At 73.8% G+C, this 110097-nt stretch carries 110 protein-coding genes, 1 tRNA gene, 6 pseudogenes and 1 riboswitch (1 of these 118 cut by a window edge); of the genes and pseudogenes, 70 read left to right on the forward strand and 47 right to left on the reverse strand.

Going from position 1 to position 110097, the window contains the following annotated elements; translation table 11 throughout:
- Positions 1–890, reverse strand: the 5' portion of a protein-coding gene (locus QQY24_RS17250) for a LacI family DNA-binding transcriptional regulator (RefSeq protein WP_301973581.1). 160 nt of this gene lie to the left of the window's left edge; only the first 890 of its 1050 coding nucleotides appear in the window; the start codon lies at positions 888–890; the stop codon falls past the left edge of the window.
- A gap of 106 nt (positions 891–996) precedes the next feature.
- Positions 997–1776, reverse strand: coding sequence for a response regulator transcription factor (locus tag QQY24_RS17255; RefSeq protein ID WP_301973582.1), 780 nt, complete (start codon positions 1774–1776; stop codon positions 997–999).
- Between the two features lie 181 nt (positions 1777–1957).
- Between QQY24_RS17255 and QQY24_RS17260 the strand changes: the two genes are divergently transcribed.
- The 8 genes from QQY24_RS17260 to QQY24_RS17290 all read left to right on the forward strand — a co-directional run bounded on the left by QQY24_RS17260 (position 1958) and on the right by QQY24_RS17290 (position 7439).
- On the forward strand, positions 1958–2818 hold the full coding sequence (locus QQY24_RS17260; RefSeq protein WP_301973583.1) for an alpha/beta hydrolase: 861 nt from the start codon (positions 1958–1960) through the stop codon (positions 2816–2818).
- A 47-nt stretch (positions 2819–2865) separates the two neighbouring features.
- Positions 2866–3120, forward strand: coding sequence for a MoaD/ThiS family protein (locus QQY24_RS17265; protein ID WP_301973584.1), 255 nt, complete (start codon positions 2866–2868; stop codon positions 3118–3120).
- A 4-nt stretch (positions 3121–3124) separates the two neighbouring features.
- Positions 3125–4456 (forward strand): hypothetical protein, encoded by a 1332-nt coding sequence (locus tag QQY24_RS17270; RefSeq protein WP_301973585.1) that lies wholly within the window; start codon positions 3125–3127, stop codon positions 4454–4456.
- A gap of 274 nt (positions 4457–4730) precedes the next feature.
- Positions 4731–5468 carry a DUF2993 domain-containing protein gene (locus QQY24_RS17275; RefSeq protein WP_301973586.1) on the forward strand — a complete coding sequence of 246 codons (738 nt, stop codon included), beginning with the start codon at positions 4731–4733 and terminating at the stop codon, positions 5466–5468.
- 196 nt (positions 5469–5664) lie between these two features.
- Positions 5665–5772, forward strand: coding sequence for an Ms5788A family Cys-rich leader peptide (locus QQY24_RS34770; protein ID WP_367658002.1), 108 nt, complete (start codon positions 5665–5667; stop codon positions 5770–5772).
- A 134-nt stretch (positions 5773–5906) separates the two neighbouring features.
- Positions 5907–6752 carry a sulfurtransferase gene (locus QQY24_RS17280; RefSeq protein WP_301973587.1) on the forward strand — a complete coding sequence of 282 codons (846 nt, stop codon included), beginning with the start codon at positions 5907–5909 and terminating at the stop codon, positions 6750–6752.
- 49 nt (positions 6753–6801) lie between these two features.
- Positions 6802–7089 carry a DUF1416 domain-containing protein gene (locus QQY24_RS17285; RefSeq protein WP_010351646.1) on the forward strand — a complete coding sequence of 96 codons (288 nt, stop codon included), beginning with the start codon at positions 6802–6804 and terminating at the stop codon, positions 7087–7089.
- Between the two features lie 86 nt (positions 7090–7175).
- Positions 7176–7439, forward strand: coding sequence for a DUF3099 domain-containing protein (locus QQY24_RS17290; RefSeq protein ID WP_301973588.1), 264 nt, complete (start codon positions 7176–7178; stop codon positions 7437–7439).
- 28 nt (positions 7440–7467) lie between these two features.
- Here QQY24_RS17290 and QQY24_RS17295 read toward each other — a convergent pair whose 3' ends face one another.
- Positions 7468–7830 carry a DsrE family protein gene (locus tag QQY24_RS17295; RefSeq protein ID WP_301973589.1) on the reverse strand — a complete coding sequence of 121 codons (363 nt, stop codon included), beginning with the start codon at positions 7828–7830 and terminating at the stop codon, positions 7468–7470.
- Positions 7831–7948: 118 nt separating this feature from the next.
- Between QQY24_RS17295 and QQY24_RS17300 the strand changes: the two genes are divergently transcribed.
- The 4 genes from QQY24_RS17300 to QQY24_RS17315 all read left to right on the forward strand — a co-directional run bounded on the left by QQY24_RS17300 (position 7949) and on the right by QQY24_RS17315 (position 10569).
- On the forward strand, positions 7949–8248 hold the full coding sequence (locus tag QQY24_RS17300) for a hypothetical protein (RefSeq protein WP_301976424.1): 300 nt from the start codon (positions 7949–7951) through the stop codon (positions 8246–8248).
- 299 nt (positions 8249–8547) lie between these two features.
- The gene (locus QQY24_RS17305; protein WP_301973590.1) at positions 8548–9123 is read left to right on the forward strand and encodes an FABP family protein; all 576 of its coding nucleotides are present in this window, start codon (positions 8548–8550) and stop codon (positions 9121–9123) included.
- Between the two features lie 32 nt (positions 9124–9155).
- A complete protein-coding gene (locus tag QQY24_RS17310; protein ID WP_301973591.1) occupies positions 9156–9593 on the forward strand; it encodes a Fur family transcriptional regulator in 438 nt (145 codons plus the stop codon).
- A gap of 10 nt (positions 9594–9603) precedes the next feature.
- Positions 9604–10569: a folate-binding protein YgfZ gene (locus QQY24_RS17315; RefSeq protein WP_301973592.1), complete on the forward strand. Its 966-nt coding sequence runs from the start codon at positions 9604–9606 to the stop codon at positions 10567–10569.
- A 59-nt stretch (positions 10570–10628) separates the two neighbouring features.
- Here the strand turns inward: QQY24_RS17315 and dtd are convergent, their stop codons facing one another.
- Positions 10629–11054, reverse strand: a complete 426-nt coding sequence (dtd, locus tag QQY24_RS17320; RefSeq protein ID WP_301973593.1) for a D-aminoacyl-tRNA deacylase — start codon at positions 11052–11054, stop codon at positions 10629–10631.
- A gap of 161 nt (positions 11055–11215) precedes the next feature.
- Between dtd and QQY24_RS17325 the strand changes: the two genes are divergently transcribed.
- The 7 genes and pseudogenes from QQY24_RS17325 to QQY24_RS17355 all read left to right on the forward strand — a co-directional run bounded on the left by QQY24_RS17325 (position 11216) and on the right by QQY24_RS17355 (position 16510).
- Positions 11216–11806, forward strand: a complete 591-nt coding sequence (locus QQY24_RS17325; RefSeq protein WP_301973594.1) for an aerial mycelium formation protein — start codon at positions 11216–11218, stop codon at positions 11804–11806.
- Positions 11807–11877: 71 nt separating this feature from the next.
- Positions 11878–13116 carry a GNAT family N-acetyltransferase gene (locus QQY24_RS17330; protein WP_301973595.1) on the forward strand — a complete coding sequence of 413 codons (1239 nt, stop codon included), beginning with the start codon at positions 11878–11880 and terminating at the stop codon, positions 13114–13116.
- Between the two features lie 448 nt (positions 13117–13564).
- Positions 13565–14191 (forward strand): annotated as a pseudogene (locus tag QQY24_RS34775) (MFS transporter); the annotation flags it as partial.
- A 94-nt stretch (positions 14192–14285) separates the two neighbouring features.
- Complete coding sequence (locus QQY24_RS17340; RefSeq protein ID WP_301973597.1) at positions 14286–14729, forward strand: hypothetical protein; 444 nt, start codon at positions 14286–14288, stop codon at positions 14727–14729.
- 94 nt (positions 14730–14823) lie between these two features.
- The gene (locus QQY24_RS17345; RefSeq protein WP_301973598.1) at positions 14824–15309 is read left to right on the forward strand and encodes a helix-turn-helix domain-containing protein; all 486 of its coding nucleotides are present in this window, start codon (positions 14824–14826) and stop codon (positions 15307–15309) included.
- Between the two features lie 78 nt (positions 15310–15387).
- A complete protein-coding gene (locus tag QQY24_RS17350; RefSeq protein WP_301973599.1) occupies positions 15388–16059 on the forward strand; it encodes a hypothetical protein in 672 nt (223 codons plus the stop codon).
- Positions 16060–16165: 106 nt separating this feature from the next.
- Complete coding sequence (locus QQY24_RS17355; RefSeq protein WP_301973600.1) at positions 16166–16510, forward strand: DUF2516 family protein; 345 nt, start codon at positions 16166–16168, stop codon at positions 16508–16510.
- A gap of 35 nt (positions 16511–16545) precedes the next feature.
- On the opposite strand, the gene QQY24_RS17360 is transcribed toward QQY24_RS17355, so the two are convergent.
- From QQY24_RS17360 to QQY24_RS17370, 3 genes are all read right to left on the reverse strand, one after another.
- Positions 16546–17865, reverse strand: coding sequence for a PP2C family protein-serine/threonine phosphatase (locus QQY24_RS17360; protein ID WP_301973601.1), 1320 nt, complete (start codon positions 17863–17865; stop codon positions 16546–16548).
- 398 nt (positions 17866–18263) lie between these two features.
- Positions 18264–19358 carry a C40 family peptidase gene (locus QQY24_RS17365; protein ID WP_301973602.1) on the reverse strand — a complete coding sequence of 365 codons (1095 nt, stop codon included), beginning with the start codon at positions 19356–19358 and terminating at the stop codon, positions 18264–18266.
- 226 nt (positions 19359–19584) lie between these two features.
- Complete coding sequence (locus QQY24_RS17370) at positions 19585–20400, reverse strand: class I SAM-dependent methyltransferase (protein WP_301973603.1); 816 nt, start codon at positions 20398–20400, stop codon at positions 19585–19587.
- A gap of 361 nt (positions 20401–20761) precedes the next feature.
- On the opposite strand from QQY24_RS17370, the pseudogene mshA reads away from it, so the two are divergent.
- Together mshA and QQY24_RS17380 are read left to right on the forward strand one after the other, a co-directional pair.
- Positions 20762–22098 (forward strand): annotated as a pseudogene (gene mshA, locus QQY24_RS17375) (D-inositol-3-phosphate glycosyltransferase).
- Positions 22091–22591, forward strand: a complete 501-nt coding sequence (locus tag QQY24_RS17380; RefSeq protein ID WP_301973604.1) for a YbjN domain-containing protein — start codon at positions 22091–22093, stop codon at positions 22589–22591. The pseudogene mshA and the gene QQY24_RS17380 overlap by 8 nt, the downstream one beginning before the upstream one ends.
- 6 nt (positions 22592–22597) lie before the next feature.
- On the opposite strand, the gene QQY24_RS17385 is transcribed toward QQY24_RS17380, so the two are convergent.
- The gene (locus tag QQY24_RS17385; protein WP_301973605.1) at positions 22598–23386 is read right to left on the reverse strand and encodes an AraC family transcriptional regulator; all 789 of its coding nucleotides are present in this window, start codon (positions 23384–23386) and stop codon (positions 22598–22600) included.
- 49 nt (positions 23387–23435) lie between these two features.
- Between QQY24_RS17385 and QQY24_RS17390 the strand changes: the two genes are divergently transcribed.
- The gene (locus QQY24_RS17390; RefSeq protein WP_301973606.1) at positions 23436–23861 is read left to right on the forward strand and encodes a DUF2000 domain-containing protein; all 426 of its coding nucleotides are present in this window, start codon (positions 23436–23438) and stop codon (positions 23859–23861) included.
- Positions 23862–23930: 69 nt separating this feature from the next.
- Here the strand turns inward: QQY24_RS17390 and QQY24_RS17395 are convergent, their stop codons facing one another.
- Both QQY24_RS17395 and QQY24_RS17400 read right to left on the reverse strand, forming a co-directional pair.
- Complete coding sequence (locus QQY24_RS17395; RefSeq protein WP_301973607.1) at positions 23931–24404, reverse strand: carboxymuconolactone decarboxylase family protein; 474 nt, start codon at positions 24402–24404, stop codon at positions 23931–23933.
- A gap of 99 nt (positions 24405–24503) precedes the next feature.
- Positions 24504–25769 (reverse strand): MFS transporter, encoded by a 1266-nt coding sequence (locus tag QQY24_RS17400; RefSeq protein WP_301973608.1) that lies wholly within the window; start codon positions 25767–25769, stop codon positions 24504–24506.
- 187 nt (positions 25770–25956) lie between these two features.
- Here QQY24_RS17400 and QQY24_RS17405 point away from each other — a divergent pair, with 187 nt between their 5' ends.
- On the forward strand, positions 25957–26718 hold the full coding sequence (locus QQY24_RS17405; RefSeq protein ID WP_301973609.1) for a phosphoglyceromutase: 762 nt from the start codon (positions 25957–25959) through the stop codon (positions 26716–26718).
- Positions 26719–26804: 86 nt separating this feature from the next.
- Here the strand turns inward: QQY24_RS17405 and QQY24_RS17410 are convergent, their stop codons facing one another.
- Together QQY24_RS17410 and QQY24_RS17415 are read right to left on the reverse strand one after the other, a co-directional pair.
- Positions 26805–26993, reverse strand: a complete 189-nt coding sequence (locus tag QQY24_RS17410; RefSeq protein ID WP_301973610.1) for a hypothetical protein — start codon at positions 26991–26993, stop codon at positions 26805–26807.
- A gap of 466 nt (positions 26994–27459) precedes the next feature.
- Positions 27460–27735, reverse strand: a pseudogene (locus tag QQY24_RS17415) (site-specific integrase); the annotation flags it as partial.
- 276 nt (positions 27736–28011) lie between these two features.
- Here QQY24_RS17415 and QQY24_RS17420 point away from each other — a divergent pair.
- Entirely contained in the window at positions 28012–28554 is a 543-nt protein-coding gene (locus QQY24_RS17420; RefSeq protein WP_301973611.1) for a cysteine hydrolase family protein, read from the forward strand.
- A 201-nt stretch (positions 28555–28755) separates the two neighbouring features.
- On the opposite strand, the pseudogene QQY24_RS34780 reads toward QQY24_RS17420, so the two are convergent.
- From QQY24_RS34780 to phoU, 3 genes and pseudogenes are all read right to left on the reverse strand, one after another.
- A pseudogene (locus QQY24_RS34780) lies at positions 28756–28935 on the reverse strand (hypothetical protein); the annotation flags it as partial.
- Between the two features lie 19 nt (positions 28936–28954).
- Complete coding sequence (locus QQY24_RS17425; RefSeq protein ID WP_301973612.1) at positions 28955–29230, reverse strand: ribosomal protein L7/L12; 276 nt, start codon at positions 29228–29230, stop codon at positions 28955–28957.
- A 535-nt stretch (positions 29231–29765) separates the two neighbouring features.
- Positions 29766–30455 carry a phosphate signaling complex protein PhoU gene (gene phoU, locus QQY24_RS17430; protein WP_301973613.1) on the reverse strand — a complete coding sequence of 230 codons (690 nt, stop codon included), beginning with the start codon at positions 30453–30455 and terminating at the stop codon, positions 29766–29768.
- A gap of 237 nt (positions 30456–30692) precedes the next feature.
- Here phoU and QQY24_RS17435 point away from each other — a divergent pair, with 237 nt between their 5' ends.
- On the forward strand, positions 30693–31994 hold the full coding sequence (locus QQY24_RS17435) for a cell wall metabolism sensor histidine kinase WalK (protein ID WP_301973614.1): 1302 nt from the start codon (positions 30693–30695) through the stop codon (positions 31992–31994).
- Entirely contained in the window at positions 31991–32671 is a 681-nt protein-coding gene (locus tag QQY24_RS17440) for a response regulator transcription factor (protein WP_010358452.1), read from the forward strand. The genes QQY24_RS17435 and QQY24_RS17440 overlap by 4 nt, the downstream gene beginning before the upstream one ends.
- 223 nt (positions 32672–32894) lie before the next feature.
- Here QQY24_RS17440 and QQY24_RS17445 read toward each other — a convergent pair whose 3' ends face one another.
- Positions 32895–33572, reverse strand: coding sequence for a DUF461 domain-containing protein (locus tag QQY24_RS17445; protein WP_301973615.1), 678 nt, complete (start codon positions 33570–33572; stop codon positions 32895–32897).
- Positions 33573–34297: 725 nt separating this feature from the next.
- Here QQY24_RS17445 and QQY24_RS17450 point away from each other — a divergent pair.
- The 7 genes from QQY24_RS17450 (at position 34298) to QQY24_RS17480 (ending at position 41106) form a co-directional block, all read left to right on the forward strand.
- A complete protein-coding gene (locus QQY24_RS17450) occupies positions 34298–34780 on the forward strand; it encodes a CarD family transcriptional regulator (RefSeq protein WP_003953493.1) in 483 nt (160 codons plus the stop codon).
- 329 nt (positions 34781–35109) lie between these two features.
- The gene (ispD, locus tag QQY24_RS17455) at positions 35110–35862 is read left to right on the forward strand and encodes a 2-C-methyl-D-erythritol 4-phosphate cytidylyltransferase (protein ID WP_301973616.1); all 753 of its coding nucleotides are present in this window, start codon (positions 35110–35112) and stop codon (positions 35860–35862) included.
- A complete protein-coding gene (ispF, locus tag QQY24_RS17460; protein WP_301973617.1) occupies positions 35852–36397 on the forward strand; it encodes a 2-C-methyl-D-erythritol 2,4-cyclodiphosphate synthase in 546 nt (181 codons plus the stop codon). The genes ispD and ispF overlap by 11 nt, the downstream gene beginning before the upstream one ends.
- 28 nt (positions 36398–36425) lie before the next feature.
- A complete protein-coding gene (locus QQY24_RS17465; protein ID WP_301973618.1) occupies positions 36426–36830 on the forward strand; it encodes a PPOX class F420-dependent oxidoreductase in 405 nt (134 codons plus the stop codon).
- Positions 36831–36909: 79 nt separating this feature from the next.
- A complete protein-coding gene (gene cysS, locus QQY24_RS17470; RefSeq protein WP_301973619.1) occupies positions 36910–38310 on the forward strand; it encodes a cysteine--tRNA ligase in 1401 nt (466 codons plus the stop codon).
- A 97-nt stretch (positions 38311–38407) separates the two neighbouring features.
- Positions 38408–39349: a 23S rRNA (guanosine(2251)-2'-O)-methyltransferase RlmB gene (gene rlmB / locus QQY24_RS17475; protein ID WP_301973620.1), complete on the forward strand. Its 942-nt coding sequence runs from the start codon at positions 38408–38410 to the stop codon at positions 39347–39349.
- A 128-nt stretch (positions 39350–39477) separates the two neighbouring features.
- Positions 39478–41106, forward strand: coding sequence for a DoxX family membrane protein (locus QQY24_RS17480; protein ID WP_301973621.1), 1629 nt, complete (start codon positions 39478–39480; stop codon positions 41104–41106).
- A 209-nt stretch (positions 41107–41315) separates the two neighbouring features.
- On the opposite strand, the gene QQY24_RS17485 is transcribed toward QQY24_RS17480, so the two are convergent.
- The 3 genes from QQY24_RS17485 to QQY24_RS17495 form a co-directional block, all read right to left on the reverse strand.
- Positions 41316–42047, reverse strand: a complete 732-nt coding sequence (locus QQY24_RS17485) for a nucleotidyltransferase family protein (protein WP_301973622.1) — start codon at positions 42045–42047, stop codon at positions 41316–41318.
- Positions 42048–42101: 54 nt separating this feature from the next.
- The gene (locus tag QQY24_RS17490) at positions 42102–42593 is read right to left on the reverse strand and encodes a hypothetical protein (protein WP_301973623.1); all 492 of its coding nucleotides are present in this window, start codon (positions 42591–42593) and stop codon (positions 42102–42104) included.
- 174 nt (positions 42594–42767) lie between these two features.
- Positions 42768–43904 carry an ABC transporter ATP-binding protein gene (locus QQY24_RS17495; RefSeq protein ID WP_301973624.1) on the reverse strand — a complete coding sequence of 379 codons (1137 nt, stop codon included), beginning with the start codon at positions 43902–43904 and terminating at the stop codon, positions 42768–42770.
- Positions 43905–44119: 215 nt separating this feature from the next.
- Between QQY24_RS17495 and QQY24_RS17500 the strand changes: the two genes are divergently transcribed.
- Positions 44120–44193, forward strand: a tRNA-Thr gene (locus QQY24_RS17500).
- Positions 44194–44407: 214 nt separating this feature from the next.
- Here QQY24_RS17500 and QQY24_RS17505 read toward each other — a convergent pair.
- Positions 44408–45700 carry a PP2C family protein-serine/threonine phosphatase gene (locus QQY24_RS17505; protein WP_301976272.1) on the reverse strand — a complete coding sequence of 431 codons (1293 nt, stop codon included), beginning with the start codon at positions 45698–45700 and terminating at the stop codon, positions 44408–44410.
- A gap of 294 nt (positions 45701–45994) precedes the next feature.
- Complete coding sequence (locus QQY24_RS17510) at positions 45995–47635, reverse strand: FAD-dependent monooxygenase (protein WP_301973625.1); 1641 nt, start codon at positions 47633–47635, stop codon at positions 45995–45997.
- A 201-nt stretch (positions 47636–47836) separates the two neighbouring features.
- Between QQY24_RS17510 and QQY24_RS17515 the strand changes: the two genes are divergently transcribed.
- The 7 genes from QQY24_RS17515 (at position 47837) to QQY24_RS17545 (ending at position 53110) form a co-directional block, all read left to right on the forward strand.
- Entirely contained in the window at positions 47837–48922 is a 1086-nt protein-coding gene (locus tag QQY24_RS17515; RefSeq protein WP_301973626.1) for a SchA/CurD-like domain-containing protein, read from the forward strand.
- A gap of 82 nt (positions 48923–49004) precedes the next feature.
- Positions 49005–49487, forward strand: a complete 483-nt coding sequence (locus QQY24_RS17520) for a cupin domain-containing protein (protein ID WP_301973627.1) — start codon at positions 49005–49007, stop codon at positions 49485–49487.
- Positions 49484–50743: a beta-ketoacyl synthase gene (locus QQY24_RS17525; protein WP_301973628.1), complete on the forward strand. Its 1260-nt coding sequence runs from the start codon at positions 49484–49486 to the stop codon at positions 50741–50743. The genes QQY24_RS17520 and QQY24_RS17525 overlap by 4 nt, the downstream gene beginning before the upstream one ends.
- Before the next feature lie 7 nt (positions 50744–50750).
- The gene (locus QQY24_RS17530; RefSeq protein ID WP_301973629.1) at positions 50751–52001 is read left to right on the forward strand and encodes a ketosynthase chain-length factor; all 1251 of its coding nucleotides are present in this window, start codon (positions 50751–50753) and stop codon (positions 51999–52001) included.
- Between the two features lie 27 nt (positions 52002–52028).
- Positions 52029–52283 (forward strand): acyl carrier protein, encoded by a 255-nt coding sequence (locus QQY24_RS17535; RefSeq protein ID WP_301973630.1) that lies wholly within the window; start codon positions 52029–52031, stop codon positions 52281–52283.
- Position 52284: 1 nt separating this feature from the next.
- Positions 52285–52764 carry an SRPBCC family protein gene (locus QQY24_RS17540; RefSeq protein ID WP_301973631.1) on the forward strand — a complete coding sequence of 160 codons (480 nt, stop codon included), beginning with the start codon at positions 52285–52287 and terminating at the stop codon, positions 52762–52764.
- A 22-nt stretch (positions 52765–52786) separates the two neighbouring features.
- Entirely contained in the window at positions 52787–53110 is a 324-nt protein-coding gene (locus tag QQY24_RS17545) for a TcmI family type II polyketide cyclase (protein ID WP_301973632.1), read from the forward strand.
- A gap of 84 nt (positions 53111–53194) precedes the next feature.
- On the opposite strand, the gene QQY24_RS17550 is transcribed toward QQY24_RS17545, so the two are convergent.
- Positions 53195–54229: a methyltransferase gene (locus QQY24_RS17550; RefSeq protein WP_301973633.1), complete on the reverse strand. Its 1035-nt coding sequence runs from the start codon at positions 54227–54229 to the stop codon at positions 53195–53197.
- A 59-nt stretch (positions 54230–54288) separates the two neighbouring features.
- Positions 54289–55482, reverse strand: a complete 1194-nt coding sequence (locus QQY24_RS17555) for a nitrous oxide reductase family maturation protein NosD (RefSeq protein ID WP_301973634.1) — start codon at positions 55480–55482, stop codon at positions 54289–54291.
- Between the two features lie 302 nt (positions 55483–55784).
- Here QQY24_RS17555 and QQY24_RS17560 point away from each other — a divergent pair, with 302 nt between their 5' ends.
- The 4 genes from QQY24_RS17560 (at position 55785) to QQY24_RS17575 (ending at position 59179) form a co-directional block, all read left to right on the forward strand.
- The gene (locus QQY24_RS17560) at positions 55785–56450 is read left to right on the forward strand and encodes a rhomboid-like protein (RefSeq protein ID WP_301973635.1); all 666 of its coding nucleotides are present in this window, start codon (positions 55785–55787) and stop codon (positions 56448–56450) included.
- A 9-nt stretch (positions 56451–56459) separates the two neighbouring features.
- Positions 56460–57866, forward strand: coding sequence for an FAD-binding oxidoreductase (locus QQY24_RS17565; RefSeq protein ID WP_301973636.1), 1407 nt, complete (start codon positions 56460–56462; stop codon positions 57864–57866).
- A gap of 28 nt (positions 57867–57894) precedes the next feature.
- On the forward strand, positions 57895–58377 hold the full coding sequence (locus QQY24_RS17570; RefSeq protein ID WP_301973637.1) for a GNAT family N-acetyltransferase: 483 nt from the start codon (positions 57895–57897) through the stop codon (positions 58375–58377).
- 124 nt (positions 58378–58501) lie between these two features.
- Positions 58502–59179 carry a pentapeptide repeat-containing protein gene (locus QQY24_RS17575; protein ID WP_301973638.1) on the forward strand — a complete coding sequence of 226 codons (678 nt, stop codon included), beginning with the start codon at positions 58502–58504 and terminating at the stop codon, positions 59177–59179.
- Positions 59180–59224: 45 nt separating this feature from the next.
- Here QQY24_RS17575 and QQY24_RS17580 read toward each other — a convergent pair whose 3' ends face one another.
- Positions 59225–59725, reverse strand: coding sequence for a hypothetical protein (locus QQY24_RS17580; RefSeq protein ID WP_301973639.1), 501 nt, complete (start codon positions 59723–59725; stop codon positions 59225–59227).
- Positions 59726–59883: 158 nt separating this feature from the next.
- Positions 59884–60459 (reverse strand): TerD family protein, encoded by a 576-nt coding sequence (locus QQY24_RS17585; protein ID WP_301973640.1) that lies wholly within the window; start codon positions 60457–60459, stop codon positions 59884–59886.
- A gap of 157 nt (positions 60460–60616) precedes the next feature.
- Here QQY24_RS17585 and arfB point away from each other — a divergent pair, with 157 nt between their 5' ends.
- Entirely contained in the window at positions 60617–61054 is a 438-nt protein-coding gene (gene arfB, locus QQY24_RS17590; RefSeq protein ID WP_301973641.1) for an alternative ribosome rescue aminoacyl-tRNA hydrolase ArfB, read from the forward strand.
- 90 nt (positions 61055–61144) lie between these two features.
- On the opposite strand, the gene QQY24_RS17595 is transcribed toward arfB, so the two are convergent.
- A complete protein-coding gene (locus QQY24_RS17595; RefSeq protein WP_301973642.1) occupies positions 61145–61717 on the reverse strand; it encodes a flavin reductase family protein in 573 nt (190 codons plus the stop codon).
- Between the two features lie 300 nt (positions 61718–62017).
- On the opposite strand from QQY24_RS17595, the gene cdgB reads away from it, so the two are divergent.
- A complete protein-coding gene (gene cdgB / locus QQY24_RS17600) occupies positions 62018–63682 on the forward strand; it encodes a diguanylate cyclase CdgB (protein WP_301973643.1) in 1665 nt (554 codons plus the stop codon).
- Positions 63683–63802: 120 nt separating this feature from the next.
- Positions 63803–64750, forward strand: coding sequence for a carbohydrate-binding protein (locus QQY24_RS17605; RefSeq protein WP_301973644.1), 948 nt, complete (start codon positions 63803–63805; stop codon positions 64748–64750).
- A gap of 76 nt (positions 64751–64826) precedes the next feature.
- On the opposite strand, the gene QQY24_RS17610 is transcribed toward QQY24_RS17605, so the two are convergent.
- The 3 genes from QQY24_RS17610 to QQY24_RS17620 all read right to left on the reverse strand — a co-directional run bounded on the left by QQY24_RS17610 (position 64827) and on the right by QQY24_RS17620 (position 68008).
- Positions 64827–65747, reverse strand: coding sequence for a 1-phosphofructokinase family hexose kinase (locus QQY24_RS17610; RefSeq protein WP_301973645.1), 921 nt, complete (start codon positions 65745–65747; stop codon positions 64827–64829).
- 117 nt (positions 65748–65864) lie between these two features.
- Positions 65865–66992, reverse strand: a complete 1128-nt coding sequence (gene nagA / locus QQY24_RS17615) for an N-acetylglucosamine-6-phosphate deacetylase (protein ID WP_301976273.1) — start codon at positions 66990–66992, stop codon at positions 65865–65867.
- Between the two features lie 71 nt (positions 66993–67063).
- Positions 67064–68008 carry an ROK family protein gene (locus QQY24_RS17620; RefSeq protein WP_301973646.1) on the reverse strand — a complete coding sequence of 315 codons (945 nt, stop codon included), beginning with the start codon at positions 68006–68008 and terminating at the stop codon, positions 67064–67066.
- Between the two features lie 145 nt (positions 68009–68153).
- Between QQY24_RS17620 and QQY24_RS17625 the strand changes: the two genes are divergently transcribed.
- The 3 genes from QQY24_RS17625 (at position 68154) to otsB (ending at position 70572) form a co-directional block, all read left to right on the forward strand.
- Positions 68154–69404, forward strand: a complete 1251-nt coding sequence (locus QQY24_RS17625) for an extracellular solute-binding protein (protein WP_301973647.1) — start codon at positions 68154–68156, stop codon at positions 69402–69404.
- A gap of 35 nt (positions 69405–69439) precedes the next feature.
- Complete coding sequence (locus QQY24_RS17630) at positions 69440–69664, forward strand: DUF3263 domain-containing protein (protein ID WP_301973648.1); 225 nt, start codon at positions 69440–69442, stop codon at positions 69662–69664.
- A 62-nt stretch (positions 69665–69726) separates the two neighbouring features.
- Positions 69727–70572, forward strand: a complete 846-nt coding sequence (gene otsB / locus QQY24_RS17635) for a trehalose-phosphatase (RefSeq protein WP_301973649.1) — start codon at positions 69727–69729, stop codon at positions 70570–70572.
- Between the two features lie 100 nt (positions 70573–70672).
- Here otsB and QQY24_RS17640 read toward each other — a convergent pair whose 3' ends face one another.
- Positions 70673–72100: a trehalose-6-phosphate synthase gene (locus tag QQY24_RS17640; RefSeq protein ID WP_301973650.1), complete on the reverse strand. Its 1428-nt coding sequence runs from the start codon at positions 72098–72100 to the stop codon at positions 70673–70675.
- 84 nt (positions 72101–72184) lie between these two features.
- Positions 72185–73129 (reverse strand): glucosyl-3-phosphoglycerate synthase, encoded by a 945-nt coding sequence (locus QQY24_RS17645; protein ID WP_301973651.1) that lies wholly within the window; start codon positions 73127–73129, stop codon positions 72185–72187.
- A gap of 166 nt (positions 73130–73295) precedes the next feature.
- Positions 73296–73439, forward strand: a riboswitch (SAM riboswitch).
- 17 nt (positions 73440–73456) lie between these two features.
- Between QQY24_RS17645 and thrC the strand changes: the two genes are divergently transcribed.
- The 5 genes from thrC to QQY24_RS17670 all read left to right on the forward strand — a co-directional run bounded on the left by thrC (position 73457) and on the right by QQY24_RS17670 (position 78967).
- Positions 73457–74740 carry a threonine synthase gene (gene thrC / locus QQY24_RS17650; protein WP_301973652.1) on the forward strand — a complete coding sequence of 428 codons (1284 nt, stop codon included), beginning with the start codon at positions 73457–73459 and terminating at the stop codon, positions 74738–74740.
- Positions 74737–75012, forward strand: a complete 276-nt coding sequence (locus tag QQY24_RS17655) for a MoaD/ThiS family protein (protein ID WP_301973653.1) — start codon at positions 74737–74739, stop codon at positions 75010–75012. Before thrC ends, QQY24_RS17655 begins: the two co-directional genes overlap by 4 nt.
- 451 nt (positions 75013–75463) lie before the next feature.
- Positions 75464–75667, forward strand: coding sequence for a cold-shock protein (locus QQY24_RS17660; RefSeq protein ID WP_004986573.1), 204 nt, complete (start codon positions 75464–75466; stop codon positions 75665–75667).
- 345 nt (positions 75668–76012) lie between these two features.
- Positions 76013–77635 (forward strand): chaperonin GroEL, encoded by a 1623-nt coding sequence (gene groL, locus QQY24_RS17665; protein ID WP_301973654.1) that lies wholly within the window; start codon positions 76013–76015, stop codon positions 77633–77635.
- Positions 77636–77842: 207 nt separating this feature from the next.
- A complete protein-coding gene (locus QQY24_RS17670; protein WP_301973655.1) occupies positions 77843–78967 on the forward strand; it encodes an NADH:flavin oxidoreductase in 1125 nt (374 codons plus the stop codon).
- An 84-nt stretch (positions 78968–79051) separates the two neighbouring features.
- Here the strand turns inward: QQY24_RS17670 and QQY24_RS17675 are convergent, their stop codons facing one another.
- The 3 genes from QQY24_RS17675 to QQY24_RS17685 all read right to left on the reverse strand — a co-directional run bounded on the left by QQY24_RS17675 (position 79052) and on the right by QQY24_RS17685 (position 81722).
- Positions 79052–79621: a hypothetical protein gene (locus tag QQY24_RS17675; RefSeq protein WP_301973656.1), complete on the reverse strand. Its 570-nt coding sequence runs from the start codon at positions 79619–79621 to the stop codon at positions 79052–79054.
- 144 nt (positions 79622–79765) lie between these two features.
- A complete protein-coding gene (murQ, locus tag QQY24_RS17680) occupies positions 79766–80695 on the reverse strand; it encodes an N-acetylmuramic acid 6-phosphate etherase (protein ID WP_301973657.1) in 930 nt (309 codons plus the stop codon).
- Between the two features lie 121 nt (positions 80696–80816).
- Complete coding sequence (locus QQY24_RS17685) at positions 80817–81722, reverse strand: MurR/RpiR family transcriptional regulator (RefSeq protein WP_301973658.1); 906 nt, start codon at positions 81720–81722, stop codon at positions 80817–80819.
- Between the two features lie 55 nt (positions 81723–81777).
- Between QQY24_RS17685 and QQY24_RS17690 the strand changes: the two genes are divergently transcribed.
- Both QQY24_RS17690 and QQY24_RS17695 read left to right on the forward strand, forming a co-directional pair.
- On the forward strand, positions 81778–82161 hold the full coding sequence (locus QQY24_RS17690; protein WP_301973659.1) for a hypothetical protein: 384 nt from the start codon (positions 81778–81780) through the stop codon (positions 82159–82161).
- A 7-nt stretch (positions 82162–82168) separates the two neighbouring features.
- Positions 82169–82444, forward strand: coding sequence for a DUF4031 domain-containing protein (locus QQY24_RS17695; RefSeq protein WP_301973660.1), 276 nt, complete (start codon positions 82169–82171; stop codon positions 82442–82444).
- Here the strand turns inward: QQY24_RS17695 and QQY24_RS17700 are convergent.
- Both QQY24_RS17700 and QQY24_RS17705 read right to left on the reverse strand, forming a co-directional pair.
- Complete coding sequence (locus tag QQY24_RS17700; RefSeq protein ID WP_301973661.1) at positions 82426–83523, reverse strand: GNAT family N-acetyltransferase; 1098 nt, start codon at positions 83521–83523, stop codon at positions 82426–82428. The genes QQY24_RS17695 and QQY24_RS17700 overlap by 19 nt on opposite strands.
- Positions 83524–83550: 27 nt before the next feature.
- The gene (locus tag QQY24_RS17705; RefSeq protein WP_301973662.1) at positions 83551–84195 is read right to left on the reverse strand and encodes a hypothetical protein; all 645 of its coding nucleotides are present in this window, start codon (positions 84193–84195) and stop codon (positions 83551–83553) included.
- Positions 84196–84244: 49 nt separating this feature from the next.
- Between QQY24_RS17705 and QQY24_RS17710 the strand changes: the two genes are divergently transcribed.
- Complete coding sequence (locus QQY24_RS17710) at positions 84245–84913, forward strand: maleylpyruvate isomerase family mycothiol-dependent enzyme (protein ID WP_301973663.1); 669 nt, start codon at positions 84245–84247, stop codon at positions 84911–84913.
- A gap of 67 nt (positions 84914–84980) precedes the next feature.
- The gene (locus QQY24_RS17715; RefSeq protein ID WP_301973664.1) at positions 84981–85676 is read left to right on the forward strand and encodes a copper homeostasis protein CutC; all 696 of its coding nucleotides are present in this window, start codon (positions 84981–84983) and stop codon (positions 85674–85676) included.
- Positions 85677–85700: 24 nt separating this feature from the next.
- Here QQY24_RS17715 and QQY24_RS17720 read toward each other — a convergent pair whose 3' ends face one another.
- A complete protein-coding gene (locus QQY24_RS17720; RefSeq protein ID WP_301976274.1) occupies positions 85701–87686 on the reverse strand; it encodes a UvrD-helicase domain-containing protein in 1986 nt (661 codons plus the stop codon).
- Positions 87687–88015: 329 nt separating this feature from the next.
- On the opposite strand from QQY24_RS17720, the gene QQY24_RS17725 reads away from it, so the two are divergent.
- Positions 88016–88192 carry a hypothetical protein gene (locus QQY24_RS17725; RefSeq protein WP_301973665.1) on the forward strand — a complete coding sequence of 59 codons (177 nt, stop codon included), beginning with the start codon at positions 88016–88018 and terminating at the stop codon, positions 88190–88192.
- 23 nt (positions 88193–88215) lie between these two features.
- On the opposite strand, the gene QQY24_RS17730 is transcribed toward QQY24_RS17725, so the two are convergent.
- On the reverse strand, positions 88216–89859 hold the full coding sequence (locus tag QQY24_RS17730) for a DNA repair helicase XPB (protein ID WP_301973666.1): 1644 nt from the start codon (positions 89857–89859) through the stop codon (positions 88216–88218).
- A gap of 116 nt (positions 89860–89975) precedes the next feature.
- The gene (locus QQY24_RS17735) at positions 89976–92615 is read right to left on the reverse strand and encodes a helicase-associated domain-containing protein (RefSeq protein WP_301973667.1); all 2640 of its coding nucleotides are present in this window, start codon (positions 92613–92615) and stop codon (positions 89976–89978) included.
- Positions 92616–92787: 172 nt separating this feature from the next.
- On the opposite strand from QQY24_RS17735, the gene QQY24_RS17740 reads away from it, so the two are divergent.
- Complete coding sequence (locus QQY24_RS17740) at positions 92788–93933, forward strand: hypothetical protein (protein WP_301973668.1); 1146 nt, start codon at positions 92788–92790, stop codon at positions 93931–93933.
- Positions 93934–94048: 115 nt separating this feature from the next.
- Positions 94049–94708 (forward strand): HAD family hydrolase, encoded by a 660-nt coding sequence (locus QQY24_RS17745; protein ID WP_301973669.1) that lies wholly within the window; start codon positions 94049–94051, stop codon positions 94706–94708.
- On the opposite strand, the gene QQY24_RS17750 is transcribed toward QQY24_RS17745, so the two are convergent.
- Positions 94672–94935: a hypothetical protein gene (locus tag QQY24_RS17750; protein WP_301973670.1), complete on the reverse strand. Its 264-nt coding sequence runs from the start codon at positions 94933–94935 to the stop codon at positions 94672–94674. The two genes, QQY24_RS17745 and QQY24_RS17750, sit on opposite strands and share 37 nt — an antisense overlap.
- A gap of 164 nt (positions 94936–95099) precedes the next feature.
- On the opposite strand from QQY24_RS17750, the gene QQY24_RS17755 reads away from it, so the two are divergent.
- Positions 95100–95483, forward strand: coding sequence for a cold-shock protein (locus QQY24_RS17755; protein WP_301973671.1), 384 nt, complete (start codon positions 95100–95102; stop codon positions 95481–95483).
- A gap of 2 nt (positions 95484–95485) precedes the next feature.
- Here QQY24_RS17755 and QQY24_RS17760 read toward each other — a convergent pair whose 3' ends face one another.
- The 4 genes from QQY24_RS17760 to QQY24_RS17775 all read right to left on the reverse strand — a co-directional run bounded on the left by QQY24_RS17760 (position 95486) and on the right by QQY24_RS17775 (position 99003).
- The gene (locus QQY24_RS17760) at positions 95486–96349 is read right to left on the reverse strand and encodes a 1,4-dihydroxy-6-naphthoate synthase (protein ID WP_301973672.1); all 864 of its coding nucleotides are present in this window, start codon (positions 96347–96349) and stop codon (positions 95486–95488) included.
- Positions 96327–97034, reverse strand: a complete 708-nt coding sequence (locus QQY24_RS17765; RefSeq protein WP_301973673.1) for a futalosine hydrolase — start codon at positions 97032–97034, stop codon at positions 96327–96329. The genes QQY24_RS17760 and QQY24_RS17765 overlap by 23 nt, the downstream gene beginning before the upstream one ends.
- Before the next feature lie 23 nt (positions 97035–97057).
- Entirely contained in the window at positions 97058–97534 is a 477-nt protein-coding gene (locus tag QQY24_RS17770; protein WP_301973674.1) for a DUF2771 domain-containing protein, read from the reverse strand.
- A 62-nt stretch (positions 97535–97596) separates the two neighbouring features.
- A complete protein-coding gene (locus QQY24_RS17775; RefSeq protein ID WP_301973675.1) occupies positions 97597–99003 on the reverse strand; it encodes an MFS transporter in 1407 nt (468 codons plus the stop codon).
- Between the two features lie 368 nt (positions 99004–99371).
- Here QQY24_RS17775 and QQY24_RS17780 point away from each other — a divergent pair, with 368 nt between their 5' ends.
- On the forward strand, positions 99372–100298 hold the full coding sequence (locus tag QQY24_RS17780) for a DUF3027 domain-containing protein (RefSeq protein WP_301973676.1): 927 nt from the start codon (positions 99372–99374) through the stop codon (positions 100296–100298).
- Between the two features lie 10 nt (positions 100299–100308).
- Here the strand turns inward: QQY24_RS17780 and QQY24_RS17785 are convergent.
- Positions 100309–100644, reverse strand: a pseudogene (locus tag QQY24_RS17785) (hypothetical protein); the annotation flags it as partial.
- A gap of 23 nt (positions 100645–100667) precedes the next feature.
- Here QQY24_RS17785 and QQY24_RS17790 point away from each other — a divergent pair.
- From QQY24_RS17790 to QQY24_RS17805, 4 genes and pseudogenes are all read left to right on the forward strand, one after another.
- Positions 100668–101091: pseudogene (locus QQY24_RS17790) on the forward strand (Scr1 family TA system antitoxin-like transcriptional regulator); the annotation flags it as partial.
- A gap of 11 nt (positions 101092–101102) precedes the next feature.
- Positions 101103–101273, forward strand: coding sequence for a DUF397 domain-containing protein (locus QQY24_RS17795; RefSeq protein ID WP_301976275.1), 171 nt, complete (start codon positions 101103–101105; stop codon positions 101271–101273).
- 81 nt (positions 101274–101354) lie between these two features.
- Entirely contained in the window at positions 101355–104483 is a 3129-nt protein-coding gene (locus tag QQY24_RS17800; RefSeq protein WP_301973677.1) for a molecular chaperone Hsp90, read from the forward strand.
- Positions 104484–104620: 137 nt separating this feature from the next.
- Complete coding sequence (locus tag QQY24_RS17805; RefSeq protein WP_301973678.1) at positions 104621–105496, forward strand: hypothetical protein; 876 nt, start codon at positions 104621–104623, stop codon at positions 105494–105496.
- 69 nt (positions 105497–105565) lie between these two features.
- Here QQY24_RS17805 and QQY24_RS17810 read toward each other — a convergent pair whose 3' ends face one another.
- Together QQY24_RS17810 and QQY24_RS17815 are read right to left on the reverse strand one after the other, a co-directional pair.
- Complete coding sequence (locus QQY24_RS17810) at positions 105566–107962, reverse strand: HAD-IC family P-type ATPase (RefSeq protein ID WP_301973679.1); 2397 nt, start codon at positions 107960–107962, stop codon at positions 105566–105568.
- Between the two features lie 142 nt (positions 107963–108104).
- Positions 108105–108371 carry a DUF2530 domain-containing protein gene (locus QQY24_RS17815; protein ID WP_301973680.1) on the reverse strand — a complete coding sequence of 89 codons (267 nt, stop codon included), beginning with the start codon at positions 108369–108371 and terminating at the stop codon, positions 108105–108107.
- A gap of 150 nt (positions 108372–108521) precedes the next feature.
- Between QQY24_RS17815 and QQY24_RS17820 the strand changes: the two genes are divergently transcribed.
- Positions 108522–109970, forward strand: a complete 1449-nt coding sequence (locus QQY24_RS17820) for an NCS2 family permease (RefSeq protein ID WP_301973681.1) — start codon at positions 108522–108524, stop codon at positions 109968–109970.
- The last annotated feature ends 127 nt before the right edge of the window (positions 109971–110097 follow it).

A 110097-nucleotide genomic window follows, 5' to 3' on the forward strand; every position in this document is an offset into this window, starting at 1 on the left:
TCCGAGGCGACCGTGGTCAGCGGCGGGTCGGCGAGCGCCGCCTCCTTGATGTCGTCGAACCCGGCCACCGCCAGCTCGCCGGGCACGTCGATGCGGAGCTCGCGCGCGGCCCGCAGCAGACCGATCGCCTGGTCGTCGGTGGAGCAGAAGAAGGCGGGCGGCCGACCGGGGCGGGACAGGACGTCCAGGGCCACGCGATAGGCGTCGTAGCGGTTGTACGGCGCCTCGTACAGGCGGCCCTCGGTGGGCAGGCCGGCCTCGGCCATCGCCCGCTTCCAGCCCTCGACGTGGTCGGAGACCGGGTCGCCGACGGCGGGCGTGTCCGCCGTGCCGCCCATGCAGGCGACGTAGTCGTAGCCGTGCTCCAGCAGGTGGCGCACGGCGAGCTGGGCGCCGCCCAGGTCGTCGGTGACGACGGCGACGTCGTCGATGGCCTCCGGGCGCTCGTGCAGCAGCACCACGCGCGCGTCCCAGGCGTCGATCTCGGCGGCGGCGAGGTCGTTCAGCGCGTGCGAGACCAGGATGAGCCCGGAGACCCGCATGCCGAGGAAGGCCCGCAGGTAGTGGACCTCGCGTTCACCGATGTAGTCGGTGTTGCCGACGAGCACCATCTTCCCGCGCTCGGAGGCGGCCTGTTCCACCGCGTGCGCCATCTCCCCGAAGAAGGGCTGGCGGGCGTCCGGGATGATCAGACCTATCAGGTCCGTGCGCCGCGAGGCCATGGCCTGGGCGACCCGGTCGGGCCGGTACCCCAGTTCCTTGATCGCGGCGAGGACACGCTCGCGCGTGGCCGGGGCGACCGGCCGGGGTCCGTTGTTGATGACATAACTGACGACGGCGGTGGAGGTACCAGCCAGCCGTGCCACGTCATCCCGAGTCACCTTGGCCACGCGCGGAGTCTACGCGGATGGACCCGCCCCGGGCAGGGCACATCCGGCCTCCGGACGGGCGGGGGCGGCGCCCGCCCGAGGGGGGCGCCGTCCCGGGCGGGGGTCGCTACGCCTCCGCGGGCACCCCGGAGGCGCCCAGGACGGCGGAAGTGTCCGTCTTGTCCGCCTTCGCCCGGTCCGTCGTAGCCTTGGCCTCCTCGGTCGCCCGGTCGCCCTTCTCGGGGGTAACGAATCGGTAACCGACGTTGCGCACGGTGCCGATCAGCGACTCGTGCTCCGGGCCGAGCTTGGCGCGCAGCCGTCGTACGTGCACGTCCACGGTGCGGGTGCCGCCGAAGTAGTCGTAGCCCCACACCTCCTGCAGCAGCTGGGCGCGGGTGAAGACGCGGCCCGGGTGCTGCGCGAGGTACTTCAGCAGCTCGAACTCCTTGAAGGTGAGGTCGAGCACCCGGCCCTTGAGCTTGGCCGAGTACGTCGCCTCGTCCACGGAGAGGTCGCCGTTGCGGATCTCCATGGGGGAGTCGTCGCCGGCGAGCTGCTGCCGGCCCATGGCGAGCCGCAGGCGGGCCTCCACCTCGGCGGGGCCGGCGGTGTCGAGCAGCACGTCGTCGATGCCCCAGTCGGCGGTGACGGCGGCGAGGCCGCCCTCGGTGACGACGAGGACCAGCGGACAGCCGGGGCCGGTGGAGCGCAGCAGCTGGCACAGGCTGCGCACCTGGGGCAGATCGCGGCGGCCGTCGACGAGGATCACGTCGGCGCCGGGTGTGTCGACGAGGGCGGGGCCCTCCGCCGGTGCCACCCGCACGGTGTGCAGGAGCAGGCCGAGGGCGGGGAGCACCTCCGTCGACGGCTGGAGGGCGTTGGTCAGGAGCAGCAGAGAACTCATACGTCTGGTTCCTCCTCGGTCCCTGCGAGGACGTGTGCGGTGCGGCACTGCTCTGCGATCCCGAAGGCCCCGTACACCGGCGGTCACCCGAGGTTCCCCGCTTCGTATACAACGCTTCCGAAAGCACAAAAGGACCCGGGGGCTACGCTGCCCGAGTCCTCTGCCCAGCAGAATAGCCCACATGGGCAACAGTCCGGCAGGTCATGGGACGCGTTCCACCTTTCGTCCGCATGGCGAGACAGGCAGAGGTGGTCCTATCCGGACGTTCCTGCGCACGGCCGATGGGATTCCGATCGATTCCGTATACGAACCGGGTGCGGCCGTATACGGAAACGCCGGTTCCGGTGCGGACGCCTCCGGTCCACCCGCCCGTGACCTGGTGTTCGCCGTCGCCCACGGCTTCACCGGGGACGCAGACCGGCCGCACGTGCGCAGGGCGGCGGCCGTCCTCGCGCGCCACGGCGCCGTCGTCACCTTCTCCTTCCGCGGGCACGGCGCCTCCGGCGGGCGGTCCACGGTCGGCGACAAGGAGGTCCTCGACCTGGACGCGGCGGTCCGGTGGGCGCGCGGCTTCGGGCACGCGCGGGTGGCCGCCGTCGGCTTCTCCATGGGCGGCTCGGTGGTGCTGCGGCACGCGGCCCTGCACCCGGGCGCGGTCGACGCGGTGGTCTCGGTGAGCGCGCCGGCCCGCTGGTACTACCGGGGCACGGCCCCGATGCGCCGCCTGCACTGGCTGGTCACCCGTCCCGCGGGCCGCCTGGTCGGCCGCTACGGCCTGCGCACCCGCATCCACCACCGCGACTGGGACCCCGTGCCGCTGTCCCCGGTCGAGGCCGTCCCGCGGATCGCCCCCGCCCCGCTCCTCGTCGTGCACGGAGACCGCGACGGCTACTTCCCGCTGGACCACCCCCGCATGCTGGCGGACGCCGCCGGTGACCACGGCGAACTGTGGGTGGAGCCGGGCATGGGGCACGCGGAGAACGCGGCACCGGACGAGCTGCTGGACCGGATCGGGGACTGGGCGGTGTCCAGGTGCGGCTAGCCTGACTCCACCGTCCTTTCGTTTCCTGCCGTCGATTGAGGAACCAGATGCCCAAGGTCACGGTGCGCTACTGGGCCGCCGCCAAGGCCGCGGCCGGGGTCGCCGAGGAGCCGTACGACGCGGCCAGCCTCGCCGACGCGCTCGCCGCCGTGCGCGCGCGACACCCCGGTGAGCTCACCCGCGTGCTGCAGCGATGCTCCTTCCTCGTCGACGGCGATCCCGTCGGGACCCGCGCGCATGAGACGGTACGGCTGGCCGAGGGCGGCACGGTCGAGGTGCTCCCGCCGTTCGCAGGAGGGTGAGGCGATGAGCGACCAGCCGTACGAGGGCGGCCCGTACGAGGGCTACGACCCCTATCAGCAGCAGTACCAGCAGCAGTACCAGGAACAGCAGTACCGGCAGCAGGCGCCGCAGGGCTGGTCCGGGCCGGCGCAGGGCGGCCACGACCCCTACGGCCGGCCGGACCAGGCCGGGTACGACCCGCAGGCCACCCAGCAGTGGCAGGGCCAGACCTGGGAGACGCAGACCCAGCCGCCGGTGCCGGCCGCGGAGACGCCGTACCCGCCCGCGCACGACCACCAGCAGCAGGCACCCGCGTCGTACGCCTCCCCGGTCCAGCAGCCGTACGCGCCCGAGGCGCACGGCCCGGTCCAGCAGCCGTACGCGCCCGAGGCGCACGGCCCGGTCCAGCAGCCGTACGCGCCCGAGGCGCACGGCCCGGTCCAGCAGCCGTACGCGCCCCGGGGCCACGCCCGGGCGGCGGCCCCCGCACCGGTTGCGCAGCCCGAGCCCGAGCCCGGGCCGGTGACCGGGTCCGTGGCCGGGGCCGCCGCCGGCGGCGCCCCCGCCTACGGACCCGCCACCCTCTCCGGCAACGCCCGGATCACCGACGCCCAGCGGGCGCGGCTGGAGGGGCGGTCGCCGATCATCGATCCCGGCGTGCAGCCGGCGGCGCTCACCGCGCTGCTGGGCGTGCTGCTCGCCGCCGCGGCGCCCCTGTCCTCGTACGCCCTGTTCGTGCCGCTGGTGCTGCTGCAGGCGGTGACGGCCGCGGGCTGGTTCCGGCTGAACGGCATGTGGCCGGCCCGGCAGGGCATCGCGCTGGCGTTCGCGGGCGGTCTCGCGGCGGACGCGGCGGTGCTGGTGGTGGGCCGCGAGCACGCGCCGGCCGCGATCCTCGGGCCGCTCGGCATCTGGGTCCTGCTGTCCCTGGTCCTCCAGCTGCGCTCGCACGCCTCGCCCGACGAGCGGATGTACGGCCTGATGGCCACGGTCGCCTCGGCGTCCCTCGCGATCCTCGCGACCGGTTACCTGGGCGCCCGCCCGGACGCCGTGTCGGTGGGCGCGGCGGCGGTCGCGGCGGCGGTCCTGGCGCGCGCGCTGCCGCTGCCGGCGCCCGCCTCCGTCGTGGTGGCGGTCCTGGCCGCGGCGGGCGCGGGGATCGCGGTGGGCGGGCCGACGGGCTACGGCACGAAGGGTGCCGTCCTGGGCGCGGCGGCCGGGGTCTGCGCACTGATCGGACACCGGGTCGCCGGCTACGACTACCCGTCCCGCTTCGTCCACTTCACGGCGGGCGTCGCCCTGCCGCTGTCGGCGGCGGCTCCGGCGGCGTGGGTGCTGGGCCAGGCGCTGGGCTAGCTGTATCGACTCGTGGGGTGGGGACGGGCCGCCCGGACCGGGGTCCGGCGGCCACGGGCACAGGGGCCACGGGCACGGGGGACCGCGCGGCGAGCCACGGCGGACCCGCGGCCCCGCACCCCGCCGGGAGCCCGGCCCGCGCCCCCGGCGCCGCCGTCCGGCCCGCCGGGCCGTTGTCACAACTGATCCACGGTTCCCCCACGTCGGAGCCCCGCGCGCCCCGGCGGGGTTACCGTGGCGTGGCCGTCCACCACCGCCGACCCGGGGGAACACCATGCGCGCCCTGCGAATCGTCCTGATCCTCGTCGTGATCCTGGGCGGTCTCTTCGTGATCGCGGACCGGGTCGCCGTCCACTTCGCCGAGGGCAGGGTCGCGGACAGGCTGAGGACGAGCGAGGACCTGGCCGGGACCCCGGACGTGGACATCAAGGGCTTCCCGTTCCTGACGCAGGTCGCGGGCGGCTCCCTGGACGACGTCGAGGTCGGCATCGAGGACTACCGGGCGTCCACCGGCACCGACGGCGAGACGATCCGTGTCGACGACCTGAAGGCCGACCTGAAGGGCGTCGACTTCTCCGCCGACTACAGCTCGGCCACCGCGGCCACCGCGACCGGCACCGGGACGATCGCCTACGGCGAGCTGCTGAAGACCGCCGGGTCCGAGCCGACCCAGGTCGCCCCGGGCGTGACCGCCCGGATCGTCGGCCTGTCCGACGGCGGCGACGGCAAGATCAAGGTCGCCGTCGAGGCCACCGTCCTCGGGACCAGGCTGCCCCAGCCGGTCTACGTGCTCAGCTCGGTCGCCGTGCGGAACGGCAAGGTCGAGGTACACGCCGACTCCCTGCCCAAGCTCGGCGCCGTCGCCGTCGCCGAGGACCGCATCCGCGAGATCACGGACTTCCGGCAGGCCGTCGACCGGCTCCCCGGCGGCATCGAGCTGGACACGGTGCGGGCCGCGCGGGACGGCGTGGAGATCACGGTGAAGGGTTCGAACGTCCGGCTCGCGGGGTAGGACGACAGCTGGTGGAACGGCGGGCGTCCGGCAGGCGAGACACCCGCGTTCGTACCGCAGATGTCAGGAGCGCACCAGCGCCCGGAGGCCTGCGAGGAGATGCCGAACGCGTCGGTGTACCACCATCCGGACGATCGCGTCTCACAATGCGACATGGCGGTGACATGTCCGCCCGGACCTACCTACGATCAAACCCATGCAGTGTCGATCGAGCGTCCTCCGGTCGCGGGGACAGGCGGATCTCACGAAGCGGCGGGCAGTGGACCTGTGCCGCGTAGCCGCCATGCTCTGTCGCCCCTTCTGAAGCGGAACACCGCGGGTCTCCGCGGATCGCCGCGTCTCCCGGCCCTGACGAAGGGCACCCGTGCGCCGCTCGCACCCTGAGCGCGCGCCCCTCGCACCCGCACGCCCCGCCGTACCTGCCCCGGAGGAGAGAGCATGAGCCGCAGCGACGTCCTGGTCGACGCCGACTGGCTCCAGGAGCACCTGGACGACCCGACCATCGCCATCGTCGAGGTGGACGAGGACACCTCCGCCTACGAGAAGAACCACATCCGCAACGCGATCCGGATCGACTGGACCAAGGACCTCCAGGACCCGGTCCGCCGTGACTTCGTCGACCAGGAGGGCTTCGAGAAGCTCCTGTCGGAGAAGGGCATCGCCAACGACCACACGGTGATCCTCTACGGCGGCAACAACAACTGGTTCGCGTCCTACGCCTACTGGTACTTCAAGCTGTACGGCCACGAGAACGTCAAGCTCCTCGACGGCGGTCGCAAGAAGTGGGAGCTGGACGCCCGCGAGCTGGTCGCCGGCGACGAGGTGCCCGAGCGCCCGGGGACCGAGTACCGGGCCAAGCCGCAGGACACCTCGATCCGCGCCTTCCGCGACGACGTCGTCTCCGCGATCGGCGCGCAGAACCTGGTCGACGTCCGTTCGCCCGACGAGTTCAGCGGCAAGCTGCTCGCCCCGGCGCACCTCCCGCAGGAGCAGTCGCAGCGTCCGGGCCACGTCCCGACCGCCCGCAACATCCCGTGGTCGAAGAACGCCAACGACGACGGCACGTTCAAGTCGGACGAGGAGCTCAAGGCCCTCTACACCGAGGAGAACGTGGACCTCGCCAAGGACACGATCGCCTACTGCCGCATCGGTGAGCGCTCCGCCCTGACCTGGTTCGTGCTGCACGAGCTGCTGGGCGTGGAGAACGTCAAGAACTACGACGGCTCCTGGACCGAGTACGGCTCCCTCGTCGGCGTGCCGATCGAGCTGGGCGCAGCCAAGTAACCCGACCCGACCGACCTCCGGTCAGACCGAGACCCCCTCTGGAGAAAGCATGTGTGGAGCGAAGGCCGGCGGCCCCGACGCCTCGACGATCAAGCCCGGTGAGACCACGATCCAGGGCCAGGTGACCCGCGACGGCGAGCCGGTGACGGGCTACGTCCGTCTGCTGGACTCGACCGGCGAGTTCACCGCCGAGGTGCCCACCTCCGCCACGGGCCAGTTCCGCTTCTACGCGGCCGAGGGCACCTGGACCGTGCGCGCCCTCGTCCCCGGCGCCACCGCCGACCGCACGGTCGTCGCCCAGCAGGGCGGGCTCGCCGAGGTCGCGATCGCGGTCTGAGGTCCCGTACCGGCCGAAGGGCCGCACCCCCCGGGTTGGACGCCTGCGGTGCGGCCCTTCGGCATGCCCGGCCCTACGCTGGAAGCATGTACACACGGCGACGCCGCTGGTACTTCGCCATGATGGGGGTCTGCATCGGCCTCTTCGTCCTGGCCTGGGCGGTCGTGCGCATCTGGTCGGTCCCGGCGGCCGTCGCGATGTGCGCGGTGGCCATGCTCATCCCGCCGGTGGCCGCGATGGTCGCCAACCGCCGCGGACCCGAGGACCGCTGGTGGGACGACCCCTCCGGCGATCCCCAGTCCGACGAGTGGTGGGACGAACTGGACGGCAGGAGACGCCCCCGGTCCTAGCCGGCGCCGCCCCGTTCCCCGGCCCGCCTCAGTAGACGAGCGCCTGCGTCCCGTCCGCCGTCGCCTCCTGTACGAAGACCTGCGCGCCCGCGATCCGCACGCCCTCGACGACGTCCTCCTCGGTGATCCCGCGGCGGGCGGCGCACTGGGTGCACAGGGTGACGCGGCCGGCCGCGAGGACCGAGTCGATGAGGTCCGGCAGTGGTGCCGCGTGCGGCAGTTCGAACTCGGCGGCCCGGCCCGGCAGCGCGAACCAGGAGGACTCCCCGGTCAGCCACAGGGACACCTCGACCCCGCTGGCCACGGCCACCGCCGCCACCGTGAACGCCTGCGAGCAGCGCTCGGGGGCGTCGGCCCCGGCCGTCACTTTGATCACGAGCTTCTTCGCCATGCCCGCAGCCTAGTCCGGATCGTGATCCTCTCCCCTACACCTGCGTGCACACGCCATGAGTTTCCCGTGGAGCGCGGAGGAGGGAATCCGCGCTTCCCGCTTCCGTGAGGGGGACGCCTTGGAAGTACCGGAAAGCCCCGAAGCCGCAGGCGGAGCCGGGAGCGGAACCGATCCCGCGGGCGCTCCCGGAACCGGAGCCGAGGCCGCAGCCGCCGCCGCGACCGGTCGGAGGCGGCACGGCCGGGCCGCGCCGCTGATCGCCGGAGCCGCCGCCCCGGGCGTCCTCGCGGGCGTCTGCACCGGCTACCTCGTGCAGGCCGGCCGTCCGCCCACGGGGCTGCCCCCGCTGTCCCAGCCCGTCGTCCGCCGGGCCGAGGGCGACGTCGTGCGCCTGACGGCGCGCAGGACCGCCGCGTGAAGGAGGAAGGCGTCGGGGCGGCGCGCGGGAGATCCCGTTCCAGCAGACGGTGGTCCTGCAGAAGCAGCTGCTCGGCTGAGCTGCCCGGACCCACCTCACGGGGAGCCCCGGGGCCCGGCCGCGTAAGCTGGGTCCCGGCTCTGTGTCCGTACGCCCACCCCCGCTCAAGGAGCACCCGTGGAGATCTTCTACGAAACCCTGCTGGTCCTGGTCTGCGTCGGCGTCCTCGCCTTCGCCTACCTGACCGTGAAGAAGCTGTACCAGGGCCAGCGCTGACCCCCACCTAGGAACCGCCGCTCATGATCGAGATCCCGTCCGACCTGCACAAGGACCTCGTCCCGCTCGCCTTCCTGCTCGGCAGCTGGGCCGGTGCCGGCGTCCACGACTTCCCCGGATCCCAGAAGTGCAACTTCGGGCAGGAGGTCACCTTCACCCACGACGGCCGGGACTTCCTGGAGTACCACTCCCACACCTGGGTCCTGGACCGGGACGGCAACAAGGTCCGCCCGCTGGAGTCGGAGTCCGGCTTCTGGCGCATCGACGCCGACCGCAAGGTCGAGGTCACGATGACCCGCGACGACGGCGTCATCGAGATCTGGTACGGCGAGATGGCCGACAAGAAGCCGCAGATCGACCTCGTCACCGACGCCGTGGCCCGCACGCCCGCCTCTCCCCCCTACAGCGGCGGCAAGCGCCTGTACGGCTACGTCAACAGCGACCTGATGTGGGTCGGCGAGAAGCAGACCCCCGAGGTCGAACTGCGCCCCTACCTGTCGGCCCACCTGAAGAAGGTCGTCACCCCGGAGGACGTCGAGCGCTGGGCCAAGGCCCTCCCGGACGACCTGCCCGACGACGGCATCGCCTTTTTCAAGTAGGCCCCGCCGCCGGTGGCCCTAGACTTTCCGGTGTGGTGAGCACCGACTGGAAGAGCGACCTCAGGCAGCGCGGCTACCGGCTGACGCCGCAGCGGCAGCTTGTCCTGGAAGCCGTGGACACCCTCGAACACGCGACCCCCGACGACATCCTCGTGGAAGTGAGGAAGACGGCGTCGGGGGTCAACATTTCCACCGTGTACCGCACGCTGGAGCTGCTGGAGGAGCTGGGCCTGGTCAGCCACGCCCACCTCGGTCACGGCGCGCCCACCTACCACCTCGCCGACCGCCACCACCACCTGCACCTGGTGTGCCGCGACTGCGAGAACGTCATCGAGGCGGACGTCGAGGTGGCCGAGGAGTTCACCGCCGAGCTGCGCCGGCGGTTCGGCTTCGACACCGACATGAAGCACTTCGCGCTCTTCGGCCGCTGCAGGGACTGTTCCCTGAAGGGACCGACCACCACGTCGTAGGCTTGCCGGTATGAAGAGCCCCCTGCTGTCCCTGCCCGGCGCCGTCCCCGCCGAGGGCGTGGACGAAGGCGTCGCCGCCCACTACGGCGACCTGTTCCGCGAGCAGCGCGCCCTCGCCGAGGGCACCGGTTTCGTCGACCTCTCCCACCGGGGGATCGTCACCGTCACCGGCGAGGACCGCCTCGGCTGGCTGCACCTGCTGCTCACCCAGCACGTCAGCGAACTGCCCGCGGGCGAGGCCACCGAGGCGCTGATCCTGTCCGCGCACGGCCACATCGAGCACGCCCTGTACCTGGTGGACGACGGGACGACCGTGTGGGCCCACGTGGAGCCCGGCACGCAGGGGGCGCTGATCGCCTACCTGGAGTCGATGAAGTTCTTCTACCGGGTCGAGGTCGCCGACCGCACGGCCGACCACGCGGTGGTCCACCTGCCGGCCGGTTCGATCACGGAGGTCCCCGAGGGCGTCGTCGTGCGCGAGACGGCGCACGGCCGCGACCTCTTCCTGCCCCGCGCCGACCTGGAGGCCTTCGCCGCCGGGGCCGGCCCCGCCGCGGGCCTGCTCGCCCACGAGGCGCTGCGCGTCGAGCACCACCGCCCCCGCCTGGGCTTCGAGACCGACCACCGCACCATCCCGCACGAGCTGGGCTGGATCGGCACCGCCGTCCACCTCCAGAAGGGCTGCTACCGCGGCCAGGAGACGGTGGCCCGCGTACAGAACCTCGGCAAGCCGCCCCGGCGCCTGGTCTTCCTGCACCTGGACGGCAGCGAGGTGCACCTGCCGGCGCCCGGCACCGGGATCCGCCTCGCGGACGAGGGGCCCGACGGCCGCAAGGTCGGCTTCGTCACCACCTCCGCCCGCCACCACGAACTGGGCCCGGTCGCCCTCGCCCTGGTCAAGCGCAACGTCCCGGTGGACGCCCGTCTGATGGCGGGCGACACGGCGGCGGCCCAGGAGACCGTGGTCGAGGTCTAGGACCCCTCGTCCGGAGCGGGCCGGGCCCACAGGGCCCGGCCCGCTCCGGACGAAAGACCCTAGACCTCGATGAGCACGGTGAACGGGCCGTCGTTGGTCAGGGACACCCGCATCTGCGCCCCGAACCGGCCCGTCGCCACCGTCGCGCCCAGCGCCCGCAGTTGGGCGACCACCTCGTCCACCAGCGGTTCGGCGACGTCGCCGGGGGCGGCGGCGTTCCAGGTGGGGCGCCGGCCCTTGCGGGCGTCGCCGTAGAGGGTGAACTGGCTGATGACGAGCAGCGGCGCGTCGACGTCACTGCACGACCTCTCCTCGTGCAGCATCCGCACCGACCAGAGCTTGCGGGCCAGTTGGGCCGCCTTCTCCTTGGTGTCCCCGTGGGTCACCCCGACGAGGACGCACAGTCCCTCGCCCTCGATCGCGCCCACCGTCTCGCCGTCCACGACGACACCGGCGCCGTCCACCCTCTGCACCACCGCACGCATGCGGACCATCATGCCGCGCGCCCCGCACCCCCTCGCGGCCGGCCCGTTCATTCATGCTTAACCCCCCATCCGGGGTTGTTCAGGGGCACTCGGTCACATAGCGGCCAGCCGGGGTGGCACGATGCTTCCCACACGCCGGTCGAGGGGACGGTCACCACCACATGAGCACACCGAGTACCCGGCGGCCGGGCACGCACCGGCCGCCCGCGCAGCGCGGCGACGGTCCGTGCGGACCGCCGCCGGCCGCGGAACCGGCCGCGTACGCCCTGACTCCGCTGAGCCTGCCCGAACTGCGGGTCCTGCGCCGCGACGCCCAGCGCGACGAGGCCGACCTCAGCTACGTGCGGCGGCTGCTGCAGGGCCGGATCGACATCCTGCGCGCGGAACTGGCCCGGCGCGGCCGGGCGCCCGTGCCGGCGCCGGCCGACGCCTCCGTGGTGGACCGGCTGCCGGAGATCCTCACCGACGCCCCGGCCCGCCACCGCTCCTCGGCCCGCCACGTCACCCTCGGCACCCCGCACAGCGAGGAGTACCGGCGCCTGGCCGCCGAGATGCTCGCCGAGGTGGAGCTGTCGGACCTGCAGGCCCGTACCGACCTGGAACTGAGCACCGCGATGGGCCGCCTGGTCCGCTACGAGCAGGAGGTCTCCGGGCGCCGCCAGCGCCTGCAGCGCACCGCCGACGACTGCAGCGGCGAGATCGCGCGCCGCTACCGGGTGGGCGAGGCGCAGGTGGACGACCTGCTCCTGTGACGTCCCCGTGGGCGCGGCCGGCGGGGAAAACGACGCGACACGCCGTTCGGGGCGCGCCTACGGTAGCCCTCATGAGCGACGTGCGCACCGTCGGCGAGGCCGACTTCGAGGACTGGCTGCGTGCCGTGAACACCGGCTTCCTGCAGGCGTCCGGGCCGACCCCGGACCAGGTGGAGGCCCACCGGCGGCAGTGCGCCCCCACGCGGATGCTCGGTGTCTTCGACGGCGGCCGGTGCGTGGCGACCTTCCGCTCCTTCGCCCAGGAACTCACCGCCGTGGGCGGCGCGCCCGTCCCCGCGAACGCCGTCAGCAACGTGACGGTCAGCCCCACCCACCGCCGCCGCGGTCTGCTCGGCCGGATGATGGACCGGGACCTCGCCGCGGCCAGGGAGCGCGGTGACGTCGTCGCCACCCTGATCGCCGCCGAGTACCCGATCTACGGCCGCTACGGCTTCGGCCCGGCGACCCGGTCGGTCGAGTGGACCGTCGACGTCCTGCGCAGCGGCCTCGACCTGCGCCGGCCCGGCCCCGGGGACGGCGGCCGGATCGACCTGGTGGACGGCGCGGACGTCCGCGCGCTCGGTCCCGGGCTGCACGAGCGCTTCCGCCGTGGCCGGCCCGGCGCGGTCGACCGCAGCGAGCTGTGGTGGGAGGCGGCCACCGGCGCCGTCCGCTTCGCCGCGGACTGGACCGAGCCGTTCCACGCGGTCTACCGCTCCGCCCGCGGGGAGGTGGAGGGCCTGGTGTCGTACCGGCCGGAGAGGAACTGGCGCGGCAACCAGCCGGACGGCACCGCCGTCGTGCACTGGCTGCTCGCGGTGACCCCGCAGGCCGAGCGCGGCCTGTGGCGTTACCTGTGCTCGATCGACTGGATCACGCACGTCAGGAGCGGCCGGCGCGGTCCCGACGACCTGCTGCCCCACTTCCTGCCCAACCCGCGCGCGGCCCGCGTCACCGAGTCCACGGACTGGCTGTGGGTGCGCGTCCTGGACGTCGTGCGGGCCCTGGAGGCGCGGACGTACGAGGGGGCCGGCACGCTGGTGCTGGACGTCGTGGACGAGGCGGGCCCGGCCCGGGGGCGCTTCCGGCTGGAGGCCTCGCCGGACGGCGCGTCCTGCACGCCGGCCGGCGGGGCGCCGGCCGATCTCACCGTGCCGGTGGCGGAGTTGGCCCGGGTCTGGCTCGGCGACGAGTCACTGGTCCGGTTGATCGCACTGGGACGCGTGCGGGAGGAACGCGAGGGCGCCGCCCGCCGGGCCGACACCCTGTTCCGCATGTCCGGGCGGCCCTGGTGCCCGGACCTCTTCTGAGGCCCCCGCCCGGCGGACGCGCACCCGGGGTCCGGCCGTCCCGCCCCCCGTCGCGGACCGGTGGGTCCCCGTCTCGCGCCTCCTGCCAGGCGAGCGCGCGTGTCCCGCGGGGCGTCGAGGTCCGCCGCCGCTTCGGCCGGGCGCCGGGCGGCCGGGGCGGCTCCGCCGACCCGACGAGCCGGGGGGACGAACACCGGGGCCGCGGCCCCGGCGGCCGCCGGCCCTTCTCGGCGCCCCGGGGCCGGTCCGCCGGGGCGGGGAGCGGCGCGGATCGCGCCACTCCCGTCGCGGGGCGGTACGGCGCCCGCTCCCGCGCACAGGGTGCACACCCGTGACGCTCCCCTCGCCCCCCTCGGCCTCCCCCGGGTCCTCTTCGCGCCCCTCGGCACAGGTACCGCTGTGGCGCGAGCGGCGGTTCGTGCTGCTCGCCGGTGCGCGGGTCGTCTCCGTGCCGGGCAACGGCTTCGCACGGGTCGCGCTCGCGTTCGCGGTGCTCGCCCTGCCCGGCGCGGGCCCGGGACGGCTGTCGCTGGTGGTGGCCTGCCAGGCGCTGCCGCAGCTGGTGTTCGTCCTGGCGGGCGGTGTGGTCGCGGACCGGATGTCGCGTTCGGGGCTGATGGTCCTGGCCGACGTGCTGGGGGCCGGGGCCTACGGGGGCCTGGCCGCCATGGTGCTGACCGGTCGCGCCCCGGTGGCGGCCGTGTGCCTGCTGGCGGTGGTGGCCGGAACGGCGACGGCCCTGTTCGCCCCGGCGATGGACGGCCTCGTGCCGCTGGTGGTGCCGGCGCGGCGCCTGCAGCAGGCCAACGGGCTGCTGCGGATGGGCACCAACGGCTCCCTGCTGCTGGGCCTGGCGCTGTCCGGCGTGACCGTGGCGTGGGTGGGGGCCGGCTGGGCGCTCGCCCTGAACGCGGCCTCCTTCGTGGTCAGCGCCGCGCTGACCGCCCGGCTGCGGGTGGCCGCGCCGCCGCGCGGGAGGGCGTCGGGGTGGGCCGACCTGCGGGAGGGGTGGCACGAGTTCGCGTCCCGGCAGTGGCTGTGGGCCGTGGTCGCCCAGTACGCGGTCGTCGTCGCCGTGCTCAACGCCGGCGCCGGGGTCCTGGGCCCGCTGACCGCCGAGCAGCACCTCGGCGGGGCGCGCGTGGTCGGTCGTCGCGGCCGCGCAGGCCGTGGGGACGGTCGCCGGCGCGGGACTCGCCGCCCGGGTGCGGGTGGGCCGTCCGGTCCTGGTGGCCGTGGTGTGCACGTTCCCGGCCGCCGTGCCGCTCGCCCTGCTCGGCGCGCGGGCCCCCCTGTGGCTGATCGCCGCGGCCATGTTCGGGGCCGGTGTCGCGAGCGACGTCTTCGGCGTGCTGTGGGCCACCACCGTCCAGCGGGAGATCCCGGAGCAGGTCCTGTCCCGCGTCAGTTCCTACGACTGGTTCGGCTCCCTGGCCCTCGCCCCGCTCGGCCTGCTCCTCGCCGGCCCCGTCGCCGCCGCCGTCGGCACCGGCCGGGCCCTGGCCGGCTGCGCGGCCCTGGTCGTGCTGGCCACCTCCGCGGCCCTCCTCTCCCCGCAGGTGCGCGCACTGCGCGGCGGCACGGAGCCGCCCTCCGGCGCGACGGCCCCCTGACCGTTTGGGCGCCCGCCTCCGGCGGCCCCGTGACACGGCACACTTTTGCAAGCGGGTGCTTGCAATTGTTAGCGAGGGTGGGCATGGTGGAGGCATGGCATCGCTCAACGTCGGCAACCTCGGTGAGTACCTGCGCGAACAGCGGCGCAACGCCCAGCTGTCGCTGCGGCAGCTCGCCGACGCCGCCGGGGTGTCCAATCCGTACCTGAGCCAGATCGAGCGCGGGCTGCGCAAGCCGAGCGCGGAGGTGCTCCAGCAGGTCGCCAGGGCGCTGCGCATCTCCGCCGAGACGCTGTACGTCCGCGCCGGCATCCTCGACGCCGAACGCGACCGGGACGAGGTGGAGGCGCGCGCCGTCATCCTCGCCGACCCCACGCTCAACGAGCGGCAGAAGCAGGTGCTGCTCCAGATCTACGAGTCCTTCCGCAAGGAGAACGGGTTCGGCGCCGGCGAAACGGCCCCGCAGGACGGGGACGCCGGAGCGGGCCCCGGGGACACCGGGGACCCGAGCGACACAGCCGTACGACACACCCGCACGCCCGGCGGCAGTGCCGCCGGTCCGCGGCGGACGACCGGGTAGGCCGGACCAGGGCCCCGGCCGCGCCACCGCGGACCACACGAACCCTCAGCCGAACGCGAATCCGGGAGGACCATCACCATGGCCATCACCGACGACCTGCGCAAGACCCTCAGCGATCCGACTCCGCTCTACTTCGCCGCCGGCACCGCCGACCTCGCGCTCCGGAAGGCCAGGAAGGTGCCCGCACTGGTCGAGCAGCTGCGCGCGGAGGCCCCGGCCCGCATCGAGGCCGTGCGCAACACCGACCCGAAGGCCGTGCAGGAGCGCGCCGCCGCCCGGGCCAAGGAGGCGCAGGAGACCCTGCAGAGCAAGGTGGGCGGGTTCATCGGCTCCTTCGACGTCGACCTGAAGAAGCTGGGCGAGACCGCCCAGGACCTCGCCCTGCGCGGGGTCGGCGTCGCCGCCGAGTGCGCCGTCAGGGCCCGCGAGACCTACGAGAAGCTCGCCGAGCAGGGCGAGCAGGCCGTGAAGACCTGGCGCGGCGAGGCCGCCGAGGAGATCGAGGAACTGGCGATCGTCGTCGAGGGCAGCCCCGAGCCGGCCGGGACCACGTCCGGACCGGCCGGTGACAAGCCCGGCCCGGTCGAGGTCAAGGAGGAGCCGAAGCCCGCCGAGGCCGAGGCCGGGCCCACCGGGACCACGTCCGGTCAGGCCGGGTCCGGCGAGGCGGGCAAGCCCGCGGCGAAGAAGGCCCCGGCCCCCCGCAGGACGACCGCCACCCCGAAGAAGGCGACCCCGCCGACCCCGTGACGACCGGCGGCGAGGTGCGGACGGGCCGGGCACCCCGGGGGTGCCCGGCCCGTTCTGCGGGTACGGTGACCGCGTACGGATCGGGAGACGACGGGCGGTGGGCGGCATGCTGATGTTGGGCTTCGCGGGGTTCATGGGGATCTTGAAGATCGTCCTGATGGCCCTCGCCGCGTTCGGGCTCTTCGACGCCGCCTTCCGGCGCGAGGACGCCTTCCGCGCGGCGGACAAGCAGAACAAGGTGTTCTGGCTGATCATCCTCGGCATCGCGCTCGTGGTCAGCTACCTGTTCTCGATCCTGTCCATCCTGCCCATCGCCGGTGTGATCGCGAGCATCGTCTACCTCGTCGACGTGCGCCCCGCGCTCAAGGGGGTCTCCGGGGGCAGCGGCTGGGGCCGCCGCCGCGGGAGCAGCAGCGACGGACCCTACGGGCCGTACAACGGCGGGCGCTGAAGCCGGCGCCCCCGGACCGCTTCGGGCGGCGGGCGCTACGGCGCCCGGTCCAGCAGGACCACCGCCACGTCGTCGGTCAGCTCGCCGCCGTTGAGGTCGCGGACCTCGTTCACCGCGGCCCGCAGCAGTTCCTCGCCACGCAGGCCCCCGGCCAGCTGCCGGCGGATCATCTCCACCATGCCCTCCTGGCCCAGGCGTTCCCCGCCCACCCCCACCCGGCCCTCGATCAGGCCGTCGGTGTAGAGCATCAGGCTCCACTCGGCACCCAGTTCCACCTGCATGCGCGGCCAGCGGGCACCGGGGAGCAGGCCCAGGGCCGGGCCGTTGTTGTCGTACGGCAGCAGCTTCGGCGGCCGGCCGGGGCCGGCGACCAGCGGGGACGGGTGGCCGGCCAGGCACAGGCCGGCGCGGCGGCCGTCCGGGGAGATGTCCACGGTGCACAGCGTCGCGAAGATCTCCTCGTCCGCGCGCTCGTGCTCCAGCACCTCCTGCAGGGTGCCGAGGAGGTCGTCGCCGCACAGGCCCGCCAGGGTCAGCGCGCGCCAGGCGATGCGCAGCTCCACCCCGAGCGCGGCCTCGTCGGGGCCGTGGCCGCACACGTCGCCGATCATGGCGTGCACGGTGCCGTCGGGCGTGCGCACGCAGTCGTAGAAGTCGCCGCCGAGCAGGGCGCGGGAGCGGCCGGGGCGGTAGCGGGCGGCGAAGCGCAGCGCGGAGCCCTCCAGCAGGGGAGTGGGCAGCAGGCCCCGCTCCAGGCGCCGGTTCTCCTGCGCGCGCAGCCGGCCCTCGGCGAGCTTGCGCTCGGCGGTGTCGGAACGCTTGCGCTCGACGGCGTACCGGATGGCGCGGCTGAGCAGCCGGCCGTCCAGCTCGTCCCGCAGGAGGTAGTCCTGGGCACCGACGCGCACGGCCTCGGCGCCGCGCTCGGCGTCACCGGACCCGGTCAGCGCGAGCACGGCGTGCCGGGGCGCCAGCTCCAGCACGTGCTTGAGCACGGCGAGCTCGCCGGCGTCCGCGCCGTCCGCGTCGGCGGTGGCCCGGCCGGGTGCCGGGAGCGCGAGGTCCAGCAGGATGCAGTGGACGTCGTCCGTGAGCAGCCGCTCGGCCTCGGTGAGGTTGCGGGCGGTGCGGACGCGGATCGGCTTGCCGGAGGAGTCCAGCATCTCGGGCACGATCGGCGAGCCGGCCGGGTCGTCCTCGATCAGCAGCAGGGTGAGCGCGGCGGTGTTCGCGCCGCCGGCGGTGGCGCCGCGGTGGTCCCCCTCCTCGAGGGGGCCGCCGGCTGCGGAGGCGGCCTGCGCCTGGTCACACTCCACGGCCGGGATCGCTCTCTGCCGCGGTACGGGCACGGGCATCGTCCTGGATTCCTTCCCTCCCCCGAGGGCACGGCGTGTCGAGGGGCCTCGACCCACCGACGGGTGACCATAGCGGTACTCGCCGCCCCGACGGAATGGTGTGAGGCGCGTCGCTCCCGCCCAGGCCACTGTCATATGCCGCGATTTCCGACGCAGTTGGACAGGGCGTCCGGACGGCGGGGATGACGAAGCTCACGTACCGCCCCGGTGCGGGCGGGGGTTGGGGTGCGGTGGGTCACAGGTCCGCGGTGCGCCCGGCCGGCGGCCGTCCGTCCGGCCCCCGGTCGGCCTCGCGGGGACCGGGGTGGGGGCCGTCACATGCCCCGGCCCGCCCGATCGGCCCGGTCCGGTCGGGCGGCCCGATCCCCCCCGATGGCCCGGCCCACCCACCCTCCGGCTCACGCGTCCGGTCTCACGACACCCAGGATCGGCATCGAGCCCGCGCCCGCGAAGGTCACCGTCCGGCCGGGCCGCGGGGCGTGGACGATCCTGCCGTCGCCGACGTACATCCCGACGTGGCTGGCGTCGTCGAAGTAGACGATGAGGTCCCCGGGGCGCATGTCCGCGATGCCGACGTGCTCCAGCCGCTTCCACTGCTCCTGCGAGGTGCGCGGTACGGGGCGGCCGGCGCCGGCCCAGGCCCGGGAGGTCAGCCCCGAGCAGTCGAAGGAGTCGGGGCCCTCGGCGCCCCACACGTACCGCTTGCCGAGCTGGGCGGTGGCGAACGCGACGGCTTGCCCGCCCTGCGCGGAGGCCCTGCCGCCGGCCCCCTTGAGGACACCGGTGCCCAGCCAGGCGGTCTGCGCCCGGTGGGCGGCCCGCTGCTCCAGCCGGGCGAGCCGCTCCTTCTCCTTCTCCTCCAGCCGGGACTCCAGCTCCTCGGCTGCGGCGACCTGCCGCTCGATCCTCTTCTCGGCGGTGGCCCTGGCCCGGCGGTCGGCCTCCAGCTCCTTCCACTGGGCGGAGGCGTCCGCGGAGTACCGCCGCAGCTTCTCCTGGGCGGTGGTCAGCCGGCCGATCAGCTTCTTCGCCGCCCGCTCGCCGTTCAGTACCGTGCCGGCTCCGTCCATGAACCGCTGCGGGTCGTCGCTGAGCAGGTACCGGGCGGTGGGCGGCAGGCCGCCGGTGCGGTACTGGGCCCGGGCCGCCGCGCCGGCCTGGTCCTCGAGCCGCTCCAGTTGCCGCTGCCCCTCGACGATCCTCCCGGCCAGCGCGACGATGCGGGCGGACTGCTTCCGCACCTCCTCCTCGGCCGCGTTGTAGGCGTCGGTGGCGACGGCCGCGTCGTGGTAGAGCCGGTCGAGCCCCGTGCGGACCTCCTCCAGGTCCTCGTCGGACACGGGGGCCGCGGGGACCGCGGAGGCGGTGGGCGCCGGGGCCGGGGCGGGCGTGGGGGCGGGAGCCGCGAACGCCGTGCCGGGTGCCGCCAGCGCCGTCGCCGCGCAGAGCACGGTCACGGCGGCCATGAACAGGCCGCGCTCGTCCGTACCCATATCGCTCCCCCCGACTGATTTACCGTCAGTAACGTGCGGTCGCCGGAGGGATCGTGCCACGGCCGGGCGCAAAACGACAGAGGTCGCCGCCGACCGGACGTCCCCGGGTTCCCGCGGAGGCGTCTCGCGCCCCTGCGGGCGTGTCCCCGCCCCGCCGTGCGCGGCGGGGCTCCCGCCGGTGCGACGAACGACGCGCGGCGGGCGTTCCCGGGGCCGCCCGGTCGTGTCAGCGGCCGCGCGGTGCCAGGGCCCCCCACGCCACGGTCACTTCGCCCTGCCGCCAGCGTGCCGCCGAGTCCGTCACCGGCCAGTCGGCCCGCAGGTCGCGGACCGCGCGGATCCAGCGCTGGCGGGCGCCGTAGGAGGCGTAGGGCGCGGCGGCGGCCCAGGCGCGGTCGAAGTCGCGCAGGAAGGCGTGCACCGGCTCGCCGGGCACGTTGCGGTGGATCAGCGCCTTCGGCAGCCGCTCGGCGAGGTCCGAGGGGCGGCCGAGGGAGCCCAGCCGTGTCGCGAAGGTCACCGTCCGCGGTCCCTCCGGGCCGAGCGCCACCCACACGTGCCGCCGCCCGATCTCGTCGCAGGTGCCCTCGACCAGCAGTCCGCCGCGCGAGCCGCCGCCGGCCGGGGCGAGCCGCGCGCACAGCCGCTCCCACACGGCGGCGACCTCGGTCTCGTCGTACTGCCGCAGCACGTTGGCGGCCCGGACGAGCGCCGGGCGCCCGGCGACGGGGATCTCGAAGCCGCCGTGCCGGAAGCTCAGTCCGGCCCGCTCGTACGGCTTCGCCGCCGCGACCCGTTCCGGTTCGATCTCCACGCCGACCACGCGCGCGCGGGGGGCGACGGTCCGCAGCCGGCCGAGCAGTTCCACGGCCGTCCAGGGGGCGGCGCCGTAGCCGAGGTCGACGGCCACCGGATCGCCGGCGCGCCGCAGCTCGGCGCCGTGCGTGGCCGCGATCCAGCGGTCCATGCGGCGCAGCCGGTTGGGGTTGGTGGTCCCGCGCGTCACGTTCCCCACGGGGCGGGTCGCGGCGCGGGCTGTCATGCCTACGAGGGTAAGCGGGCACGACGACCCCCGGCCCCGGGCGAACCCGCCCCACCGGCCCGCTCGGCCCGGCCGTCCGTACCGGCCCGCCCGCCCCGTGCGGACGGCGGACGCCTGCCCGGCGGGCCGGTCCAGGGGGAGGCCCGGCGGGGGCCCGGCGCTCACGCCCCGCGGGGTGGGGCGGCGGGCCGTCCGGGCCCGGACGGCGCGGCGTGCCGGCGGACACGAGAACGGGCAAAGGTCATGATTGGGTAAAGTCGCCGTCTCCGGGAATTGGCGGGGCACCCGTGCGCTGTTGCACTCCGGTGGAGGGTGCGGTCGACCCTCCGGCAGGCATGCCCGCAGCGAGGAGGAACGCCACGTGAGCCAGTACGCCGGCAGGCTCGGGCGTCGCTCCGCGGCTGCTCCCGCGCGGCTCAGGCTCCACCGCAGGCCCCGCCGGGTCGCCATGCTCTCCGTGCACACCTCGCCGCTGCACCAGCCCGGCACCGGTGACGCCGGCGGCATGAACGTCTACATCGTGGAGCTGGCCCAGCGGCTGGCCGCGCTCAACATCGAGGTCGAGGTCTTCACGCGCGCCACGGAGGGCGGCCTCCCCCGGTCGTGGAACTCGCGCCCGGCGTCCTCGTCCGGCACGTCGACGCCGGCCCCTACGAGGGCCTGGCCAAGGAGGACCTGCCCGCCCAGCTGTGCGCCTTCACGCACGGCGTGATGCAGGCCTGGGCCGGCCACCGCCCCGGCCACTACGACCTCGTCCACTCCCACTACTGGCTCTCCGGCCACGTCGGCTGGCTCGCCGCCCAGCGCTGGGGCGTCCCGCTGGTGCACGCCATGCACACCATGGCCAAGGTGAAGAACGCCAACCTGGCCGACGGCGACACCCCCGAGCCCGCCGCCCGGGTCATCGGCGAGATGCAGATCGTCGCCGCCGCCGACCGCCTGATCGCCAACACCGCCGGGGAGGCCGACGAACTGGTGCGGCACTACGCGGCCGACCCCGCGAAGGTTGCGGTCGTCCACCCCGGCGTGAACCTCGACCGTTTCCGTCCCGGCACCGGCCGCGCCGCCGCCCGCGCCCGCCTCGGCCTGCCGCAGGACGCCCTGATCCCGCTCTTCGCGGGCCGCATACAGCCCCTGAAGGCCCCCGACGTGCTGCTCCGCGCGGTCGCCGTCCTCCTGGACGAGCGCCCCGAGCTGCGCTCGAACATCGTCGTGCCGGTCGTCGGCGGCCTCAGCGGCAGCGGCCTGGCCAAGCCCGAGGGCCTGCAGAAGCTCGCCGCGCGCCTCGGCATCGCCGACGTCGTGCGGTTCCGGCCGCCGGTCGGCCAGGAACAGCTCGCCGACTGGTTCCGGGCCGCCTCCGTCCTCGTCATGCCCTCCTACAGCGAGTCCTTCGGCCTGGTCGCCATAGAGGCGCAGGCGGCCGGGACGCCGGTGCTCGCGGCGGCGGTCGGCGGGCTGCCGGTGGCCGTGCGCGACGGCGTCACCGGCTTCCTCGTCGAGGGCCACGAACCGGCCGCCTACGCGCGCCTGCTGGGCCGGTTCGCCGACGAGCCGTCCCTGGCGGCGCGCATGGGCGGGGCCGCCGCCCGGCACGCGCAGTCCTTCGGCTGGGACGCGTCGGCCGCCGCCACCGCCGACGTGTACGCGGCCGCGACCCAGTCGCACCGTCGTCGCGTACGCTCCCAGCATGGGTGATGTCGGGAAGGCCGCACAGGTGGTCGAGGAACTCCTGAAGGACGCCGAGCTGGAGTGGGAGAGCCCGGAGCCGGGCAACTTCGTCGTCAAGCTCCCCGGCACCCGCAAGCTCTCCACCACGGTCAGCCTGCTCGTGGGCCGCCACACCCTCTCCCTGAACGCCTTCGTCATCCGCCACCCCGACGAGAACGAGGCGGGCGTCCACCGCTGGCTCCTGGAGCGCAACCTCAAGCTGTACGGGGTCAGTTACGCCGTGGACCGGCTCGGTGACGTCTACGTCACCGCCCGCCTGCCCCTCACCTCGGTCACCGCCGAGGACGTCGACCGCCTCCTGGGCCAGGTCCTGGAAGCGGCCGACGGCGCCTTCAACACCCTGCTGGAGCTGGGCTTCGCCTCCGCGATCCGCAAGGAGTACGCGTGGCGGGTGTCGCGCGGGGAGCCGACGCGGAACCTGGAGGCGTTCCGGCACCTGCTCGACCGCCCCGCCGACTGACGGGACTCAGCGGGACGCGTACCGGCCGGGCGTGACGCCGACCAGCTTCTTGAAGTGCCGCGTGAGGTGGGCCTGGTCGTAGAACCCGGTCGCCGCCGCCACCTCCCCCGGCCGCAGCCCGTCCAGCAGCAGCCGGCGGGCCCGGCCGATCCGGCGCGACACCAGGTACTGGTGCGGGGCGATGCCGTACGCGCCGCTGAACGCCCGTACCAGGTGGGCGGGGTGGGCGTGCAGCAGCCGTGCGGCGTCGGTGAGCGTCGGCGCGCCGGTGACGTGCTCGTCGAGGAGTTCGCGCAGCGACCGGGCGAGCGCGGGATCCGGCCGGCGCCGGCCCCCGGCCCGGTCTCCCAGGTGCGCGCGCAGCCGCTCGCCGACCAGCGTGAGCCGGCTCTCCGCCTCCAGTTCGTCCCCGGGGCGGGCGAGCGCGGCGTGCAGTTGGCCGACGCGCCGGCGCAGCACGGGGTCGCGCAGGTCGGGCCCGTCGACGGCCGCACCGATGAGGTCGTTCCCCAGCTGGCTGGCGTCCAGGTAGAGCACCCGTTTGCGGAAGCCGTCCGGGGTGGCGGGCGAGCCGTTGTGCGGGACGTGCGGCGGCAGCAGCGAGACCGTGTCGTGCGGGGTCCCGTGCTCGTGCCGGTCGAGGTCGTACCGCACGGCCCCGTCGTCCACGATCAGCAGCGTCCAGGCGTCGTGGACGTGCATCGGGTAGGCGTACTCGGTGAAGCGGGCGTGGAAGACCTCGGTGACGCCCGGGACGCGGGGGCGCCACGCGGTGACTTCCTGCCCGGCGGCCATGCAAAGAACGTACAAGACGGCCGGGCGCGGCGGTCGGCAGTCTCACTGCATGAGCGAGCAACCCATCCGTTTCGACACGAAGATCGCCGTGCTGCTGCGCGAGGACCTGGAATCCTGGCAGCGCCTGAACGTCACCGCTTTCCTGGTCAGCGGCCTGGGTACGGCCGCCCCCGAGGTGATCGGGGAGCCGTACGAGGACGCCGGCGCGGTGGCGTACCTGCCGATGTTCCGCCAGCCGGTCCTGGTCTTCGAGGGCACGCGGGAGACCCTGAAGGCGGCGCACGGCAGGGCGCTGGGCCGGGCCCTGCCCAGGGCCGTCTTCACCGCCGACCTGTTCTCCACGGGCCACGACCGCGACAACCGCGCGGCGGTGCGCGCGGTGCCGACGGCGGAACTGGACCTGGTGGGACTGGCGGTGTACGGGCCGCGCAACGGCGTGGACAAGGTGCTCAAGGGCGCCCGGATGCACCCGTGAGGCCCCTGGCCGCCGTCGGGAACACGTCCGCGGCGTCCCCGGCCGGTGTCCGCGGCGCCCCGGCCGCCGTCAGCCGAACATGCCGGGCTCGTAGCCGCCGGCGGGCTGCCGGACGAGGACGTTCGCGCGGTTGTACGCGTTGATCAGGGCGATCAGGCACACTAGCGCGGCGAGCTGCTCCTCGTCGTAGTGCTTGGCGGCCTCGGCCCAGGCCTCGTCCGTGACCCCGCCGGCCGCGTCGGCGATGCGGGTGCCCTGCTCCGTCAGCTCCAGGGCGGCCCGCTCGGCCTCGGTGAACACCGTGGCCTCCCGCCAGGCGGCGACCAGGTGGAGCCGCGTGGGGGTCTCCCCGGCCGCGGTGGCGTCCTTGGTGTGCATGTCGGTGCAGAAGCCGCAGCCGTTGATCTGGCTGGCGCGGATCTTCACCAGTTCCTGCGTGGCGGCGGGCAGGGCGGAGTCCGAGATTGCCCTGCCCGCCGCGCTGAAGTGCTTGATGACCTTGCCGCTCAGGGGGCCGGCGAACAGGTCGAGACGCGCGTCCATGATGTGCTCCCGTGTGGTGTGGGGGTGGCTCCACCCCTTCGACGGAACGGCCCGTCCGTCTGTGACACGCTCCGGTGTGACGTCCGCCACTTCCCGGGGTCAGGCGGTCCGTCCCTGCTCCGGAGCGGGATCGGCCGTCCGCCGCCGCGCGGGTGCCGGGAGGGCCGACTCGGGGAGCCGCCGCATGAGCAGCCAGTACCCGGCCCCGGCGACCGTGCCCACCACGGCGCACAGGATCCACAGCCAGCGCGCGCCGAACCGGTCGATGACCGCGCCGGACATGAGCGGCGCGACCAGTGCGGCCACGGACCACGACATCGTGTACATGCCCTGGTAGCGCCCGCGCCCGTGCACCGGCGAGAGCCGGACCACGAGTCCGGTCTGGGTCGGCGCGTTGACGATCTCGGCGAGGGTCCACACGCACACGGTGAGCATGAAGGCGCCCACCGACCCGGCGAGGGCCGTCAGCCCGAAGCCGTAGCCCGCCAGGACCGAGGAGACGACCAGCAGGCTGCGCGGGTCGCGGTGCTCGATGAACCGGGTGACGGGGATCTGCAGGACGACGATCAGGGCGCCGTTGACGGCGACGGACAGGCCGTAGTCGGCGGGCGAGAACCCGGCCCGGCCCATGGCCACCGGCAGCCCGACCGAGCCCTGCTGGAAGACCAGGGCGACCAGGAAGGACAGGGTGACCACGGCCATGTACCGCCCGTCACGCAGCACGGTCCGCAGGCCGACCTCGTCCCGCACCGCCTCGTCGGCCGGGGCGGCGGGCCGCGACTCGGGCAGCTTGAGGAGGACGACGAGGGCGCAGACCAGGGTCATCCCGGCCTCGATCAGGAACCCGGCGCGGTAGCTGACCGAGGCGACGAACCCGGCGCCCGCGGAGGAGACGGCGAACCCCAGGTTGATGGCCCAGTAGTTGAGGGAGAAGGCCCGCACCCGGTCCTCGGGCCGGACGATGTCGGAGATCATCGCCTGCACGGCCGGCCGGGAGGCGTTGGAGGTCACGCCGACGAGGAAGGCGACGCAGACGATGGCGACCGGCCCGGTCACGAACCCGAGCAGCGCCACGCAGACGGCGGTGGCCGTCTGGGCCAGGAGCAGGGTCGGCCGCCGCCCCAGCCGGTCGGCCATCACCCCGCCGCCCAGCGCGGAGACGACCCCGCCGAGCCCGTGCAGCGAGGCGACGAGACCGGCGTACGAGGCCGAGTACCCTCGTTCCAGGGTGAGGTAGAGGGCCATGAAGGTGACCACGAACGCGCCGAGCCGGTTGACCAGGGTAGTGGTCCACAGCCACCAGAACTCGCGGGGGAGTCCGGTGACGGACTCCCGGACGGCACGTCTCATGGTGGCTGGTGACATCGGGGATCCCCCACGGCGGTAAGCGGCTCAAGTGGTGGCCACACCTTACAAACGGGGGGTCCGGGAACGCCACTCGAGTCAGGGCGGTGTCAGGCGCGCCGCCCCGCGCCGCCGGCCGTCGTCCTGCCGCGGCGGGGTGCCCGGGCGCGCTCCGCGGCCCCGGCACCTCTTGGGTAGGCTCATCGCCATGGCCGACGCACCGTACAAGCTGATCCTCCTCCGCCACGGCGAGAGCGAGTGGAACGCGAAGAACCTGTTCACCGGCTGGGTGGACGTCAACCTGAACGAGAAGGGCGAGAAGGAGGCGGTCCGCGGCGGTGAGCTGCTCAAGGACGCCGGCCTGCTGCCCGACGTGGTCCACACGTCCCTCCAGAAGCGCGCGATCCGCACGGCCCAGCTGGCCCTGGAGGCCGCGGACCGCCACTGGATCCCCGTCCACCGCAGCTGGCGCCTGAACGAGCGCCACTACGGCGCCCTGCAGGGCAAGGACAAGGCGGCCACGCTGGCCGAGTTCGGCGAGGAGCAGTTCATGCTCTGGCGCCGCTCGTACGACACCCCGCCCCCGCCGCTCGCCGACGACTCCGAGTTCTCCCAGGCGAACGACGCCCGCTACGCCACGATCCCGCCGGAGCTGCGTCCCCGCACCGAGTGCCTGAAGGACGTCGTCCTCCGCATGCTCCCGTACTGGTACGACGGCATCGTCCCCGACCTGCTGACCGGCCGCACGGTCCTGGTCGCGGCCCACGGCAACTCGCTCCGCGCCCTGGTCAAGCACCTGGACGGCATCTCCGACACGGACATCGCGGGCCTGAACATCCCGACGGGCATCCCCCTGTACTACGAGCTCGACGCCGACTTCAGGCCGACCACCCCGGGCGGCAAGTACCTCGACCCGGAAGCGGCGGCGGCGGCGATCGAGGCGGTCAAGAACCAGGGCAAGAAGAAGTAAGCAGAGCTGATCAAGGCCCCTACCTGCGGTTTCGCCGCTGGTAGGGGGCTCGTTGCCGTGCTGGGGCCGTCTTGGGGCCGTGGAACTTAGACGCGGCTGATCTGCACGCGGACTGCCACGAGGAGGGCGAACAGGGAAGCCGCAACGGGGCCGGTTCCAGACTGCACCCCCAGGCCGGCACCGCCGAGGCCAATGAAGGTGAACGGTGTCCCGCGGAGGGCGAGGTCGATGCGCAGGCCCCGCCGTGGCACTATGGCCTTCTCCATGTGAGTCATGTGTTGTCCTATCGCTGGGTCAATGAACAAGCCCATGGAGAGGAGAGGTCGCCCGGGCGTGGGCGGCCTCTCCGCTATTTGGGTAACAGGACCATACTGCCTCGGTTGGCGATTAACCAAAGGCTCAGCTCAGCGCTGTACCTACCCTATTCAATAGCCGTCGGTATCAGGGTCTGGGTGACCCTTGCGGCGCTTGGCCAGGTACCGCCGAACCGCCTCCTCGGGGCGCGGCACGCGTTGCGATACGGCTGGCTAGCCTGCTGGGACCGAATGTACCGGCGAACTTGGGTAGGCGGTTCACGCGGACAGGATTCAGGATTGGTAAACGTGAAACGATGCCGGATGTCAAAGTCGTAATCGGGAACGCGTAATCATGATGTGTGATTCGAGAGTCGCGAAATCGCGTAACGCGAATCCGGTTCACGTGAATCTGCTGTCGCGATTCGCGTGCAGATCGAGCTGGAAGTCAGCTCCCCGAATCGCCCCAAGCGGCAGCAATCGCCCTGCGAGTGCGCTCCTGGCTGGAGGGCATCAGGCGTGCGTACACCCGCAGCGTCAGGCCCGGATTCGAGTGACCCAGGTGCCCGGCCAGGGCCTTGACGTTCTCCCCGGCGTCCAGGAGCACCGAGGCGTAGAAGCGGCGCAGCGCGTGCATGCCGTTCTCGCGGGGCTCGGCGTACGACCCGCCCGGCTTCCGCTCGGGGATCACGCCGGCCGAGGCGGGGGCCCGCTTCCACTGCTGTCGCGGGCTCGCCAAATGAGATGACTCGTAAAGCGGTGATTGCCCGCTTGCCCGCCGTACACCAGCGCAGGCCACCAGTGCGCTGCCGTCTTCGGTGAAAGCCGTGCAGGGCAGCGCCGTTCACCGTGCGTCGCACGAACTGCCGACTGAGCGCCTGTACCCGTCCTATCCTGCCCAACGGGCGCACCACCAACCTGTCAGGGCGCGGAGGACCCGGCCCGTTTCAACGCCGAACCGACTTCGTTACCGGAGATGACATGAGCAAGCGCCCTTCTCGTGATGGACGTCCAACAGGCCGTAGTGGACATCGCTGACGACGGTTCCGGATACCTGCCACGCCTGCGCAGGGCGGTCGACGGAGCCCGGGCGGCTGACATCCCCGTGATCTACGTGGTCATCGCGTTACGTCCCGGCTTCCCGGAAGTCGGTAGGCGCAACAGGGCTCTCACCGCCATCGCGCGGGCCGGCCTCTATGCCGAGGGCGCCCCAGGTACCGAGATCCACCCCGAGGTCGCGCCCCGGCCGGGCGACGTGGTGGTCATCAAGAGACGGGCGAGCGCGTTCTCGGGCAGCGATCTCGGCGTGGTGCTGAGGGCACGCGGTATCGAGAGCCTCGTGCTCACCGGCATCGACACCAGCGCTGTGGTGCTGTCCACTCTGTGCCACGCGAACGACCTGGACTTCGGCCTCACCGTCCTCTCCGACGCCTGTCTGGACACCGACCCAGAGGTGCACCGGGTCCTCATCGAGCGACTGTTCCCGCAGTGGGCGGATGTCGTCACCGTCGACGACTGGCTCAAGACGATCGCTTCTCCCTAGCGGCAGCCCCTGACATCCACGACTGACATCAACGACACCGGACGGGGATGCGCACCAGCGACTCCGTGGGACCGTCGTACCAGCCGACGGCAGCAGCCGCAGCGGGCCCGGATCGAACTCCCAATGCGGTGCTCGTCTCGGCATGACGAGACGGAGCCAGTCGGCGAGCGCGGCGAAGTCGGTGTCCATGGGGCCCTTGGGCGAGCCGAGTTCAGGGTCGAGTCGCGTCAGCAGTGGGTTTCCCTGGTCTCCAGACGTCGAGGCGTCGGCGGCGGTGGCCTGTGGGAGCCCGGCCGACGGCCCGAACGGGATCGGTGGACCGTCGACGTCAAGGAAAAGGAGGGGGCCTGCCGCCGTGCCGGGGCCCTCTCCGGGCGTCAGCCACTCGGCCGGGCCGTGGTCAGGGCTCGGGGAAGTCCGGCTCCGGCCGCTCCCCCACCTCGGCCTGCGCTCCCGCACCGCGGAGAGCCGTGACGGTCACCTCGGCGTCTTCCTGCGGCACGCCGACGAGGATCATGGCGGGCACCCGCGTCACCAGAACCTTGCTGCGCCACGGGCTCAGCCCCGTCAGCCGGCGTACGACCCGGACGACGTCCAGCACGCGGGTGCCGGGGTCGGTGAGCACCACGTCATGAGGCACGCCGTCGCACACCGACGGGAAGTACCCGTCAGCCACGGTTCCCCCGCCCGTCCCCGGCCTGCAGCCTACGAGCCCTCAGCCGTCACGTCGCCTCAAATGGGCGGCCGGCGAGGCGTGGCGGGAGACAGTATGACCCCGGGGGGCCTTCGGCCGAGGGCCATCCGTGAGTCGCCCCTCCCAGCCGGTGCGGCGTACGACGAAGGGCCGGTGTGGATGGCGTCCACACCGGCCCCCTCGGTCGTACGGTCAACCGCACTGGCACGGGCTGCCCGACTGGCACCCGCACCCGCAGCCCGAGCCGCAGCCGCACGCGGCCACGAGCGGCAGGCTCCTGATCCGCGCCTGCCCGGGCTCGTCCGAGTCGCGCTGCTGCGTGGGATCGGGCGTGGTACCGGGGGATTCGGCCATGGGTCCCCTCCTAGAGGCTCGGCATGGTGCCTTCGCCCATTGCATGCCCGCTCGGCCGGGCGCGTCAACGGCGCACGGAGGCGGGCCCGCACCCCGGCCCACCCCGGACACTCCGGCCGGGCGGCGAGGGGCGAGCGGCGAGGGGGCGGGCGGGCCCGCGGGCCTACGCCCCCTCCACCCCCGTCACCGGCTGGATGTCCGACTGCAGCTCGTCGGCGTGCTCGCCCGTCACCAGGTAGACGACGCGCTTGGCCACGGCCACCGCGTGGTCGGCGTACCGCTCGTAGTAGCGGCCCAGCAGGGTGACGTCCACGGCGGTCTCGATGCCGTGCTTCCAGCGGTCGTCGATCAGGTGCTGGAACAGGGTGCGGTGCAGGAGGTCCATCTCGTCGTCGTCCTGCTCCAGCTGCAGCGCGAGGTCGACGTCCTTCGTCACGATCACCTCGGCCGCCTTCGCCATCAGGCGCTGCGCGAGCTGGCCCATCTCCAGGATGGTCGCGTCCAGGTCGTGCGGGACCGCGCGCTGCGGGAAGCGCAGCCGCGCCAGCTTCGCCACGTGCTGGGCGAGGTCGCCGGAGCGCTCCAGGTCGGCGGACATGCGCAGGGAGGTGACGACGATGCGCAGGTCCGTCGCCACCGGCTGCTGGCGCGCGAGCAGGGCTATGGCCCGGGCCTCCAGGTCGTGCTGCAGTTCGTCGACCCTCTGGTCGGCCTCGATGACGCTCTCGGCCAGCTTCAGGTCGGTGTCGAGGATGGCGGTCGTGGCGCGTCCGATCGCCGACCCGACCAGCCGGGCCATCTCCACCAGACCGTCGCCGATCGAATCCAGTTCCTCGTGGTACGCGTCCCGCATCAGGGTTCCCTCTCGTGCGTGTCTCTCGGGGGCTCGTTCCGGGGGCCGTGACACCACGCGCCCCGTGGCGAAACCAGCGGTGCGAACCCCACGCTTCCACGGTCCGCCCCGTACGCGTCCGTTTCCGCCACCCCGAATGAACCACCACTGGCCCCCAGGTGAACTCTGGGCGACGAGTGTTCGAGGTCGCACCCCGACGGCTGTGGGCACGTCGTGCCCCATGCCTAACCTGGGGGCATGGACGTGAACGCGGCGGTCGCCGCAGCGGCAGCGATCGTCGGGGTGCTCACCGGCGTCATCGCCATGCTGGCGTTCCGTTGGAGCGAACGCGACCAGAAACGACCGACCAGGACTTCCTTGCACACCGATCTCGTACTCCCGCCCGGCGTGGACACCGTCCTGTCGGTGCTCCGCTCCTCGGCCGTCGTCCTCGACGAGGGCGACGGCGTCGTCAAGGCCAGCTCCGCCGCCTACGCCCTCGGGCTGGTCCGCGGCGGCAAACTCGCCGTCGAGCCCATGCTCCAGATGGCCCGGGACACCCGGCGGGACGGGGAGATACGGCAGGTCGAGCTGGACCTGCCCCGGCGCGGCACCGGGCGGGGGGAGGCCCTCGCCGTCTCCGCGCGGGTGGCCCCGCTCGGCTCCCGCCTGGTCCTGCTGCTGGTCGAGGACCTCACCGAGGCCCGCCGGATCGAGGCGGTGCGGCGCGACTTCGTGGCCAATGTCAGCCACGAGCTGAAGACCCCGGTCGGCGCCCTCTCCCTGCTCTCCGAGGCCGTCATGGACGCCTCCGACGACCCCGAGGCCGTGCAGCGCTTCGCGGGCCGCATGCAGATCGAGGCGACCCGGCTGACCAACCTGGTGCAGGAGCTCATCGACCTGTCGAGGGTCCAGAACGACGACCCCCTCGAGGACGCCGAGCCCGTGCGGGTGGACGAGCTGATCGCCGAGGCCGTCGACCGCTGCCGCCACCAGGCCGGCGCCAAGCAGATCACCATGGCCGCCTCGATCCAGGAGCCCGAGGGGGACTCCGCCGGCGGTGCCGGCGGAACCCGGGCGGGAGCGGCCGGCCTGCACGTGTGGGGCAACCGCGGCCAGCTCGCCGCGGCCCTCGGCAACCTCGTGGAGAACGCCGTCAACTACTCCCCGGCCCGCACCCGCGTCGGCATAGCCGTCCGCCGGGTCGGCGGCCCCGGCGGTGACATGATCGAACTGGCTGTCACCGACCAGGGCATCGGCATCTCGGAAAAGGACAGGGAGCGCGTCTTCGAGCGCTTCTACCGCGTCGACCCGGCCCGCTCGCGGGCCACCGGAGGCACCGGCCTGGGTCTGGCGATCGTCAAGCACGTGGTCGCCTCGCACGGCGGGGAGGTCACGGTCTGGAGCGCCGAAGGCCAGGGCTCCACCTTCACCCTCAGGCTGCCGGAGGCGGGAGCGGCCCGCGACCGCGCCCAGCAGCACCCCGGCCTCGTCGTCGAGGCCGGCACCACCGAGTCATCCCCGTACGAACCGCTTCCCGCCCCGGAGGTCCTTCCGTGACCCGAGTGCTCGTCGTCGAGGACGAGGAGTCCTTCTCCGACGCCCTGTCCTACATGCTCCGCAAGGAGGGCTTCGAGGTCGCCGTGGCGGCGACCGGCCCCGACGGACTCGACGAGTTCGAGCGCAACGGCGCCGACCTCGTCCTCCTCGACCTGATGCTGCCGGGGCTGCCCGGCACGGAGGTGTGCCGCCAGCTGCGCGGACGCTCCAACGTCCCCGTGATCATGGTGACGGCCAAGGACAGCGAGATCGACAAGGTGGTCGGTCTGGAGATAGGGGCCGACGACTACGTCACCAAGCCCTTCTCCTCGCGCGAGCTGGTCGCCCGCATCCGCGCGGTGCTGCGCCGGCGCGGCGAGCCGGAGGAGGTCACCCCGGCCGCCCTGGAGGCGGGCCCGGTCCGCATGGACGTCGACCGCCACGTGGTCACCGTCTCCGGCTCCAAGGTCGACCTGCCCCTCAAGGAGTTCGACCTGCTGGAGATGCTGCTGCGCAACGCCGGCCGCGTCCTGACCCGCATGCAGCTCATCGACCGCGTCTGGGGCGCCGACTACGTGGGCGACACCAAGACCCTCGACGTCCACGTCAAGCGCCTGCGCGCCAAGATCGAGCCGGACCCGGGCGCGCCGCGCTACCTCGTGACGGTGCGGGGGCTGGGCTACAAGTTCGAGCCGTAGGAACCGGCGCGCGGCCGACCGCCGGGCGGCCGGCGACCGAGGGCGGCACCCCGGATGGGGTGCCGCCCTCATGCGTCCGCGGCCGTGCGGGGGGCGTGCACCCCGCACGGCACGGCGCGGCCGTGGCGGCCACGCGGCGGCGCACTCCGGCGGCCGCGTACTCCCACAGCCGCGCTGCTCCTGCGACTGCGCCGCTCCCCGCGGCCGTGGGGAGCGGCGGTGCTCAGTGCCCCGCGGCCGACTGCGACGCCGAGTCGCTCGGGGTGGAACCGGTGATCCCGTCCTCGGAGCCGGCCGCCGGGGCGGAAGCGCCCTGCGACGGCTTGCCGGTCGCCGACCCGGACGGGCGGGGGCCGGGGGCCGCGGAGGCGGAGGACGACGGCGAGGGGATGCTGCTCGGGCCCCACGCGCTGAAGTAGCTGGTGGCCGGCACCACGTAGGCGCGCAGGCTCACGGGACCGGCCTTGCTGAGGTTGAAGGTGATCTTCTGGGCGTCGCCGTCCCGGACCGCCTCGCGGCCGCTGGGCAGTACGGCGGAGGCGTTGTCCTTGCCGCCGAGGACCAGGGAGCCGTGCGCCGGGACGGTGAGGCTCTGGCCCTTGGCGGGCTTCAGCTCGGCGTCCGTGTCGCTGCCCGCGACGGTGACGGACTGCAGGGTCTCGTCCGTCGTGCCCAGGTTGAACAGGGTCGCGGCGATCACGGCCGGGCCGCTCGACTTCAGGTCGGGCTGGGTGACGACCACGGCACTCTGGATCTTGATGTCACCGACGCTGGTCGACGCGTTGTCCGGCTTGATCTGCAGGGTCTGGGCGTTGTTTCCGGCGCCGCAGGCGGCGAGCGAGGCGATCGAGAAGGCGGTGGCGGAGGCGGCGAGGGCGCCGCGTCGAAGGCTGCTGCTCACGGCGGCGGCAACTCCTTGAACGCAGGGGCGGCTCCAGGTAAAGCCGCTCTCAGTGTCTGTCAGCGGCCTCAGGTTACCGAGCCGTTCCCGCGAGGCCGCACCCGACCCTCCCCCAAGCGCCGGGCTTCCGTCCGGGTGGGGGTACCCCGGCCGGCGCGAGCGACCCGTCCGGCACGCCGGGCGGGTCCCCGGCCGCTTTGCCGGGGCGCTTGTCCGCCATTCGCATAACGCGCTCGAACACCGCCGTCCGCATCCCCGCAACACGCCGTGCGGATTTTCCGTGGGGAATGCGCGTCCACCCGGATATCGGTCACCCACCCGATCAACCGCGCGATCACGCGGCTCCACTTCCGGCACACATCCGGATCCGGATCCGGCCATCTTCCGGGCGTCATCCACCACCCGTCCGGCCGCCCGTGATCAATTCCGGAAACGTCGCGCATCCCACTCCCGCCGCCGAACGGAGTAGCGGAAGTCGTACACTTGGGAGTGGACATACCGGGACATTCCTTCGCTCGGGTGCGGCTTCCGGGACGTGTGGCGCACACGTTTCACCGCGCCCGGAGAGCCGCTCCCACCTGCGGATACCCGCTTCCGCGAGCTCGCCGCAGCACGTTCCTGTCGCTGTTGTCAAGCCCTGAGATATGCCCTGACCTGCGAAAACGCCATTCAGAAGACGCCGTATCCGTGTTACCCTGGATAGCCACGGAAGGGGTACCTGTCACATGACGTTCAAGGTTGGCGACACCGTGGTCTATCCCCATCACGGGGCCGCGCTGATCGAGGCAATCGAAACTCGCCAGATCAAAGGCGTGGACAAGACCTACTTGGTGCTGAAGGTTGCCCAGGGTGACCTGACGGTACGTGTGCCAGCGGACAATGCGGAGTTCGTCGGCGTGCGTGATGTGGTCGGTCAGGACGGACTGGACCGGGTCTTCGAGGTGCTGCGCGCGCCGTATGCCGAGGAGCCCACGAACTGGTCGCGTCGTTACAAGGCAAATCTGGAAAAGCTCGCCTCCGGCGATGTCATCAAGGTCGCGGAAGTCGTGCGTGACCTGTGGCGTCGTGAGCGCGAGCGCGGACTCTCCGCCGGTGAGAAGCGCATGCTCGCCAAGGCCCGCCAGATCCTGGTGAGCGAGCTGGCCCTCGCGGAGAACACCAACGAGGACAAGGCCGAAGCCCTGCTCGACGAGGTGCTCGCCTCCTGACGTGCGACGGGCGGCCCCCGGCATGCCCGGCAAGCCCAGCACACTGAAATGCCGCGGTGCCCGATGACACTCACCCTGTCGCCGGGCGCTGCGGCATGTCCGTCCCCGAAAAGCTCCGGAGAACCCCGGCCGGGGCGGTCGCCGGGCGGCTGCCGCCCCGTCCGCCGCCTCGTCTGCCGTACGCCTCGGGGAAAGCCCCGATACTGGGGTGCCGGGCCCGGGCGGACGGCTCGACCGGCGTCACGGAAAGGGTCCGGTCAAAGCGTCGTGCCCGGCGCTCCTCCAGGCCATACCCACCGGGGCCGAGCACACAAACCTGACAGGAACCGATGTCTGACGAATCACGTTCCACGCCCGCGCAGGCCCCCGTCGCGGCCGTCATTCCGGCCGCCGGCCGGGGCGTACGTCTCGGTCCGGGCGCCCCCAAGGCGCTCCGCGCGCTGAACGGCACCCCCATGCTGATCCACGCGGTCCGCGCCCTCGCCGCCTCCCGCCACGTCTCCCTGGTGATCGTCGTCGCCCCGCCCGACGGCGCCGCCGAGGTCAAGTCCCTGCTCGACGTCCACGCACTGCCCGAGCGCACCGACTTCCTGGTCGTCCCCGGCGGAGACAGCCGCCAGGAGTCCGTCCGGCTCGGCCTCGACGCGCTGCCGCCGCAGTACGGCGTCGTCCTCGTGCACGACGCGGCACGCCCGCTCGTCCCCGTCGACACCGTCGACGCCGTCATCGAGGCCGTCCGCGACGGCGCCCCCGCCGTGGTGCCCGCGCTGCCGCTCGCCGACACCGTCAAGGAGGTCGGACCCGCCGCCGCCCCCGGCGGGCCCGAGCCGGTCGTCGCCACACCGGACCGGGCCCGGCTGCGGGCCGTGCAGACGCCCCAGGGCTTCGACCGGGCGACCCTGGTCCGCGCCCACGGGACCGTCACCGCCGACGTCACCGACGACGCGAGCATGGTCGAGCAGCTCGGCCTCGGCGTCGTGGCCGTGCCCGGCCACGAGGAGGCCTTCAAGGTCACCCGCCCCCTCGACCTCGTCCTCGCCGAGGCGGTCCTGGCCCGCAGGAGGCTCAACGATGGCTTCTGAGCCGACGGGCGCCGAGCCGTCCTTGCACCTCCCGCTGCCCCGGGTCGGCGTCGGCACCGACATCCACGCCTTCGAGGAGGGCCGCGACCTGTGGTGCGCCGGCCTGAGGTGGGAGGGCGAGGGACCCGGCCTGGCCGGGCACTCCGACGCCGACGTCGTCGCCCACGCCGCCTGCAACGCGCTCTTCTCCGCCGCCGGGCTCGGTGACCTCGGACAGCACTTCGGCACCGGCCGCCCCGAGTGGTCCGGTGCCTCCGGGGTCACCCTGCTCACCGAGGCCGCGCGCATCGTCCGCGCGGCCGGCTTCGCCATCGGCAACGTCGCCGTCCAGGTCGTCGGCCCCCGCCCGAAGATCGGCAAGCGCCGGGAGGAGGCCCAGGGGGTCCTCTCCGAGGCGGTCGGCGCCCCCGTGTCCGTGTCCGGTGCCACCACGGACGGCCTCGGCTTCCCCGGGCGCGAGGAGGGGCTGATGGCCGTGGCCACCGCACTCGTGGTGCGGGTGAGCGCAGAGCGTGCGAGGGTACCCGCAGAGTGACGCTGACCGAGGCTCTCCGGAGGCACCCATGACCGCAGTCCTGTCCGACCGGCTCAAGTCCCTTCTCGACGGCCCCGTGTTCATCGTCGTCGGCACCCTCCAGCCCGACGGCGGCCCGCAGATGTCCCCGGTCTGGGTGAAGCGCGACGGCGACGACATCCTCTTCTCCACCACGGTCGACCGCCGCAAGAAGAAGAACCTGGACCGCGACCCCCGGGTGACGGTCGTCGTCATGAACCCCGAGCAGCCCTACGAGTACGCCGAGATCCGCGGCACCGCCGACATGACCACCGACGGCGGCCGGGAACTCATCGACGAGCTGAGCCAGAAGTACACCGGCAGGAAGTACGCCGACTTCAACCCGGCCTCCGCCCAGGACGCCGAGCGGGTGGTCGTGCGGATCAGGCCGCAGAAGGTGACCGGAGGCCTGTGACGGCGGGCGGCGCCGCGCGGGGGCGCCGTCCAGGGCCGGAAGGCGCATGGCACTGCCCGGCGCCCACTACCCTGGAGAGGTGACCATTCGCCTGTACGACACCAGCGCCCGGCAGATCCGTGACTTCGCCCCGCTCACGCCGGGTTGTGTCTCGATCTACCTGTGCGGCGCCACCGTGCAGGCGGCACCGCACATCGGCCACATCCGCTCGGGCCTCAACTTCGACATCATGCGCCGCTGGTTCGCCCACCGCGGCTACCGGGTGACCTTCGTGCGCAACGTCACCGACATCGACGACAAGATCATCGCCAAGGCGGCCGAACAGGGCCGCCCCTGGTGGGCGATCGGATACGAGAACGAGCGCGCCTTCAACGACGGCTACCGGGCCCTCGGCTGCCTGCCGCCGACGTACGAACCGCGCGCCACCGGCCACGTGCCCGAGATGATCGAGATGATGCGGGGCCTCATCGAGCGCGGTCACGCCTACGCGGCCGACGGCAACGTCTACTTCGACGTGCGCTCCTTCCCCGGGTACCTCCAGTTGTCCCGGCAGGAGCTGGACAACCTGCTCCAGCCGGCCTCCGACGGCGAGACCGGCAAACGGGACCCCCGCGACTTCGCCCTGTGGAAGGCCGCCAAGCCCGGCGAGCCCACCTGGCCCACGCCCTGGGGTCCCGGCCGCCCCGGCTGGCACCTGGAGTGCTCGGCCATGGCGCACAGGTACCTCGGCACCGCCTTCGACATCCACGGCGGCGGCCTGGACCTGATCTTCCCGCACCACGAGAACGAGATCGCCCAGGCCAAGGCCTACGGCGACGACTTCGCCCGGTACTGGGTGCACAACGCCTGGGTCACCATGGCCGGCGACAAGATGTCCAAGTCGCTCGGCAACAGCGTCCTCGTCTCCGAGATGGTCAAGCGGTGGCGCCCCATCGTGCTGCGCTACTACCTGGGCACCCCGCACTACCGCTCGATGATCGAGTACAGCGAGGAGTCGCTGCGCGAGGCGGAGTCGGCGTTCGCCCGCATCGAGGGCTTCGTGCAGCGCGTGGCGGAGAAGGCCGGGGGAGCGGTCGAGCCCGCCGCCGAGGTGCCGCCCGCCTTCGCCGAGGCGATGGACGACGACCTGGGCGTCCCGCAGGCCCTCGCCGTCGTGCACACCACGGTCCGCCAGGGCAACAGCGCCCTGGCCGCCGACGACAAGGAGGCCGCGGTGCAGCGGCTCGCCGAGGTGCGGGCCATGCTCGGCGTCCTCGGCCTGGACCCGCTCGACCCGCACTGGGCCGGCGGGACCGACCGGGGCGAGGACCTGCACGGCGTCGTCGACAGCCTCGTACGCCTCGTCCTCGACCAGCGCGAGTCCGCCCGCGCCCGCAAGGACTGGGCCACCGCCGACGCCATCCGCGACCAGCTCACCCAGTCCGGGCTGGTCGTCGAGGACGGTCCGCGGGGGCCGCGCTGGAGCCTCGGCCCCCGCTGATCCCCCTGCCGATCCGATGATCGATTGTGCCGCCCGGTCCCCGGGCGGCACACTGCAGGGACGTACCAACCGAACGCATCACAGAGACAGGTAGGTCATGGCCGCGAACAACCGTCGCATGTCCGGCAAGAAGGGCGCGCAGGTCGGCAGTGGCGGCCAGCGGCGCAGGGGCCTGGAGGGCAAGGGCCCCACCCCGCCCGCCGAGATGCGCAAGGGCCACAAGAAGAACCGCATCGCCGCCGCCAGGGCGAAGCAGACCGCGCGCCGCCCCGCCGTCCGCGGCCGCGGCGGCAAGTCGGCCTCCGAACTGGTCGTCGGCCGCAACCCGGTGTACGAGGCCCTGCGCGAGGGCGTGCCCGCCACCACCCTCTACGTCCAGCAGTTCATCGACAACGACGAACGCGTCCGCGAGGCCCTCCAGCTCGCCGCCGAACGCGGCACCATCAACCTGATGGAGGCCCCCCGCCCCGAGCTGGACCGCATGACCAACGGGCTCAACCACCAGGGCCTCGTCCTGCAGGTCCCGCCGTACGAGTACGCGCACCCCGAGGACCTCACCGCCGCCGCGCACGACGAGGGCGCCGACCCGCTGATCGTCGCCCTCGACGGCGTCACCGACCCGCGCAACCTCGGTGCCGTCGTCCGCTCCGTCTCGGCCTTCGGCGGCCACGGCGTCGTCGTCCCCGAACGCCGCTCGGCCGGCATGACCGCCGGCGCCTGGAAGACCTCCGCCGGTACGGCCGCCCGCACCCCCGTCGCCCGCGCCACCAACCTGACCCGGGCCCTGGAGGCGTACAAGAAGGCCGGCCTCACGGTCGTCGGCCTCGCCGCCGACGGGGAGGCCGAACTCGGCGACGTGCGGGCGCTGGACGGCCCGGTCGTCATCGTCGTCGGCAGCGAGGGCAAGGGACTGTCCCGCCTGGTCGGCGAGACGTGCGACGTCCGGGCGCGGATCCCGATGCCGGGCGGCGCGGAATCCCTCAACGCCGGTGTCGCGGCCGGGATCGTGCTGTACGAGGCGGCCCGCCGGCGTTCCTGAACACCTGTCCGCCACCTCGCCCGAACGGGTCCGATCCGGTGCCCCCGGAGTGTCCGGGACCGCTTTGACGCGGCCCGGACACATCCGCCCGGTCAAGACAGTGTCCTAACTCCGCGTCACTCGGTTAGATGAGTGTGGACACCAGAACACCCCGCACACCTACGGGGGACCGCTCGTCGGGACACGACGACGCTCCCGCACTGAGCATGGTGAAGGTGCCGAGCGATCCGGCGCAGGTCATCGTCAATCACGCCAGCTTCCGCGTGCAGCTGGGCGCGTCGGCGAAGCACGGCCAGTCCCTGCGGATCGCCCGGCAGCTGAGCGCCACCCAGGACACGGCCCGCGTGCCGGCCGGCCGGGCCGGTGCCGACGCCGCCGGCCGCCGCCGCCCCGTCGTGTGGACCGGCAGGTCCGCCCCCGACGACACCGGCGCCCACCGGCTCCTCCAGGCCGTGCGGGGCAGCAGTGTCCGCCACGCCGAGGAAGCCGCCTCCCGGGCCGGGGCCACCCAGGTCATGCCGCGCGTCGGCGGCGACCGGCTCGACCGCACCGCCGAGACCCCCGTCGTCGGCCGCCAGCGCACCGCCCCCGACGGCGGCACCCGCATCCTGCCCCCCCTGCGCGGCGTCGGCAGCGCCTACGACGAACCGGCGTACACCGACGCCGACACCGGCCCGGAGCCCTACGACGACCTCACGCCCCCGGCCGGCGGCGCCCCGGACCGCCGCAGGCGCCACGGCGACGACCCGGCCCGGCACGCCTACTACCCGGGCCGCCGGATGAACCTGGGCGTCGTCCTCCTCCCGCTGCGCATCTTCCTCGGCTGCATCTCCATCTACGCCGGCATGGGCAAGCTGTGCGACCCCGTCTACTTCGACGGCGGCAAGCGCGGTTCCATGGTCACCTGGCTCAACACCCTGCACCCCTGGCAGGTCGCCGAACCCCTGCGCCAGTTCGCGCTGCACCACCCCGTCGGCTCGGGCCTGGTCATCGCCTTCTTCCAGGTCGTCGTCGGCGTCCTGACCGTCCTCGGCTGCTGGCAGCGCGTCGCCGCCGTCGTCGGCGCCCTGCTCTCCGCCGCCCTCATCGTCACCGTCAGCTGGAAGACGGTCCCCGTCTACGACGCACCCGACATCATCTACCTCGCGGCCTGGTCCCCGCTGGTCATCGCCGGCGCCCCCGTCTACTCCGTCGACGGCCGCCTCGCCGGCAGCGCCTGGCGCACCCTCGGCCCCCGCTCCGACATCTGGGAACTGCGCCGCCACGTCCTGCGCCGCGGCGCCCTCGTCACCGCCCTCACCGTCGGCCTCACCCTGCTCGTCGGCGCCGTCCTCGGCGGCGCCGTCCGCGACTCCGGCCGCGTGATCGTGCCCGGCCCCGGCGAGGCCCCGCGCAACAACCTGCCCGGCTCCCCCCTGCCCGGGGAACCGGACCGGCGGCACACGGCCACTCCGTCGGCCTCCACTCCCCCCGCGGACACCGCGACGGCCGGCGCCGGCCCCTCCGGGGCGGCCACGGCTCCGGGCGCCACCCGCACCACGGGCACGGTCACCACGCCGAGCCAGACCCAGGGCACCGTGGGCCAGGTCCCGCCCCGGCCCGCCCCCCCGGCCGGCGGCGCCCCCAGCACCACGGCGGGCCCGTCCAGCTCGGGCGGGACCTCGTCCGGCGGCAACACGTCGACGGGCGGCGCCACCGGTTCCGGCGGTGCCTCGACCACCGGCAGGCCGGGCCTGGTCGGCGGCCTGCTCGGCTAGGGCCTCCCGTTCGGATCCCGCCGGGCTCGCGGGGCCCGGCACCGCACCCCGATCCGGCCCGGTCCGGACGGAGGGCCCCGGCCCCGCACCGCGCAGGGGCCCCGCACCGCCCGGGTGCGGGGCCCCTTTTCAGCACGCCCTCCAGCACGTTGTCCGGCCGGACCCGCAGGCCCGGCCGGACCCGCGGGTCCGGCGGACCCGGCAGTCGGTCACCGGGCGAGGGACGTCAGCTCCCTGGCCGCCTCGGTCAGGTCCTTCGCGGTGTCGATGGCCCGCCAGTACGAACCCTGCGGGAGGGAGAACCCCGCCAGCTTCCGCTCCCGGGCCAGCCGCGGGAACGTCGTCCGCTCGTGGTCGCCCCGCTCGGGCAGCAGGGACGAGAACCCGGGCGAGAACACGTAGACACCGGCGTTGATCTCGAACGTCGACGGCGGAGCCTCGATGAAGTCCGTGATGTGCCCGAAGCCGTCCGTGCGCACGGCGCCCCAGGGGATGCGCGGCCTGGCCAGCGCCAGCGTCGCGAGGGCGTCCCGCTCGGTGTGGAAGTCGGCCATGTCCCGCAGGGAGAAGCGGGTCCAGATGTCGCCGTTGGTGGCGTACCAGGGCCGGTCCGGGTGGGGCAGGTGCGCGGCGGCGTACCGCAGGCCGCCGCCGCGGCCGAGGGGCTCCGTCTCCACGACGGTGGTGACGGACACGGGCAGGTCGGCCGAGTCCAGCCACTCCTGCAGCACCTCGGCGAGGTGGCCGCAGGAGACCACCACGTCCGTCACGCCCTCCTCGGCGAGCCAGGTCAACTGGTGGCCGATGATCGGAGTGCCCGTACCGGGGATCTCGACCATCGGCTTGGGCCGGTCGTCGGTGTACGGACGAAGCCGTGAGCCCTGGCCACCGGCCAGGACCACGGCTTGAGTGGGGCGCGACGCGGCGTTCGGATGGGTCATGCCCCGAACTGTACGTGGCGCCCCGCCCCGGCCCGGGCCGCGGCCCGCGCCGCCTCAGCCCCGTGCGGCCAGCACCCCGGAGGCGAAGGCGGTGTCGCACACCGGGCGGGCGTACGACTGCGCGCGCGGGGCGCCGTAGACGCGCACCGCGGCCCGGCCCAGGGAGCGGGCGATGGACGAGCAGTGCCGGGCCAGGGCGGGGTGGCCGTTGACCGCCTGCTGGAGGTGGGTGAGGACCACTCCCGGGTCGTGGTCCTGCAACTCGGTCATCAGCCGGTCGCGGAGCACGTCCTGCGGGGTGCGGGGGAAGGCCTTGGCGGGGGCCGTCCCGGCGGAGGCCTCCTCGGCGGGGGCGCCCGCCGAGGAGACGTCCGAGGCGGTCAGCATCGAGCCGGAAGGGCTCCCCGTCCAATTGACCCGGGTGACCGCGAGGGTCCCGGAGAGCACCAGGACGACGGGCAGGACGAGGGCGAGAGTGCGGCCGATGTGGCGGGCAGGGCCGCCCCGGTGGCCGCGTCGCGTCTGAGGGGTGGTGGAGTGCTTCACGCGAGTGAGAGTAGCGTCCCGTAATCATACGGCGACATTTCGTCACCCCTATGGGGGATGAGGGGGCGTCTCTTTCCGGGTAAGGGGTTGACGCGCACCAGCCGTGAGCCGCCGGAACACGGAACGGGGCCCCGCAGCCGCGCTGCGGGGCCCCGTCCGGACCGTGAGGGGGCGTCAGTCGGAGAGACGCTCGCCCGTGGAGGTGGAGAACACGTGGATCTCGCCCGGACGCGGCACCACGTGCAGCGTCGAGCCCTTCTCCGGCACCTGGCGGCCGTTGACCCGGACGACCAGGTCCTTGACCTCGCCGCCGACCTCGGCGGTGCCGTAGACGTAACCGTCGGCGCCCAGCTCCTCCACGACGTTCACCGACACGGCGAGGCCGGCCGGGGCGTCCGCGCTGTCCTTGGAGAGCGAGGCGGCCACACCGCCGTCGTGCTCGACCACGTCGAAGTGCTCGGGCCGGACGCCGACCGTCACGGTGCGGTCGCCCTTGTCGGCGGCGGCCTTCAGCGCCTCGCGGCCCACCGGCACCACGCTGTTGCCGAACTTCACGCCGCCGTCGGCGATCGGGACCTCGACCAGGTTCATGGCCGGGGAGCCGATGAAGCCGGCGACGAAGAGGTTCGCGGGCCTGTCGTACATGTTCCGCGGCGAGTCGACCTGCTGGAGCAGACCGTCCTTGAGCACCGCCACGCGGTCGCCCATCGTCATGGCCTCGACCTGGTCGTGGGTGACGTAGACGGTGGTGATGCCGAGCCGGCGCTGCAGGCTGGCGATCTGCGTGCGGGTGCTCACGCGGAGCTTGGCGTCCAGGTTGGACAGCGGCTCGTCCATGAGGAAGACCTGGGGCTCGCGCACGATGGCGCGGCCCATGGCGACACGCTGGCGCTGACCGCCGGAGAGCGCCTTCGGCTTGCGGTCCAGGTACTCGGTGAGGTCGAGGATCTTCGCGGCCTCCTCGACCTTCTGCCGGATCTCCGCCTTGTTGACGCCGGCGATCTTGAGCGCGAAGCCCATGTTGTCGGCGACCGTCATGTGCGGGTAGAGGGCGTAGTTCTGGAACACCATGGCGATGTCCCGGTCCTTCGGCGGCAGGTGCGTGACGTCGCGGTCACCGATGCGGATGGCGCCGCCGTTGACGTCCTCCAGACCGGCGAGCATCCGCAGCGAGGTGGACTTGCCGCAGCCCGACGGGCCGACCAGGACGAGGAACTCGCCGTCCTCGATCGCGATCTCGAGCGAGTCGACGGCGGGCTTGGAGGAACCCGGGTAGATCCGGGTCGCCTTGTCGAACGTGACAGTGGCCATGGTGAAGGGCCCCCTTCTACCGGCAGGAACGTGCCGGACGATCCGTTGCAGGAAGGTGGTTGGCGTAGTCCACGCGGGTGAACTGGGTCGAGACGGTACCTGGCGTTCACTTGATCTGTCAGTACCTGGACCCCGGTGAACTTCACGGGAATCCCGGCGGGCCCCGGCCGGCTCGTGGGTACACTGCACAGGCACGCTGCGGCGCACGCGTGCGCGCCTCCTTAGCTCAGCTGGTCAGAGCGCCGCTCTTGTAAAGCGAAGGTCGTCGGTTCGAATCCGACAGGGGGCTCCCTCCCCACCGGGGACAACGCCCCCGCGATCCGGGATCGCGGGGGCGCTGGCGGTGGGGCCCGACGGCGGTCCCGCTCGGCGGCGCCGTTCGAGCAGGCGGTCCGTGCGGCCCGTGGCCTCCCGGCGGCGGCCCGGCCCGCGGCCTCCCGCCGGTGGCCGTCGCTCACGTGCGCGCACGCGTTCATCGCCACCGCGGTCCGCGCGTGCCCCGGCTAGGTCCCGGGACGCCGGTCGGGGTTCACGTCCTCACCGGCCGCGCGGCCGGGGGGAGATCCGTGCGGGTCGCGGTGACCGTGCTCCCCGGCGGGGTGCCCGGTGTCCGGTGTCCGCGCCGCGGCCTGCGGGGCGGGGCCGTGCCAGTCCAGGCACAGGACGGTGGCGTCGTCCCGCACGTGGCCGCCGCAGGCGTCGGTGACCGCGGTGACCATGGCGCGCACGGCCTCGCGGGGGTGTTCGGTGGCGGTGTCGCGGATGATGGCGGGCAGGTCGACGGTCTTCGCTTCGCGGTCCTGCATGCCGTCGGTGTAGAGCACGAGGCGGTCGCCGGGGCGCAGGTCGAGGTCCTGCACCCGGTAGGGGCCCCGTGCGGGGACGCCGAAGGGGAGGTTGACGTGCAATCTGATCTCGTCGACGGTGCCGTCGCGCAGCCGCAGGGGCCAGGGGTGGCCGGCGTTGACGAGCTGGGCGCCGGTCCCGTCCAGGGCGATGCGCAGGAGCTGGCCGGTGACGAAGGTGCGGCGGCTGTGGTCGAGGAGGGCCTGGTGCGCCCGGCGGGCCTGTTCGGCGAGGCCGGTGCCGGCGCGGCGGGCGCCGCGGGAGGCGTTGACCAGGAGGGTGGCCATGAGGGAGGCGTCGACGTCGTGGCCCATGGCGTCGGTGATGGACAGGTGCAGGGTGTCGTGGTCGAGGCTGTAGTCGTAGGTGTCGCCGGCGATGTCGGAGGCCGGGACCAGGGCGCCGGCGAGGGCGAACTCGGTGGCCTCGCAGGAGGGGGCCGAGGGCAGGAGCTGGCGCTGGATCTCCGCGGCCAGGGTGACCGTGGCGGTGCGGTTGCCCCAGTGGTAGAGGTCGGTGAAGCGCCGGTCGGTGACGATGATGTACGCGAGCGCGTGCGCGGCCCCCTCGACCTGCTCCAGCACGTCCTGGGTGACGTGGGTGAGGTGGAGCTCCAGGACCCCGATGGCGTCGCCGCGGTTGGTGACCGGAGCCAGCACCCGCTGCCCCCGCGCGCCCTGCGGTATCCGCACCGGTCTCTGGGTGCGCAGGACCTCGTCGTAGACGCTGCCGGCCAGGGCCACCTGGTCGGCGCCGCGCTCCTGCGGCGTCGCCCTCTCCTCGTCGACCCGCAGCAGGCGTCGGCCCACGACGTCGACGAACAGGAACGACACGTAACGCGCGCCGAACCGCTCGCGCAGGTTCTGCGCCACGACGTCCAGGGAGCGCGCCGGCGGGGCGGCCTCCGCCGCTGCCAGCACCTCGGCCAGCCCGATCCGATCCCGCTCCACATCAACCTCCTGGTCCACGGGTTCTTCTTCCCGCGGTGCCCCGGGCATCACAGCCGCGGCACGTGCCCCGGCCCACACGCGACCGGGCGGAGGAGCTGATCGAACTCCGCCGGCACGTGCCCGGGGCTCACTGGGCGTCCCCCGCATGACCGCTGACCGGGTGACGGCGGTCAGGCGGGGCGGGGGCCGCGGCGCACGGGGCTCCGTGCCGTCGGGGGAGGCGTTCGGGGGGGCCCGGCGGCGCGAAGGCCGCCCGCACCGTGAGGTGCGGGCGGCCTTCGCCGTCCGTGCGGGTCAGCGGCGTGCGAGCAGCGTTCCCAGCACCTCCCGCAGGACGCCCTCCGGGTCCGCCACCGCGCCCGGGGCGCGCCAGGCCACGAAGCCGTCCGGGCGGACCAGGACCGCGCCGTCGGCGCTCGTGCCGTGCGCCTGGGCCCAGTCGGTGCCCTCCTCGGCACAGGTCAGGTCCGCGTCGGCGCCGGGGCCGACGCGGTAGGCGTCGAGGGGGATGCCGTCGCGGGCGGCGACGCGGCGGGCGGCCCCGTGCCAGCCGGCGTCGTCGGGGGCGTCGGTGAGGAGGACCAGGGAGCGTTCGTACAGGTCGAGGGTGGACAGGCGGGTGCCGCCGCGGCGGAGCCAGAGGTGGGGGGCCCGGGTGCCGGGGCGGCCGGTGAGGGCGAGGGCGTCGGGGACGACGGGCTGGTCGGGGTCGGTGCCGAGGACGGCGCCGTCGGGGTAGTGGTAGCCGAGGACGACGTTGAGGATGCCGCCGCGCCTGTCGGCGCCGACGCCGGGGGCGGGGGCGAAGCCGGGGTGGCTGTGCTCGACGGAGCGGGCGGAGGCGCGGGCACTGGTGGCGAGGGCGACGGGGCGGCGTTCGGCCTCGTAGGTGTCCAGGAGCGCGGGGCCGGCCCAGCCGGTGAGGACGGCGGCGAGTTTCCAGGCGAGGTTGTGGGCGTCCTGGATGCCGGTGTTGGAGCCGAAGGCGCCGGTGGGGGACATCTCGTGGGCGGAGTCGCCGGCGAGCAGGACGCGTCCGCGTGCGTAGCGGTCGGCCACTCGTTCGGCGGCCCGCCAGGAGGCCTTCCCGGTGAGGGTGACGTCCAGGCCGGGGACGCCGACGGCTCGGCGGATGTGCCGCCGGAGCCGCTCTTCGGTGAACTCGTCCAGGGTCTCGCCGTTCTCGGGGTGCCAGGGGGCGTGGAAGACCCAGTTCTCCTTGTTGTCGACGGGCAGCAGGGCGCCGTCGGCCTCGGGGTCGGTGAGGTAGCAGCAGATGAACTTGCGCTCGCCGACGACGTCGGCGAGGCCGGCGGAGCGGAAGGTGACGCTGACGTTGGCGAAGAGGTCGCCGGGGCCGCTCTGGCCGATGCCGAGGGCGTGGCGGACGGGGCTGCGCGGGCCGTCGGCGGCGACGAGGTAGTCGGCGCGGACGGTGTAGCGCCGGTCGGTTTCGCGGTCCAGGACGGTCGCCGTCACCCCGTCGGGGTCCTGCGCGAAGGACTCCATCCGGTGGAAGTACCGCAGGTCGCCCCCCAGTTCGCGGGCGTTGTCGAGCAGGACGGGTTCGAGGTCGTTCTGGCTGCACAGGCACCAGGCGGTGGGGCTGAACCGGGCGAGGCCGCCGCCGGGGTCGATGTGCTTGAACAGCCACTCGCCGGCGTCGCCGACGAGGGTCGGCGTCTGCAGGATGCCGTGGTTGTCGGCGAGGAGTGAGGCGGCGGCCTTGATGTCCGGTTCGACGCCGGCCACGCGGAACAGCTCCATCGTGCGGACGTTGTTGCCGCGTCCGCGCGGGTGGATCGAGGTGCCGGAGTGGCGTTCGACGAGCATGTGCCGGACGCCGAGGCGGCCCAGGAACAGGGAGGTGGACAGGCCCACCAGAGAGCCGCCCACGATGAGAACGGGGACGTGGTGGTCGGCTTTTTGACGCATGGAGGCCTCCGGAGACAGGGGTGGGCGCGTGGGGTGCCTGTGACTCTTCATGCCCGGTGCCGGACTCGGCGCGTGCCCAATCACCCACGTGGTTCATACGAGTCGCGGGTGGCGGGGGAGCGGCGCAGGATCAAGGAACGCTGCCGTCCCTTTTGTGTGGTCGGTGCCACTTCCGTCCCCTGTGAAGGAGTTGTGTGCGGGATGACCATGACGTCCGAACGTCTTTCAGGAGCGCCGGCCCGCGAGGTGTCCAAGCGTGTTTCCCAGTCCGTCTTCGACGGTTCTCCGCTGCGGGTCGTCCTCCTGGTGGACGTGTACGACGGCGCGCAGCAGCAGTTCCTGGAGGCGTACGAGCAGTTGTGCAATCAGGTCGCCTCGGTGCCGGGCCATGTGAGTGACCAGTTGTGCCAGTCGATCGAGAATCCGTCGCAGTGGCTGATCACGAGTGAGTGGGAGAGCGCCCCGCCGTTCCTGACCTGGGTGAACAGCGAGGAACATGTGCGGATGGTGGAACCGCTGCACAGCTGTGTCCGCGACACGCGGTCGCTGCGCTTCCACATCGTGCGCGAGACCGGCGGGGCCTCGGCGGCCGGGCGGGCGGGGCGGCGCCGGCTGCAGGCGCACCCGCGGATCGGCGACGGGGTGATCCGGCACGCGCTGACGTTCACCGTGAAGCCGGGCAGCGAGGACGCGGTCGCGGAGATCCTGTCGGACTACGCGTCGCCGGACGCGCGGGTGGACGCCACCACGCGGCTGTGCCGGACGTCGCTGTTCATGCACGGCAACCGGGTGGTGCGGGCGATCGAGGTGCGCGGTGACCTGCTGGCGGCGCTGCGGCACGTGGCGCGGCAGCCGGCGGTGCGGGCGGTGGAGGAGGCCATCAACCCGTACCTGGAGCAGGACCGCGATCTGAACGACCCGGAGTCGGCCCGCGTGTTCTTCACCCGAGCCGCGCTGCCGGCCGTGCACCACGTGCGGGCGGAGGAGCAGCCGGAGGGGGTGCGGCAGGCGCTGCTCTACCCGGCGCGGCCGGACGGGGGGATGCGGCTGGCGGAGCTGCTGGCGCAGGTGGACGCGCGGGCAGCGGAGGAGCCGGGCGGGGCGGTGCTGCGCAGCACGGTGTTCCAGCGGGACGACGTGGTGGTGCGGCTGGTGGACGTGCGGGAGGGCCGGGACGTCGAGGCGCTGCCGCGGGGGGCCGGGGAGGCCGCAGAGCTGGAGGGACTGCTGGTCGGCGAGGCCGCCCGCATGGACCTCATCACCGACCGCCGGTCACCGGAGGTCTGAGTGGCGCGCCGCGCCCGCGGGTGCGGCGCCGAGTCAGCGAGTCCGTGTGGTGCGGACGCAGTACATCCAACGGAGGAACGTCGTGATCAAGTCCCGTCCGAGAATCGTGGACCTCAACGAGGTCGAACCCAATGTCAGGCGCGGTGGTGATCTGCGCGCGATGCTCACGCCGGCCACGGTCGGTTCGACGAGCGGTTTCATGGGGGTGGCGCTCGTGCAGCCCGGTGACCGCATCGGTGAGCACTACCACCCGTACTCGGAGGAGTTCGTGTACGTGGTGTGCGGGCAACTGGAGGTGGATCTGGACGGCGAGCCGCACGCGCTGCGTCCGGAGCAGGGGCTGATGATCCCCGCGCACATGCGGCACCGGTTCCGCAACGTGGGCGAGGTGGAGGCGCGGATCGTGTTCCACCTGGGCCCGCTGGCTCCGCGGCCGCAGCTGGGGCACGTGGACACCGAGGAGACGCCGGACCCGCAGACGTCGGTGATCGGTGCCGCCGCCGTGATGACGGAGTCCGCCGAGACGGCCGCCGGACCGTCCGACCGGGGCCGGGTCCGGTCATGACCCGGCGCGTGGCGGTCACCGGCATAGGCGTTGTGGCCCCGGGCGGGATCGGCGTGCCGGCGTTCTGGGACCTGCTCGCCCACGGCCGGACCGCGACGCGGGGCATCACCTTCTTCGACCCGGCGGGGCTGCGGTCGCGGATCGCGGCCGAGTGCGACTTCGATCCGGCGGCGCACGGGCTGGACGCGGGCGAGGTCGAGCGGGCGGACCGGTACATCCAGTTCGCGATGGTCGCGGGTGACGAGGCGGTGCGGGACTCGGGCCTGGACCTGGCGCGGGAGAACCCGTGGCGGATCGGGGTGTCGGTGGGCACGGCGGTGGGCGGCACGACCCGGCTGGAGCACGACTACGTCCTGGTGAGCCATGGTGGTGAGCGCTGGGACGTGGATCACCGGCGGGCGGAGCCGCAGCTGCACCGGGCGTTCTCGCCGAGCACGGTCGCCTCCGCGGTGGCGGAACGTTTCGGCGCCCATGGTCCGGTGCAGACCGTCTCGACGGGCTGCACCTCGGGCCTGGACGCGGTGGGCTACGCCTTCCACACCGTCCAGGAGGGCCGGGCCGACGTCTGCATCGCGGGCGCCTCGGACTCGCCGATCTCCCCGATCACCATGGCCTGCTTCGACGCGATCAAGGCCACGTCCTCGAACAACGACGACCCCGCGCACGCCTCGCGGCCCTTCGACAACCACCGTGACGGCTTCGTCATGGGCGAGGGCGGCGCGGTGCTCGTCCTGGAGGAGCTGGAACACGCGCGGGCCCGCGGCGCGCACGTGTACTGCGAACTGAGCGGCTACGCCACCTTCGGCAACGCCTACCACATGACGGGTCTGACCAGCGAGGGCCTGGAGATGGCCCGGGCCATCGAGACCGCCCTCGGCCAGGCCCGGCTGGACCCGACGGCGATCGACTACGTCAACGCGCACGGTTCCGGCACCCGGCAGAACGACCGCCACGAGACGGCGGCCGTGAAGCGGGCGCTCGGGCAGCACGCGTACGCCACCCCGATGAGCTCCATCAAGTCCATGGTGGGGCACTCCCTGGGGGCGATCGGCGCGATCGAGGTCGTCGCCTGTGTGCTGGCGCTGGTGAAGCAGGTCGTACCGCCGACCGCGAACTACGAGACCCCCGACCCCGAGTGCGACCTGGACTACGTCCCGCGGGCCGCCCGCGAACGGAAGCTGTCCAGCGTCCTGTCCGTCGGCAGCGGGTTCGGCGGCTTCCAGTCCGCGGTGATCCTGTCCCGGCCCGGGGAGTGAGGACACGATGAGCGCACCGCACGAACGGCGCGCGGCCGTCACCGGAATCGGTGTGGTCGCGCCCAACGGAACCAGTACCGACGCCTTCTGGAAGGCCACGCAGGAAGGCCTCAGCGTCCTCGGCCGGGTCACCCGCGAGGGCTGTGAGCGCCTTCCGCTGAAGGTGGCCGGTGAGATCCGGTCCTTCGACCCGGCGGCCACCATCGAGGAGCGCTTCCTCGTCCAGACGGACCGGTTCACGCACTACGCCATGGCCGCGGCCGACCTCGCGCTGGGCGACGCCCGGCTCGGGCAGGCCGACACCTCCGGGGAGCCCTTCTCCGTCGGTGTGGTCACCGCGGCCGGCTCCGGCGGCGGCGAGTTCGGCCAGCGGGAACTGCAGCGGCTGTGGGGCAAGGGCAGCCGGTTCGTCGGCCCGTACCAGTCCATCGCCTGGTTCTACGCCGCCAGCACCGGCCAGATCTCCATCCGCCGCGGCTTCAAGGGCCCCTGTTCCGTCGTCGCCTCGGACGAGGCCGGCGGTCTGGACGCCCTGGCGCACGCGGCGCGGGCGGTGCGGCGCGGCACCGACGTGATCGTGGCCGGGGCCACCGAGGCGCCGCTGGCCCCCTACTCGGTGGTGTGCCAGCTCGGTTACCGGGAGCTGAGCCGGGAGTCCGACCCGGCGCGCGCCTACCGGCCCTTCACCCCGGACGCGTGCGGCTTCGTGCCCGCCGAGGGCGGCGCGATGCTCGTGGTGGAGGCCGAGCCGGCCGCGCGGGAGCGCGGAGCGGACGTCCGGGCCGTCGTCGCGGGCCACGCGGCGACCTTCACCGGCGCCTCCCGCTGGGCCGAGTCCCGGGAGGGCCTCGCCGAGGCGGTCCGCGGCGCGCTCCGGGAGGCCGGCTGCGCGCCCGAGGAGGTCGACGTCGTCTTCGCCGACGCCCTCGGAGTGCCGCAGGCCGACCGGGCCGAGGCGCTGGCGCTCGCCGACGTCCTGGGCGCGCACGCCGCCCGGGTGCCGGTGACGGCGCCGAAGACCGGCACCGGGCGGGGCTACTGCGCCGCGCCGGTGCTGGACAGCGCCGCCGCCGTGCTCGCGATGGAGCACGGCCTGATCCCGCCCACGCCGAACGTGTCCGACGTCTGCCACGACCTCGACCTCGTGACCGGCCGCGCCCGTGCCGCCGAGCTGCGCACGGCGCTGGTCCTCAGCCGCGGGCTCATGGGGTCGAACTCGGCGCTGGTGCTCCGGCACGGCGCCGCCGACGCCTCGTAACGAGGCCGCAGCAAAGGAGAGAACCGCATGACCACCCAGATCACCGTGGAAGAACTGGCCGCGCTCATGAAGCAGGCCGCCGGGGTCACCGTCCCCCCGGAGCAGCTGGCGCTGGACGACCAGGGCTTCGACGCCCTCGGGGTCGACTCGCTCGGCCTGCTCGGCATCGTCGGCGAGCTGGAGAACCGGCACGGCACCCCGATGCCGCCCGACGCGGAGCGCTGCAAGACGCCCCGGCAGTTCCTCGACCTCGTCAACAGCACCCTGATGGCAGGAGCCTGAGATGGCAGGACACACGCAGAACGAGATCACCATCGCCGCCCCGCTGGACCTCGTCTGGGACATGACCAACGACCTGGAGAACTGGCCGCGGCTGTTCAGCGAGTACGCGTCCGTCGAGATCCTCTCCCGCGAGGGGAACAGGACCAGGTTCCGGCTGACCATGCACCCGGACGACAACGGCACCGTCTGGAGCTGGGTCTCCGAGCGCGAGCCGGACCGCGACGGCCTGACCGTCACGGCCCGCCGCGTGGAGACCGGCCCCTTCGCCCACATGGACATCCACTGGCGGTACGAGGAGGTGCCCGCCGGCACCCGGATGGTGTGGACGCAGGACTTCGCGATGAAGCCGGACGCCCCGGTCGACGACGACTGGATGACCGACAACATCAACAAGAACTCCAAGGCCCAGATGGCCCTCATCCGGGACAGGATCGAGAAGGCCGCCGCCGGGCACCGGTCCGCGCCGGCCCTGGCCGACTGAGCCGGACGGAGGACCGCACCCCATGCACCAGGCCCTGATCGTCGCCCGTATGGCCCCGGGCTCGGCCCCCGACATCGCCAAGGTGTTCGCCGAGTCCGACCGCGGGGAGCTGCCCCGCCTCATCGGGGTGACCCGGCGCAGCCTCTTCCAGTTCGGCGATGTGTACATGCACCTGGTCGAGTCCGAGCGCGAGCCCGGGCCGGCCATCGCCAGGACGGCCTCGCACCCCGAGTTCCGCGCCATCAGCGAGCGCCTGTCGGCGTACGTCAGCGCGTACGACCCGCAGACCTGGAGGTCCCCCAAGGACGCGATGGCACAGCGCTTCTACGTCTGGGAGCGCGACTGAGCCGTACGGCACCGACCGGACGGCCGCCGGCCGCCGGGCCCGCAGCGTCGCGGGCCCGGCGGCCGGCGGCCCGTGCGGACGCGGTCAGCCGGGGACGTGGCAGTCGAACGCGTGCAGGTACGGGTTGACCGGCTGGATGCCGTCCACGACGAGGCCCGCCGCGTTCAACCGGCCGACCATGCTGTCGGTGGTGTGCTTGGCCCCGCCGACGTTGAGGAGCAGCAGCAGGTCCATGGCGGTGCTGAAGCGCATCGAGGGGGTGTCGTCGACGAGGTTCTCGATGACCACGACCCGGGTGCCGGGACCGCCCGCCCCGATGACGTTGCGCAGCGTGCGGGCCGTGCTCTCGTCGTCCCATTCGAGGATGTTCTTGATGACGTAGACGTCGGCCCGCACGGGCACGGCGTCGCGGACGTCGCCGGGCACGATCCGCGCGCGGCCGGCCAGGTCGCCGCCCTCGCGCAGCCGGGGCAGGGCGTTGTCGACCACGCGGGGCAGGTCGAGCAGGGTGCCCCGCATCGCCGGGTACTTGTCGAGCAGGCAGGCCACCACGTGCCCCTGGCCGCCGCCGACGTCGGCGACCGAGGCGGCGCCGGACAGGTCCAGCAGGGCCGCCACCTCCCGCGCCGACTGCTCGCTGGAGCGGGTCATGGCCTGGTTGAAGACGTCCGCGGAGGCGGGGGCGTCCTCGTTGAGGTAGGTGAAGAACTCCTTGCCGTAGAGGTCCTCCACGACGTTCTTCCCGGTGCGCACGGCCTCGTCCAGCCGGGGCCAGGCGTCCCAGGTCCACGGCTCGGTGCACCACAGGGCGATGGCGCGCAGGCTGTCGGGGTCGTCCTCGCGCAGCAGCCGGGACATGCCGGTGTGCGCGAAGGAGCCGTCGGGCTGCTCGGCGAAGACGCCGTGGCAGGACAGGGCCCGCAGCAGCCGGCGCAGCGGCTTGGGTTCGGCCTTCACCGCCGCCGCCAGGTCCTCGGCGGTCATCGGCGTGCTGCCGAGGGCGTCGGCGACGCCCAGCCGGGCGGCGGCCCGGACGGCGGCGGCGCAGGCCGCCCCGAACACGAGCTCGCGCAGCCGCATGGGCGGGGGTGGGGGTGGGGCAGTCTCGGCGGTCGTCATCTGCCGCCCTTTCTCTCTCGTCGGTCGGCGTCGGTCCAGCAGGGGCAGGGGCCGGGCGGTCAGCACAGGCCCGCGGGCCTGGAGGCCCGGCAGGTGTTGTGCTCGAAGACGTTGCTCTTGTTCGTCTCGGTGTTGACGAGGTCCGCCGGGGCGTTGCCCTCCAGCGTGTTGTCGCTGATCCGGTTCTTCTCGCCGCTGACGCCGACGAAGCTCTTGAACAGCACGATGCCGCCGGACAGCGGGGACCCGCCGGCGTTGCCGCTCACCTCGTTGCCGGCCACCAGGGCCTTCTCGGTGCCGGTCAGGACGATGCCGGAGCCCTGCAGGGCGGGCAGCCGTTCGGTCTTCGGGCACGACTTGTTGTTCCCGGTGACGCGGTTGGCGGCCACGGCCAGGTCGCCGGCCTTGGGCTTGTTCTCGTCGCCGACGACGAACACGCCCGCGCAGTTGCCGGTGACGTCGTTCTCCGCGACGGTGATGTTGCGCAGGCGGCGGACGGTGACGCCGATGCGGTTGCCCTCCAGCCGGTTGTGCTCGACCAGGGTCTCCCCGGCGTCGTAGGCGCCGGCCTCCTCGTCGATGGTGTTGGCGAGGAACAGGCCCGCGTCCCCGTTGGCGCGGGCGTGGTTGTCCTGGAGGAGTCCGTGCACCGACCGCTCCAGGGCGATGCCCCACACGCCGTTCTTCACGGCGCGCACTTCGCGCACGGTCATGCTGTCCGTCGACGTGCCGAGGACGCCGGCGTGGCTGAAGCCGGTCACGGTCAGGCCGGCGACGGTGACGCCCTCGACGCTGTGCTTCTTGGTGCCCACCACGCAGATGCCGTTGCCGCCCCCGGCGCAGCTGCCGGCCTTGGCGCCGGTCCGCCCGGCCGATTTCGCGGCCGGCTTCGTGACCGATTTCGCGGCCGGCTTCCTGCCCGGCTTGGCGGCCGGCTTCTTGCCCGGCTTCTTGCCCGGCTTCGTGGCCGGCTTCGCCGGCTTCTTGGCCGCGGGCTCGATCACCGTCTTGGCACCGGCACCGCGCAGGGTCAGCCAGGGCGTGCTGATCCGGACGCTCTCGCGGTAGGTGCCGGCGAGCACGAGGACGGTGTCCCCGGCCCGGGCGGAGTCGACCGCCTTCTGGATCGACTGACCGGGGTGCACCACGTGGGTGCGGTGGCTCAGGTGGCCGGCCGCCGCGGGGGCCGCGCCCACTCCGGCGGCGGCGAGGGCGGCGGTGCACGCGAGGTAGGCGAGGTGACTTCTCTTCATGCCGCGTACGGTATGACCGACTGATCCTTCTTCGGGCGGATAGTCCATCCGGTGGCGTGTCAGGAGTGCGCACGGCCGGGGCGGCGGCCGACGGGGCCGGGACCCGGGCGGGTGGCGGCGGCCCCGGCTCCGGCACCGCGCCCGCGACGGCACCCGGACGGCGCAACCCGGCTGGAGCCGGTCCGGGGTGGGCGGCCGCCGCGCGGCCCCGCGCCGCAGCCCCGTCCGGCAGCCCCCGGGGAGCGGGCCGGCTCACCGGGCACGCCGGCCGTCCGGTCGTCCGGCCGACCATACTGGCGGTTGTGGACCAGGTCAGCGGATGCCGGCGAGGGCTCCGGGCGGCGGTGGCGTACGTGCGCGGCGCCCCCGGCACCCACGTCTGGCTGACGGTCCTGTTCTTCACCACCGTGGCCCTGCACCACATGCCGCCGGGCTTCGAGCAGGACTTCCTGCGCCAGCGCTCGACCAACATCCACGAACTGTCGCAGAACCCGATACGGGTGCTGATCAGCAGCGCGATGTGGATCGACGGCGGTCACTGGCTGCCGTACGCCCTCCTGTACACCGTCTTCCACGCCCCGGCCGAGCGTTGGCTGGGCACCCTGCGCTGGCTCGCGGTGTGCGCGGCCGCACACGTGCTGGCCACGCTGGTCAGCGAACTGGCCCTGCTGCGGGCCATACAGGAGGGCCACGCCCCGCAGACGGCGGTCGACACCCTCGACATCGGCGTCAGCTACGCGCTGGCCGGGGTGATGGCCGTGCTCACCTACCGGATCGCCACGCCCTGGCGCCACCCGTACCTGGTCCTGCTGCTGGTCGCCTACGCCGTCCCGCTCGTCACCGGCCGCACCTTCACCGACGCCGGACACTTCCTGTCCGTGCTGATCGGACTGGGTTGTCATCCCCTGGTCAGGGGCCGCGGAAAAGCACGGAATCCGAAGGAGACACCGGCCGTGCCCAGGGGTTAACGTCCGCGCATGAGCAGCTCGGCGAGCAGTGCCGTCAACGGCGGCATCTCCTTCTGGTACGCGGACGACGGCCTTCCGGCGGCGCGGGAGCCGCTGCCCGGGGACACCACCGCCGACGTGGTGATCGTCGGCGGTGGCTACACGGGCCTGTGGACCGCCTACTACCTGAAGAAGGCCGCCCCCTTCCTGCGCGTCACCGTCCTGGAGCAGAAGTTCTGCGGTTACGGCGCCTCCGGCCGCAACGGCGGCTGGCTCTACAACGGCGTCGCCGGCCGCGACCGGTACGCCCGGCTCCACGGCCACGCGGCCGCCGTACGCCTGCAGAAGGCCATGAACGACACCGTGCACGAAGTGGTCGCCGTCGCCGCGGCCGAGGGCATCGACGCCGACGTGCACCGGGGCGGCGTGCTGGAGGTGGCGACCACGCCCGCGCAGCTGGCCCGGCTGAGGGTGTACCACGCGCACGAGCTGTCCTACGGCGAGGAGGACCGCGAGCTGTACGGCGCCCGGGAGACCACCGAGCGGGTCCGCGTCGCCGGCGCGGTCGGCTCCACCTGGACCCCGCACGGCGCCCGGCTGCACCCGGCCAAGCTGGTCAAGGGACTCGCGGCGGCCGTGGCGGCGCTCGGCGTCACGATCCACGAGTCCACGCCGGTCACGGAGATCCGCCCGAAGCACGCCGTCACCCCCTACGGCACGGTCCGCGCGCCCTACGTGCTGCGCTGCACCGAGGGCTTCACCGCGTCCCTGAAGGGCCAGCGGCGCACCTGGCTGCCGATGAACTCCTCGATGATCGCCACCGAGCCGCTCACTGGCGAGCAGTGGGCGGCGCTCGGCTGGGAGGGGTGCCAGACGCTGGGCGACATGGCGCACGCCTACATGTACGCGCAGCGCACCGCCGACGGCCGGATCGCGCTCGGCGGGCGCGGGGTGCCCTACCGCTTCGGCTCGCGCACCGACAACGACGGCCGCACCCAGGAGGCGACGATCGGGGCCCTGCGGGACATCCTGGTCCGCTTCTTCCCGCTGCTCGCGGGCGTGCGCGTGGAGCACGCCTGGTCGGGCGTGCTCGGCGTGCCGCGTGACTGGTGCGCCACCGTCACCCTGGACCGCACGACCGGCCTCGGCTGGGCGGGCGGCTACGTCGGCTCGGGCGTCGCCACCGCCAACCTGGCCGCCCGCACCCTGCGCGACCTGGTCCGGCTGGACTCGGGCCAGGCCGGACGCACCGAGCTGACCGAGCTGCCCTGGGTGGACCACAAGGTCCGCAAGTGGGAGCCGGAACCCCTGCGCTGGCTGGGCGTGCAGGGCATGTACGCCGCCTACCGGGCCGCCGACCGGCGCGAACGCCTGCGCCCGGGCACGCGGTCCTCCCGGCTGGCCCAGGTGGCGGACCGGGTGGCCGGCCGGCACTGAGCAGCGGCCCGGCGGTTACGCTCCCGGCATGATCCGCACCGCGACCCCCGACGACGTTCCCGTCCTCCACGCCTTCATCCGCGAACTGGCCGCGTACGAGAAGGCCCCGCACGAGGCCCGGGCGAGCGAGGCACAGCTGCACGAGGCGCTGTTCGGCCCGCGCCCTGCGGCGTTCGCGCACCTGGCGGTGGACGACGGGACGGGGGAGCCGGTCGGGTTCGCGCTGTGGTTCCTGAACTTCTCCACCTGGCGCGGGGTCCACGGCATCCACCTGGAGGACCTGTACGTCCGCCCCGCCGCGCGCGGCGGCGGCCACGGCCGGGCCCTGCTGACCGAGCTGGCCCGCATCTGCGTGGCGCGCGGCTACGAGCGCCTGGAGTGGGCGGTGCTGAACTGGAACACGCCGTCGATCGGCTTCTACGAGGCCCTCGGCGCGCGTCCGCAGGACGAGTGGACGGTGTACCGGCTCACGGACGGGCCGCTCGCCGACCTGGCCGCCCCGGCCCGCTGACCCGGCTCCGGCGGGCCGGCCCCGGAGCCACCGGTGTCCCGCCGGCATCCCGGCCCGGAGTGCCGGCGGCGGGGCCGCCAAGCCCGCGCGGCCGGCTCCCCGTGCCGGGGTGCAGCATGGGGGCATGACGAGCGGAGTGACGGGCGGGACAGGGGTGAAGGGCGCGCGGCGGCCGGAGGTGCGGCTGCCGCCGCTGGAGCCGTGGGACGGGGCGGAGCTGGTGCCGGACGGTGACTACGACGGCGTCGAGTTCCGTGCGCCGGACCTCACCGGGCAGGACGGCGCGGGCGCCCGCTTCCTGGACTGCGCGCTGGCGCGCTGCGCCCTGGACGGCACGCGCCTGCGTCGCGCCCGCCTCCTCGACACGCTGCTCACCGCCCCGCGCGGAGTCGGCACCGACCTCTCCGGGGCCACCCTCCGCGACGTCGAACTGACCGATCCCCGCCTGGGCGGCACCCAGCTGCACGGCGCCGTCCTGGAACGGGTCGTCGTCCGCGGCGGGAAGATCGACTGCCTCAACCTCCGCGGGGCCCGGCTCAGGGACGTCGTCTTCGAGTCCTGCGTCCTCGTGGAAGCGGACTTCGCGGGTGCCCGCCTGGAGCGGGTGGAGTTCGTCGACTGCGCCCTGCGGGAGGCCGACCTGACCGGGGCCACCCTGAAGGACGTGGACCTGCGCGGAGCGGCTCCGCTGGGGATCGCCCGCGGGGTGGAGCGGCTGTCCGGGGCGGTGATCGGCCCGGCCCAGCTGCTGGACCTGGCGCCGGTGCTGGCGGCCGGGCTGGGGATCAGGGTGCAGGGGTGAGCGGGCGGCGCGGGCCGGGGGGCTCCGGCCGCCCGCGCGCGTGGCTCACGACACCCGGGGGAAGCGGGCCTGGAGGGTCCACAGGGCCGGGTTCTCCGACAGGGACTCGTGCAGGTCGGTCAGGTCGGCGATCAGGTCGTGCAGGAAGTCGCGGGACTCGCGGCGCAGTTCGGCGTGGGAGAAGGTGAGCGGGGGCTCCTCGGCGGGCTGCCAGTCGGCGGTGATCTCCACCCAGCCGAAGCGGCGCTCGAAGAGCATGCGGTCGGTGGACTCGGTGAAGTCCAGCTCCGCCCGCTGCGGCCGGGAGGCGCGCGAGCCCATGGGGTCCCGGTCCAGCCGCTCCACGATGTCGCACAGCGCCCACGCGAAGTCCAGCACCGGCACCCATCCCCAGGCCGTGGACAGCTCCCGGTCGGTCGCGGTGTCCGCGAGGTAGACGTCGCCGCAGAACAGGTCGTGCCGCAGCGCGCGGACGTCCACGCGGCGGTAGTCCGTCTGCGGCGGGTCCGGGAAGCGGTTGGAGAGGGCGTAGCCGATGTCGAGCACGTCGGAGATGGTGTCACGCCCCGCGCGGTCCGCTCCGCGCGGTCGGCCGGCACCGGCCGCGGCGGGTGCCGCCGGGTACCCGGCGGCACCCCGGCGGCCGGAGCCCCCGGCCGCGGCGGGTGCCGGGGCCCCGGGGCCCGTGCCGGGTGCCGCGTCGGTCAGACGTTGACGCCGAAGTCCTGGGCGATGCCCACCAGGCCCGAGGCGTAGCCCTGGCCCACCGCGCGGAACTTCCACTCCGCGCCGTTGCGGTACAGCTCGCCGAAGACCATGGCCGTCTCGGTGGCGGCGTCCTCCGACAGGTCGTAGCGGGCGATCTCGGCGCCGCCGGCCCGGTTGACGATGCGGATGTAGGCGTTGCGGACCTGGCCGAAGTTCTGGCCGCGGTTCTCGGCGTCGTAGATGGAGACCGGGAAGACGACCTTCTCGATGTCGGCCGGGAGCGCGGCCAGGTCGACGTTGATCGCCTCGTCGTCGCCCGCGCCCTCGCCCGTGCGGTTGTCACCGGTGTGGACGATCGTGTTGTCCGGGGTCTGCTTGTTGTTGAAGAACACGAAGTGGGCGTCCGAGTAGACCCTGCCCTGGCCGTTGACCGCGATGGCGGAGGCGTCCAGGTCGAAGTCCGTGCCGGTGGTGGTGCGGACGTCCCAGCCGAGGCCCACGGTGACGGCGGTCAGGCCCGGAGCCTCCTTGGTGAGCGAGACGTTGCCGCCCTTGGACAGGCTTACAGCCATGATTGGGAGTCCCTTCCTAGATATTTCCGTGCACTCTGTGCCGACGAAGCTACCCTCACCGGGAAGAACGTCGGGGCAGGTCCCGGTGGTTCCGGATCCTTTACCTTTTTTACCCGGTTCGAAAACCGGGTGACGTGGGGCGCGCGCGGCCGGGAACATGGGGGGCATGTCCGGTCCCTACCTGATCCGTGGCTCCGTCCCGCTCCCCGAGGCCGAGCTGGTGTGGCGTTTTTCGAGGTCGTCCGGGCCCGGCGGGCAGCACGTGAACACCAGCGACTCGCAGGTGGAGCTGCGCTTCGACCTGGCCGGCACCCAGGCGCTGCCGCCGGTGTGGAAGGAGCGGGCGCTGCAGCGGCTGGCCGGGCGGCTCGTGGACGGCACGGTGGTCGTGCGGTCCTCCGAGCACCGTTCCCAGTGGCGCAACCGCGAGGCCGCGGCCGTACGCCTGGCCGCCCTGCTCGCGGAGGCCACCGCGCCCCCGCCCGGGCCGCGCAGGCCGACCCGCGTCCCGCGCGGGATCAACGAACGCCGGCTGCGCGAGAAGAAGCAGCGCTCGGAGACCAAGCGGGGCCGCTCGGGCCGGGGCTGGGCGTAACGGACACAGCGGTCGCGCGGTCGCGGCGCACCGCCGCCCGGGCCGGCGGGCCGCGCCGTCCCGCGCGTGCCCGGCCCTCCCCGGCCGCGCTCAGCGCAGCTGCCGGTACCGCCCCTGGAAGTACAGCAGCGGCCCGCCGTCCGCGCTCGGCAGGTGTGCGGTCAGGACGCGGCCTATGACCAGGGTGTGGTCGCCGGCCGTGACCCGCTGCTCGGTGCGGCACTCCAGCGTGGCGAGCGCGCCGTCCACCAGCGGGGCGCCGGTGACCTGGCCGCGGCGGTGGGCGAGGTCCGCGAAGAGCAGGCGGTCGCTGAGGCGGCCCTTCATGGCGAAGCGGCCCGCGACGTGCCGCTGGCTCTCGGCGAGGACCGAGACCGCCCACAGCGGCTGCTCGGCCAGCAGGTCGTCCATGCGGGAGCCCTCGCGCAGGCTGACCAGCACGAGCGGCGGCTCCAGGGAGACCGACACGAAGGCCGTGGCCGTCATGCCGACGTCCTCCCCGTCCGGCGCCCCGGGGTCGTCCGGGTCCAGCGGCGCTTCCTGCGCGGTCACCAGGACCACGCCCGCGGCCAGCCGGGACATCGCGCCCCGGAACTCGTCGTCGCTCACCTCCCCAGCATGCCCGGAAGTGTCCTTGTCGGCGGGTGAGGGAGTGTTCAGCACACCGGAAACGCTAATCTCCGCGCTCGGGCGGCCGCACCGGGCCCGTGTGCCGGCGGGGTGCCAGGGCGCCGGTGGCGGACTTCGTGCATCATGTGCGCACACCGACGGGGCCCGGGTTCGGGAAACACACGGGGAAAACGCGGAAACTCCCCGCGGTTGTTCACGTTCTCCTGTGACTTGAGTCACAAGGAGCGGTAATTGTTGACCCTGTGTACCGAGTGGGCAGCGCGCTGTGATTCAGTGGCGGGGAAGCCGAAGAGCACCCTTGAATCGCTGCGAGGACTCGGGGGGAGGGCGAGCATGGAGACCGAGTCGGAGCCGTATGTCCGCCTTGCGTCCCTGCGGCAGTTGCACCAGGTCATGGCCGACATGAACACGGCGCGCAGCCTGGCGGACACGCTGCAGACCGTCGCCGACGGCGTCGTCAACGCCCTCGGTTACGAGATGGCGTGCGTGAACCTGGTGCGTCCCGAGGGCGACCTCGTCGTCGCCGCGTTCGCCGGCAACTGCGCCGCCGAGGCCCTGATCACCGGCCGGGTCGGCTCCCGCGCGTCCTGGGAGCGGCGGCTGGGCATGGGCGAGCACTGGGGCGACCTGGTGTTCATACCGCACACCGAGGGCTGGGTCCTGGACGACGACGACGTCCCCCAGTGGTACACCGAGGGGCCCGCGCCCCGCTTCGAGGACGAGTGGCACCCCTGCGACCGCCTCTTCGCACCGATGTACACGCCCGGGGTGCACGGCAGCGGCTCGGGCGAACTGCTCGGCGTCATCTCCGTGGACCGGCCGCGCAACGGCCGCAGGCCCGGCGCCTGGGGTCGCGAAGCCCTCCAGATATACGCCTTCCAGGCCGCCATCGCGATCAGCAACGCCCGGCTGCGGGCCAACATGCAGCGCGCCCTGGTCCGCCTGGAGCGCGAACAGCAGGCCCTGCGCGCCAGTGAGGAAAGTTTCCGCCAGGCCTTCGAGTACGCCCCCTCCGGCATGGCGATCGCCGAGATGGGCGGCGACCAGCACGGCCGCATCCTGCGCACCAACGACGCCCTGTGCCGCCTGCTGGGCCGCCCGGCCTCGGCGATGCGCCGCTACTCCTTCTCCGACCTCGTCCACCCCGAGGACATCGGCACCCTGCTGCGGACCTCCGCCGAGGGCGGCCGGGCCGAACTGCGCCTGGGCCGCCGCGACGGCAGCTACGTCTGGGTGTCCCTGCGCAACTCCGTCGTCGCCGACGCGGCCGACGGCCCCCGCTTCCTGCTCACCCACGTCGAGGACATCGAGGAGCGCAAGCGGCGCGAGCTGCAGCTGGCCCACCGCGCCTCCCACGACTCCCTGACCGGCCTGCCCAACTCCGCCGAGCTGCGCTCCCGGCTGTCGGCCCGGCTGTGCCGGCGCCCGGCCCAGCCCGGCGGCCCGGACTCCCCGGAGTCCCTGGACGCCGCCTACGGGCATCCCGCCTTCGACCCGCTCCCCGGCCAGGGCTTCGACTTCGCGCCGGGCGCGGAGCCGTACGACGCCTACGACCACCACGTGCACACCGTCGCGCCCGAGGAGGGCCACGACGACGGCGCCAAGGGGCTCGCGGTCCTCTTCTGCGACCTGGACGGCTTCAAGTCGATCAACGACCGGTTCGGCCACAACGCCGGCGACGCGGTCCTCATCGAGGTCGCCCGCAGGCTCTCCCAGGGCGTCCGCGACGGTGACACGGTGGCCCGGCTGGGCGGCGACGAGTTCGTGGTCCTCGCCGACGGGCTCGGCAGGGCCGACGCCCAGGACCTCGCCGTGCGCCTGCGCAACGAGATCATCCAGCCCATCCGCGCCGAGGGCCGGGCCGTCCGGGTGGGCGCCAGTTTCGGCATCGGCTGGGCACACTGCGGCATGACCGCGGACGAGGTGCTGAAGTCCGCTGACGAGCGGATGTACATAGAGAAAAGATCTCGTCCCAAACAACACCGGCGTGCCGGATGAACCGCAGGTCAGTGAGTTGATGCGATCCGGGTCACCCGTGCGGCCCGGCCGGAGCGGGTAGGCTCGCCATTCCACACCCGCACCAGCATCCGCCCGCACCTGTTGAGGAGTACCCAAGGGATGACGCCCGGCGACAACGGCGCGAGCACGCCCGAGGACGACGACCCGTTCGGTTACCTGTACGCCGACGGCCAGGCCAGAGGGGCCCAGCCGCCGTCCGGGGGGTACGGCTACCCGAACGCGGTCAGCAGGGTGCGCACGGTGGGTGAGCGCCAGTACGGCGGCCCGCAGCAGGCACCGTACGGCCAGCCGTCCGTCCCGCAGCAGCAGGGCACCCACGGCCAGCCGAACGCCTACTACCAGGCCCCGGAGACGCTGCCCGGCGGCGCCCCCACCACCCGGTCCCCCATGCCGCCCGGCGGGGGCGGCGCGGGCGGCCGGCGCGGCCCGAACACCAAGGGCCTGCTGATCGGCGCCATCGCCGTGGTCGCCGCCGTCGTCATCGGCATCGGTGTCGCGATGATCAACGGCAACTCGGACGACGACACCTCCGGCGACCGGACCGACGCCACCCCGACCCAGTCGCAGAGCAGCGACCCGAACCCGACGAGCAGTGGCGCCGCGACCGGGGAGCTGCCCAGGACCGACGCCGCCGACAAGGGCGTCCAGCTCTCCGGCGGTGCCGCCACGGCGTCGGACGTCGGCGGCGCCCAGGGTGCCGGGGGCGCCTACGTGGGCGGACTGAACCAGGTCGGCGCCTCGGTCACCTGGACGGTCGACGGCATCCCCGAGGACGGCACCTACACCCTGTTCGCGCGGTACAGCAACGCCGGCGAGGACCAGTCGATGACCATCACGGTCAACGGCAAGGCCTTCGGCAGCAAGTTCAACCTCTCCAACTTCACGCACAAGTCCGACCCGGCCGAGGCCTGGACGGAGACCTACGCGTACCCGACCCTGGCCAAGGGCCACAACACCATCTCGATCTCCTGCCAGCCCGGCGACAAGTGCGACGTCCTGCTGGACCAGTTGTGGCTGAAGAAGGGCCAGGTCGACCGGTCGTCCTAGGGCCTAGTCCGGATCGGTCCGGTCCGGTCCGGACTAGGTGAGCCCGGCCCGGTCCGGACGGGAGGCCCCCAGGGGCTCAGGCCGTGCCGGTCACCGTGACGCGGGCCAGCAGCTCCTCGTAGTCCGCGCGGTCGAACTCGCCCGCCGCGGGTGCCCGTACGGTCGCCGCCGAGAGCGCGACCGCGCGGGCCAGCCGCTCCGGCCAGGGCAGGCGGTCCACGAGCCCCGACAGCAGGCCCGCGACCGCCGAGTCGCCCGCGCCGGCCGGACTGCCGTGGAAGCGGGCGGGCGGGGCTGCGCGCCAGCGGCCCTCCGGGGTCGCGGCGAGCAGGCCCTGCGGGCCCAGGGAGGCGACCACCGCGTGGGCGCCGCGGCGACGGGCGTCCTGCGTGGCGCGCGACGGCTCGTGGGAGCCGGTGAGTTCGGCGAGTTCGTCGGCGTTGGGCTTGATGACGTCGGGGCGGGCCGCGACCCCGCGGCGCAGCGGCTCGCCGCCGGTGTCCAGCAGGACCGGGACGCCGCGCGCCCGGGCGGCGCGTATCAGGCCCGTGTACGCCCCGACCGGCACGCCCGGCGGCAGGCTGCCGCACAGGGCCACCGCCGCGGCCGTGGCCAGCAGGTCGTCGTAGCGGTCCTGGAGGGCCGACCATTCCGCCGGGGCGATCTGCGGACCCGGCTCGTCCAGCCGGGTCGTGTCGCCGGAGCGTTCGTCCACGACGGCGATCGTGCGCCGGGTCGCCCCCGCGATCGGCACCAGCGCCTCCGTCACCCCCGGGGTGTCCGCGAGCCGGTCGCGCACCGCGCGCCCGGTGGCCCCGCCCGCGAACCCGGTGACCGTCACCTCGTGTCCGAGGGCGGCCAGCACCCGGGCCACGTTCACGCCCTTGCCGCCCGGCCGCTCCGCGACGTCCGAGACGCGGTGCGCGGTGTGCGGGCGCAGGGACCGCACGTGGTAGGTGATGTCCAGAGCGGTGTTCAGCGTGACCGTCAGGATCACCCGGGCCGACCTCCCCTCGCAGTCCGTCGCCATCGGTCCGGCGCCCCGATCATGCCAAAGACACGGCGGCCGGCCCAGTGCGGGACCGACCGCCGTGCCCCGAAGGGCGGGTACGGATCAGGGCAGTCGGGGCGGGAGCACCCATTCGCCCCGCCGCATCACGCCCTTGAGGTCGAAGGCGTCGTCCAGCAGGAGCAGGTCGGCGTCCCTGCCGGGCTCCAGCGAGCCGACGCGGTCGGCGAGGCCGAGCAGGCGGGCCGGGTTGGCGCACAGGGCGGCGACCGCGTGTTCCACGGGCAGCCCGTCGACGGTCACCGCCCGCTTGAAGGCGCGGTCCAGGGTGAGCGTGGAGCCCGCGATCGAGCCGCCGTCCACCAGGCGGGCCACGCCCTCGCTGACCTCGACCTCCAGCGGGCCGAGCATGTAGCGGCCGTCGCCGCTGCCGGCCGCGTCCATCGCGTCCGTGATGAACGCCACCCGGGAGGGGCCCGCGTGGTGGAACGCCAACTGGAGGGCGGCCGGGTGCAGGTGCGTGCCGTCGTTGATCAGCTCGACGGTGACCCGCTCGTCCTCCAGCAGGGCGGCGACGGGGCCGGGGGAGCGGTGGCCGAGGGCGGGCATGGCGTTGAAGAGGTGGGTGGCGACCGTGGCGCCCGCGTCGATGGCCTCGACCGTCTGCTCGTAGCCGGCGTCCGTGTGCCCGACCGCGGCGATCACGCCGTGCTCCGCGAGCAGCCGCACGGAGTCGATGCCGCCCGGCAGCTCGGTGGCGAGGGTGACCATCTTCGCCCGGCCGCGCGCCGCGTCGATCAACTTGCGGACCTCGGCCGGGTCCGGGTCGCGCAGCAGCGCCTCGGAGTGGGCTCCCTTGCGGCACGGCGAGATGAACGGGCCCTCGAAGTGGATGCCCGCGATGTCGCCCTGCTCGGCCAGCTCGCTCAGCAGCCCGGCCTGCCTGACCAGCAGGTCCATCTCGTCGGTGACGGTGGAGGCGACCAGGGTGGTGGTGCCGTGCAGGCGGTGCGTGCGCAGGGCGGTCAACACGTCGTCGGCCGTACCGGAGAAGGAGGCTCCGCCGCCGCCGTGGTTGTGGATGTCCACGAAGCCGGGGATCAGCCAGTGGCCGCTCACGTCGGTGACGCGGGCGTTCTCGGGGGCGGTGGCCGCGATCCGCGCGCCCTCGACGATCACGCGGCCGTCCTGCACCGTACCGGTGGGGAGGACCACCCTCGCACCGGTGAGCACCTGCGGCTCGTTCGTGGCCGGCCGGGCGGTCGCCCGTGTTCCCGCCGGGGCGGTGTCCCGCTCGTTGGCCATCAGGTGCTTACCTCCGCGGTCGTAGGGGTGGTCGTCAGCAGGTCGCGCGCGAGCAGCCCCGCGCCCAGGCAGCCGGCGGTGTCGCCGAGGGCGGCGGGGACGATGGTGGGCGTCTTCTGGAAGGTGACCCGTTGCCGGACGGCGTCCCGCAGGGGCCGGAACAGCACTTCCCCCGCTTCGGCCAGTCCGCCACCGATGATCAGCGTGCGCGGGTCCAGCAGGGTGAGCGCGGTGATCAGCCCGTCGGCGAGCGCGTCCACCGCCTCCCGCCACACCCGCACGGCGTCCGGGTCGCCGGCGGACGCGGCCCGGGCGCAGCCGGCCGCGTCCGCCCGCACGTCCCCGCGGGCCGCTGCCCACGCCTCGCCGACGGCGGACGCGGAGGCGTACCGCTCCAGGCAGCCGCGCTGCCCGCAGGGGCACGGGATCCCGCCGGGCCGCACGACGACGTGGCCGATCTCGCCCGCGAAGCCGTGCGCGCCCGCCTCCACCCGCCCGTCCAGGCCGATGGCGCCGGCGATCCCGGTGCCGAGCGGCACGAACAGGAACCGGTCGGCGCCCCTGCCCGCGCCGATCCGCCCCTCGGCGAGCCCGCCGGTGCGCACGTCGTGGCCGAGGGCGACGGGGACGCCGAGCCGTTCGGCGAGCAGGGCGCGCAGGGGGACGTCCCGCCAGCCGAGGTTGGCCGCGTAGACGGCGGTGCCGTGCTCCTCGTCGACGATGCCGGGGACCGCGACGCCGGCCGCGGCGGCCGGTTCGCCGTAGTGCTCCACGCCGTGGGCGCGCAGTTCGGCGGCGAAGTCGAGGATGCCCTCCACCACCGCGCCGGGTCCGCGTTCGCGGCCGGTAGCCCGGCGGGCGCGGTGCAGCAGCGCGCCGTCGTCCCCGACGAGGGCGGCCTTCATACCGGTACCGCCCACGTCCAGGGCGATGACATGTCTCACGGACCCAGTGTGGCCCCCACACCCGAAAAAGGTCTAGTCCACTCATGTGGTGTAGACCTTACTCGTCCGTATGTTGAACGCTCGCAGGCAGGATTGGGACTTGACCGTGGATCGGCGCAGTCGTAAGGGAGCAGGAACGATCGCGGTGGTGTCCGCGCTGGGCATGACGGCGGTGCTCGGGGGCTGTGGGAGCACGGCGTCCTCCGGCGTGACGCTCAAACTGGTCGCCGCCGACTACGGCGACTTACCGGCGAACAGCTCCAAGAAGTACTGGGACGCCCTGGTCGGGGCGTACGAGGCCGAGCACCCCGGCGTGCGGGTCCAGGTCAGCGTCTACCCCTGGAAGGACGTCGACCGCGAGGTCGAGGAGATGGTCGACGCCGGTCACGCCCCCGACCTGGCGCAGACGGACACCTACGCCGACTACGCGGCGGCGGGCGAGCTGTACCCGGCCTCCGACCTGCTCCCCATCCGCACCCAGGCGGACTTCGTCGAGCAGCTCGCCGAAGCCGGCCAGTGGAACCACACGCAGTACGGCATCCCGTTCGCCGCCTCCACCCGGGTCCTCTTCTACAACAAGACCCTGTTCGCCGAGGCCGGCATCACCCCGCCCACCGACTGGGCCGAGCTGGCCGCCGACGCCGCCGCGCTCAAGGCCGAGGGCGTGCCGTACCCGTACGCGCTGCCGCTCGGCCCCGAGGAGGCGCAGGCCGAGACCATGCAGTGGCTGCTGGGCGGTGGCGGCGACTACACCGACGACATCGGCTCCTACACCATCGACTCCGACCAGAACGTGCGGACCTTCACCTGGCTCAAGGACGAGCTGGTCGACAAGGGCCTGACCGGTCCGGTCGCCCCGGGCAGGCTCAACCGCGCGGACGCCTTCGCCGCCTTCGCCGACGGCAGGGTCGGCATGCTCGACGGGCACCCCGCGCTGGCGCAGCAGGCCGCGAAGAAGGGCGTGAAGTTCGGCATGGTCCCCGTGCCGGGCCGTACCGGTGGGGCCGGGGTGCCGCTGGGCGTCACCGACTGGATCACGGGCTTCCGGCAGAACGGGCACGCCGAGCAGATCGGCGACTTCCTCAACTACGTGTACGCGAAGAAGAACGTCCTCGGCTTCTGCCGCAGGTACGGGCTGCTGCCGGTCACCGCCTCCGCCTCCTTCGCCATGAGCACATCGGACACCGAACCGGACAAGAGCCTGCGGCCCTTCCTCCGCCAACTGCCCACCTCCGAGATGTACCCCGTCGGCAAGAGCACCTGGGCGGCGGTCAGCGCGGCCGTGAAGAAGGAGATCGGCGACGCCGTCGCCCCGGGCAACAGCCCGTCCGCCGTCCTGACCCGCCTCCAGGCGGCGGCCGCGGCCGCGGACAGCACCGCGGCCGCCGGGGGCTGAGCCGGTTGTCGGTGCCCGGCGTTACGGTGGTCCCCATGGAACTGGGCAGCCGCGAAGAGGCCATCCTCGCCCTGGAGCGCCGGGGCTTTCCCGGCCCCGGCGCGAAGGAACGGGCGATACGCGAGGAGCTGGGACTGGCCCCGGTCCGCTACTACCAACTCCTCAACGCCCTGCTGGACGACGCGCGGGCGCTCGCGCTGGACCCGGTGACGGTGAACCGGCTGCGCCGGGTGCGCGAGGCACGGCGGGCGGAGCGCTGAGGCGCCGGGCGCCGGTGCGCGCTCCCAGGCGTGAGCCGTCCCGCACTGGATAGTGTCGCTGTATGGACTCTCTGCCGAACCCGGAGACCAAGGCCGGTCGGGACGGACTGCGGGCACTGCTCGCCGGACCCCGCGGCGCCGTGGTCGGACTCGACTTCGACGGCACGCTCGCCCCGATCGTCGCCGACCCCGAGCAGGCCCGCGCCCACCCCGGCGCCGTCCCCGCGCTCGCCGCCCTCGCCCCGCGGGTGTCCTCGGTCGCCGTGATCACCGGTCGGCCCGCCGCGGTCGCGGTGCGCAACGGCGGCTTCGCGGGCGTGCCCGGACTGGAGCACCTGGTGGTCCTCGGCCACTACGGCGCCGAACGCTGGGACGCCGTCACCGGCACGGTCAGCGCCCCCGCCCCGCACCCCGGGGTGGCCGCCGTCCGCGCCGGGCTGCCGGACCTGCTGGAGCGCGCCGGCGCCGCGCGGGGCACGTGGATCGAGGAGAAGGGGCGGGCCGTGGCGGTCCACACCCGCCGCGCCGAGGACCCGCAGGCCGCCTTCGAGGCCCTGCGCGTCCCCCTCGCCAACCTCGCCACCCGGCACGGCCTGATCGTCGAACCGGGCCGCCTGGTCCTGGAACTGCGCCCGCCGGGCATGGACAAGGGCGTCGCCCTGCTCGACCACGTCCGCGCCACCGGCGCCGGGTGCGTCCTCTACGCCGGCGACGACCTCGGTGACCTCCCGGCCTTCGCGGCCGTGGAGAAACTCCGCTCCGACGGCATCCCGGGCCTGTTGGTCTGCAGCGGCAGCGCGGAGGCCCCGGAACTGTCCGAACGCGCCGACCTGGTGGTCGACGGCCCCGGGGGAGTCGTCCACCTGCTCTCCGCGCTGGCGGCGGCCGTCGGCACGTCCGGCGGGTGAGGAAGGGGCCCGCCGCGGTCCGCGGCGGGCCCGGGCGGCGGCGGTCAGCCGGGGAAGGCCCGGAGGACCGCCGGGGACGCCGGTCAGCCGGGCTGTTCGGTCAGCCGGGCTGTTCGGTCAGGGCGTGCAGCTGGTCCAGGAACCACTGGGCCGGGGGCAGGGAGGTGGCCGCCGCGGCCAGCCTCTTGCAGCGTTCCGCGCGCTCGGCCTCCGGCAGGGTCAGCGCCTCGTGCAGCGCCTCGGCCGTACCCGTGACGTCGTACGGGTTCACCGCGATCGCGTCCTCGCCCAGCTCCTCGTACGCCCCCGCCTCCCGCGACAGCACCAGGACGCAGCTCCCGTCGGAGAGGACCGGCACCTCCTTGGCGACCAGGTTCATGCCGTCCCGGATCGGGTTGACCAGAGCCACGTCCGCGAGCCGGTAGGCGGCCAGGGAGCGCGCGAAGTCGTCCTTGACGTGCAGCACCACCGGCGTCCAGCCGGGCGTGCCGTACGCGGAGTTGATCTCCTGCGCCACCCGCTGCACCTCGGCCGTGTAGTCGCGGTACACCGCGAGGTCCTGCCGGGAGGGGTAGGCGAACGCCACGTGCACCACCCGTTCGCGCCACTCGGGGCGGGTGTCCAGCAGCTCCCGGTAGGCCAGCAGCCCCCGCACGATGTTCTTGGACAGTTCGGTGCGGTCCACCCGGACGATCGTGCGGCGGCCCTCGCCGATCTCCTCCCGGAGCGCGGCCATCCGCTCGTCCACGTCCGGCCGGTGCGCCCGCTCCCGCAGGAAGTCCGCGTCCGCACCCAGCCCGTGCACCCCGATCCGGGTGCCCGAGGGGGTGCCCGGGCCGAGCACCGCGTGGCAGCACGCCGTGAAGGCGTCCGCCCACCGGCGGGTCAGGAACGCCGCCCGGTCCGCGCCCAGGACACCGGTCAGCAGCTCGGCCGCGATGTCGTCGGGCAGCAGCCGGAAGTAGTCCGGCGGGGCCCACGGGGTGTGCGAGAAGTGGCCGATGCGCAGGTCGGGGCGGAGCCGGCGGAGCATCCGGGGGGCGAGGGCCAGGTGGTAGTCCTGGATGAGCACCGCCGCCCCCTCGGCGGCCTCCTCGGCCAGCGCCTCGGCGAACGCCTGGTTGTAGGCCCGGTACGACGCCCACTGGCGGCGGAACTCCGCGTCGAAGACCGGCTCCAGCGGGGTCTGGTACAGCAGGTGGTGGACGAACCAGAGCACCGAGTTGGCGATGCCGTTGTAGGCGTCGGCGTGCACGGCCGCGTCGACGTCGAGCATCCGCACCCGCTGCCCGCCGGTCTCCTCGGCCGGCAGCAGGCCGCCCCCGGCGCGCCGGACGGCCGCGCGGTCGCCGTCGCCGAGCGCGGCGCACACCCAGACCGCGTCCGTGTCCGGCCCGATGGCCGACAGCCCGGAGACCAGTCCGCCGCCGCCGCGTTTGGCGTGCAGCGAGCCGTCCTCCTGGAGCTCGTACGAAACCGGGCCGCGGTTGGACGCGACCAGCACCTCAGCAGCGTGCGTGGAAGCCATAGACCTCAACCTAGCCCGGCCCGGAAACACTCAAACGTACGGTCCGCTCCGGAAGGGTGCCGTACGCCGCCGTTTCCGTCCGCCTCACGCCACCCGGCGCGCCGCGTACTCCGCGATCTCCGCCATCGGCGGCCGCTCCTCGGTGTCCACGGAGTGGGTGCGCGGTTCGAAACCGTCCTCGCCCCGCTCGAACTGGGTCAGGGCCGGGCGGATGAGGTGCCCGCGGGCCAGCCGCAGCTGGGCGGTGCGGTAGATGGCCGCCGCCATCCGGCCGAGCGCCTGCCCGTCCTGGTGCCGGTGCTTGCGCACCCCCACGTCCACCTGGGCCAGCGCGTCGAGCCCCACCAGGTGCAGCGCGTCCACCAGCATGCCCAGCTCCACGCCGTAGCCCACCGGGAACGGCAGCCGCTCCAGCAGGGAGCGGCGGGCCGCGTACTCGCCGCCCAGCGGCTGCACGAAGCCGGCCAGTTGCGGCCAGTGCATGTTCAGCAGCGGGCGGGCCATCAGTTCGGTGACCCGGCCGCCCTGGCCGGCCGCGCCGCCGAGCGGGCGGTCGTACATGCCCTTGACCAGGTCCACGTCCGGGTCGGTGAGCAGCGGGCCGACGATCCCGGAGACGAAGTCGGAGGAGAACTCCTTCAGGTCGGCGTCGATGAAGCAGACGATGTCCCCGCCGGTGACCAGCAGCGAGCGCCAGAGCACCTCGCCCTTGCCGGGGAGGGCGGGTATGCGGGGCAGGACGGCGTCGCGGTGGACGACCCGCGCCCCGGCGGCGGCGGCGACCTCGAAGGTGCGGTCGGTGGACCCGGAGTCGACGACGACGAGCTCGTCGACCAGCGGGACCTGCCGCATGAGGTCGTGGCGGATGACGGCGACGATGTCGCCGACCGTCCCCTCCTCGTTGAGCGCGGGCAGGACGACGGAGACGGACTGCCCGGTGCGCTGCTTGGCGGCCAGGATCCGGTGCAGCGGGCGGTCGGCCACGGACCAGGAGCGGGTGGCCAGCCAGCGCTCGACTTCTTGCAGCACGGTCTGCGGCTCCTCACTGTCATGATCACGTGGCCCCCCGCGGGGGCCGTGTGATCCATCTCGCGGTTCGGACGACTATCTCAACTCTCCTGGCCTTCGGTTACAGTCTTGGACAACGCCGGTGACCATCGCATGTCGGGGGGCACGGGCGTTCACAACCACATACAGCTCATCCAGAGGGGCAGAGGGACACGGCCCGGTGAAGCCCCGGCAACCCTCCGGTCGGTACTCGTCTTCTGAAGCGAGGCTCCCGGCTCGGGAAGGTGCCAATTCCGTCTCGCGGCGAGGTGCGTCGCGAGGAAGATGAGGAGAAAGGGCCTCGCCTCCATGGCTGTGCAGACCGTTGCAAGCACCAGCACCACCACCGTCGACCTCGGCCCCGCCGCCGCCCTGAGCTGCCGCGAGTGCGGCCACCGGGTGCCGCTCGGCCCGGTGTTCGCCTGCGAGGAGTGTTTCGGCCCGCTGGAGATCGCCTACGACTTCTCCGCCTACGACGCCGAAGGGCTGCGCGCGCGCATCGAGGCGGGCCCCGCGAACATCTGGCGGTACGCGCCGCTGCTGCCGGTCCCGGCCGACGTGGCCGACAGGCCGAACATCAACCCCGGCTGGACCAAGCTCGTCAAGGCCGACAACCTCGCCCGCGAGCTGGGCGTGACCGGCGGGCTGTACGTGAAGGACGACTCCGGCAACCCGACGCACTCCTTCAAGGACCGGGTCGTCGCCCAGGCCCTGGAGGCCGCGCGCGCCTTCGGCTTCACCACCCTGTCCTGCTCCTCGACCGGCAACCTGGCCGGCGCGGTCGGTGCCGCCGCCGCCCGGGCCGGCCTGCGTTCCTGCGTGTTCATCCCGCACGACCTGGAGCAGGGCAAGGTCGTCATGGCCGCCGTCTACGGCGGCGAGCTGGTCGGCATCGAGGGCAACTACGACGACGTGAACCGCTTCTGCTCCGAGCTGATCGGCGACCCGGCCGGCGAGGGCTGGGGCTTCGTCAACGTCAACCTGCGGCCGTACTACGCGGAGGGGTCCAAGACCCTGGCGTACGAGATCTGCGAGCAGCTCGGCTGGCGGCTGCCGGACCAGATCGTCGTCCCGATCGCCTCCGGCTCCCAGCTCACGAAGATCGACAAGGGTCTGCGGGAGCTGGTCGGGCTGGGACTGGTCGAGGACCGGCCGTACAGGATCTTCGGGGCGCAGGCCGAGGGCTGCTCGCCGGTGTCGGCGGCCTTCAAGGCCGGGCACGACGTGGTCCGCCCGCAGAAGCCGGACACCATCGCCAAGTCCCTCGCCATCGGCAACCCGGCCGACGGGCCGTACGTGCTGGACATCGCGCGCCGCACGGGCGGCGCGGTGGAGGACGTGACGGACGGGCAGATCGTCGACGCGATCAAGCTGCTCGCCCGCACCGAGGGCATCTTCGCCGAGACGGCCGGCGGCGTGACCGTGGGCGTGACCCGCAAGCTGATCGAGGACGGCGTGCTGGACCCGTCGCTCACCACGGTCGTCCTCAACACCGGTGACGGCCTCAAGACCCTCGACGCGGTGGCCGGCACCGGCCTCACCGCCACCATCCGCCCGAACCTGGACTCCTTCCGAGAGGCTGGCCTCGCATGAGCGTGACCGTTCGCATCCCCACCATCCTGCGCACCTACACCGGTGGCCGGGCCGAGGTCACCGCCGACGGCGCGACCCTGGCGGAGGTCATCGAGGACCTGGAGAAGAACCACACCGGCATCGCCGCCCGGGTGCTGGACGACCAGGGCAAGCTGCGCCGTTTCGTCAACGTCTACGTCAACGACGACGACGTGCGCTTCGAGCAGGGCCTGCGGACCGCCACCCCCGACGGCGCCGGCGTCTCCATCATTCCGGCCGTCGCCGGCGGCTGACCGGCTGACCGAATGACCGATCATTACCTTCGGTAACTCCGATTACCGGCCGTTCTGCCGACCGCCCCCTCCGGGAGAGAAACGGAGGGGGCAATTTTATGGGATTGAAGACGGTAGAATCGGGGAACGCGGTCTCGGACCGTCTGCCGGGAGCCTCGGAAACATGCCGCGCGCCCCGATGGGGAGTGGTCAATATGTGTGGGTTTTACGCGGCCTTTGTGGCTTTTCTGTAGCCCGACTTGCCCTGAATTCACCGGAATTTGCGCCACATTCCGGACCGGACTCTTCAAGAATTCTCGTCCGACTGACCTGTTGCGGAGGGCAGTTGGACAGATACATTCAGCCGCGGTCGACGCGTTCCGGCGCACGCCCCCGAACCTTGGGGGGCGAGGTCTGACCCGGGTTCGCGAAGTGCGGATCTGTGCAAGGGCCAGTAATAGGGGAGTTGGGCATGGCTCAGGGCACCGTCAAGTGGTTCAACGCGGAGAAGGGCTACGGCTTCATCGCGGTCGACGGTGGTGCGGACGTCTTCGTCCATTACAGCGCCATTCAGATGGACGGCTACCGCACCCTGGAAGAGGGCCAGCGGGTCGAGTTCGAGATCTCGCAGGGTCAGAAGGGCCCGCAGGCCGACATGGTTCGCGTCACCGCCTGAACGTTCTGCACGGTCCGAAGGGCCCGCACCCCGCACCGGGGCGCGGGCCCTTCGGACTGCCCCGGCGGGGCCGGTCCGCGGCGGGGACCGGCCGCCGGCGCGCGCGTCCACGCGCCGCCGGGCGCCGCCTCCATCGGGTCCGCCGCGCGGGCACACCTTGCACTCGGGCATGCCGAGTGCTAATCATTGCGTTAGCACTCTGAAGGTGAGAGTGACAGCGAAGGACCGGGTCGGTGAGGCCCGCAGGCCGGGTGGGGCAAGGAACCACGAGGCCGGCGAGCCGTCCGTCGCGGGCGCGGGCGCGGTCCGAAGGAATCACCCCCAGTCCTGGAGGGACCACTTCACATGGCCAAGATCATCGCGTTCGACGAGGAGGCGCGGCGCGGCCTCGAGCGCGGCATGAACCAGCTCGCGGACGCCGTGAAGGTGACGCTCGGCCCCAAGGGCCGCAACGTCGTCCTCGAGAAGAAGTGGGGCGCCCCCACGATCACCAACGATGGTGTCTCCATCGCCAAGGAGATCGAACTCGAGGACCCGTACGAGAAGATCGGCGCCGAGCTGGTCAAGGAAGTCGCCAAGAAGACGGACGACGTCGCCGGCGACGGTACGACCACCGCGACCGTGCTCGCCCAGGCCCTGGTCAAGGAGGGCCTGCGCAACGTCGCCGCCGGTGCCAACCCGATGGCTCTGAAGCGCGGTATCGAGAAGGCCGTCGAGGCCGTCTCCGCCGCCCTGCTGGAGCAGGCGAAGGACGTCGAGACCAAGGAGCAGATCGCCTCCACCGCGTCCATCTCCGCCGCCGACACCCAGATCGGCGAGCTGATCGCCGAGGCCATGGACAAGGTCGGCAAGGAAGGCGTCATCACCGTCGAGGAGTCCAACACCTTCGGTCTGGAGCTGGAGCTCACCGAGGGCATGCGCTTCGACAAGGGCTACATCTCCGCCTACTTCGCGACCGACATGGAGCGCATGGAGGCGGTGCTGGAGGACCCGTACATCCTCATCGCCAACTCCAAGATCTCCTCGGTCAAGGACCTGCTCCCGCTGCTGGAGAAGGTCATGCAGTCGGGCAAGCCGCTGCTGATCATCGCCGAGGACGTCGAGGGCGAGGCCCTGTCGACCCTGGTCGTCAACAAGATCCGCGGCACCTTCAAGTCCGTCGCCGTCAAGGCCCCGGGCTTCGGCGACCGCCGCAAGGCCATGCTCGGCGACATCGCCATCCTCACGGGCGGCGAGGTCATCTCCGAGGAGGTCGGCCTCAAGCTGGAGAACGCGACCCTGGACCTCCTGGGCCGCGCCCGCAAGGTCGTCATCACCAAGGACGAGACCACCATCGTCGACGGTGCCGGCTCCTCCGAGCAGGTCAACGGCCGCGTCAACCAGATCCGCGCCGAGATCGAGAACAGCGACTCCGACTACGACCGCGAGAAGCTGCAGGAGCGCCTGGCCAAGCTCGCCGGCGGTGTCGCGGTCATCAAGGCCGGTGCCGCCACCGAGGTGGAGCTCAAGGAGCGCAAGCACCGCATCGAGGACGCCGTCCGCAACGCCAAGGCGGCCGTCGAGGAGGGCATCGTCGCCGGTGGTGGCGTGGCCCTGCTGCAGGCCTCCCAGGTCTTCGAGAAGCTGGAGCTCGAGGGTGACGAGGCGACCGGCGCCAACGCCGTGCGCATCGCGCTGGAGGCCCCGCTGAAGCAGATCGCCGTCAACGCCGGCCTCGAGGGCGGTGTCGTGGTGGAGAAGGTGCGCAACCTGACCCCGGGCCACGGCCTGAACGCCGCGACCGGCGACTACGTCGACCTGGTCGCCGAGGGCATCATCGACCCGGCGAAGGTGACCCGTTCCGCGCTGCAGAACGCCGCCTCCATCGCCGCGCTGTTCCTCACCACCGAGGCCGTCATCGCCGACAAGCCGGAGAAGGCCGCCGCGCCGGCCGGCGGCGGCATGCCGGGCGGTGACATGGACTTCTGATCCGCACGGATCGGCCTGTCCCTGCCGAGGGCGGCACCCCCTGTTCCTGACGGGGGGTGCCGCCCTCGGGCGTGTCCGGGATCACAGGGTGGCGCGCCGAGGGCGCGGAATGTGCCGCACGGGGCGTGCGGTTCACTTGAGGAAGTGCACCAATGCGTGTGCACATACCCACTGGTCAACTCGATTCCACTCACGAGGAGCCCCCACGTGACCACCACCCAGCCCGCCGCCTCCCGCGCGGCCCGGATCCTCTCCCGTCCGATCACGTTGGGCGGTCTCACCGTCCCGAACCGGATCGTGATGGCGCCGATGACCCGCATGTTCTCCCCCGGCGGCGTCCCCGGCGAGGACGTGGTGTCGTACTACGCCCGCCGTGCCGGTGCCGGGGTCGGACTGATCGTCACCGAGGGCACGTACGTGGGCCACGAGTCGGCGGGCCAGAGTGACCGGGTGCCGCGCTTCCACGGTGAGGAGCAGCTGGCCGGCTGGGCGAAGGTCGCCGGGGCGGTGCACGCGGCGGGCGGCACGATCGTGCCCCAGCTGTGGCACGTCGGCATGGTCCGCAAGCAGGGCCAGGCGCCCTTCCCGGACGCCCCCGCCGTCGGCCCCTCCGGGCTGCGCATCGACGGCACCGAGGACGGCCGGGCGATGACCCGGGCCGACCTGGACGCCGTCATCGGCGCCTTCGCCGAGGCCGCCGCCGACGCCGAGCGCATCGGCTTCGACGGCGTGGAGATCCACGGCGCCCACGGCTACCTCCTCGACCAGTTCCTGTGGGCCGGCACCAACCGCCGCACCGACGCCTACGGCGGCGACGCGGTGGCCCGGACGAAGTTCTCGGCGGAGGTCGTGGCCGCCGTCCGGGAGGCGGTGTCGCCCGACTTCCCGGTGATCTTCCGCTACTCGCAGTGGAAGCAGGAGGCCTACGACGCACGCCTCGCCGAGACGCCCGAGGAGCTGGAGGCGATCCTGACCCCGCTGGCCGCCGCCGGTGTCGACGTCTTCCACGCCTCCACGCGCCGCTACTGGCTCCCCGAGTTCGACGGCTCCGACCTCAACCTCGCGGGCTGGACGAAGAAGCTCACCGGCAAGCAGGTCATCAGCGTCGGCTCGGTCGGCCTGGACGGCGACTTCATCAACGCCTTCCAGGGCGAGGGCTCCCCGGTCAAGGGCATCGACAACCTCCTGGACCGCCTGGAGGCCGACGAGTTCGACATGGTCGCCGTCGGCCGCGCCCTGCTGCAGGACCCCGAGTGGGCGGCGAAGGTCCTCGCCGACCGCTTCGACGAGCTGAAGCCGTACGACGCGGCGGCCCTGAAGACGCTCGTCTGACACGGCGTCCGGCCCCGGCCCCGGCCGGGGACCTTTCGGGGACCTTCCGGGGCCGTGTTCCGGCCGGGGCCCCGGCCCGCCGGCCTACGGGTTGCCCATGGGCTCGATGTCGACGCGGACCGGCGTCCCCCAGATCCGCAGCACCTCGTAGTCGGTGAACTCGTGCACCAGCCGGTAGGCCATCGCCGGCCGGGACCCGCGCCGTGCCGCCGCGAGGTAGGCCTCGGCCTCGCGGCGGTCCCGTCTCGGGGTGCCGCACAACTGCCACTCCCGGCCGTTCCACGCCTCCGGCAGCCAGCGCTGCTGGGGCTGGGGCCGGTCGCCGCGGACGCCGTACCGGGAGGGCGCGGTGGCGGGGGCCCCCGTTCCCTGCGGGCGGCCCTGGAACTCCGCCCGCCGGGCGGCCCGCCGTCGGGTCTCGCACAGCAGGCACAGGTCCGGGGCGCTGTCGTCGACGGGCCCGTACGGGTGCTCCGGGCAGCGGGTGCTGGGCGCACCGGCGGCGACGCCCTCCTCCAGCAGGTCGAGCGCCCGCTTCAGGTCGGCCCTGACCTCGTGCAGCCGGGCATCGGGCGTGTCGGCGCCCAGGGCATCCCCGTGCTCCCCAAGGAGCCGCAGGGCCCGCCCGAGCGCGGTGAGCTGGGCATGGTTCATGTCGGTCGGCGCATTCCTTCGGCTCGTCCGGGTCCGCGTGCACGTCGCCGCCCGGCGGGGCGGCAGTCCGACGGTACCCCGGACCCCGCTGTTCCCGGCCACCCCCGCCCCGGCGGCGACCGGCGCGGCCGCCGCGCGTGCGGGTCAGGCGTCCGCGACCGCCAGCGCCTCGCGCAGGTGGCCGCCGGACGCCTCCAGGAGGCGGGCGGCGGTGGGGCCGTCGACGTCGGCCAGGATGGCCAGGATCGCGTGCTTCACCTCGCCGCCCGACGCGGTCAGGGCCCGCTCGATCTCCTCGTCGCCCGCCCCGGTCGCCAGGGAGACGATCCGGCGCGAGCGGGCGCGGAGCTTGTCGTTGGAGGCGCGGACGTCGACCATCAGGTTCCCGTACGTCTTGCCGAGCCGGATCATCGTGATCGTCGACAGCATGTTCAGCACCAGCTTCTGCGCCGTGCCCGCCTTCAGGCGGGTGGAGCCGGTGAGCAGTTCGGGGCCGGTGACCACCTCGATGCCGTGCTCGGCGGCGGCGGCGAGCGGGCTGTGCGCGTTGCAGGCGAGCCCGACGGTCAGCGCGCCGAGGGCGCGGGCGTGCTCGACGGCGCCGACGGCGTAGGGGGTGCGGCCGGAGGCGGAGACGCCGACGACGCTGTCGTCCGCCGTGAGCTTCAGCGCGTCGAGGTCCGCGCGGGCCAGCTCGGGGGAGTCCTCGGCCCCCTCCACGGAGGTGACCATCGCCTCGGCGCCGCCCGCGATCAGGCCGACGACCTGGCCGGGGCCGGTGTTGAAGGTGGGCGGGCACTCGGAGGCGTCCAGCACGCCGAGCCGGCCGGCGGTGCCCGCGCCGGCGTACACCAGCCGCCCGCCGCCGGCCATGCGCGCGGCGACGGCGTCGACGGCGGCGGCGATCTGCGGCAGCCGCGCGGCGACGGCGGCGGGCACGCCGGTGTCCTCGCCGTTCATCAGGCGGGCGATGTCGAGGGTGGGCAACCGGTCGATCTCGGCGAGTTCGGGCCGGAAGGCCTCGGTGGTCAGGGAGGCGAGTTCGGCTTGCAGGCCGGGGGTGTGGGAGGTCATCGACAACGGCTCCAGCGGCTCTTTCCGGTAAGGGTCCTGCGGTGCCCCGGGGGGCGGTGGGCTGGCTCGGGACGTGCGGCTGCGCCGGACCCGCGGAACCCGCCGCGGCCGCTCCCGCGCCCTATCGGGACGCGCTGCGGTGCCGGTGCGCCAAGGCCTCGTACGACGCGGCCAGCGCGGGCGCCGCACTCTCGTACGTCCGCTGCGCCACTCCTACGAACAGGCAGTCCACCACGAGGAGTTGACCGGTGCGCGACGACATCGCGGCGGGCCGCAACTCGCTCTCCCGGGAGGTGGACGTGGTCAGCACGTGGTCGGCGTACTGGGTGACCGGTGAGTCCGGCCGCCCGGTGATGGCCACCGTCGTCGCGCCGCGCTCGAACGCGACCCGCAGCGGCTCGATGACGTCCCCCGTCGACCCGGAGTGCGTGACGGCGACGGCCACGTCGCCCGACCGCAGTTGCACCGCGTTGGTCACCGCGAGGTGCGGATCGCTGTGCGCGTGGGCTATGAGCCCTATCCGCAGCAGCTTCTGCGTGAGGTCCCGGGCGACCAGCCCGGACGCCCCGATGCCGTACACGTCGGTGCGGCGGGCACCCGCGAGCGCGGCGACGGCCGCGCCGAGCTGGACGGTGTCGAGTCCGGCGGCGGTGTCGGCGAGGGTCTGCTGCTCCTCGTAGGCGAGTTTGGCCACGACGTCGGCGATGGGGTCGTCCACGGCGATGTCCGTGGTGATGGCGGGCGCGCGGCCCGACTGCTGCTGGGCGGCGAGACCGGCCAGGGCCAGGCGCAGGTCCCGGTAACCGGGATAGCCGAGCAGGCGGGCGGTGCGGACGACCGTCGCCTCGCTGGTGCCGGTCAGTTCGGCGAGGCCGGTGACCGTGAGGGCGGCGCAGCCGGCGGGGTCGCCCGCGACGGCCTCCGCCACGCGCTGCATGGACCGGGTCATGGAAGGGGCGAGGGTGCGCACCTTCGCGGCGAGTGAGCCACCGGGACTGCCGAAACTTTCCTTCACATCCTGGGTCACCCGTGAAAGATATTTTCGGTTCGGTGTCCCGGTCAAGAGTGCGCACAATAGGGGCATGGACCCCATCACCCACCTCGAACAGGTGCTGCACACGGCCCGCGCCCGGGTGCTCGCCGACCTGGTCGCGGGCGAGGTCGCGCAGGCGGACGTCGTCTCACTGGTCGAGGACTCCGTCGCCCAGCGGCGCTGGTGGGTCGAGCAGTGGCCCGACGGCGCCCACCTCGTGGCCGGCCTGGTCGCCCAGGACGTGCAGGACGCGCTGCTGGAGCGGCACGGCCGCTGGCCGCTGTGCCCGGTGTGCGGCTCGGGCGACCCGCACGCGCTGGACGTGGAGCCGGAGCTGGGACCCGATCCGCACTGGGTGTGCCACAAGGCGGGCGTGAAGGTCGCCGCGGTGGGCTCGCTGGGGCGGACCACGGGCGGGGCGGCGTCCTCGTGAGGCTCCCGTGACGGTGTACGTCGACCCGCCCGCCTGGCCCGGGCACGGGCGCATGTGGTCGCACCTGGTCAGCGACGTGTCGTACGACGAACTGCACCGCTTCGCCGAGGACTTGGGTGTGCCCCGGCGGGCCTTCGAGCGTGACCACTACGACCTGCCGTCACACCGGTACGCGGACGCGGTGGCCGCCGGGGCGGTGGAGGTCGGCAGCCGCGAGGTGGTGCGGCTGCTGCGCGCCTCGGGGCTGCGCCGGCCGAAGCGGCGTCAGGGCCGGCGGACGTAGAGGCGCAGGTCGCCGGCGTCCTCCTCGCGCGCCGCGCGCTCCTCCTCCACGGTGGCCCGGACGAACCCGGCCCGGGACACCACGCGCTGCGAGGCGACGTTGTCCGCCTCGATGGTCGCGATCACCGTGCCGACGTCCTCCCGGGCCAGCGCCCACTCGGTCAGCGCGCGCACGGCCTCGGTGGCGTAGCCCCGGCCGCGGGCGCCCTCCACGAGGTCGTAGCCGATCTCCACGCGGCGCTCCTCGTCCGGGGCGCCGTGGAAGCCGATGCCGCCGACGGCGCGGCCGTCCTCGTGCCGGACCAGGGCGAAGATTCCGAACTCGGGCCGGTGGACGCCCGTTTCGTAGGCCTCGACCAGGAGGCCGGCGGCCTCCCGGGTGCCGTCGTAGGGGCCGCCGCCGAGCCATTCGAAGCCGCCGTCGCCGCCCAGGCGCAGGTCGTGGGCGGCGGCGGGGCGGATGCCGGTCAGGGTGAGTCGTCCGGCGGGCAGGACGAGGTTGTTGCACCAGCGCCACCCGGTGACCGGGGCGCGTCCGGGCAGGTCGCCGCGGCCGGTCGCCCACAGCAGGGTCGGCCAGGGCGCGGGGCCGGGCCGGACGTGCGGGAAGAGCAGGGTCAGGACGGACTCGGCGAGGTCCTCGGGGGGTTCGTGCGCGATGCCGAGGCCCTGGGCGATGTCATGGGTGTGCAGCAGCACCTCGGCGATGCCCATCGCGGCGAAGCCCTCGCGGTCGGCGCTGCGGAACGGGTAGGGGTGGAAGGCGCGGACCCCGGGCGGTGCGGTGCGCACGGCCGCGGCGAGCAGGGCGCCGGTCGTCTCGATCACGTGCACCAGGCCCGCGTTGTCGGTGCCCTCGTCCAGGGTGATCCCGAACGGCACGTACGCGTCCTGGGCGCGCCCGGCGAGCTGGCCGGCGTAGGCGATGAGGTCGTCGGCGACGTGGAACGCCGTTCGGCGGCAGTCCCACTCCAGCCGGCCGGCCCCGACGCCTCGCCAGTCCCGGTCCAGCACCGTCCGCAGCACCGCCGCGCAGTGCTCCACGGCCCGCTGCACCTGGTCCCCGCTCATCGTTCGCATGCGCCGCACAGTACGGGGGAGCGCCGCTCAGGGCGACAGCGTTTCCAGCTCGGCGGCGATGTTGCGGCGGGCCGCGGCCTCCCAGTGATCCCGCCCGTACGGGGTGCGGAACAGCCTGGGTGGCGCGAGGAGTTGGCGCAGGACCGCGGAGCGCCCCGCGCGGAAGGCGTCGTCCGGCACGAAGTGGTACTCCTCGCGGACCCCGGCGGTGTAGGCGGCGTACGCGGACGGGGGCGCGGCGAGGACCGCCAGGTCGGCGTCGCACAGCACCTGGCCGTCGGGGTCGTCGTCGGCGGGATCGTGGCCGACGGTGAGCCGGACCAGGCGGGCCACCTCGGCGGTCCTCCCCCGCGGCACCCCGGCCTCCGGCAGCGCCCGCTCGGCCAGCCGCGCGGACCGCTCCTCGTTCTCGGACCGCTCGGGCAGGTAGACGGCGTCGTGGAACCAGGCGGCCAGCCGCACGGCGTCCGCGTCGGCCGCGTACGGCTCCAGCAGGTCGACGCGGTCCAGGACCGCGGTGAGGTGGGCCGGCGTGTGGTACCGGCGCTGCGGCTCCTGCCAGCGGACGAGCAGGTCGTCGGCGTACGGCGCGGGGTCGGGGCCGCCGCCGGGGGCGCGGGCCCCCTCCAGGGCGCGGGCGAAGCGGAGGCGCAGGGCGTCGAGATCGGCCATGTGCCCATTCTCCGCGACGCCCGCGGGTCCGCGGGCCTAGCGTGGCCCCATGACTGACGTACAGGAAGTGCGGGACCCCGAAGCCTCCGGGCGGTTGCTGGCCGTGGAACGGGAGTCGCTGGTGCCGCTGTTGCGGGCGCGGCCGGACGCGGACTTCGCGCTGCCCGTCCCCGCGTGCCCGGGGTGGTCGGTGCGGGACGTGCTGGCGCACTGTTCGGCCGCGCTGACGCGGGTGGTGCAGGGCCGCTTCGAACAGGGCGTGTTCTCGCCCGAGTCGAACGCCCGGGACATCGCCGAGCGCGCGGACTGGCCGAACGCGCGGATCGTGGACGAGCTGGAGCGCGGGATGACCGCGGCCGGTCCGGTGATCGCCGGGGCGGACGGGGCGCTGGACCGGATCGGGTTCGGCGAGTGGGTGCACGCCGGGGACGTGCGGGAGGCGTGGGGGGAGCCGGGGGCCTACGCGGGGCCGGGGCTGGCGGACGCGCTGGCCCTGCTGGCGCGGATCACCCGGGAGCGGGGGCACGTGCCGCTGCACGCCGACCTCGACGACGTGGACGAGCCGCTGCGGCTGGGCGCCGTGGCCGCGGCGGGGCCGCCCGCCCGGTACATCGGCTCCGCCGCCACGCTCGTCCGGCTGTACGCCGGCCGGCCGGTGCACGGGGCCGCGTTCGAGCTGGCCGGGGTGGAGCCGGGGGAGCTGAACCTCTACGGGTGAGTGGCGTCCGCGTACCGGCATGGTCTTCAATTGGACTAGACCTGTAGTCGCCGACGAATGGGGTGCCATGAGCAAGCGTGCAGTCCTGGAGGTGATCGCCCTGGACGTCCGGGACGCGGTCGCCGCCCAGGCCGGAGGCGCGGACCGCCTGGAACTGGTCACGGAGATGGCGGCCGACGGGCTCACCCCGACGGCCGCCACCGTCGCCGGGATCCGGGCCGCCGTCGACATCGACCTGCGCGTGATGCTGCGGCTGGCGGACGGGTTCGCGGCGGGCGACGTGGACCGCCTGGTCCGGGTGGCGGACGCGTTGCGGGACGCGGGCGCCGACCAGTTCGTGCTCGGGTTCCTCGACGCCGGGGGCGGGGCGGACCTGGCCGCCGTGGAGCGGGTGGTGGCCTCGCTGGGGGGCTGCCGCTGGACCTTCCACCGGGCCATCGACCGGGCCGCCGACCGCGACGCCCTGCGCAAGCAGCTCGCCGACCTGCCCGGCCTGGACACCTACCTCACGGCCGGCTCCGCCGCCGGCGTGGACGAGGGCCTGCCCACGCTGGGCGCGGAGGCGCGCAGGCGGGGCGAGCCCGGCTACGAGCAGACCATCCTCGTCGGCGGCGGCCTGCGCCTGGACCACGTGCCCGCCCTCGTGCGGGCCGGCCTCGACGCCTTCCACATCGGCGGCGCGGCCCGCCCCGAGGGCTGGGACGGACCGGTGTCGGCCGAGGCGGTCGCACGCTGGCGGACCACGCTGGACGCCGCCGCGTAGCCCGGCCCGCGGCGGCGCGGCACCCTACGCGCCGGGTCGCGCCTCCCCGGCGAGCTGCGGGGGCAGCGGTGCCGCGTGCGTGACGACCAGGCCCGACACCGCCCGGGTCAGGGTCACGTACAGCCGCCGCAGCCCGGTCCGCTCGTCCGGTTCGCCGTCCACCACCGCCCGCGGCTCGTCCAGGACGACGTGGTCGTACTCCAGGCCCTTGGCCAAGGACGCCGGGACGAGGGTCAGGCGGGTCTCGCGGGTGGTCTCCTCACCGGGGGCCAGGAAGGCGATGCCGGCCGCGGTCAGGGCCTCGGCGAGCGCCGGGACGCGGGCGTCCGCGGCGATCAGGCCGGTCGAGCCCTCGTGGCGCAGCGACTCCTCGCACGCGGCGACCACGTCGGCCGGCCCGGTGACCGCGCGGACCTCGAAGAAGCCGGGGTTCTCCCGGACGGAGGCGACCGGGGCGAGGCCGGGCGCGATGTGGGGCAGGAGGCGGGAGGCGTACGCGATGACGTCGGTGGGGACGCGGAAGCCCGCCGTCAGCTCCTCGACCACCCCCTCGCGCTTGCCGAGGTGGGCCAGCGCCTCCCGCCAGCTCCGGGTCGCCCAGGGCGTGGTGCCCTGCGCGAGGTCGCCGAGGACGGTCGCGCTGCCGGTGGTGCAGCGGCGGCCCACGGCCCGGTACTGCATCGGCGAGAGGTCCTGCGCCTCGTCCAGGACGACGTGCCCGAGCGAGTGCGTGCGCCGGATCAGGTCGGCCGCCTCGTCGACCAGCACCGCGTCCGCCGCCGACCACGTGGCCGACTTCACGCTGCGCACCGGCCGGGCCCACAGGATCGTCTTCTGCTCGTCCTCGTCCAGCAGCCCCTCGGCGTGCTCGGCGAGGAACGCGGCGTCGGTCAGCAGCCGCAGCACCAGCTTCGCCGGATCGACGGCCGGCCAGAGGGCCTTCACGGCCGCCTTCACCGCGCCGTTGCGGGCGACGGCGTCCTGCACCCGGTCGTCCGGCGCCTCCCCGGCCCGCTCCATCTGCACCAGCACCGCGTGCGCGATCCGCTGCGGCAGGGCCTCGCGGGCGGCACCGTAGCGGATGTCGCGGTCCAGCAACTCGCGGACGATCTCCTCCAGTTCGTACGCCGCGACGCGCCAGCGGCGGGAGCCGCGCACCACGACGACGGGCTCGGTGGGCATGGTCACGTGGGAGTACAGGGCGCGCCTGACGACCTCGGCCATGCGGGCGTCGCCCTTGACGACCGCGGCGGCGGCGTCGTCCGTGCCGCGCACCTCCACGTGGTCGGCCAGGTCGTCCACGGTGGCCTGCTGCACGCTCAGTTCGCCCAGTGCCGGGAGGACCTGCTCGATGTAGTGCAGGAAGGACCGGTTGGGGCCGATGACGAGGGTGCCGGTGCGGGCGAGCCGTTCCCGGTGGGCGTAGAGCAGGTAGGCGACGCGGTGCAGGCCGACGGCGGTCTTTCCGGTACCGGGGCCTCCCTGCACGCACACGGTGCCGCCCAGCCCGCTGCGGACGATCTCGTCCTGCTCGGGCTGGATCGTGGCGACGATGTCCCGCATCGGGCCGACGCGCGGCCGTTCGATCTCCTGCTGGAGCAGCCTGCTGGTGGTGGCCTCCTCGGCCGGGTCCGACAGGTGCTCGTCCTCGTACGCGGTCAGGTCGCCGCCGGTGTAGCCGAAGCGGCGGCGCAGCCCGACGTCCATCGGGTCCTTCTTCGACGCGCGGTAGAACGGCTGGGAGACCGGGGCGCGCCAGTCGATGACCATGGGGTCGCCGCCGGCGTCGTGGACGTGCCGCCGCCCGATGTAGAAGCGCTCGCCCCCGGCGCCCTCGGCCCGCGCGGCGCCGGGCGCGTGCAGGTAGTCGAGCCGGCCGAAGAACAGGGGGGTGTCGCTGAGGTCGGCCAGCGCCTTGACGCGCTCGTCGATCTGGCGGGCGAGCACCGCGGCGTTGACCCAGTTCGCGGTGACGTCGCGGATGTCCAGTGCCTCCACGTCCTCGCGCATGGCGCGCAGGGCGGCGCGGGACGCGGCCAGGTGGGACCGCTCCCGGGCGAGGGGGTCGTCGAGCGGGTCGCGGGCGGGCGTGGACAAGGGGGTGCCTCCGGTGGACCTGGTGCGTGGCTGTGACGGCGTGCCGTCCGGTTTCCGGCCGGACGGCGGCACTCCGCGGGAGGGAGGCGGGCAAGAGCGGGAATTTTAGGGGAGGCGGGGGCCGGGATGCCAGTCGATATCCGCCGCCCCGGGGCGCGGACCGCCCGGGGTCCCCTACGGAGGCTTGGGGTCCGGGCCCGCGGACCGCTGCCGGCTTATGCCCGGCGTTCCACCATGGAGGCATGAGCGCAGCAACCATCCATCCGGCCCGGCACCCGGCCGGCGCCACCGCCGTGGCGGGCTCCCGCCGCCACCGTCTGGGCGACGCCCTGCGCGCCGTCAAGGTGTTCGCGGAGGCCGCGTTCGGCGTCGTCGTCCTCGGCGAGTACGGCGAGGAGACGGGCGCGCACCGCAGATGACGGCCCGGCCGCCCCCGGCCCGGTCAGCCCCCGGCGAGCATCTCGTCCGCGTCCACGATCCGGTAGGCGTACCCCTGCTCGGCCAGGAAGCGCTGGCGGTGGGCGGCGAAGTCCTGGTCGATGGTGTCGCGGGCGACGACGGAGTAGAAGTGCGCCTGGTGGCCGTCTGCCTTCGGACGCAGCACGCGGCCGAGGCGCTGGGCCTCCTCCTGCCGCGACCCGAACGTGCCCGACACCTGGATGGCGACGGTCGCCTCCGGCAGGTCGATGGAGAAGTTGGCGACCTTGGAGACCACGAGCACGCTGATCTCGCCCTGCCGGAACGCCTCGAACAGCTTCTCCCGCTGGGCGTTGGACGTCTCCCCCTTGATCACCGGGGCGTCCAGGTGCTCCCCCAGCTCGTCGAGCTGGTCGATGTACTGGCCGATGACGAGGATCTGCTGCCCGGCGAAGCGGCGCACGATCGCCTCCGTGACCTTCCGCTTGGTGGCGGTGGTGGCGCAGAAGCGGTACTTCTCCTCGGTCTCGGCGGTGGCGTAGGCGAGGCGCTCGGACTCGGTGAGGTTGACGCGGACCTCGACGCAGTCGGCGGGCGCGATGTAGCCCTGCGCCTCGATCTCCTTCCAGGGCGCGTCGAACCGCTTGGGCCCGATGAGGGAGAACACGTCCGACTCGCGGCCGTCCTCGCGCACCAGGGTGGCGGTGAGCCCGAGCCGCCGCCGCGCCTGCAGGTCGGCGGTGAACTTGAAGACGGGCGCGGGCAGCAGGTGCACCTCGTCGTAGACGATGAGCCCCCAGTCCCGGGAGTCGAACAGTTCCAGGTGCGGGTAGACGCCCTTCCGCCGGGTGGTCAGCACCTGGTAGGTGGCGATGGTGACCGGGCGGATCTCCTTCTTGGTGCCGCTGTACTCGCCGACCTCCTCCTCGGTCAGCGAGGTCCGCTTCACCAGCTCGTGCTTCCACTGCCGGGCGGAGACCGTGTTGGTCACGAGGATGAGCGTGGTCGACTTGGCCTGCGCCATGGACCCGGCGCCGACCAGCGTCTTGCCCGCGCCGCAGGGCAGGACGACCACACCGCTGCCGCCGTGCCAGAAGTTCTCCACGGCCTGCTGCTGGTACGGGCGCAGCGCCCAGCCGTCCTCCAGCAGTTCGATCGGGTGCGCCTCGCCGTCCACGTAGCCGGCGAGGTCCTCGGCGGGCCAGCCCAGCTTCAGCAGCGTCTGCTTGATCTGCCCGCGTTCGGAGGGGTGCACGGCGACGGTGTCCGGGTCGATCCGTGCGCCGACCAGCGGGGCGATCCGCTTGGACTTCAGCACCTCCTCCAGCACGGGCCGGTCGGTGGTGGTGAGGACCAGTCCGTGTGCGGGGTGCTTGCTGAGGGTCAGGCGCCCGTAGCGGTCCATCGTCTCGGCGATGTCCACGAGCAGCGCGTGCGGCACCGGATAGCGGCTGTACTCCACGAGGGCGTCCACGACCTGTTCGGCGTCGTGCCCGGCCGCCCGCGCGTTCCACAGGCCGAGCGGGGTGACCCGGTAGGTGTGGATGTGCTCGGGGGCCCGCTCCAGCTCGGCGAAGGGCGCGATGGCCCGGCGGCAGTCGTCGGCCCGCTCGTGGTCGACTTCCAGGAGGAGCGTCTTGTCGGACTGGACGATCAGCGGACCATTCACCTGCGTAATCCCTTCCGCGCGGCCTGACGGCGCGGCTCGACGGCGCGGCTCGACGTCGCGGCCAAATGTCCAGTGTGCCCTACCGCCGCCCGTCGCGGTCCCGGCGGCCGCGGCGGTCACGACCGGTCGTCGGCCAGCTCCGCGACGCCCGTCACCCGGTGCAGCGGGTAGGTGCGCACCTCGTCGGCGGTGTGGTCGTACGCCGTCACGAGGCCGCCCTCGACGCGGATCGGGGCGATGACGCGCCGACTGGCGGCGCCCTCGGCGTTGACGTAGCCGATCCACAGCGACTCGCCGGTCAGGACGGCGGCCTGCACGGTGGCGAGGGTCTCGGCGGAGCTGGTGCGCGGCAGCGCGCCACCGCCGTCCGCACCGTCCGTGGTGCCCGCGCCGTCCGTGGTGCCCGCGGGTCGGCGCGGGGCGGTGGCGGCCAGGTCGCCCGCCCGGATCGCGCGGACCGCCGCCGTGAGGAGGGTGGCGTCGGGCGGCGGCGGACCCTCCGGCACCGGCTCGGGGGCGGTGCGCGGCGGGGAGCGGTGGGCGTCGGCGCGGCTGATGAGCACCTCGCCCTCGGCGGACTCGGCGGCGGGCGCGTACCCCATCGCACGCAGGCCCTCCAGCAGGGTGCCCGGGTCCGACTGGGCCGCGAGCACGGTCGGGGCGAGGCGGCGCAGGCGCAGGGCGGCGGCCCGTCTGTCCGCGAGGATTTCGTTGAGCAGCGCGTCGTCGTCGCAGCGGACGTACGCCGAGGCCGCGCCGACCCGCAGGTGGCCGTGGCGGCGGGCCACGTCGTCGATCAGGTAGGCCAGCGGCTGCGGGACCGGGGTGCGGGAGTGCGTGGCGAGGAAGGCGTGCAGTTCGGCGGCGGTCCGGCCGGCGTCCAGGGCCCGGCGGACCGAGGCCGGGGTGAAGCGGTAGACGGTCGCGCCGCCCTTGGACTCGACGTCCGCGAGGACCCCGAGCACGGCGGCGAGCGGGCGCACCAGCGGACCGGGCGCCACCGCCGTCAGGTCCGCCTGGAGCAGCACGTGGTCCAGCGGCTCGGGCAGCAGCGGTGCGAGCAGCCGGGCGGCGGCACCGGCGGCGGCGGCCTGCTCGGCGGGGGCGAGGGGGCCGGGGGGTCCGGGGGGAGGGGCCGCACGGTGATGGTGCACGGGCAGCTTGTCACCGGGACCGGAGGACCCCTGCGCGGAGCCGGGGCCGGCGGAACCCGCGGAGCCGGAACCGGAGTCGGCACCGGCGGGAGCGGCGGCGGCCGGGACGCCCAGCAGGGCGCGGCCGTGGGCCGACAGGGCTCCCCGGCCGGTGATGCCGAGCAGTTCCGCCTCCGACAGGGTCCAGCGGGCGATCCGCGTGCGCAGGTCCTCGTCGCCGTCGCGGTCACCGCCCCGCTGCGGCCCCCGCAGCGGCCGCTCCCAGCGCAGCCGGGCCAGCACCGACTCCGCCGTCGGCGCGGCGCCCGTCGGCAGCCCGGCCAGCAGGGCCAGCACCCGGTGCCGCACCTCGGGCGCGGCGGACCGGTCGAGCCCGGGGCCCAGCGCGGCCAGCGTCCGGTCCTTCGCGTCCCGCCCGCCGACCAGCCCCGCCGTGCGGGTGGCCGTCAGCCACGTGCGCGCGAGGTGGGACCAGCGCTCGGCGGCGGGCCGCTCCAGCCACTCGTCGTAGGCGGGAGTGGCCGCGTACCGCTCCTCGGCCTCGCCGTCGGAGGCGAGCAGCCCGGCCGTGTGGGCCAGTTCGGCCCAGAAGGCGGCGACCGGTTCGGACACGTCCAGGGCGGCGGCGGTGCGCTTCAGGTCCCGCACGCTGAGCCCGCCCGCCCGCAGCACCGGGGGCCCGCCCGCGTCCCAGCCCTTCAGCAGTTCCTCGACGGTGGCCAGCGCGGTGTACGCCTGTCCGGCCGCCGTCGCGTCCACGACCTGCGGCGCGTGGACCGCGGCCGGCTCGACGGCGGGCGGCAGCGGTTCGGGCGTGCGGTGCGCGCGGCCCCCGCGCAGGTGCAGGGCGACCTCGCGGGGCAGCACGACCGTGCCGGGCGCGGTCGGCAGCAGCAGGCCGCGGTCGAGCAGCCAGCGCAGGTGGGCGGCCGGGTCGGCGGTGACCTGCCCGTACGGCGGCCCCCACACCAGCCGGTTCAGCACCTCGCGGGAGGCCTCCGGGGCGCCGGCGAGCAGCGCGGCCATCTTCTTGCGGGCACCGAACAGCCCGGTCAGCGCGGCCACGGCGGAGACCGGGTCGTGGGTCGAGGGCAGTCCGGCGGCGGTGACGATCTCCTGGATCCGCCCCGGCGACATGCCCGAGGCGGCCTCCTGCACGCTCGGCCCGAGCCCCGTCGGGGAGGGGTGCTGCGCGGACGGCGCGAGCAGCTCGCGCGCGGTGCGCACCAGGCGCAGCCGGTCGTCGCCGCCCCACACCAGGGCCTGTTCGCGCAGTGTGCCGACGGCGCGGGGCAGTGCGCCGGCGACGGTCTCGTCCCCGGCGTCGCCCGCCACCAGGGCGAGCAGCGCGGCGTACGGCGCCGGGTCGGGGGCCACGGCCAGCGCCTGCGCGGTCTGCAGCGCGAACCGGTCGAGGCGTTCCAGCGCCCGCAGCACCGAGGCGCGGGTGGCGGCCCGGGCGGCCAGTTCGGTGAGGTCGCCGGGGACGGGCGTGACGAGGTCCGGCCGGCTGCGCAGCAGTGCGGCCAGGGAGGCGTCGTCCCTGGCGCGGAGTGCCTCCGCGAGGGACCGGGGGGCCGCCGGTTTCTCCTCGGTGCTCATCCGGTTCACGGTACCGGGTGCCGGTGACGGCGGGGCCGCGCGTCCCGGCCCGCCCCTCCCGCGCGGGCGCCGGCCGGGGCGGATGGGGCCCCGCGGCGGCTGCGGCGGAGGCCGTCGGGGAAGAGGGGGTATTTTCCTCAGGGATGTCATCGCCGTAGCCCCGGAGGGGTCCGTGGGGATCGAGAGCGACCAGGTCGTCTACGAGTATCTGAGCCGCGTCGGGGACGTGGCGCACCAGCGGCAGCTGCCGTCGGCCGCGCGCATGCGGCTGGTGTCGCAGTTGCGCGACGACATCGACCGGGCCCGGGCGAAGGCGGCGGTGGACAGCCCCGTGGCCGTCCGCCGCATCCTGGACCGGCTGGGTACGCCGGACGAGGTGGTCGAGGCGGCGGGTGCCGTCCCGGGTGCCGTGCGGGCGCCCGAGCCGCCGCCCGCCTCCGTGCCCGTCCAGCGGGAGCCGCGGGCCGGTGCCCGGCCCGGCGCGGAGGCGGAGGCGGAGGCGGAGGCGGAGGCGGACGGGCAGTCCGGCGCGGAGACGCAGGCGCGGGCGCCGGAGCGGCCGAGGGGCCTGCGCCGGGTCGTGCCGCGCCCGCGTCCCGCGGCGCGGCCGCAGGCGTCCGCCCCGCACGAGGAGCCCTCCCCGCCGCACCTCGCCGCCGCGCACGAGCTCGGGGACGGGGTCGAGCCGCCCGACTGGTGGCGGGTGGAGAGCGGCCCGTTCGGGGCGGTGGCCGACGACGCCGTACCGGGTTTCGTGGGCGGCGTGGAGGTCCCCGAGATGCTCAGGCGCCCCCCGAAGGAGGAGCCCGCGCCGCAGACACCCCCGGAGCCGGACCCGGCCCCCGCCGCCCCGGCCCCCGCCGTGCCGCCCCCCGCCCCCCTGCGCCGCCTGTTCTCCCGCCGCGCCCCGGCGCCCGCCCCGGCGTCCCCCGCCCCGGCCGCCCCGGCGTCCCGCACCGCCCGCCGCCTGCTCCCCGCCGCCGGCTGGACCAACCCCCTGTTGCTGCTGGCCGCCGCCGCGCTGGTCGCGGGTGCCGTGCTCGGCAACTGGTTCGCGCTGCTCCTGGGCTGGGCCGTCGCCTACGGTTCCCGGCGCCTGACCCCCGCGGAGACCAAGTGGGCGGTGCTCGGCGTACCCGGTCTCGCGCTCGCGGCCGGCGTGACCTGGCTGTGGGGACGGCAGGACGGCCGCTGGGGCACCCCCGTCGCCCAGGGCCACATGGACGACGCCGTCGCCGGGACCTGGCCCTGGGTGGTCCGGGGCGCGGCCGTGGCCTCGGCGCTCTACCTGGTGTGGCGCTCCCAGCGCGGGCGTTAGCCCGCGGTCCCCTCGCACCGGTGCTCCCGGCCCCGGCGCGGGGGCCCGCCCCGGGGGCCCCGCCGTTCCGGGCGGCCCGCCCGGGAGCCGTCCGGTCACCCGGCACAATGACCGCATGACCCCGCACCCCGCGCCCGCCGGAAGTCCCGTGCTCACCGTCGGCTTCGACCTCGACATGACCCTCATCGACTCCCGCCCGGGCATCCGTGCCTGCTACCTGGCGCTGGCGGAGCGGACGGGGACGTACATCGACGCCGACCTCGCGGTGACCCGGCTCGGCCCGCCCCTCGCGGACGAGCTGGTCAACTGGTTCCCCGCCGAGCGGGTGCCCGCGGTGGCGGACCTGTACCGGGAGATGTACCCGTCGTACGCGGTGGCCGCGACGCCCGCCATGGCCGGGGCGCGGGAGTCGCTGGAGGCGGTGCGGGCGGCCGGCGGGCGGACGATGGTGGTCACGGCGAAGTACGAGCCGAACGCCAAGCTGCACCTGGCCCACCTCGGCCTGGAGCCCGACGTGGTGGTGGGCGGCCTGTGGGCCGAGCAGAAGGCGGAGGCGCTGCGCGAGCACGGCGCGGGCGTGTACGTCGGCGACCACGTCGGGGACGTGCGCGGCGCCCGTACGGCGGGCGCGCTGTCGGTGGCCGTGGCCACCGGGCCGTGCGACGCCGGCGAACTGCGCGCCGCGGGAGCGGACGTCGTCCTGGACGACCTGTCCGCCTTCCCGGGCTGGCTCGCCGGCTACCGCGGCGCGCCCGGCGCGGCCCCGCGCGCCTGACGCCGCCCGGCCGCGATCGAACGCAGCACGCCCGCGCCGGCGACCAGGAACCCGACGGCCATGAGCATGCTCAGCCCGAACATGTACGTCGGGAAGGGCTTCGCCCCCAGGAGCAGCGGGGCCACCGTGACGAGGGTGGCCACGGCTCCGATGAAGAACACCACGGCACCGGTCCGGATCAGCCGGTCGCCGGGCCCGGCGGAATTCGTTTGGGTTTTGTCACGCACCGGACCAGGGTAGTTCCCAGCGCGGGGGAACGACCGAGGGGCGTCTTGTCACCCGCCCGCAGACCACTAGCCTGGGGAGCGGCGGGTCGAGGACGGCCCGCTCCAGTGCTATCCAGAGCCGTTTCCGAAGCGGTTTTCCGACGAGTACGAGGACGAGGACAGACGTGCCTACCGGCAAGGTCAAGTGGTTCAACAGCGAGAAGGGCTTCGGCTTCCTCTCCCGCGACGACGGCGGTGACGTCTTCGTGCACTCCTCGGTTCTCCCCGCCGGAGTCGATGTGCTCAAACCGGGACAGCGCGTGGAGTTCGGCGTCGTCGCCGGTCAGCGCGGTGACCAGGCGCTGTCGGTGACCGTGCTCGACCCGACGCCGTCGGTCGCGGCGGCCACCCGCAGGAAGCCGGACGAGCTGGCCTCGATCGTCCAGGACCTGACGACCCTCCTCGAGAACATCACGCCGATGCTGGAGAAGGGCCGCTACCCGGAGAAGGCCTCGGGCAAGAAGATCGCCGGGCTGCTGCGCGCGGTCGCCGACCAGTTGGACGTCTGACCTCAGGGGAAGTCCAGCGCGCCCGCGCCGAGGGGCGGCACCAGCCCCTCGGCCGCGGCCCGGGTGAGCAGGCCGCGGACCGCCGCGTAGCCGTCCTCGCCGAGGTCGGCGGTGAACTCGTTGACGTACAGGCCGATGTGCTGGTCGGCGACGGCCGGGTCCATCTCCTGGGCGTGCTCCATGACGTACGGCCGGGAGGCCTCCGGGTCGTCCCAGGCGGCCCGGACGGAGGCGCGCACACCGTCCGCGAGCCGGCGCAGCGCGTCGGCGCCCAGCGACCGCCTGGCGATGATCGCGCCGAGCGGGATCGGCAGCCCGGTGGTGCGCTCCCAGTGCTCGCCCATGTCGGCGAGCTTGTGCAGCCCGTAGTTCTGGTAGGTGAAGCGCGCCTCGTGGATGACGAGTCCGGCGTCCACCTTGCCGTCCCGCACGGCCGGCATGATCTCGTGGAACGGCATGACGACGATCTCGCCGACCCCGCCGGGCAGGGTGTCCGCCGCCCACAGCCGGAACAGCAGGTAGGCGGTCGACCTCTCGCTGGGCACCGCCACCGTGGCGCCCGTCAGGTCGGCCCCCGCCTCCCGCGTGAGCACCAGCGGCCCGCAGCCGCGCCCCAGCGCGCCGCCGCACGGCAGCAGCGCGTAGGCGCCGAGGACGTACGGCAGGACGGCGTACGACACCTTCAGCACGTCGAACTCGCCGCGCTCGGCCATGCCGTTGGTGATGTCGATGTCCGCGAAGGTCACGTCCAGCGCGGGCGCGCCGGCGACGCGGCCGTGGGCGAGGGCGTCGAAGACGAACGTGTCGTTGGGGCAGGGCGAGTACGCGATCCGCAACGGCTGCTCACCGGTGGTGCTGGTGCTCATGAGGACTCCAACTCTCCAATACGGGCGCGAGCTTCCCGAAGCCGTCGGTCAGCGCCGCGAGGGCGTCGCCGATGCGCCAGGCGGCGCGGTCGCGCGGGCCGACCGGGTTGGACACCGCGCGGATCTCCAGCACGGGCACCCCGTGCGCGGCGGCGGCCTCGGCGACCCCGAACCCCTCCATGCCCTCGGCGAGGGCCTCGGGGTGGCGGGCGCGCAGTGCGGCGGCGCGGACGGCGGTGCCGGTCACGGTGGAGACGGTCAGGACGGTGCCGGGGCGGGCGCCGGTGGTCTCGGCCACGGCCCGCACGAGTGCGGCCGGGGGCCGGTGGGTGATGGTCCCGAACCCGAGTTCGGTGACCGGGAGGAAGCCGTCGGCGGTCTCGGCGCCCAGGTCGGCGGCGGTGATGGCGTCGGCGACGACGAGCGAGCCGAGCGGCGCCTCGGGCGGGAAGCCACCGCCGATCCCGGCCGAGACGACCAGGTCGTACGGGGTGCCGGCGAGGGCGGCGGCGGTGAGCGCGGTGGCGGTGGAGGCGGCGGCCATGGCCGGGCCGACACCGGCGGCCAGCAGGTCGTACCCGCCGGCGGAGCGCACCGGTGCCGCCCCCGGCAGCCGTCTCTCCCCGCCCGCGCCCGGGAAGGCCCGTGCCACCGCGTCCCGTTCGGCGGGGACCGCGGTGGCCACGAGGACACGCGGGGCGGACGTGGTCAGGAGGCCTTCTTCAGCTTGAACGTCCACAGGCCCTTGGCCGGCTTGGCGCCCATCTGGACCGACACCGTGTTGGTGGTGCCCTGAGTGCCGTACTGCGCGTTGAAGAACGCGCTGCCCGGGATCGTGGTGTACGTCTTCTTGTAGGTGTCGGTGAACTGGCGGCCGTTCACCAGGATGATCCAGCCGTTGTCCGCGATCTTCGGGTCGACGCCGAAGCGGACCGTTTCATCGGTGTCCACCGTGATCGACTTGACGTCGTCGGTGTCCTTGGCGCACTTCTCCAGCGACTGGGCGCCCAGCGCCTTGTCGTCGTTGTAGCAGAGCGCCTCGGCGTTGACCGAGCTTCGGCCCACGGTGATCGTCGCGACGGGCGTCGGCTTGTCGCAGGCGGACAGGACGAGCAGTCCGGCGGAAACGGCGCCGGCGGCGGCGACGGCGCGGCGGCGTCGCACAGCGGATTGCAGCGTGGTCATGGCCGAAGGCTATCGGGCACCCCGTGCCGTCCGCCCACGTGGGGTGCGGCGTGCCCGGTTCGTTACGCCACGCGCGCCCGCGGCCTGCCGCCGTGCCGGGCGGAGGCGAGCAGCCCGCGCACCGTGCCGAGCCAGCCCACGGCCACGAAGGAGGCCGCCACGGCCAGCCCCAGGGTGCCGTTGAGCGGCATCACGATGCCGACGGCGCCGCCGAACACCCACGCCACCTGCAGCAGCGTCTCGGACCGCGCGAACGCGGAGGTGCGCACCAGTTCCGGCACGTCCCGCTGGATCAGCGCGTCCAGGGACAGTTTGGCCAGCGCCTGCGCGAACCCGGCGACCGCGGCCAGGCAGGCCACCAGGAAGGCCCCGAACAACAGGGCGGCCACGACCGCCGCGCCCAGCGCCACCGCGACCACGGTCACGATGATGATCTCCGGCGCCTTCGACTTCAGCCACGCCCCGACGGCCGTGCCGAGCGCGTTCCCGGCGCCCGCCGCCACGCCCACTACGCCCAGCGACACGGCCGCGCTCTCCCCGGTCAGCGGGTGCTCGCGCAGCAGGAACGCCAGGAAGAAGATCAGGAAACCCGACAGGCAGCGCAGCGCGGCGTTGGCGCCCAGGGCGTGCGTGACGGCGGGCCCGACCGTCCGCAGCCCCGGCCGCCTGGTCTGCTGCGCCTTGCGGCGCAACCCGTGCACGTGCTCTTCGTCGGCCGCGAGCAGCGCCACGTCCTCGCCCTTGGCGGAGTCCACCTTGGGCGGCAGCGAGAACGACAGGAACGTCCCCCCGGCGAAGATCACGAAGGAGCCGTACAACGGCCAGGGATCCCCGAGCGCGTGCAGGGCCGCCCCGATCGGCGCGGCCACACCGGTGGCCAGCAGCCCGGCGAGGGTGACCCGGGAGTTGGCCTTCACCAGGGAGAACCCGGGCGGCAGCAGCCGGGGCACGACGGCACTGCGGACCACCCCGTAGGCCTTCGACGCCACCAGCACCCCGAGCGCCGCCGGGTACAGCTCCAGGCTCCCGCTCGCGACGGCCCCCGAGATGATCAGCGCGAGCAGCGCACGCGCCAGCATGGCCCCGGCCATGGCGGCCCGGCGGCCGTGCGGCAGCCGGTCGAGCAGCGGCCCGATCACGGGGGCGAGGACGGTGAAGGGCGCCATGGTGATGGCGAGGTACAGGGCCACCCGCCCGCGAGCCTCGTCGGTGGGCACGGAGAAGAACACCGTGGACGCCAGCGCCACGGTGATCATGACGTCTCCCGCGCCGTTGACCGCGTGCAGTTCGATCAGCTTGCCCAGCCCCGACTCGCCCGCCCCGTGGGCGTGCGTGGCCCTGCGGATGCCGCGCGCGGTACCGGTCACCGGGAAGTGCAGGGCACGCCCGACCGCGCGGACGGTACCGCCGACCCGGCCCGAACCGCCACCCCGAACGCTTCCCCTGCCCGCGGTTGCCACGTCGTTCATAGTGCCCCGAGACCCCGCCCGATAGTGCGGTTTGAACCCGAGCGAGTCGGGACGGCGCGCTCGGGCCGGTTCCCCGGGGTCCCTCCGCCCGTCCGCCGCGCCCGTCGGCCGGGGCCGTCCGCCGGGCGCGTCCCGCCCGCCGGGTCCCGGTGGCCGGACGGGAAACCCCGCCGTGCGGCGGCGGACTGTCCCCGACCACCGGCGACGGGGTAGCGTGCGTGTCTCAGCCATAACGCAGAATGGATGGCAGAGGTGCGCCCGAGCGCGATCGGACGCGGACGTCGATGCGGTCCCCAGGTCCGCTCCGCCCGCTTCACCGCCGGAGGCAGCCGCACTCGTTGAGACGGCGTAGGAGAGAAGCGATACCTGTGAGCGCAGCGACAACGCGAAGCCGCACCCCCGACCGCCTGTGCGCCGAGGCCGTGGACCTCGCCCGCGCCGCAGCCGAGGAAGCCGCGGCGCCCGGCGTGGTCGGCGAGCACGTCGGCACGGTGTCCGAGGGCGACCGCGTTGTCACGCACTTCTTCGAGTGCAAGGAACCGGGCTACCGCGGCTGGCGCTGGGCCGCGACGGTGGCCCGGGCCTCCCGCGCCAAGGTCGTCACGCTGGACGAGGTGGTCCTGCTCCCCGGACCCGACGCCCTCCTCGCCCCCGAGTGGGTGCCGTGGAGCGAGCGGCTGCGCCCCGGCGACATGGGCCCCGGCGACCTGCTGCCCACCGACCAGGAGGACCTGCGCCTGGAGCCCGGCTTCCTCGGCGAGGACGAGCCGCTGCCCAGCTCCCCGGTCTCGGAGGAGATGGCGGAGCTGGCGGAGGCGGAGGACGCGGACGTCACCCCGGCCGCTCCCGCGAAGCTGCCGGCCGTCCCCACCCGCGGTTCGATCGCCGCGGTGGCCGAAGAGCTGGGCATGCGCCGGGCCCGCGTGCTGTCCCGCTACGGCCTGCACATCGCCGCGGACCGCTGGGAGGAGGCGTTCGGCCCCAAGACCCCCATGGCCCAGGCGGCTCCCGCGCCCTGCGTCAGCTGCGGTTTCCTGCTGCGCATGGGCGGTTCCCTCGGGCAGGCCTTCGGCGTGTGCGCGAACGAGTTCTCCCCGGCCGACGGCCGCGTGGTGTCCCTGGCGTACGGCTGCGGCGGTCACTCGGAGGCGGCGGTCATGCCCAAGCCGCCCCAGCCGGCCCGGCCGGTCGTCGACGAGACCCGGGTCGACCCCTTCCCCCTCCGCCCGGCCCGCGGCTCGGGCTCGGTCCCGGAGACCGGCGACGACGAGACGGCGGAGCTGGGCCACTCGTAGGACGGCGGTCCTACGCGCAGGGCGGCACCCCACCGGTGGGGACCGTCCACTCCGCGGGGGTGACGTCCCGGCCGTGGACGAAGTCCCCCGACGAGGCCGCCACGGGAGCGGACCGGCAGTCACGGCACGTCCCCGGGGCCGCGGAGCGGAAGGCCCTGTCGCAGCCCTCGCAGGTCCGGAGGGGGTGCCGGACCGGTGGCGGGGGTGCCGGGGCGCGGCGAGGGGAGCAGCGGGGCGGCCCGGTGGCCAGGCGGTGGGCGAGGAGGGCCGCCGGACGGCACAGCGGTTCCTCCGGCAGACCGGGGGTCAGCGCGTGCCGCACGCCCTCGGCTCTCACCTCCCGCTTGCCGATGTTCACCCGGGCGGGTGCGTCCTGCGTACACCGATGACGAGATCGAGCGATACATCGCAGCGCGCGTGGCCCGCACATCCGTCTCCGACCGCGATCCGGCGCCTGAGATCGGTTTCGTACTCGAAGAGTGGACGCTGCGACGCCCCTTGGGAGGTCGGATGGTGCCGCGTCGGCACCCTGAACACCTTCCGACGTCAGCGCGGTCGCGGAACGTCGACCTTCAGGTGATGCCGATGGACCGTGAGGAGCACGCCGGGGTGGACGGGAGCATCGAGGTGCTGAAGTTCACCGATGGAACAGCGGTCGGGCGTTCGCCCGCGGTGGCCAACGGTCGGCCGGTCGATGGACCCCGGCAACTCCGTATCCTCGGGCTCCGGTACGGAATCATCCGGGCCCAGGCGCTCACCACGGGAGTCGACGTGCTTCATCGAGCAACTGCTGAGGGCAGCACGATGTGGTTCAAGAGCAGCTACGGCAGCGGCAGCGGGGGCGACTCCCGCGTGGAGGTCGCCCCCACCCCCGGGACCATCCACATCCGCGGCTCCAAGCGGACCGACGGTCCCCTCCTCGCGGTCACCCCCTCCGCCTGGACGGACTTCGTGTCGTACGCCTTTGCGCGCTGAGCCCGCCCGCACTCCGCCGGGGGCGACGGCACCCCTCGTGCGGGCGGTACCTTCGTCCTCACGTCGATGAGGAGTGTGAACGTGAGCAAGTACGTGCGTCCGGCGGCCGAGGGTGCCGACCCGTTCGGGACGGCCCGTCTGCGCCGCGGTGTCCTCGACGCGTGGGCCACCAGCCCCGCCCGGTTCCGCGAGGACGCCAACGCCGAGGAGGACCTCGTCCTCGGCGGTTACCGCGACCGGCTCGTGGTCGAGCTGGCCCAGAACGCCGCCGACGCCGCCGCCCGCGCGGGGGTGCCGGGCCGGCTCCGGCTCACCCTGCGCGACGGCGTCCTGGCCGCCGCGAACACCGGCGCCCCGCTGGACGCGGCCGGAGTCGAGTCGCTGTCCACCCTCAGGGCCTCCGCGAAGCGGGACGCCCACGACACGCCCAGCGCGGTCGGCCGGTTCGGCGTCGGCTTCGCCGCCGTGCTCTCCGTCAGCGACGAGCCCGCCGTCACCGGCCGGCACGGCGGGGTCCGCTGGTCCCTGGCCGAGGCGCGCGGGCTGGCCGCCGACACCGCCCGGCACAGCCCCGGCCTCGGCGACGAGATCCGGCGCCGCGACGGGCACGTGCCGCTGCTCCGCCTGCCCTTCGCCGCCGAGGGCTCCGCCCCCGACCCCTACGACACCGTCGTCATCCTGCCCCTGCGGGACACCGCCGCCACCGACCTCGCCGAGCGGCTCCTGCACGCCGTCGACGACGCCCTGCTCCTCGCCCTGCCCGGGCTGGAGGAAGTGGTGGTCGAGATCGGCGACCAGGCGCCGCGCACGCTGGGCCGCCGCACCGAGGGCGCCGTCACCGTCGTGACGGACACGCGGGACGGGACCACCCGCTGGCGCACCGTGTCCGCGCACGGCCCGCTCACCCCCGACCTGCTCGCCGACCGCCCGGTGGAGGAGCGCCTGCGCCCGCACTGGTCGGTGACCTGGGCCGTGCCGGCGGACGCCGGGGGCCGTCCGGTGCGCCCGCGGACCACCCCCGTCCTCCACGCCCCCACCCCCAGTGACGAGCCCCTCGGCTTCCCCGCCCTGCTCATCGCGTCCTTCCCGCTGGACACCACCCGCCGCCACGCGGCCCCCGGCCCGCTGACCGACTTCCTGGTGCAGCGCGCGGCCGACGCCTACGCCGAACTGCTCGCCGGCTGGCGCCCGGTCACCGAGGGCGTCATCGACCTCGTCCCCGGCCCGCTGGGCGGGGGCGAGCTGGACGGCGCCCTGCGCCGGGCCGTCCTGGAGCGGCTGCCGCGCACCGCGTTCCTGCCGCCGGCCGTGGAGGCCGAGGACGACGACGGGCTCCCGGAGGTCCTGCGGCCCCGGGACGCCGAGGTCGTCGAGGGCGCGGGGGCGGACACCGTACGGGTGCTGGCCGAGGTGCTGCCGACCCTGCTCCCCGCCGGTCTCGAACGCCGCGCCGAGCTGCGCACGCTGGGTGTCGCCCGGCTGCCGCTCGCGGACGCCGTCGACCGGCTCGCCGGGCTGGAGAAGGCCCCCGACTGGTGGCGGCGGCTCTACGACAGCCTCGCCGGGATCGACCCCGACCGGCTCTCCGGCCTGCCCGTGCCGCTGGCCGACGGCCGGACCGCCATCGGTCCCCGCCAGGTCCTGCTCCCCACCCCGGACGCCGCGTCCCTCGACCCGGACGTGCTCGGCCGGCTCGGGCTGAAGGTCGCCCACGAGGACGCCGCGCACCCGCTGCTGGAGAAGCTGGGCGCGCTGCCCGCGACCCCGCGCGCCGTGCTGACCACCCCGCAGGTGCGGGCCGCCGTGGCCGCCTCCCTGGACGACGGGGGCGGCGCCCTGTGGGAGGAGGACGCCCCGGACGCCGAGGAGCTGGCCGACACCGTCCTCGCCCTGGTCCGGGACGCCGGTCTGGACCCCGGCGACGAACCCTGGCTGGGCGCCCTCGCATTGCCCGACGAGGACGGCGAACTCGCCCCGGCGGGCGAACTCGTCTTCCCCGGGAGCCCGTTCGCCCGCGTGCTCCGCGAAGGCGAACTGGCGGCCGTCGACGCGGAGGTGGCGCGCAAGTGGGGTGAGCAGCCGCTGACGGCCTGCGGCGTCCTCGCCGACTTCGCGCTCGTGCGCGCCACCGACGTCGTCCTGGACCCGGACGAACTGGAGCCCCGCGAGGGCGACTTCGCCGAGCCGGACGACGCCGGACTGCTCGACGCCGTGGACGTGTGGTGCGAGGACGTCCTCGACCGCTTCCCCGACAGCCCCGTGCCCCCGGTCGCCACCGAACTCGTCGCCGTGCGCGACCTGGACCTGGTGGACGACGACCACTGGCCCGAGGCCCTCGCCCTGCTCGCCCGCCCGCCGCTGCGCGACGCCCTCACCCAGCCGGTGCGCGTCCTGCTGCCCGACGGCACCCACGAGGTCGTACGGCCGTACACCGCCTGGTGGCTGCGCGGGCACCCGGTCCTGGACGGCCGCCGCCCGGCCGGTCTGCTCGCCTCCGGCGGCGACCCGCTGCTGCGCGGCCTGTACGACGAGGCCGACGCCACCGGCTTCGAGGACGAGCAGGTGCTGCGCGCACTGGGCGTGCGCACCTCCGTGGCCGCCCTGCTGGACGAGCCGGGCGGCGCCGCCGAACTGCTGGACCGCCTGGCCGACCCCGGCCGCCGCGTCACCCCCGCCCAACTGCACGGCCTCTACGGCGCGCTGGCCGACCTCGACCCCGAGCAGGTGACCCTCCCGGAGGAGCTGCGGGCGGTGGTCGACGGCCGGGTGGAGGTCGTGGACGCCGCCGAGGCGGTGGTGGTCGACTCCCCGGACCTCCTGCCCTTCACCTCGGGCGTCCCGCTCCTGCCCGTGCGCCCGGCCCGCGCGGCGGAACTGGCGGAGCTGTTCCAGGTCCGCCGCCTGAGCGACTCGGTCACCGGCGAGGTGCACTCCGCGGGCACCGAACACGAGGTACCGGACCCGGTGCGGGTGCTGCTCGGCCCCCGCACCCCGGGCACGTACGTCGAACACGGGGAACTCGTCGTGGACGGCGTGGACGTCGACTGGCGGCTCACCGTCGACGGCGTCCTGCACGCGGCCACCCTGGAAGGCGTCGCGGCGGGCCTGGCCTGGGCGGCCGGCCAGTGGCCCCGCCGCTTCGAGGTCGCCGCGCTCCTGGAGGACCCGTCCCGCACGGAGGAACTGGCCCGGGACCGCTGGTTCGACTGAGGGGGCCACCGGAAGTTTTCACAGAACTTCCAGATGTCGTACAACCGTTTCCCTGTGTGGCGGGTCTGATCACATCGAGTCGCCTGACTCACGATCACTTGGACCCCGTGTCCACCTTTCTCCACACAGGGGAACGCATGCGCATACGTGCCACCGTGGCCGCCGTCACCGGCGCCCTGGCCCTCTCCGCCTTCGCCGTCCCGGCCGCGCAGGCCGCCGACGCCGGTTCGGCCTACCGCTCCGACGCCGCGAGGACCGTCTCGCACTCCGCGTCCGGCAAGACCGCCTTCACGGCCACCACCGCGGACGACGACCTGGGCGTCACCTTCTCGAACTTCAAGATCGCCGCCGCGATCAAGGTCGGTACGACCAACCACGTCTCCACCACGGTCACCTACACGATGACCCACGGGGCCGACTACGTCCTCGGCTCCGACGACTTCGCCAACGGCCCCTTCCTCTACAAGGGCTCCTCGTCCGACACCGCGGACAACATGCTGTTCGGCGACGCCCCGGCCGACTGCACCGCCACCTCGGCGACGACGGCCAGCTGCAAGGGCCTCATCGACGTCTACCCCGGTGACGACGAGCTGCTGAACTCCGACGCCGGCACCTGGTCGGCCGGTGCGCTCGCGCTCCAGTACAGCACCGGCGACGGGTCCGTCCAGGACGGCCTGGGCAAGACCAACGTCCAGCGCTACTCCAAGCTGACGGTCAACGCCGCGCCGGAGCCGGTGAAGAAGGGCAAGACCGTCACGGTCACCGGCAAGCTCTCCCGCGCCAACTGGGAGGACCACGCGTACCACGGCTACACCGGCCAGTCGGTGAAGCTCCAGTACCGCGCGAAGAGCTCCAGCACCTACACCACGCTGAAGACCGTCAAGACGGACTCCACGGGCAACCTGAAGACGACGACCACCGCGACGGCCGACGGCTACTACCGCTTCTCCTTCGCGGGCACCACGACCACCCCGTCGGTCAGCGCCGCGGGCGACTACGTCGACGTGCAGTAGGCACCACCACCTTCGTTCCGGCCCCGGCAGCGCCCGCGCTGCCGGGGCCGGAACGTTTCCCCCGCCGGCTCACGGCGCGCACCGGCGGTCCACCCGGCGCCACAGGGGTTCCAGGGCCGCCGCTGCCGCCACCGCCACCGCCACCGCCGTCCACGGCATCGTGACGCCCACGAGCCGGAGGGCGAAGAAGTCCTGCAGCGCAGGGACGGCGAGGACGAGCACGAAGGCGGCGGCCATGGCGGCCACCAGGACCACCCGCCACCAGGTGTACGGGCGGGCGACGACCGCCAGGACCCACAGGGAGACCAGGAACAGGGTCAGGGTGGCCGCGCTGGTCTCCGCGGCCAGCGCGCCGGGGCCGGCGTAGTGGTGGCGGGCGAGCAGGTACGTCGCGAAGGTCGCGGCCGCGGCCACCACCCCGCCCGGCACCGAGTACCGCATCACGCGCCGCACGAAGTGCGGTCGCGCCCGCTCCCGGTTGGGGGCCAGCGCCAGGAAGAAGGCCGGGACGCCGATGGTCAGGGTGGACAGCAGGGTCAGGTGCCGGGGCAGGAAGGGGTAATCGACCTGCCAGCACACCACCAGTAGCGCCAGCAGCACCGAGTAGACCGTCTTGACCAGGAACAGCGTGGCCACGCGCGTGATGTTGCCGATCACCCGGCGGCCCTCGGCGACCACCGAGGGCAGGGCCGCGAAACCGTCGTCCAGCAGGACGATCTGCGCGACCGCCCGGGTCGCCTCCGAGCCCGAGCCCATCGCGACGCCGATGTCGGCGTCCTTCAGGGCGAGGACGTCGTTCACCCCGTCGCCCGTCATCGCGACCGTGTGCCCGCGCGAGCGCAGCGCGCCGACCATCTCCCGCTTCCGCCGGGGGGTGACCCGGCCGAAGACGGTCCCCTCGTCCACCGCGTCCGCCAGGCCCCGCCGGTCGGCGGGCAGCAGCCGCGCGTCCACCGCCGTGCCGGGCAGGCCCAGCCTGCCGGCGACCGCGCCGACGGACACCGCGTTGTCGCCGGAGACCACCTTGGCGCGGACGTCCTGCTCGGCGAAGTAGCGCAGGGTGTCGGCGGCGTCCAGGCGCAACCGCTGTTCGAGGGCGACCAGGGCGGCCGGGCGCGCCCCCCGGGCCGGCTCGGCGTCGTCCAGGTCGCGCACGGCACGGGCCAGCAGCAGCACCCGCAGCCCCCGCTCGTTCAGGCGCCCGGTCTCGGCCAGGGCGGGGTCGTCGGGCGAGAGCAGGACGTCCGGCGCGCCCAGCAGCCACGTACTGGTCTCCCCGTCGCCCTCGCCGAAGGCGGCGCCGCTGTACCCGCGCGCGGAGGAGAACGGCAGCGACTCCACGCAGCGCCACTCCCCGCTGTCCGGGTAGGCGTCGATGACCGCCCGGAGCGAGGCGTTGGGGCGCGGGTCGGACTCGCCGAGCGCGCCGAGCACCTTGCGCACGTACGACTCGTCGGCCCCGTCCAGCGGCCGCAGCCCGGTCACGTCCATGCCGCCCTCGGTGAGCGTGCCCGTCTTGTCCAGGCAGACGGTGTCGACGCGGGCCAGCCCCTCGATGGCCGGCAGTTCCTGCACCAGGCACTGCCTGCGGCCCAGCCGGATGACCCCGATCGCGAAGGCGACGGAGGTGAGGAGCACCAGCCCCTCCGGGACCATCGGCACGATCCCGCCGACCGTGCGGGCCACCGCGTCCCCCGCCCCGTCGTCCTCGACCACCAGCTGGGTGACGACCAGTCCGATCGCGGCCGGGACCATCATCCACGTCACGTACTTCAGGATCGTGGAGACGCCCGTGCGCAGTTCGGAGTGGACCAGGGTGAAGCGGGAGGCCTCCTCGGTGAGCTGCGCGGCGTACGCCTCCCGGCCCACCCTGGTCGCCGTGAAGGCCCCGCCGCCCGCGACCACGAAGCTCCCCGACATCACCGGGTCCCCCGGGCGCTTGACGACCGGGTCGGCCTCGCCCGTCAGCAGCGACTCGTCGATCTCCAGACCGTCGGCCTCGGCGCACACCCCGTCCACCACGACCTTGTCGCCGGGGCCGATCTCGATGACGTCGTCCAGCACGATCTCGTGCGTGGCCACCTCGGCGGCCACGCCGTCCCGGCGGACCGTCGGCCGGGCCCCGCCGATCACGGCGAGTGAGTCGAGGGTCTGCTTCGCCCGCCACTCCTGCGCGATGCCGATGGCGGTGTTGGCGAGGACCACGAAGCCGAAGAGGCCGTCCTGGACCGGTGCGACGAACAGCGTGATCAGCCAGAGCACGCCGATGATGGCGTTGAACCGGGTGAAGACGTTGCCGCGGACGATCTCGCCCGGCGAGCGGCTGCTGCGCACCGGTACGTCGTTGACCTGACCCCGCGCGACGCGCTCCGCGACCTCGGCCCCGGTCAGTCCGGCCGGGGGTGCCGGCGGCAGGGCCACCGGATGCACGGGGTCGAGTTCGGCTCCCGCGTCGATGTGGGTCATGCAATCGACGGTACGTGCGGTCCGGTCCGCCCGCCCACCTTCGACCCGCCCACCTCCGGGCGGTCGCACCTCCGGCGGCCCGGGCGGGAGGCCGGGGAGCAGGGGCGCCGGAGGACCGGGGCGGGAGGCCGGGAGCCGGGGTCTATTCGGCCGGGGCCGGCCGCACCGCCGCCGCCCGCTTGATGGCGGCGTCCCGCCGCCGCACGTACCAGACGCCGATCAGCCCCAGCCCGCCCCCCGCCAGGCAGGTCCACAGCCACCACAGGTGGCCGTGGTCGTCGAACCAGCCGTAGAAGGGGAGCTGGACCAGGAAGAGGACGAACCACACGACCGTGACGCCGGTGATGGTGGCGACCACGGGCCCCTCCAGGGGCTCCGGCGCCTCGTGCTCGGGGGTCCACTTAGCCATGGGGACAGCTTACGAGGCGATCAGGTCTACGCGCGGAGATAGCGATCTTTCCCTTATATCTTCATACTGAAGCCGTTTGTCCTTGACCGCTTCTTATCGTAGGAAACTCCAACGGGGCTCGGGGGAACCCCGTCGGTGATGAGGTCCCGCATGCCCACCTCGGCCCCCGCCAAGGTCCCCGTGCCCGAAGAGGGCGGAGCGCCGGCCAACGGCGCCCTCGACCGTTACTTCAAGATCTCCGAGCGTGGCAGCACCCTCGCGCGGGAGATCCGTGGCGGTTTCGCCACCTTCTTCGCGATGGCGTACATCATCGTGCTGAACCCGATCATCCTCAGCAGCGCGAAGGACATGTACGGGCACCACCTGGACAACGGCCAACTGGTCACGGCCACCGCGCTGACGGCGGCGTTGACCACGCTGCTGATGGGCGTCATCGGCAACGTGCCGATCGCGCTCGCCGCCGGCCTCGGCGTGAACTCCGTCGTCGCCCTCCAGCTCGCACCCCGCATGTCCTGGCCCGACGCCATGGGCATGGTCGTCCTGGCCGGCTTCGTGGTCATGCTGCTGGTCGCCACGGGTCTGCGCGAGCGCGTGATGAACGCGGTGCCGTTCGGCCTGCGCAAGGCGATCTCCATCGGCATCGGCCTGTTCATCATGCTGATCGGCCTGGTCGACTCCGGGTTCGTCACCCGCATGCCGGACGCCGCCCAGACCACGGTCCCGCTCCAGCTCGGCGGCAACGGCCACCTCAACGGCTGGCCGGTGCTCGTCTTCGTCCTGGGCGCACTGCTCACCTTCGCCCTGATCGTCCGCAGGGTGCCGGGCGCGATCCTGATCTCCATCGTCGGCATGACCGCCCTGGCGCTGATCATCAACTCGGTCGCCACGGTCCCCTCCTGGGGCCTGACGGTGCCGAAGTGGCCGGGCAACCCGGTGGCCACGCCCGACTTCGGCCTGATCGGCAAGGTCAGCCTGTTCGGCGGCTTCTCCGAGGTCGGCGTGTTGACCGGCGTCCTGTTCGTCTTCACGGTCCTGCTGTCGTGCTTCTTCGACGCGATGGGCACGATCATGGGCATCGGCGACGAGGCCAGGCTGACCGACGCCCAGGGCTACCTGCCCGGCATCAACAAGGTCCTGCTGGTCGACGGCCTCGCGGTCGCCGCGGGCGGTGCCAGCTCCTCCTCGGCCACCACCGCCTTCGTGGAGTCCACGGCGGGCGTCGGCGAGGGCGCGCGCACCGGCTTCGCGAACGTCGTCACCGGCGCCCTCTTCGCGGTGGCCCTCTTCCTCACCCCGGTCGCCACGATGGTCCCGTCCCAGGCCGCCACCCCGGCCCTGGTCGTGGTGGGCTTCCTGATCCTGTCGAACTCCGTCAAGGAGATCGACTGGGCGGACCACACCATCGCGGTCCCGGCGTTCGTGACCATGCTGATGATGCCGTTCACCTACTCGATCACCAACGGCATCGGCATGGGCTTCATCACCTTCGTGATCCTGCGCCTGGCCGCCGGCCGGGCCCGGGAGGTCCCGACGCCGATGTACGCGGTCGCGGCGGTCTTCGCCTTCTACTACCTGATGCCGGCCCTGGGCCTGACCTGATCCGGCGGCCGGGGGCGCCCCCGGCCGAGCCGCCGCCGACGAGCGTGCGGGACCACGTGGTGCCGCACGCTCGTTCCTCTTCCGCCCGCTCCCGCCCCCACCCCGATCTGGCCCCGCTCCGTCCCCG

This window comes from Streptomyces sp. TG1A-8 (assembly GCF_030499535.1).
Taxonomy (GTDB): Bacteria; Actinomycetota; Actinomycetes; order Streptomycetales; family Streptomycetaceae; genus Streptomyces.

Bases quoted from the DNA above. Each gene is read 5' to 3' on its own strand.
- QQY24_RS17275 (WP_301973586.1), top strand. From the start codon at position 4,731: ATGCGCGCCCTGCGAATCGTCCTGATCCTCGTCGTGATCCTGGGCGGT.
- QQY24_RS17720 (WP_301976274.1), bottom strand. From the start codon at position 87,686: ATGCGCGAGGACGTGGAGGCACTGGACATCCGCGACGTCACCGCGAAC.
- QQY24_RS17630 (WP_301973648.1), top strand. From the start codon at position 69,440: ATGGAACTGGGCAGCCGCGAAGAGGCCATCCTCGCCCTGGAGCGCCGG.
- rlmB (WP_301973620.1), top strand. From the start codon at position 38,408: ATGGCCGCGAACAACCGTCGCATGTCCGGCAAGAAGGGCGCGCAGGTC.
- QQY24_RS17485 (WP_301973622.1), bottom strand. From the start codon at position 42,047: ATGACCCATCCGAACGCCGCGTCGCGCCCCACTCAAGCCGTGGTCCTG.
- QQY24_RS17605 (WP_301973644.1), top strand. From the start codon at position 63,803: ATGACGCCCGGCGACAACGGCGCGAGCACGCCCGAGGACGACGACCCG.
- QQY24_RS17565 (WP_301973636.1), top strand. From the start codon at position 56,460: ATGAGCAGCTCGGCGAGCAGTGCCGTCAACGGCGGCATCTCCTTCTGG.
- QQY24_RS17465 (WP_301973618.1), top strand. From the start codon at position 36,426: ATGACCGCAGTCCTGTCCGACCGGCTCAAGTCCCTTCTCGACGGCCCC.
- QQY24_RS17450 (WP_003953493.1), top strand. From the start codon at position 34,298: ATGACGTTCAAGGTTGGCGACACCGTGGTCTATCCCCATCACGGGGCC.
- QQY24_RS17345 (WP_301973598.1), top strand. From the start codon at position 14,824: ATGGCATCGCTCAACGTCGGCAACCTCGGTGAGTACCTGCGCGAACAG.
- QQY24_RS17760 (WP_301973672.1), bottom strand. From the start codon at position 96,349: ATGAGCACCAGCACCACCGGTGAGCAGCCGTTGCGGATCGCGTACTCG.
- QQY24_RS17330 (WP_301973595.1), top strand. From the start codon at position 11,878: ATGAGCGACGTGCGCACCGTCGGCGAGGCCGACTTCGAGGACTGGCTG.
- QQY24_RS17405 (WP_301973609.1), top strand. From the start codon at position 25,957: ATGGCCGACGCACCGTACAAGCTGATCCTCCTCCGCCACGGCGAGAGC.
- QQY24_RS34770 (WP_367658002.1), top strand. From the start codon at position 5,665: ATGCAGTGTCGATCGAGCGTCCTCCGGTCGCGGGGACAGGCGGATCTC.
- QQY24_RS17575 (WP_301973638.1), top strand. From the start codon at position 58,502: ATGACGAGCGGAGTGACGGGCGGGACAGGGGTGAAGGGCGCGCGGCGG.
- QQY24_RS17525 (WP_301973628.1), top strand. From the start codon at position 49,484: ATGACCCGGCGCGTGGCGGTCACCGGCATAGGCGTTGTGGCCCCGGGC.
- QQY24_RS17535 (WP_301973630.1), top strand. From the start codon at position 52,029: ATGACCACCCAGATCACCGTGGAAGAACTGGCCGCGCTCATGAAGCAG.
- QQY24_RS17255 (WP_301973582.1), bottom strand. From the start codon at position 1,776: ATGAGTTCTCTGCTGCTCCTGACCAACGCCCTCCAGCCGTCGACGGAG.
- QQY24_RS17355 (WP_301973600.1), top strand. From the start codon at position 16,166: ATGCTGATGTTGGGCTTCGCGGGGTTCATGGGGATCTTGAAGATCGTC.
- QQY24_RS17410 (WP_301973610.1), bottom strand. From the start codon at position 26,993: ATGACTCACATGGAGAAGGCCATAGTGCCACGGCGGGGCCTGCGCATC.
- QQY24_RS17270 (WP_301973585.1), top strand. From the start codon at position 3,125: ATGAGCGACCAGCCGTACGAGGGCGGCCCGTACGAGGGCTACGACCCC.
- QQY24_RS17495 (WP_301973624.1), bottom strand. From the start codon at position 43,904: ATGGCCACTGTCACGTTCGACAAGGCGACCCGGATCTACCCGGGTTCC.
- QQY24_RS17775 (WP_301973675.1), bottom strand. From the start codon at position 99,003: ATGAACGACGTGGCAACCGCGGGCAGGGGAAGCGTTCGGGGTGGCGGT.
- QQY24_RS17510 (WP_301973625.1), bottom strand. From the start codon at position 47,635: ATGCGTCAAAAAGCCGACCACCACGTCCCCGTTCTCATCGTGGGCGGC.
- QQY24_RS17700 (WP_301973661.1), bottom strand. From the start codon at position 83,523: ATGCGAACGATGAGCGGGGACCAGGTGCAGCGGGCCGTGGAGCACTGC.
- QQY24_RS17725 (WP_301973665.1), top strand. From the start codon at position 88,016: ATGAGCGCAGCAACCATCCATCCGGCCCGGCACCCGGCCGGCGCCACC.
- QQY24_RS17360 (WP_301973601.1), bottom strand. From the start codon at position 17,865: ATGCCCGTGCCCGTACCGCGGCAGAGAGCGATCCCGGCCGTGGAGTGT.
- QQY24_RS17705 (WP_301973662.1), bottom strand. From the start codon at position 84,195: ATGGCCGATCTCGACGCCCTGCGCCTCCGCTTCGCCCGCGCCCTGGAG.
- QQY24_RS17675 (WP_301973656.1), bottom strand. From the start codon at position 79,621: ATGAACCATGCCCAGCTCACCGCGCTCGGGCGGGCCCTGCGGCTCCTT.
- QQY24_RS17260 (WP_301973583.1), top strand. From the start codon at position 1,958: ATGGGCAACAGTCCGGCAGGTCATGGGACGCGTTCCACCTTTCGTCCG.
- QQY24_RS17370 (WP_301973603.1), bottom strand. From the start codon at position 20,400: ATGACAGCCCGCGCCGCGACCCGCCCCGTGGGGAACGTGACGCGCGGG.
- groL (WP_301973654.1), top strand. From the start codon at position 76,013: ATGGCCAAGATCATCGCGTTCGACGAGGAGGCGCGGCGCGGCCTCGAG.
- QQY24_RS17540 (WP_301973631.1), top strand. From the start codon at position 52,285: ATGGCAGGACACACGCAGAACGAGATCACCATCGCCGCCCCGCTGGAC.
- QQY24_RS17390 (WP_301973606.1), top strand. From the start codon at position 23,436: ATGAGCGAGCAACCCATCCGTTTCGACACGAAGATCGCCGTGCTGCTG.
- QQY24_RS17380 (WP_301973604.1), top strand. From the start codon at position 22,091: ATGGGTGATGTCGGGAAGGCCGCACAGGTGGTCGAGGAACTCCTGAAG.
- QQY24_RS17285 (WP_010351646.1), top strand. From the start codon at position 6,802: ATGTGTGGAGCGAAGGCCGGCGGCCCCGACGCCTCGACGATCAAGCCC.
- QQY24_RS17770 (WP_301973674.1), bottom strand. From the start codon at position 97,534: ATGACCACGCTGCAATCCGCTGTGCGACGCCGCCGCGCCGTCGCCGCC.
- QQY24_RS17350 (WP_301973599.1), top strand. From the start codon at position 15,388: ATGGCCATCACCGACGACCTGCGCAAGACCCTCAGCGATCCGACTCCG.
- QQY24_RS17385 (WP_301973605.1), bottom strand. From the start codon at position 23,386: ATGGCCGCCGGGCAGGAAGTCACCGCGTGGCGCCCCCGCGTCCCGGGC.
- QQY24_RS17435 (WP_301973614.1), top strand. From the start codon at position 30,693: ATGGACGTGAACGCGGCGGTCGCCGCAGCGGCAGCGATCGTCGGGGTG.
- QQY24_RS17280 (WP_301973587.1), top strand. From the start codon at position 5,907: ATGAGCCGCAGCGACGTCCTGGTCGACGCCGACTGGCTCCAGGAGCAC.
- QQY24_RS17805 (WP_301973678.1), top strand. From the start codon at position 104,621: ATGCGCATACGTGCCACCGTGGCCGCCGTCACCGGCGCCCTGGCCCTC.
- QQY24_RS17690 (WP_301973659.1), top strand. From the start codon at position 81,778: ATGGACCCCATCACCCACCTCGAACAGGTGCTGCACACGGCCCGCGCC.
- QQY24_RS17515 (WP_301973626.1), top strand. From the start codon at position 47,837: ATGACCATGACGTCCGAACGTCTTTCAGGAGCGCCGGCCCGCGAGGTG.
- QQY24_RS17820 (WP_301973681.1), top strand. From the start codon at position 108,522: ATGCCCACCTCGGCCCCCGCCAAGGTCCCCGTGCCCGAAGAGGGCGGA.
- QQY24_RS17315 (WP_301973592.1), top strand. From the start codon at position 9,604: ATGAAGAGCCCCCTGCTGTCCCTGCCCGGCGCCGTCCCCGCCGAGGGC.
- QQY24_RS17365 (WP_301973602.1), bottom strand. From the start codon at position 19,358: ATGGGTACGGACGAGCGCGGCCTGTTCATGGCCGCCGTGACCGTGCTC.
- arfB (WP_301973641.1), top strand. From the start codon at position 60,617: ATGGGGGGCATGTCCGGTCCCTACCTGATCCGTGGCTCCGTCCCGCTC.
- QQY24_RS17480 (WP_301973621.1), top strand. From the start codon at position 39,478: ATGAGTGTGGACACCAGAACACCCCGCACACCTACGGGGGACCGCTCG.
- ispD (WP_301973616.1), top strand. From the start codon at position 35,110: ATGTCTGACGAATCACGTTCCACGCCCGCGCAGGCCCCCGTCGCGGCC.
- QQY24_RS17660 (WP_004986573.1), top strand. From the start codon at position 75,464: ATGGCTCAGGGCACCGTCAAGTGGTTCAACGCGGAGAAGGGCTACGGC.
- QQY24_RS17305 (WP_301973590.1), top strand. From the start codon at position 8,548: ATGATCGAGATCCCGTCCGACCTGCACAAGGACCTCGTCCCGCTCGCC.
- QQY24_RS17655 (WP_301973653.1), top strand. From the start codon at position 74,737: ATGAGCGTGACCGTTCGCATCCCCACCATCCTGCGCACCTACACCGGT.
- QQY24_RS17295 (WP_301973589.1), bottom strand. From the start codon at position 7,830: ATGGCGAAGAAGCTCGTGATCAAAGTGACGGCCGGGGCCGACGCCCCC.
- murQ (WP_301973657.1), bottom strand. From the start codon at position 80,695: ATGACCTCCCACACCCCCGGCCTGCAAGCCGAACTCGCCTCCCTGACC.
- QQY24_RS17640 (WP_301973650.1), bottom strand. From the start codon at position 72,100: ATGGCTTCCACGCACGCTGCTGAGGTGCTGGTCGCGTCCAACCGCGGC.
- QQY24_RS17325 (WP_301973594.1), top strand. From the start codon at position 11,216: ATGAGCACACCGAGTACCCGGCGGCCGGGCACGCACCGGCCGCCCGCG.
- thrC (WP_301973652.1), top strand. From the start codon at position 73,457: ATGGCTGTGCAGACCGTTGCAAGCACCAGCACCACCACCGTCGACCTC.
- QQY24_RS17530 (WP_301973629.1), top strand. From the start codon at position 50,751: ATGAGCGCACCGCACGAACGGCGCGCGGCCGTCACCGGAATCGGTGTG.
- QQY24_RS17715 (WP_301973664.1), top strand. From the start codon at position 84,981: ATGAGCAAGCGTGCAGTCCTGGAGGTGATCGCCCTGGACGTCCGGGAC.
- QQY24_RS17735 (WP_301973667.1), bottom strand. From the start codon at position 92,615: ATGAGCACCGAGGAGAAACCGGCGGCCCCCCGGTCCCTCGCGGAGGCA.
- QQY24_RS17710 (WP_301973663.1), top strand. From the start codon at position 84,245: ATGACTGACGTACAGGAAGTGCGGGACCCCGAAGCCTCCGGGCGGTTG.
- ispF (WP_301973617.1), top strand. From the start codon at position 35,852: ATGGCTTCTGAGCCGACGGGCGCCGAGCCGTCCTTGCACCTCCCGCTG.
- QQY24_RS17815 (WP_301973680.1), bottom strand. From the start codon at position 108,371: ATGGCTAAGTGGACCCCCGAGCACGAGGCGCCGGAGCCCCTGGAGGGG.
- QQY24_RS17290 (WP_301973588.1), top strand. From the start codon at position 7,176: ATGTACACACGGCGACGCCGCTGGTACTTCGCCATGATGGGGGTCTGC.
- QQY24_RS17745 (WP_301973669.1), top strand. From the start codon at position 94,049: ATGACCCCGCACCCCGCGCCCGCCGGAAGTCCCGTGCTCACCGTCGGC.
- QQY24_RS17555 (WP_301973634.1), bottom strand. From the start codon at position 55,482: ATGAAGAGAAGTCACCTCGCCTACCTCGCGTGCACCGCCGCCCTCGCC.
- QQY24_RS17400 (WP_301973608.1), bottom strand. From the start codon at position 25,769: ATGTCACCAGCCACCATGAGACGTGCCGTCCGGGAGTCCGTCACCGGA.
- QQY24_RS17585 (WP_301973640.1), bottom strand. From the start codon at position 60,459: ATGGCTGTAAGCCTGTCCAAGGGCGGCAACGTCTCGCTCACCAAGGAG.
- otsB (WP_301973649.1), top strand. From the start codon at position 69,727: ATGGACTCTCTGCCGAACCCGGAGACCAAGGCCGGTCGGGACGGACTG.
- dtd (WP_301973593.1), bottom strand. From the start codon at position 11,054: ATGCGTGCGGTGGTGCAGAGGGTGGACGGCGCCGGTGTCGTCGTGGAC.
- QQY24_RS17810 (WP_301973679.1), bottom strand. From the start codon at position 107,962: ATGACCCACATCGACGCGGGAGCCGAACTCGACCCCGTGCATCCGGTG.
- QQY24_RS17545 (WP_301973632.1), top strand. From the start codon at position 52,787: ATGCACCAGGCCCTGATCGTCGCCCGTATGGCCCCGGGCTCGGCCCCC.
- QQY24_RS17395 (WP_301973607.1), bottom strand. From the start codon at position 24,404: ATGGACGCGCGTCTCGACCTGTTCGCCGGCCCCCTGAGCGGCAAGGTC.
- QQY24_RS17795 (WP_301976275.1), top strand. From the start codon at position 101,103: ATGTGGTTCAAGAGCAGCTACGGCAGCGGCAGCGGGGGCGACTCCCGC.
- QQY24_RS17570 (WP_301973637.1), top strand. From the start codon at position 57,895: ATGATCCGCACCGCGACCCCCGACGACGTTCCCGTCCTCCACGCCTTC.
- cdgB (WP_301973643.1), top strand. From the start codon at position 62,018: ATGGAGACCGAGTCGGAGCCGTATGTCCGCCTTGCGTCCCTGCGGCAG.
- QQY24_RS17550 (WP_301973633.1), bottom strand. From the start codon at position 54,229: ATGACGACCGCCGAGACTGCCCCACCCCCACCCCCGCCCATGCGGCTG.
- QQY24_RS17265 (WP_301973584.1), top strand. From the start codon at position 2,866: ATGCCCAAGGTCACGGTGCGCTACTGGGCCGCCGCCAAGGCCGCGGCC.
- phoU (WP_301973613.1), bottom strand. From the start codon at position 30,455: ATGCGGGACGCGTACCACGAGGAACTGGATTCGATCGGCGACGGTCTG.